Annotated in this window: 74 protein-coding genes and 1 tRNA gene (1 of these 75 cut by a window edge); 46 read left to right on the top strand and 29 right to left on the bottom strand. The window is 52.0% G+C overall.

The window, feature by feature from the left end; genetic code table 11:
- Positions 1-1,508: the 5' portion of an ATP-dependent chaperone ClpB gene (gene clpB / locus B036_RS0102905; protein WP_020567189.1), read on the bottom strand. It extends 1,117 nt beyond the left edge of the window; 1,508 of the gene's 2,625 nt are visible here — the first part of the coding sequence; the start codon lies at positions 1,506-1,508; its stop codon lies beyond the left edge, outside the window.
- A gap of 438 nt (positions 1,509-1,946) precedes the next feature.
- On the opposite strand from clpB, the gene B036_RS0102900 reads away from it, so the two are divergent.
- Together B036_RS0102900 and B036_RS0102895 are read left to right on the top strand one after the other, a co-directional pair.
- Positions 1,947-2,354, top strand: a complete 408-nt coding sequence (locus B036_RS0102900) for an ArsR/SmtB family transcription factor (RefSeq protein ID WP_083926113.1) — start codon at positions 1,947-1,949, stop codon at positions 2,352-2,354.
- On the top strand, positions 2,338-2,790 hold the full coding sequence (locus B036_RS0102895) for an SRPBCC domain-containing protein (RefSeq protein WP_020567187.1): 453 nt from the start codon (positions 2,338-2,340) through the stop codon (positions 2,788-2,790). Before B036_RS0102900 ends, B036_RS0102895 begins: the two co-directional genes overlap by 17 nt.
- Positions 2,791-2,843: 53 nt before the next feature.
- Here B036_RS0102895 and B036_RS0102890 read toward each other — a convergent pair whose 3' ends face one another.
- Entirely contained in the window at positions 2,844-6,197 is a 3,354-nt protein-coding gene (locus B036_RS0102890; RefSeq protein WP_020567186.1) for a VCBS repeat-containing protein, read from the bottom strand.
- 154 nt (positions 6,198-6,351) lie between these two features.
- Here B036_RS0102890 and B036_RS0102885 point away from each other — a divergent pair, with 154 nt between their 5' ends.
- Positions 6,352-9,459, top strand: a complete 3,108-nt coding sequence (locus B036_RS0102885) for a SusC/RagA family TonB-linked outer membrane protein (protein WP_044101605.1) — start codon at positions 6,352-6,354, stop codon at positions 9,457-9,459.
- Between the two features lie 122 nt (positions 9,460-9,581).
- A complete protein-coding gene (locus B036_RS31565) occupies positions 9,582-11,075 on the top strand; it encodes a SusD/RagB family nutrient-binding outer membrane lipoprotein (protein ID WP_020567184.1) in 1,494 nt (497 codons plus the stop codon).
- 345 nt (positions 11,076-11,420) lie between these two features.
- Here the strand turns inward: B036_RS31565 and B036_RS0102875 are convergent, their stop codons facing one another.
- From B036_RS0102875 to B036_RS0102865, 3 genes are all read right to left on the bottom strand, one after another.
- A complete protein-coding gene (locus B036_RS0102875) occupies positions 11,421-12,008 on the bottom strand; it encodes a hypothetical protein (protein ID WP_020567183.1) in 588 nt (195 codons plus the stop codon).
- 218 nt (positions 12,009-12,226) lie between these two features.
- Positions 12,227-13,390, bottom strand: coding sequence for an N-acetyl-alpha-D-glucosaminyl L-malate synthase BshA (bshA, locus tag B036_RS0102870; RefSeq protein WP_020567182.1), 1,164 nt, complete (start codon positions 13,388-13,390; stop codon positions 12,227-12,229).
- A gap of 150 nt (positions 13,391-13,540) precedes the next feature.
- Positions 13,541-16,360: a T9SS type A sorting domain-containing protein gene (locus tag B036_RS0102865; RefSeq protein WP_026231623.1), complete on the bottom strand. Its 2,820-nt coding sequence runs from the start codon at positions 16,358-16,360 to the stop codon at positions 13,541-13,543.
- A gap of 304 nt (positions 16,361-16,664) precedes the next feature.
- Between B036_RS0102865 and B036_RS0102860 the strand changes: the two genes are divergently transcribed.
- Complete coding sequence (locus B036_RS0102860; RefSeq protein ID WP_020567180.1) at positions 16,665-17,549, top strand: MerR family transcriptional regulator; 885 nt, start codon at positions 16,665-16,667, stop codon at positions 17,547-17,549.
- A 33-nt stretch (positions 17,550-17,582) separates the two neighbouring features.
- On the opposite strand, the gene B036_RS0102855 is transcribed toward B036_RS0102860, so the two are convergent.
- Both B036_RS0102855 and B036_RS0102850 read right to left on the bottom strand, forming a co-directional pair.
- Positions 17,583-18,110, bottom strand: a complete 528-nt coding sequence (locus B036_RS0102855; protein WP_026231622.1) for a tetratricopeptide repeat protein — start codon at positions 18,108-18,110, stop codon at positions 17,583-17,585.
- A gap of 90 nt (positions 18,111-18,200) precedes the next feature.
- Complete coding sequence (locus B036_RS0102850) at positions 18,201-19,061, bottom strand: tetratricopeptide repeat protein (protein WP_020567177.1); 861 nt, start codon at positions 19,059-19,061, stop codon at positions 18,201-18,203.
- Between the two features lie 248 nt (positions 19,062-19,309).
- Between B036_RS0102850 and rlmN the strand changes: the two genes are divergently transcribed.
- The 3 genes from rlmN to B036_RS0102835 all read left to right on the top strand — a co-directional run bounded on the left by rlmN (position 19,310) and on the right by B036_RS0102835 (position 22,682).
- Positions 19,310-20,362, top strand: coding sequence for a 23S rRNA (adenine(2503)-C(2))-methyltransferase RlmN (gene rlmN, locus B036_RS0102845; protein WP_020567176.1), 1,053 nt, complete (start codon positions 19,310-19,312; stop codon positions 20,360-20,362).
- A 381-nt stretch (positions 20,363-20,743) separates the two neighbouring features.
- A complete protein-coding gene (locus B036_RS31560) occupies positions 20,744-22,501 on the top strand; it encodes a T9SS type B sorting domain-containing protein (RefSeq protein WP_020567175.1) in 1,758 nt (585 codons plus the stop codon).
- Between the two features lie 110 nt (positions 22,502-22,611).
- Positions 22,612-22,682, top strand: a tRNA-Cys gene (locus tag B036_RS0102835).
- Between the two features lie 86 nt (positions 22,683-22,768).
- Here the strand turns inward: B036_RS0102835 and B036_RS0102830 are convergent.
- A complete protein-coding gene (locus B036_RS0102830) occupies positions 22,769-23,104 on the bottom strand; it encodes a hypothetical protein (RefSeq protein WP_026231621.1) in 336 nt (111 codons plus the stop codon).
- Positions 23,105-23,218: 114 nt separating this feature from the next.
- A complete protein-coding gene (gene dusB, locus B036_RS0102825; protein ID WP_026231620.1) occupies positions 23,219-24,214 on the bottom strand; it encodes a tRNA dihydrouridine synthase DusB in 996 nt (331 codons plus the stop codon).
- 365 nt (positions 24,215-24,579) lie between these two features.
- On the opposite strand from dusB, the gene B036_RS0102820 reads away from it, so the two are divergent.
- From B036_RS0102820 to ypfJ, 6 genes are all read left to right on the top strand, one after another.
- Complete coding sequence (locus B036_RS0102820; RefSeq protein WP_020567172.1) at positions 24,580-25,713, top strand: amidohydrolase; 1,134 nt, start codon at positions 24,580-24,582, stop codon at positions 25,711-25,713.
- 352 nt (positions 25,714-26,065) lie between these two features.
- Positions 26,066-26,674: an RNA polymerase sigma factor gene (locus tag B036_RS0102815; RefSeq protein WP_083926112.1), complete on the top strand. Its 609-nt coding sequence runs from the start codon at positions 26,066-26,068 to the stop codon at positions 26,672-26,674.
- A gap of 19 nt (positions 26,675-26,693) precedes the next feature.
- Entirely contained in the window at positions 26,694-27,488 is a 795-nt protein-coding gene (locus tag B036_RS0102810; protein ID WP_020567170.1) for a tetratricopeptide repeat protein, read from the top strand.
- A 235-nt stretch (positions 27,489-27,723) separates the two neighbouring features.
- A complete protein-coding gene (gene folB, locus B036_RS31555) occupies positions 27,724-28,515 on the top strand; it encodes a dihydroneopterin aldolase (protein ID WP_020567169.1) in 792 nt (263 codons plus the stop codon).
- A gap of 80 nt (positions 28,516-28,595) precedes the next feature.
- Positions 28,596-29,318 carry a DUF4197 domain-containing protein gene (locus B036_RS0102800; protein WP_026231618.1) on the top strand — a complete coding sequence of 241 codons (723 nt, stop codon included), beginning with the start codon at positions 28,596-28,598 and terminating at the stop codon, positions 29,316-29,318.
- A 128-nt stretch (positions 29,319-29,446) separates the two neighbouring features.
- Positions 29,447-30,331 carry a KPN_02809 family neutral zinc metallopeptidase gene (gene ypfJ, locus B036_RS27810; RefSeq protein ID WP_044101674.1) on the top strand — a complete coding sequence of 295 codons (885 nt, stop codon included), beginning with the start codon at positions 29,447-29,449 and terminating at the stop codon, positions 30,329-30,331.
- A gap of 73 nt (positions 30,332-30,404) precedes the next feature.
- On the opposite strand, the gene B036_RS0102790 is transcribed toward ypfJ, so the two are convergent.
- Entirely contained in the window at positions 30,405-31,166 is a 762-nt protein-coding gene (locus B036_RS0102790; protein ID WP_071596752.1) for an acyl-[acyl-carrier-protein] thioesterase, read from the bottom strand.
- Between the two features lie 39 nt (positions 31,167-31,205).
- On the opposite strand from B036_RS0102790, the gene B036_RS0102785 reads away from it, so the two are divergent.
- From B036_RS0102785 to B036_RS0102740, 10 genes are all read left to right on the top strand, one after another.
- Complete coding sequence (locus tag B036_RS0102785) at positions 31,206-31,712, top strand: hypothetical protein (RefSeq protein WP_020567165.1); 507 nt, start codon at positions 31,206-31,208, stop codon at positions 31,710-31,712.
- 210 nt (positions 31,713-31,922) lie between these two features.
- Positions 31,923-33,548, top strand: a complete 1,626-nt coding sequence (locus tag B036_RS31550; protein ID WP_083926111.1) for a DUF6089 family protein — start codon at positions 31,923-31,925, stop codon at positions 33,546-33,548.
- Positions 33,549-34,075: 527 nt separating this feature from the next.
- Positions 34,076-35,107 (top strand): tetratricopeptide repeat protein, encoded by a 1,032-nt coding sequence (locus B036_RS0102775; RefSeq protein WP_020567162.1) that lies wholly within the window; start codon positions 34,076-34,078, stop codon positions 35,105-35,107.
- Between the two features lie 39 nt (positions 35,108-35,146).
- Complete coding sequence (locus tag B036_RS27795; RefSeq protein WP_020567161.1) at positions 35,147-37,117, top strand: OmpA family protein; 1,971 nt, start codon at positions 35,147-35,149, stop codon at positions 37,115-37,117.
- A 165-nt stretch (positions 37,118-37,282) separates the two neighbouring features.
- Positions 37,283-37,975, top strand: coding sequence for a hypothetical protein (locus B036_RS27790; RefSeq protein ID WP_020567160.1), 693 nt, complete (start codon positions 37,283-37,285; stop codon positions 37,973-37,975).
- Positions 37,976-37,978: 3 nt separating this feature from the next.
- The gene (locus B036_RS27785) at positions 37,979-38,938 is read left to right on the top strand and encodes a M14 family metallopeptidase (protein ID WP_020567159.1); all 960 of its coding nucleotides are present in this window, start codon (positions 37,979-37,981) and stop codon (positions 38,936-38,938) included.
- Between the two features lie 234 nt (positions 38,939-39,172).
- Complete coding sequence (gene nadD / locus B036_RS0102755; RefSeq protein WP_020567158.1) at positions 39,173-39,754, top strand: nicotinate (nicotinamide) nucleotide adenylyltransferase; 582 nt, start codon at positions 39,173-39,175, stop codon at positions 39,752-39,754.
- A 30-nt stretch (positions 39,755-39,784) separates the two neighbouring features.
- On the top strand, positions 39,785-41,254 hold the full coding sequence (locus B036_RS0102750) for an ArnT family glycosyltransferase (protein WP_083926110.1): 1,470 nt from the start codon (positions 39,785-39,787) through the stop codon (positions 41,252-41,254).
- Positions 41,255-41,350: 96 nt separating this feature from the next.
- The gene (locus B036_RS0102745; RefSeq protein WP_026231614.1) at positions 41,351-41,833 is read left to right on the top strand and encodes a DUF1440 domain-containing protein; all 483 of its coding nucleotides are present in this window, start codon (positions 41,351-41,353) and stop codon (positions 41,831-41,833) included.
- Between the two features lie 150 nt (positions 41,834-41,983).
- Positions 41,984-43,858, top strand: a complete 1,875-nt coding sequence (locus B036_RS0102740) for an ABC-F family ATP-binding cassette domain-containing protein (protein ID WP_020567155.1) — start codon at positions 41,984-41,986, stop codon at positions 43,856-43,858.
- Positions 43,859-43,904: 46 nt separating this feature from the next.
- On the opposite strand, the gene B036_RS0102735 is transcribed toward B036_RS0102740, so the two are convergent.
- Positions 43,905-44,936, bottom strand: coding sequence for a hypothetical protein (locus B036_RS0102735; protein ID WP_020567154.1), 1,032 nt, complete (start codon positions 44,934-44,936; stop codon positions 43,905-43,907).
- A 314-nt stretch (positions 44,937-45,250) separates the two neighbouring features.
- Between B036_RS0102735 and B036_RS0102730 the strand changes: the two genes are divergently transcribed.
- Positions 45,251-47,671: a T9SS type B sorting domain-containing protein gene (locus B036_RS0102730; RefSeq protein WP_020567153.1), complete on the top strand. Its 2,421-nt coding sequence runs from the start codon at positions 45,251-45,253 to the stop codon at positions 47,669-47,671.
- Positions 47,672-47,711: 40 nt separating this feature from the next.
- On the opposite strand, the gene B036_RS0102725 is transcribed toward B036_RS0102730, so the two are convergent.
- The 4 genes from B036_RS0102725 to tgt all read right to left on the bottom strand — a co-directional run bounded on the left by B036_RS0102725 (position 47,712) and on the right by tgt (position 51,777).
- Entirely contained in the window at positions 47,712-48,614 is a 903-nt protein-coding gene (locus B036_RS0102725) for an NAD-dependent epimerase/dehydratase family protein (RefSeq protein ID WP_020567152.1), read from the bottom strand.
- 19 nt (positions 48,615-48,633) lie between these two features.
- Positions 48,634-49,173, bottom strand: a complete 540-nt coding sequence (locus B036_RS0102720; protein ID WP_020567151.1) for a hypothetical protein — start codon at positions 49,171-49,173, stop codon at positions 48,634-48,636.
- A complete protein-coding gene (locus B036_RS0102715) occupies positions 49,160-49,639 on the bottom strand; it encodes a GNAT family N-acetyltransferase (protein WP_020567150.1) in 480 nt (159 codons plus the stop codon). Before B036_RS0102715 ends, B036_RS0102720 begins: the two co-directional genes overlap by 14 nt.
- Positions 49,640-50,643: 1,004 nt before the next feature.
- Complete coding sequence (tgt, locus tag B036_RS0102700) at positions 50,644-51,777, bottom strand: tRNA guanosine(34) transglycosylase Tgt (protein WP_026231613.1); 1,134 nt, start codon at positions 51,775-51,777, stop codon at positions 50,644-50,646.
- Between the two features lie 278 nt (positions 51,778-52,055).
- Between tgt and B036_RS0102695 the strand changes: the two genes are divergently transcribed.
- Positions 52,056-52,820, top strand: a complete 765-nt coding sequence (locus B036_RS0102695; RefSeq protein WP_020567146.1) for a segregation and condensation protein A — start codon at positions 52,056-52,058, stop codon at positions 52,818-52,820.
- A gap of 146 nt (positions 52,821-52,966) precedes the next feature.
- Here B036_RS0102695 and B036_RS0102690 read toward each other — a convergent pair whose 3' ends face one another.
- The 3 genes from B036_RS0102690 to era form a co-directional block, all read right to left on the bottom strand.
- Positions 52,967-54,583, bottom strand: coding sequence for a CotH kinase family protein (locus B036_RS0102690; RefSeq protein WP_026231612.1), 1,617 nt, complete (start codon positions 54,581-54,583; stop codon positions 52,967-52,969).
- Positions 54,584-54,807: 224 nt separating this feature from the next.
- Entirely contained in the window at positions 54,808-55,203 is a 396-nt protein-coding gene (gene apaG / locus B036_RS0102685; protein ID WP_020567144.1) for a Co2+/Mg2+ efflux protein ApaG, read from the bottom strand.
- A gap of 155 nt (positions 55,204-55,358) precedes the next feature.
- The gene (gene era / locus B036_RS0102680) at positions 55,359-56,255 is read right to left on the bottom strand and encodes a GTPase Era (protein WP_026231611.1); all 897 of its coding nucleotides are present in this window, start codon (positions 56,253-56,255) and stop codon (positions 55,359-55,361) included.
- Positions 56,256-56,666: 411 nt separating this feature from the next.
- Here era and B036_RS0102675 point away from each other — a divergent pair, with 411 nt between their 5' ends.
- From B036_RS0102675 to B036_RS0102665, 3 genes are all read left to right on the top strand, one after another.
- Positions 56,667-57,917: a CinA family nicotinamide mononucleotide deamidase-related protein gene (locus tag B036_RS0102675; protein WP_020567142.1), complete on the top strand. Its 1,251-nt coding sequence runs from the start codon at positions 56,667-56,669 to the stop codon at positions 57,915-57,917.
- A gap of 68 nt (positions 57,918-57,985) precedes the next feature.
- Complete coding sequence (locus tag B036_RS0102670; protein WP_020567141.1) at positions 57,986-58,441, top strand: hypothetical protein; 456 nt, start codon at positions 57,986-57,988, stop codon at positions 58,439-58,441.
- 54 nt (positions 58,442-58,495) lie between these two features.
- Positions 58,496-59,176, top strand: coding sequence for a rhomboid family intramembrane serine protease (locus B036_RS0102665; RefSeq protein ID WP_020567140.1), 681 nt, complete (start codon positions 58,496-58,498; stop codon positions 59,174-59,176).
- A 103-nt stretch (positions 59,177-59,279) separates the two neighbouring features.
- Here the strand turns inward: B036_RS0102665 and B036_RS0102660 are convergent, their stop codons facing one another.
- Positions 59,280-61,352 (bottom strand): T9SS type A sorting domain-containing protein, encoded by a 2,073-nt coding sequence (locus B036_RS0102660; RefSeq protein WP_020567139.1) that lies wholly within the window; start codon positions 61,350-61,352, stop codon positions 59,280-59,282.
- Between the two features lie 355 nt (positions 61,353-61,707).
- Between B036_RS0102660 and B036_RS0102655 the strand changes: the two genes are divergently transcribed.
- The 6 genes from B036_RS0102655 (at position 61,708) to thiL (ending at position 70,004) form a co-directional block, all read left to right on the top strand.
- A complete protein-coding gene (locus tag B036_RS0102655; protein WP_026231610.1) occupies positions 61,708-62,823 on the top strand; it encodes a DUF4249 family protein in 1,116 nt (371 codons plus the stop codon).
- A 95-nt stretch (positions 62,824-62,918) separates the two neighbouring features.
- On the top strand, positions 62,919-65,333 hold the full coding sequence (locus B036_RS0102650) for a TonB-dependent receptor (RefSeq protein WP_020567137.1): 2,415 nt from the start codon (positions 62,919-62,921) through the stop codon (positions 65,331-65,333).
- A gap of 81 nt (positions 65,334-65,414) precedes the next feature.
- Positions 65,415-66,860 (top strand): ATP-grasp domain-containing protein, encoded by a 1,446-nt coding sequence (locus tag B036_RS0102645; protein ID WP_020567136.1) that lies wholly within the window; start codon positions 65,415-65,417, stop codon positions 66,858-66,860.
- A 23-nt stretch (positions 66,861-66,883) separates the two neighbouring features.
- A complete protein-coding gene (locus tag B036_RS0102640) occupies positions 66,884-67,885 on the top strand; it encodes an ATP-grasp domain-containing protein (RefSeq protein WP_020567135.1) in 1,002 nt (333 codons plus the stop codon).
- Positions 67,851-68,837, top strand: a complete 987-nt coding sequence (locus B036_RS0102635) for a succinylglutamate desuccinylase/aspartoacylase family protein (RefSeq protein ID WP_020567134.1) — start codon at positions 67,851-67,853, stop codon at positions 68,835-68,837. The genes B036_RS0102640 and B036_RS0102635 overlap by 35 nt, the downstream gene beginning before the upstream one ends.
- 129 nt (positions 68,838-68,966) lie before the next feature.
- A complete protein-coding gene (thiL, locus tag B036_RS0102630) occupies positions 68,967-70,004 on the top strand; it encodes a thiamine-phosphate kinase (protein ID WP_020567133.1) in 1,038 nt (345 codons plus the stop codon).
- On the opposite strand, the gene porZ is transcribed toward thiL, so the two are convergent.
- Positions 69,994-72,372: a type IX secretion system anionic LPS delivery protein PorZ gene (gene porZ / locus B036_RS0102625; RefSeq protein ID WP_020567132.1), complete on the bottom strand. Its 2,379-nt coding sequence runs from the start codon at positions 72,370-72,372 to the stop codon at positions 69,994-69,996. The two genes, thiL and porZ, sit on opposite strands and share 11 nt — an antisense overlap.
- Positions 72,373-72,989: 617 nt before the next feature.
- A complete protein-coding gene (locus B036_RS0102620) occupies positions 72,990-74,414 on the bottom strand; it encodes a CCA tRNA nucleotidyltransferase (RefSeq protein WP_020567131.1) in 1,425 nt (474 codons plus the stop codon).
- 220 nt (positions 74,415-74,634) lie between these two features.
- On the opposite strand from B036_RS0102620, the gene B036_RS31545 reads away from it, so the two are divergent.
- From B036_RS31545 to B036_RS0102590, 6 genes are all read left to right on the top strand, one after another.
- Complete coding sequence (locus B036_RS31545) at positions 74,635-76,935, top strand: lamin tail domain-containing protein (protein WP_020567130.1); 2,301 nt, start codon at positions 74,635-74,637, stop codon at positions 76,933-76,935.
- A gap of 142 nt (positions 76,936-77,077) precedes the next feature.
- Positions 77,078-77,665, top strand: a complete 588-nt coding sequence (locus B036_RS0102610; protein WP_020567129.1) for a uracil-DNA glycosylase family protein — start codon at positions 77,078-77,080, stop codon at positions 77,663-77,665.
- Positions 77,666-77,849: 184 nt separating this feature from the next.
- Positions 77,850-82,256, top strand: a complete 4,407-nt coding sequence (locus B036_RS0102605; RefSeq protein WP_020567128.1) for a T9SS type A sorting domain-containing protein — start codon at positions 77,850-77,852, stop codon at positions 82,254-82,256.
- Between the two features lie 401 nt (positions 82,257-82,657).
- A complete protein-coding gene (locus B036_RS0102600) occupies positions 82,658-83,449 on the top strand; it encodes a T9SS type A sorting domain-containing protein (RefSeq protein WP_083926109.1) in 792 nt (263 codons plus the stop codon).
- 66 nt (positions 83,450-83,515) lie between these two features.
- Positions 83,516-91,951, top strand: coding sequence for a cohesin domain-containing protein (locus tag B036_RS0102595; RefSeq protein WP_026231607.1), 8,436 nt, complete (start codon positions 83,516-83,518; stop codon positions 91,949-91,951).
- 86 nt (positions 91,952-92,037) lie between these two features.
- On the top strand, positions 92,038-93,000 hold the full coding sequence (locus B036_RS0102590) for a PorP/SprF family type IX secretion system membrane protein (RefSeq protein ID WP_020567126.1): 963 nt from the start codon (positions 92,038-92,040) through the stop codon (positions 92,998-93,000).
- Between the two features lie 550 nt (positions 93,001-93,550).
- Here B036_RS0102590 and B036_RS0102585 read toward each other — a convergent pair.
- The 3 genes from B036_RS0102585 to B036_RS0102575 form a co-directional block, all read right to left on the bottom strand.
- Complete coding sequence (locus B036_RS0102585) at positions 93,551-94,240, bottom strand: SDR family NAD(P)-dependent oxidoreductase (RefSeq protein ID WP_020567125.1); 690 nt, start codon at positions 94,238-94,240, stop codon at positions 93,551-93,553.
- Positions 94,241-94,528: 288 nt separating this feature from the next.
- A complete protein-coding gene (trhO, locus tag B036_RS0102580; RefSeq protein ID WP_044101663.1) occupies positions 94,529-95,581 on the bottom strand; it encodes an oxygen-dependent tRNA uridine(34) hydroxylase TrhO in 1,053 nt (350 codons plus the stop codon).
- Between the two features lie 146 nt (positions 95,582-95,727).
- Positions 95,728-97,131 (bottom strand): c-type cytochrome, encoded by a 1,404-nt coding sequence (locus B036_RS0102575; protein WP_020567123.1) that lies wholly within the window; start codon positions 97,129-97,131, stop codon positions 95,728-95,730.
- Between the two features lie 246 nt (positions 97,132-97,377).
- On the opposite strand from B036_RS0102575, the gene B036_RS27775 reads away from it, so the two are divergent.
- The 3 genes from B036_RS27775 (at position 97,378) to B036_RS27770 (ending at position 102,032) form a co-directional block, all read left to right on the top strand.
- A complete protein-coding gene (locus tag B036_RS27775) occupies positions 97,378-98,766 on the top strand; it encodes an efflux RND transporter periplasmic adaptor subunit (RefSeq protein WP_020567122.1) in 1,389 nt (462 codons plus the stop codon).
- Positions 98,767-98,939: 173 nt separating this feature from the next.
- The gene (locus B036_RS0102565) at positions 98,940-100,271 is read left to right on the top strand and encodes an ABC transporter permease (protein ID WP_020567121.1); all 1,332 of its coding nucleotides are present in this window, start codon (positions 98,940-98,942) and stop codon (positions 100,269-100,271) included.
- A 78-nt stretch (positions 100,272-100,349) separates the two neighbouring features.
- Entirely contained in the window at positions 100,350-102,032 is a 1,683-nt protein-coding gene (locus tag B036_RS27770) for a TolC family protein (protein ID WP_169435025.1), read from the top strand.
- 8 nt (positions 102,033-102,040) lie between these two features.
- Here the strand turns inward: B036_RS27770 and B036_RS0102555 are convergent, their stop codons facing one another.
- The 4 genes from B036_RS0102555 to B036_RS0102540 all read right to left on the bottom strand — a co-directional run bounded on the left by B036_RS0102555 (position 102,041) and on the right by B036_RS0102540 (position 107,748).
- Positions 102,041-102,673 carry an NUDIX hydrolase gene (locus tag B036_RS0102555; RefSeq protein ID WP_020567119.1) on the bottom strand — a complete coding sequence of 211 codons (633 nt, stop codon included), beginning with the start codon at positions 102,671-102,673 and terminating at the stop codon, positions 102,041-102,043.
- A gap of 121 nt (positions 102,674-102,794) precedes the next feature.
- The gene (locus B036_RS0102550; RefSeq protein ID WP_020567118.1) at positions 102,795-103,577 is read right to left on the bottom strand and encodes a uroporphyrinogen-III synthase; all 783 of its coding nucleotides are present in this window, start codon (positions 103,575-103,577) and stop codon (positions 102,795-102,797) included.
- A gap of 41 nt (positions 103,578-103,618) precedes the next feature.
- Positions 103,619-104,560 carry a DUF4271 domain-containing protein gene (locus B036_RS0102545; RefSeq protein ID WP_157472007.1) on the bottom strand — a complete coding sequence of 314 codons (942 nt, stop codon included), beginning with the start codon at positions 104,558-104,560 and terminating at the stop codon, positions 103,619-103,621.
- 194 nt (positions 104,561-104,754) lie between these two features.
- A complete protein-coding gene (locus B036_RS0102540) occupies positions 104,755-107,748 on the bottom strand; it encodes a T9SS type A sorting domain-containing protein (RefSeq protein WP_169435024.1) in 2,994 nt (997 codons plus the stop codon).
- Between the two features lie 200 nt (positions 107,749-107,948).
- Between B036_RS0102540 and B036_RS0102535 the strand changes: the two genes are divergently transcribed.
- The gene (locus B036_RS0102535) at positions 107,949-109,376 is read left to right on the top strand and encodes a hypothetical protein (protein WP_020567115.1); all 1,428 of its coding nucleotides are present in this window, start codon (positions 107,949-107,951) and stop codon (positions 109,374-109,376) included.
- Positions 109,377-109,694: 318 nt separating this feature from the next.
- Here the strand turns inward: B036_RS0102535 and B036_RS31540 are convergent, their stop codons facing one another.
- Complete coding sequence (locus B036_RS31540; protein ID WP_020567114.1) at positions 109,695-113,303, bottom strand: M36 family metallopeptidase; 3,609 nt, start codon at positions 113,301-113,303, stop codon at positions 109,695-109,697.
- A gap of 362 nt (positions 113,304-113,665) precedes the next feature.
- Between B036_RS31540 and B036_RS0102525 the strand changes: the two genes are divergently transcribed.
- A complete protein-coding gene (locus tag B036_RS0102525; RefSeq protein ID WP_169435023.1) occupies positions 113,666-115,111 on the top strand; it encodes a glycoside hydrolase family 10 protein in 1,446 nt (481 codons plus the stop codon).
- Positions 115,112-115,343: the final 232 nt, after the last annotated feature.

Here is a 115,343-nt window from a genome sequence, read left to right as displayed (position 1 = left end):
TCGGGAATCAGGCCGTACCTGATTTCGGCTACACGGCTGAAATCTCCGCTGCGTTCTGATTGCTTGGCGTCGGTCTTCAGCTGTTCGATGCGCTCCTTGGCTTGTTGGATTCCGAGGACCACTTCGCGCTCGCTTTCCCACTGGGCGCGGAAAGCATTCCTGCGCTCTTCGAGATTGGCGATGTCCGCACCGATTCGCTCCAGTTTTGTCGTATCGCTTTCCCGCTTTACGGCTTCCCGCTCGATCTCCAGCTGGCGGATTTTACGCTCGACTTCGTCGAGCTCCGCAGGCATGGAGTTCATTTCCAGGCGGAGCCTGGCGGCGGCCTCGTCGATCAGGTCGATGGCTTTATCCGGCAAAAAACGATCGGTGATGTAGCGCTCAGACAGTTGGACGGCGGCGACCACGGCCTCGTCGAGGATGTTGATCTTGTGGTGCGTCTCGTAGCGTTCCTTCAGTCCGCGGAGGATGGAGATGGCGTCTTCTTCGTTCGGTTCATTGACCGTTACCTGCTGGAAACGACGTTCCAGGGCCTTGTCCGTTTCGAAGTACTTTTGGTATTCCGCAAGGGTGGTGGCACCGATGGCCCGCAGCTCTCCCCGCGCCAGTGCTGGTTTGAGGATATTGGCAGCGTCCATCGCGCCTTGCCCTTTTCCAGCACCCACCAGGGTGTGAATTTCGTCAATGAAGAGGAAAATCTGCCCTTCTGCCTGGGTCACCTCGTTGATGACAGCCTTAAGGCGCTCTTCAAATTCACCCTGGTATTTTGCCCCGGCGATCAGGGCACCCATATCCAGCGAGTAAATATCTTTTTCCCGAAGATCTTCCGGTACGTCTCCGTTGACGATCCGGTGGGCGAGGCCCTCCACAATGGCGGTTTTACCCACCCCGGGCTCACCGATGAGGATCGGATTGTTCTTACTTCGGCGTGCCAGAATATGAAGTACCCGCCGGATTTCTTCATCGCGGCCGATCACCGGATCGAGCTTTCCTTTGCGGGCTTGTTCGTTGAGGTTGATCGCGTACTTCTCCAATGAGTTGTACTGGTTCTCAGCGGAGTTAGAAGTGACTTTTTTGCCCTGGCGCAGCTCTTCGATGGCTTTTTTAAGCACCTTGTCGTTCACACCGGAATCACGTAGAACCTGGGTCGTTACGTCGTTGATCTTAAATGCGCCGAGCAGGAGGTGCTCCAGGGAGACGTATTCGTCGTCCATGTCTTTGGCAATCACGCTGGCGTGTTGCACCATTTCGCCGGCTGGCCGGCTTAGGTTTTGTTGCCCGCCCGATACCTTTGGGTAACCGGAGACAATGCTGTCGATGGCCTGTTTTACGGCGTTGAGATTAGCCCCCATCTTCTTGAAAAGGAAAGGGGTGACGTTTTCATCAATCTCAAAAACCGCCTTCAACAGGTGGCCGGGCTCAATGCTTTGCTGGCCGTTACCCAGGGCAATTTCCCCGGCACGCTGCATCGCCTCCTGGCTCTTGATGGTGAAGTTGTTGAAATTCATTTTATATGCTTTGTTCCGCCAGGCGGATGATTGTCAGATGCTTAACGACAAAATAAAAACGGTGTTCTTGCAGAATTTGGTTCATTGTTGTCGCACCATTAAGGAGCAAAGCAAGTGCCTGAATAATAAATCGGAAAAATCGTCAGGTGTTTTGGGTTGCGCCTGACTTTTTTTCAGGCGGGGCCGCAGGTGCAGGGGGACGGTTTTCAAGGAGGACTATCTGCCAAAAAATAGGAACGTTTAACTCGTACTTCAAAGGCTACTGCTACGCGTGAACTTACGGAACTCACGAAATTAGGAGTCCTTAATCGGATAAGTGCAGGCCGGGGGACGCGGTATGAGTTACGTCTCTCGACTTGAAAAGCGATGCTAATCAACCCTGCCTTATAACTCCCCGAGCACCTGCGTCCGCGCCAAATCCTTCGCAGAATCGATAAAATGAAAGCAAAATATTTGCGAAACCAATCGGTTACGCTTATATTTGTAACCAATCAGTTACAAATAAGCGTGAGACGAGATGTATTCCAAGCAATTTCAGACCCAATAAGACGGGACATTATCGATATGCTTACCAAAGAAGTGCTGACGGTAAACGAAGTAGCCGATAAATTCGAGATCAGCCGGCCCGCGGTTTCAAAGCACCTCAAAATCCTGGATGAGTGTGGCTTATTGACGATTAATAAGCAGGGGAGGGAACGCTACTGCAGGGTAGACCCGGAAAGCCTTATCCCAGCCTTCCTTTGGCTGGAACAATACCATCAACAATGGAAAGCAAGAATTGATGCTTTTGCAGACTTCGTAAATGAATCAAAAACAAAAAGCGAAAACAATGACCAATCAAAATAATGCCGCTGGCAGGACCCTTACCATCAGGAAAACCTTTGCTGTAGCTCGGTTAAAGGTATGGGAGGCGTGGACAAAACCTGAGAATATCGCCAAATGGTGGGGCCCAAAAGGAATGGACGTTGAGGTGTTGGAGCACGATTTCAAAGTGGGAGGTAAATGGAAGTATTCCATGCAGATGCCCGACGGAAATGCATTTATTTCAGCGGGTACATTCCTGGAGATCATCGAAGGGGAAAAAATCGTTACTTCGGCTGATTTTAAACCGATGACCGAGGGGGTTGAACTACACGTTAGCTTTGAGGGGGATGACCACCAGACGCAATTCACCTTTAGCGTAGTTCATCCCACTGAAGATTACTGTAAGCAACAGGAAGAAATGGGCTTTTATAATGGCTGGGGGGCTGCGTTTAAGCGACTGGAGGAAGTTTTGGACTGATACCGGGAGGATGACCTCCAAATGGATTTACGATCTGCGAAGGGAAACCGAACCTACCGGATTTTGTAAATGCCCACCTCTCCATCATTGACCACCATCAGCACCAGCAACCCTTCGGCCGTACGCACGGTCCGGATTTCCCGGAGGTCGGTTCTTTTGGCCAGCCCGCTTGCACTGGAGGGCATCGCCTGGAATTTACCTTGTCCCAGCCCCTGGAGTACCAGCCCAATACCTGCATCTGCCCGGGGGGTCTCCACTTCACTTTGATACAGGTTGCCACCCGAAAGAATATCAATTGTACCGTCGCCGTCGAAATCCCGGCAAACGGCGGACCGGATGGCGCTAAACTGCGCCTCCTTGGGCAACGGCATCAATTTCAGCCGGCCACCATCGTTGATGCCGACCATGCTGCTAAAGGTGGTGGCAGACAATTGCAATGACTTATCCAGGGCCAACGGATCGAAAACCTCCGTCAGCGTAGCCCCGGCGAAAGCGTCGTAAGAAGGGAAGGATTCTTTGAGTTCGGGAATTTGTTGTGCGGAGCAGGAGCGGCCACGTAGTGGGAATTGCTTGCCGTCGTTGTAGTAGCTTAGGACAATGTCTCGCTGGCCGTTACCGTCAAAATCGTCGTAGAAGACTTCGAAGGGTTCTTCCGGGGTGGCCTGGTATTTATAGTTCTCGCCCAGGTTGCCGAAGACGAAGTCTTCGTCGCCGTCACCGTCCAGGTCTGCTTTCGACAGGCTGAACCACCAGCCAGAGGTGGGGTTTTGGGAATCGGTGAAATCTGTCTCAGCTCTGAACCGATCTCCGGTATTGTAGAGTACCGCCAGGGGCATCCATTCTCCTACCACCATCAGGTCCGGCTTGCCGTCGGAATTCAGGTCTGTCCATTCTGCGGCAGTGACGAGGCCGAAGCCTTTCAGGAAGGGCGCCATTTCGGCAGTAACGTCGGTGAAGTTCCCCCCGTCGTTGCGCAGCAGGTAGCTGTCGGCCGGAGCCGGGTAATCACGTGGCGTTAACCGGCCACCGACGAACAGGTCCAGGTCGCCGTCACCGTCGAAATCGGCCGGAGCGACGCAGCCACCGCTGGCAGTGAGGGGTGGCAGGCTACCCGTGGGCGCAGCGGTGAGGTTGCCAGCGCCGTCGTTGAGGTAGAGCCGGTCCTGGTAGAACGGACTTCCTGCGTCAAACTCATTGCCGCCGCTGACCACGTAAAGATCCTGGTCGCCATCGCCATCGGCATCAAAGAAAGTTGCCGCTACATCTTCCAGCAAGGATGATCCCCGGAAGGTTTCGGTGGAAGAGGGAACGAATTTCCCCGCTGCCGTTTGCAGCAGTAACTCCCCCGGCTGGCCGGAGGCGCCGCCGAGGTAGAGGTCGTCAAGCTGATCGCCGTTGAGGTCGCCCACGGCTACCCCCGGCCCGTTTTGCGACTGCTTGTGAGGAATCAATACCTGATAGCGATAATCGTCGAAGACGTTTTCCCGGTGGCGGTAGGGCAGGGCTACAGCCTTTGTTATTTCTGAAAGAAGTGGCTTTGGGGAGATACGCTGGTCCACCACTCCACTACCTTGTTTCTCCATCGTCAGGGTGAAGTTTGATGAGATATCATCGGCATAGTCCTTGGTCCCATCGGGCCAGGTAACCTCAACCCGCCATGCTCCATAACCATTCTTTGGGCCTGCGTCCTCGCCCAATCCAAAATGCACGGTAGATTCACTGGTGGAGTACATCCCCCTAACATTTGTCGTCTCGAAATGCTGTACTTTCTTTCCGCCAGAGGATATCTTTACCTTTGTCCCGAAAGTCGATTTATGCTCAGGATCAACCAACTTAAGGCGGAGATAACTGCCACCGGTGCCCTGGTTATGATAAATAGAAGCAGGTGCGTTGATGTTGCTTACCACTAGGTCCAACCGGCCATCATTATCCAGGTCGGCATACGCTGCGCCGTTGGAGAATCCTGGCTTGTCCAGCCCCCAATCTGTCGCCCGGGGCGTGAATTGGTAGTCCCCTTCGTTCTCAAATGCATAATTGCTCAGTGGCTGGGAAGGGATAAGATCGAGTGCCTCCTTCAGGTCGATCACGTCGTAGATCGTGACGTCGGCGTCGTCCGGGTTAGCCAGGATGTAGGCGTTGATTTTTTTGGTGACGTAGGTGGCAAATTCTTTGGCGGCATCCGTATTCCGAATGTCTCGGAGCAAACCATTGGTGACGTAAAGGTCTTGCCGGCCGTCGTTATTAAAGTCTGCGAACAGATTTGCCCAGCTCCAGTCCGTAGCCGCTACCCCGGCCAGCTGGGCGATCTCGCTGAACTGACCTTTCCCTCGATTGAGCTGCAACGAATTGAACATATACTGGTAGTGCCCACCGGCGTCGAGGACCTGCTGGAAGGCTTCCGGGTTCATGCCGCTCATATTGGCCTTGAGCCGATAATTGTCCTCGGCTACCATATCCAGGACCATCAGGTCGAGCAGGCCATCCTGATTGATGTCGGCGGCATCGACACCCATGCTGTAATAGGAAGTGTGGCCGGTAGTGCCTTTGATGAGGTCGGTGAAAGTGCCGTCGCCGTTGTTTTGGTACAGTCGGTCGGGGGCATCGTAGTCGTGGCTGACGTAGAGGTCGGTGTTGCCGTCCCCATTAAAATCCCCGGCGACTACGGAGTTGGGGAAGCCCACTTCGGCGAGGCCCGAGGTAGTGCCGGTGTCAGTGAATTGGGGCTGGCCGTTGGCGTTATTACCGTCGTTTCGGTAGAGCCGGCTGCGGTACTCCGGGGCTTTCAGGTCGGTGCCGAATAAGGGGGAGTAATTGCCAGTGTTGGGTGGCTGGTTGAGGACGTAAAGATCCAGGTCACCGTCACCATCGAAGTCGAAAAATAGGGCATGGCGGCTGCGGCCTTCGTCGGCTACGCCGCAGAGTTTGGCTGCCTCGGTGAAGGTGCCGTCGCCGTCGTTGAGGTAGAGGAGGTTGGCGCGTCGGTCGGGAGCATCGTCGTACAGTTCGCGGGTGACGTAGATGTCGGGCCACCCGTCGTGGTTGACATCTGCAACAATGACGCCTGATGACCACCCATCGTCTTTAAGGATACCTGCTTTTTTTTGCAGGGCGAAGGTCATTTGACCTTCGTTGAAGTAAAGTTGGTCGTTAACGAGGTTGCCGGCAAAAAAGATGTCCTGTAGCCCGTCCCGATTAAAATCTCCGATGCCTACTCCGGCTCCACCATAGTAGTTGGAATAGATTAGGATATTATGTGCTGGCGTGTCTTTGAGGTCATTACGAAAGGTAATTCCCGTCTGTTTGAAGCTCAGTTCTGTGAAGTTGGGCTGGGCCAGGAGGGGCAGCCAGGGGAGACACGTCAATAAAACGTAAGGCAAGATTCTTCTGTAGGTCAAACAGTACATCATGGGGCAAATGTCGGTTATGGTTACATTATAATTGGTTAATAATTGAAATTATATGATTTATAATGCTAGATTTGATCTCAATGTCATTTGCTTTTGTCATTTGCATTGCTTGGGAGCTTAATCAATCAGATCATACATTCACAATTAAATCCATATGTTAAAACGTTTAATACTCACAGTGAGTACTGTCCTTCTATTGACAGTATTTGCCGCTGCACAGACCGTCAGGGTCACTGGCAGCGTTAAAGATGCCAGCGATGGCAGTGGCCTTCCGGGCGTAACCATCCTGGAACAGGGAACCACCAACGGTGCAATTTCGGACATTGATGGTAATTATTACCTCACGGTCAACCAGGGTGCCACCCTGCAGTTCAGCTACATCGGCTATACCCGCCAATTGGTGGAGGTTAATGGTCGTACTTCTATCGATGTTATGCTGGAAGGAGAAAGCAGCGTCCTTAATGAGGTGGTGGTTACCGCCTTTGGAATGAAGAAGGATCAAAAAGCACTGGGTTATGCAGTGACCAAAATCGATGGTAGCGATCTTGTAACGGCTAAGGAGGTCAGCGTGGCTTCCCAGCTGGCGGGCAAGGTACCGGGCCTCGATATCACCCGGCCCACCACGGGCCCGGCAGGTTCTACTAACATTGTCATTCGTGGCCTCGGTTCCCTCAGTGGAGATAACCGGGCATTGATCGTTGTCGACGGTGTACCAATCAACAATACAAATATCAACTCTGCAGGTATGTGGGGGGGCATCGATAGTGGTGACGGGCTTTCTAGCATCAACCCTGATGACATTGAGAGCGTGAACGTGCTCAAGGGCGCGGCCGCAGGTGCATTGTATGGTGAGCGTGGCGCGCAGGGTGTCATTCTGATTACGACCAAGAAGGGGGCAGCCAGTGACGGTATCTCTCTGGAGTATACCACCAATTTCACCATCGATAACGCCGCCATCTTCCCTGAGTACTACCAGTCTGAATACGGCCAGGGAATGAACGGTATGAAGCCTTCTACTCGGGAAGAAGCCGCGCAGAACCCCGCCAACTGGGGAGCTCGCCTCGATGGTAGCCCGATGGTTTACTTCGATGGTGTTACCCGCCCCTACTCCGCCAAGGCCTCCGACGACCTGCTCAATTACTACGAGACCGGTCAGACCTGGATGAACACCATCGCCATGAGCGGTGGTACCGAAAAGGTCAACGCCCGTCTTTCGCTCTCCAACCTCACCAATACGGGCATCGTTCCTAACTCAGGCTACGATCGCTATACGGTAAACTTACTGACCTCTCTCAAGCTAAGTGAAAAGTTAACCCTGGAGATGAAGGCCAATTACATTCAGGAGGAAGCCACCAACCGCATCAACCTGTCTGACAACCCGAGTAACCCCGGTAAAGCTTTCAGCCAGTTGCCCAACAATATTTCTGTTGACATGCTCCAACAGCGTCGTTTCGAAGACGGTCGCGCCATAGCATGGAGTGCCAACAACCCCTTCACGGTTAACCCATACTGGGGCCCATTTGAGCACCAGCAACGGGACGATAAGAAGCGCTTCATCGGTTACGCCCTTGGTCGTTACGAGTTCAATGACTGGATCAGCCTGCAGGCTCGTTATGCCATCGACTATACCAACCTCGACTACTTCTACGCTCAAGCTCCGGGTACTGAGCACATCGTTCAAGGTTCGATAGACCAAACGAACTACGAAACAAACGATAATACCCGCGATATCATTCTGAACCTCAGCCCTCAACTTACCGAAGACATTAGCCTGAACGTAAACCTGGGAGGTGTGCAGAACCCACGTAGTCGCTACGACTACAACGTAAGTGGTAATACTTTCATCGTCTCCGACCTGTTTAATATCAACAACATGGCGGTCCGTAACCCCGGAAACTACCGCATCAGCGAATTACAGACCAACGGTTTGTTTGGTACTGCGCTGATTGATTACCGGGGCGTTTTCTTCCTGGACCTGTCGGTACGGAACGACTGGTACTCAACGCTGACCAATCCTACTGATCCGGACGCTTCCCAGAACTCCGCCCTGTACGGTGGTGCCTCGGCTAGTATCCTGTTCTCCGAAGCCTTTAAGATGGAAAACGAGACGTTCACCTTCGGTAAGTTTCGTGTAAGCTACGGTGTGGCTGGCAACGGTGCCCCCGACCCCTACTTGTTGCTACCCACCTTCTCCATTGAGAGTGTACCGTTCAACGGGGCTTCTCTGGGTCGTGTAACCAGCGGTACTTTCCCAGGCAGCGGTCTTCAACCGACGATTACGAAGTCCTTCGAAGTAGGTGTAGATCTGCGCTTCCTCCGGAACCGGATTGGTCTCGACCTGACTTACTACCAGCAAAACACCGTTGATCAGCTCTTCCAGGCCAGCCTTCCACGGCCTACCAGCTTTGATCGCTACTTCCTTAACGCTGGTGACGTCAAAAACTCCGGTGTCGAAATGGCCCTTAACCTGACCCCAATCAAGAAAAATGACTTGCGTTGGGACGTTACCTTCAACTTCGCCAGCAACGTAAATACAGTAGTCGCACTGGCCGACGGTATTGATAACCTGAGCGGTGAGTCTGCCCGTTTCAACGCCAACCTCCTTTCCGAAGTAGGCGGCCAGGTCAATAGCATCTACGGTACAGTTCTGATGCGCAATGACGCTGGTCAGATTATCCACGACGAGTCCGGCTTGCCGATGATTGCCCCTGAGCGGGAGATTCTTGGCAATTACCAGCCCGATTGGTACGGTGGTCTCAACAACAACATCCGTTATAAGAACTGGAACCTCGGCTTGCTCTTCGACACGAAGCAGGGCGGAGAAATCTTCTCGATTACCAACCAGTTTTCGATCGGAAACGGTAGCCACCCAATGACCCTTGTTGGCCGGGATAACCCCAACTTTGAGATCGTTGGTGCTGGTGTGACGGCTGGTGGTGGTGCCAATTCTACGGCCGCACCACTTGACGACTACTACGGCCGCATCAGCAACGCTGCTAGTGAGAACATCTTTGATGCTTCTTACATCAAGCTGCGCCAGGCAACTTTGGGCTACACCTTCCCGAAGGTACAGGTAGGGGGCACCCAACTTCGTGAATTGAGCATCTCCCTGACCGGACGTAACCTCTTCTTCGTACAGAACGGCCTTGATTTTCTTGGCCTGGACCCTGAAGCAGTTTACAACATCGGCGGCGGCGGATTTGAGTACAGCTCGATCCCAAGCACACGCTCTTTTGGCATTAACCTTAACGTGAAACTCTAAATACCCTCGTTTATCTACCAGTAATTTGGCGGACGAGGCGCATTGGCCAGGCCAAGATCCTTCCATTGCACCTGCGTCCCCGCCCAAATTGGCTAAAGTAAAACGAACGTAAAATCACAACAATGAATAAAATACATAAACTTATGCGTGGCCCGGCCGTCTTGCTACTATGCCTGCTGCTGCCACTCACTTCTTGCGATAATGACTTCGGTGAACTTAATACCGATCCTCAGGCCGCTACTACGCTTGATGCGAAATTTTTGCTCAATTACTCCATTAACCGTGCTGGCTCCAGCCGCTACGAGTCATGGCGGGGTAACCTCATCTACACCTCGCAGTGGGCGCAGCAAATCTCGGGCAGTTGGGCACCAGACAACTACAATACCACCAACGAAGATTGGCTTTCGGCTTATTGGAACGAGGCCTATGGTACCTACATGCGCAACATTCAGAACATCATCGATACTGAAGAGGGCACGAATGTAGAGGCTATGGCTATGATCTTCAAGGTCCTCATCATGCAGCGTGTCACGGACATGTATGGAGACATTCCTTACTCTGAGGCTTTTCAGGGAGGCAATTTCCCGCAACCGTCTTACGACACCCAGGAGGCCATTTATGGTTCCTTTGTTTCCGAACTTCGCCAGGCGATCAGTCAGCTTTCTGCCGGTAACGGACCGGATGTGGGCAATTTTGATCCGTTTTATTCTGGTGACATCGACAGCTGGAAGCGTTTTGGTAACTCCATGTTGCTCCGTGTCGGTTTACGTATGTCTGAAGTTAATCCTTCGCTGGCACAGCAGGTTGTAGGCGAAGCCATTAGCGGAGGCCTGTTAACGGAGACTGCCGTATTGCAATTTGACGGTAGCATGCCCGGCGGTGTCGTGAGTAGTGGTATCGGTTCGGTCTTCAATGACTTTGGTGTTGGCGGCGGCGGATTCGCTTTTAGCGACGAGATGATCACTCGTCTTCAGGCAGCGAATGACCCACGTGAGGCCGTTATGGCCCTGCAGTACAATAGCGATGGTTCGGTGAACACTTCGGTAGGCCCGGGCGAATACATCGGTAAAGTCAACGGGGCGGACATCACTTCTATCTACGACTTCGCCATGCCAAACCATAGTGTAATGGTGGCTTACGATTCGCCCATCATCTTCTATTCTGTGGCCGAGGCGGAATTCAGCCGGGCTGAAGCGATTATGCGGGGTTGGGCTTCTGGCAGTGCTCAGGACGCTTATGAAGCGGGTGTTCGCGCCGCCTGTAAGCAGCTCGCGCTTTACCCGCGCGCTACGGAGATCACGGACGCAGACATCGACGCCTTGTTAGCAGAAGATGCCGTGGCTTGGAACGACACCGACGGTATGGAACTTATCAATACTCAGAAGTGGATCGCTTTACTCTTCGATGGTTTCGAGGCTTACTCGAACTATCGGCGTACGGGCTTCCCGGATATTTCTCCAGGGCTTACGTCTGGCGAGAGCCCCAATGCAGTGCCCCGGCGCATGCGTTATCCGATCAGCGAAGACCTTACTAACAAGGCCAACTACGATGCGGCTGTTTCGCGCCTGAGCGGAGGTGATGTTATCACTGCCGCCGTTTGGTGGGATGCGAATTAAGATTTCGGTGAGATTTTCCGAAAAGGGCCAATTTTGGACCATGAGCGAAAGTCAAAATAAGCTCTAAAATAAGCGCCGAATTAGTTCAGTGCCGCCCCGAAACCCAGTGCGGGTTTCGGGGCGGCCTGCTTTATTGAAGTGTCAGGTGGCGCGGCCGCAGGTGCAGAGAAGGTGAAAAAAGCAAGGCAAAAAAGGGAATCTTGCTGCAGCTAACAAACGAGCGCTGAATGAGAACAGGAATTAAAACAAAAAAACCTCCGTAAAGCTGTTGAAACGGTTTTGCTTCAACTAGCCTGACGGAGGTAGGGTGATCGGTCATATTCGAGAAGGAACAGACCTGATAGCTTACTTCTTCATGTAAATGGAACGACCGTTAGTCATCATGTCCTTCAGGTCATTACGGCTGCTGATATACTTGAAGCGATTGTTACGAATACCATCGGGGCGGTCACCAATAATGTAATAGCGAACGTCGAGATCGGGTGCATTCACGACAACTTGGTCGCTTATGGACATAACTTCGCCATCTTCAAGCATTTCACCTGCTTTTTCAAGCTCTGCTAAGACGATGATGCGATTGCCGGTAGTGTATACTTCCTGAATTTCAAGATTGGCTTCCTGATTCACGTCAGCTTCTACCATAAGTGTTTGTTCCTCTTTGTCGCCAAGTTCACTGGGCCAATCTACGTCTACTACGGGGACTTCGACAGTTTCTTCTACCATTACCACTCTTACCTTAGGAACTTCGATGGTACGTGTGGTGGTGGTTACGTCAACGTCTGCCCACTCTACATCGTAAGTGGGTAAGGAACCACGGTCGGCTTGAACGTCAACATCTACGGAAGGCATTTCACCTTCACTGGTCTGATCTACATCACAAGCGAAAAAAGAAAAAGCGGCGAGCGCGCAAATGGAAAGAATACGAAATTTCATAATTTCAGGGGGCTTTATTATTAATTATCTACACTAAACATTGTGTAATACTGTAGATAATACCTCGTCTGCACCTCCAATTGTTCGTTCGCTTTGTCTTTTTGGCACTTGTTTCTCGGTGTATGCTCTTTCGTCGCCCCCCAATTTTAAACATTCACAATGGAATGTTTTGCTTCAGTTCATACCGAAATTAGTAATCCGATCCAGCTTATAAACCATTAACAATCAAATACTGGTTCCTCCGGCTTCACGATGGTTCGGTCGATCACTTTTTGATAGTAAGCCTCATACTTGGGAATAATTTCTTCGATGTCGAAACGCGCCGCCTGCGTTAGGGCAGCAGCGCGAAAGCGTGCAAGTACGGTATCGTCCTTTAGAATGGTCAGTGCATCCTCTGCCATTTTATCAACCATGCCAACACCGGATAGAAAACCGGTTTGCCCATCGATGTTAACTTCGGGAATACCACCAACATTACTACTGATGACCGGTACCTGGCAGGCCATGGCCTCCAGGGCTGCTAAACCAAAACTCTCGCTGGCGGAAGGGAGGAGGAACAGGTCAGATACCGCCAGCAGTTCTTCTACCGCATCCTGCTTACCAAGGAAACGTATGTCGGCGCTCAGGCCGAGTTTACGACTGAGTTCTTCGCAACGACTACGTTCTGGTCCGTCTCCGATAAGCAGGAGCTTGCTCGGGATCTCGTCATTGACGATCTTAAAAATGTAAATAACGTCGTCGACGCGTTTGACCGGCCTGAAATTAGAAACATGAATCAGAATCCGTTCTCCGTTGGGGGCAATGGCGGCCTTGAAATGATCTTTATTGTCACGTTTGAAGCGTTTGAAATCGATGAAGTTGTAAATAACCTCGATCGGATTACAAATGTCAAAATTTTCAAGCGTGTCCTTTCGCAGAGATTGGGAAACTGCCGTTACCCCATCAGATTTGTTGATGGCAAAAGTGATGGTCGGAGCGTAGGCCGGGTGGGTACCCACCAGCGTAATGTCTGTGCCGTGTAGTGTGGTCACAAAGGGGACATACCTTCCGCGGCTGATCAGGATTTTACGTGCCATGTAAGCAACCGATGCATGGGGTACGGCATAATGAACGTGCAGTAAATCAATGCCGTGGTGTTCAATTACGTCAACCAGCTTCGAAGCCAATGCCGTTTCGTAAGGCGCAAATTCAAACAGGGGGTAATCGGACCCGCTGTCCACTTCGTGGTAAAATACATTAGCCTGAAAACCGCCGAGGCGCGCGGGCCTGCGATAAGTAATAAAATGGACCTCATGTCCTTTCCGGGCCAATCCCAGACCTAGTTCTGTGGCCAGAACGCCACTACCTCCATAGGTTGGGTAACAAACAACACCAATCTTCATAGCTTCAATAAGGTTTGAAGAGGGAGGAATGTTCCCGATGGAGCCGGGAAATAGTCTTGTGGTCCGGTAGTCTTGTGGTCTTGTAGGCTACCACACGAGCGCGAGCGAGCATCCCCGTGCGGTAGCCTACAAGATTACCCGACCTCCAGACTAACGAAGCACCACTCGTATCGTCCGTGCAGCATCAGCCGTACGTAACCGCAGCAGGTAGATGCCAGCCGGGTAGGCGCTGAAGTCGAGCTGTTCATTCAGGCGGAGCTGACGACCGAAATCATATGCCTGCAACTGGCGACCCGTGAGGTCATAAACAGCAGCGCGGAGTGTGCTGGCTTCGGGCAACTCCAGCTTAACTTCAAGCAGGCCGGAAGTAGGATTGGGGAATACCTGTAGGTCGGTGAGCAGGTTGGCCGGGTCGGTGGTCGCAACCGGGAAGGATACCCGGAAGGTAACCTCATCGGTACAGCCCACGGCGTCGGTAACCATTACCGTGTAGGTGCCGGCAACCAAGTTGTCAACGGCATTGGCGGTTTGCCCGCCGGGCCAACTGTAATTGAACGGAGCTACACCACCGCCAGGGATGACGGTAGCGGCGCCGTCGTTCACGTTGCCACTGGTTACGTCGATGACGTCTACCATCAGGCCGAGGTTGTCGGCGCAACGCTTAATATTGAAATCATCGAAGGTGACGTCGAAGTCACCAGAATCCCGTTGCATGAAGACTTCGAACTGGAGAGAACTTCCGGCGTAGCTCTCCAGGTCAATGGCGACAATACTGTCTCCGGCCAGGGTGAGTTCGGCGATCGTTTCGCTGGTTTCAGCACAATCTATGTAGGCGCGAACGGTCATTCGGGTAGAATCCGTATAAGGCGTGTCGGTGTCGAACTCGCGGAAGACTACGGAGAAGCGTAGGCTGTCGCCAGAGGCAACGTTACCGTAGTTTGTCGTCCGGAACAGCAAGGTGGTATCCGTACTGTTCAGGTTGTCGTAGATGGAAAAATTGCCCATGCCGCTGAGGTCAGTCAGCATCAGGTCTTCGTCCAGCACCCATCCGGCGGGGACCAGCGGGCGGGCAAATCCTTCAAAGAAGGGGATGTCTTCACGGGTACGCAGGAAGAAAACGGTGGTGTCATTGGAGTTATCCACATCGTCCGTCAGAGAGGTCCATACCTCGATGCGGCTTTCGGCCGCGAGCGTTCCGTCAAACGGAGTGGCAAAAATGAAGGTGGTACTTTGCCCGGGACGAACGCTGCCGGGGAATGCTTCGGTGATCACGGTACCGCCATTGACGCGGTAATTGAGGTCGAAGTCTTCTGCAAACGTTAGCCCGAGATTAGAAAACCGGACCCTGACGGAGTCCGTCGGTGAGCTACAAACGGAAGGGTTGATGGTAAATGCCTGGGCTGCGGCCAGGTTACGGTCGGCCCGTTCGGTAAGCGAGACGGCGTCGACGAGGATACCTTCAGCTGTTTCAAAAGCATTACTGCGGAAAGCGAACCGTAGCTGAATGGTGTCGCCAGCCACGCCTTCGAGGAACTGAGCTACGGTGGCAACCTGGGTATCGTTGCGGGTCCAACGTTGGTCCATCAGGTCGTTGTACCAGTTGATGCCAGCCGGGCTGGTCTCAACGGTACGCCAGGTCTCTCCTCCATCGGAGGTGATTTCCAGCGAGACGCCGTCGAAGCCTGCTTCCGTATCCACGAAAAGCTGGCAGGTGAACAGCGGATCGTTCTCCATGTCTGAAAGATCAAAACATGGGGATACTAGGTAGCTCTCTTCGAGGTTGTTGTAATCGCCGGTAAGGTTGGTAACCCAGGCGTTGCGCCCCTGTGGAGCACGGTTGATCAGCTCATTATTGGGTTTGCCCCAGGCCCAGCTGGAGACGCCGCGCCCCTGCCGGTCGACGTACCAGAAGCCATTATCAGCCTCAAAGCCTTCGGTGTAAGGGAAGTCAGTGATCTGCGGAATATTCGTCACTGAAATGGTCAGTGTATCATTACTGTTATCTTCGTCACCCTCCAGTTCGGTCCAAATGGTGAATTCATAGGTGCCAGGGATGTCGAGAAAAGCCTGAATGTCGAAAGTAAAAAACTCAGTGCTGTCTACCCCAACTACGCCGGTGAAAATACCATCTTGTGGTCTTTCTACACCGGCAGGAAAGCCATCGATGGCAAAATCAACGTTGAAAAAAGCCTGCGGCTCACCACCAAAATTGGTGATGCCGATGGTCACGTTTTCATTCGTCAGGTCACAACCGGTGGCGGGGGCCATTAATTGGGTGATGCCCACATCAACGCGTTTTTGAGTTTTGATCACGTACGGGCCGCGTACTTTGGAGGTATCGTCGAGGGCACGGCAAACGGCATCTATCCAGAAAGTGTACAGGCTGTCAGATTCAAGGTTTTCGATGCGGTACTGGGTGTTGGTACCAGTGATGGTCGTACCGTCATCATCGATTGAAGGGTCATAGTTTCCGCCACGGTATTGGATGCGATACAGCGGATTTTCTGCAGCGGGCAGCCCGCGAAATTTCAGGTCGGCGGTAGTCGCCCGTACGCGAAAAAATTCAATGCTGTTGGCGGCCGGGGGAGCACACGCTATGCAATTGGCCGTAATAGCGAAAACATTGTTTCCCGCAACGGGGGCGGCAGCATTAGTGTACAACAAGCTATCGGCATTGTTGAGCAGACTGAAGACGGACTCTTCGGGGAAGGCGCCCTGAGCAAAACCGATTTGGATGTTGTCTTCGTCATTAACGGAGAAGTAGTAACTCCGGCGACTACCGTTGCTGTTGTCTGGCGTCAGGGTATAAGGAGAGGCCGCGATGCCGTTGATGCGCAAGGTGAGGATACCACCGTTCCACCCATTGCCCCCACGGTCTTCGAGCACCAGTTGGTAATCACAGGTTTGGGCGGTGAGAACGGGCAGGCCGAAGGCGAGCAGCAGAAAAAGTAGACGGTAACGTAATAGCATAAGTTTGGGTATTAGCCGGGTTTTGAAGGCGCGGACGCAGGTGCAAGATACGGCGGTTAAGCAGCAAAGTTTTGCCTCAGCCGCCCGGGGCGGCAAAAAGCCCACCTTTGCACTATAAAATACTAACATTGCACCAGCGTTCGCGCCAAAACACTATAAGGGCCGCGAAAAATAGCCAAAAGGTCACAAACCGATTGTGTCAAATGGCCTGAACTATTCACTTAGGTTCGCGTTAGTCCCCCGGCTGGCATAAATTCTTACTTTTTTTGACCCAATCCGGCATTTTCACCGTTAAAATCTATCCTTGGCAGTCTATTCAATCAGTGATCTGGAAAAACTTACCGGTATCAAGGCCGCAACGCTGCGTGCCTGGGAGCAACGGTACAACATCGTGACGCCAAAGCGTACCGCGACGAATATCAGGTACTACCTTGACGAAGACTTGCGGGAATTATTGAATGTCGCCCTGCTGAATAAAAACGGTATGCGAATTTCGCAGATCGCTAAAATGCGCACCGAAGAACGTTCTAAAAAGGTGGTGGCGATCAGCTCGATCAACGTCAGCCCCGATACCCAACTGGACGCCCTGACGCTCTCCGCTGTGGAAATGGACGAATTTAAGTTCAGTCACATCATTGACACCAACATCCGGCAACGCGGCTTTGAAGAAACAATGCTGGAGGTCATTTATCCCTTTCTCGACAAACTCGGCGTACTGTACTTCACCGGTTCGGTCGCTCCGGTTCAGGAGGCCTTCATCGGGAACCTCCTTCGCCGAAAGCTTATCGCCGCCACGGATGCGCTACCGGTAACCCGCCAACGGGAATCTCAGGTATTTGGCCTCTACCTGCCAGACGGAGAACGGCAGGAGCTCAGTTTATTGTTTGTCGATTACCTGCTGCGAAAGCGCGGCTTCAGTACCCTTTACCTTGGGGGAGATGTCAGCGTCTCCGACCTTGTAGACGTTGTAAACTGCACCCGTGTCGATTACCTGTTTACTATTTTTTCTAACGCTTTCGTTCACGAGCCGGTAGACCGGCACGTAGCTGGTGTATTGAATGGTTGCCCGAAGTTGACCCTGCTGCTGTCTGGTTACCAAGCTAGCATGCATGATTTCTCCGGCGAAGCGCGCGTGCGGGTCGTGAACGGATTGGATGACATGCTGACGTTGGTCGCCACGTTGAAATAGGAGAAGTCTTCGGCTGTTTGGCACGCTCGTTGCCTAAAAGTTTTCCAGAATCGCTTTTACCGGGTACAAGCGGTCCATACCCGATTGTTCTAGCAGGCGAAACTCAGCTGCTGCCACTTCCAGATGCTCTTTCCTCAGCTCCAGCAATGCGGTATGCCAGGAGGCTGCTGCCCCGTATTGGGGATCGTCTTTGGCTATCTGCTCCAGGTATTCTTCGCCTTCGGCATAATTACCCGAAGCCATAGCTGCGGTAGCTGCTAATAGAAATACCTGGCCGTTGTCTGGTTCCGGATTACCTTCCAAATAGGCCCGGAAGGAGACCAGCGCAAGATCGAAGTCCTCTTGTTGGTGATAAGCAATGCCCTGCCGGAGAATGGAAGCGTCGGTGTCACGTTGCCCGGAGGCCAGGCTCCGTTGGGTGCCGTAGCCTTCCATCGGTGCTGCTTCGAAGTATTTTCCGAACAATAACGCACCCTTATTTGCCTGGCGATAAGACGTCATGGCAAATATGGAGAAAAGGGTTATCACGGCAACTAAGCCGATGGAGAGGACTTTGGACAAAGTGCAGGAGTTTATTTTGCAAAGATAGGACGGAGATCGGTGGGCTTTGGTTAGGGAACGGTTAAAGGGCGGTCGCTTCACTCCTCGTTCCTAGTAACCCCTCAAATCCGAGTATCCCGCCAAACTAATGATCTGCCAGTCGTTAAGCGTTCGTTCCACCTCAGCGGGGTGGATGGCAGCGATGGCCACGAGTGCAGTACCGTGGTCGGGTCTTGGTACCAGGTCGTTATAGTATTCAGGAAAGGCATCCTTCTCCGAATCACTGGCCTTACTTTTCTGGAGCCGGGTGGCGTGGCTGGCATTACTCCAGATTTCGAAGCCGAGCCCAGCCTCGAAGCACAGACTTTCCAATTGTGCGATGGATTTGGCGGAACTGGTGTGTAACAGGCAGCTGAAGGTTTGGTAAGGGGAGCGTTTCAGACGGTCGAGGGACGGGAAAACGGCGATGCGGCGGGCGCCGATGACGTTGGTGCCCGCTTGTAGGCGGCGATTGTACAGCATCAGGTCACGGTAACGGAGGTTGCTGCCGGGGTGGGGGATGCTGAGAATGCGGCCACGGGCCGCGTCCAACGGCTGCATCCAGAGGATCTCGTAACCTTCCGCTCCCTTGACTTCTAAGGAAAGGGGTTGGGAAAGGTCGGTTTTCTCAAAGCCGAATTTATTCCAGACCGTGGCGGCGACCCGCATGCGGCCAAGGCCGGTGGCGGCGAGGCCGAGGTGCCACCAGGCCTCCCGGTCGTCGGCATCCAGCGCAACGGATTTTTTCCAGTAGTGAAAGGCTGGCTTCCATTCCCGACGTTGGTGGTAAATGTGACCAAGGGCCACGTAGCCTTCCGGCCAGTCAGGGCTGAGGCGGGTGACTTTCTTGAGGAGCTTCACGGCCGTGTACACGTCTCCGACTTTGTCGTAACGCAGGGCCTCTTCGTAGAGTGCCCAGGAGTTGGGGTCCATGTTGCCATTATGCGCCAAGAGATTAACGTTTTTCGTGAGGCCCGTAAGATACGGGTGGATGGAGGAAACGGTTTTAGATATTGGTTAGTTGTAAAAAAATATACAACGTCTAAAGGCCGTACCTTTGCGCCCCGAAACCGACGCCTGTCCTAAAGCGTTCATTCTCAGAGCTGATTAAGAGGCTGGTTCCTTAACAAGTTCTCTTCTATTTTCTCTTGATTCATTTTATCTCCCACTCTAACCTGACTATGGCTACTACAAATGCCCTGATCGACATTCGCGCGCTGACCCCTGAGGAGCTGACCTCTCAGCTTATCCTGCTGGGGGAGAAGCCGTTCCGTGCTAAGCAGGTATACGAATGGTTGTGGCAAAAGGGTGCCCGCGACTTCGATCAGATGACCAACCTCTCGCTTCCGTTGCGGGATACGCTTAAGGAGCACTACACCATCCTTGCGGTTACTGAAGACAAAGTGCAGCGAAGTTCCGACGGAACCATCAAGAGCCGATTTCGGCTGCACGATGGACACATGATCGAATCCGTACTAATTCCGGTTGTTGCTGATGATCGCTTCACCGTTTGTGTGTCGAGTCAGGTAGGCTGCAGCCTCAGCTGTACCTTCTGCGCCACTGGTCGGATGAAGCGGCTGCGGAACCTTACCGCCGCAGAGATATATGACCAGGTTTTCCTCGTCAATGAGCAGTGTATGGAAACCTACGGGAAGCCCCTGACCAACATCGTGTACATGGGGATGGGAGAACCATTACTGGCGTTCAACGAGGTAGTTGGGAGTATCGACCGGATCACTTCCCACACCGGCTTGCACATGGCACCCCGCCGACTGACGGTTTCCACCGCCGGTATTGCCAAAATGATCAGAAAATTGGCCGACGAAGACACCAAGGTCAACCTGGCCATCAGTCTCCACGCCGCCGACGATACGAAGCGCAACGAGATCATGCCCATCAACGAAAGTAATAACCTTGAGGTGCTGGTAGATGCTCTGGAGTACTTCTACGCTAAGACCAAAAAACGTATCGGCTACGAATACATCACCTTTCAGGATTTTAATGATACCCTGGAAGACGCCGAGAATCTCTACCAAATTTGTAAGCGCGTCCCTTCTATGGTCAACATCATCGAGTACAACCCGATTGATGATGCGCCATTCCGTAAATCCACCGCACACCGTATCGACGATTTCGCCACCTACCTCCGTGATCGGGGAATTATGGTGACGGTGCGTCGTAGTCGCGGGAAGGATATTGATGCGGCTTGCGGGCAATTGGCGAATAAGGAATAGACCGCCTGCGGCCAAATAGGCGAAAACTCGCTGCGCTCGTTGTCTCGGTAGACGCAGCTTCGCTGCTGGTAGTGGGTAGAAGGTAGGGTAGTTCACTTCGTTCGTGTGCACTCCTGGCTATTTGGACTTAGTCCGTACGAGCGCAGCGAGCAGAAACTTGCGGGAGTACTACCTATTACCAAGGGCGAAGCCCGCCTACGGAGAAGAAGGGAGCGTAGCGACTTTTCGACTGCGGTGCACTAACTACTACCCCTTACCAAGCGCAGCGTCTACCCCCTAACTCGCGTAGCGAGTAAAATTCCCCATTTCGCACAACGTCTTTGCCCCGCTGGCGTTTAAACTACCGTATTCCCTCTTATCCCCATCCCAGAACAAATCGACTTGCGTTTACTTTATTGCTTTTTCATCCTGCTGTTTGCACCTGCGGTCCGCGCCCAAATTGCGGCACCAGACTTTTCCTGCACCCGGAATGAGGCTGGCGCGGTTGTTCTGAATTGGAACAACCCTCCGGTCAATGGCTGCGGGGCCTACCTGGCTACGGAGGTCTATCGGGCCAGTAACCTGGCCGGGCCGTATACGCTACTGACAAGTATTACCGACCCTGCAGCCGTCACTTTTCGTGACCCAAACCCTGCCGGAGACTTACGGTACTACTTTCTGCGCTACAACTACGATTGTTTGGGGCAAACGGTCATGAACAGCGATACACTCGATAGTTTTATTCCCGTTACCCCCGTCGTCCTGTTCAGCGGGGTGGAGGGTAATGAAATTGTGATAGACTGGTTGGATTCCAGCTCTCCCGAAGTGACGGGGTATATCGTTTTGGAAGTAACCCCCACCGCATTCGTTCCACTGGATACGATCTACGGTGCAACCGAATATCGCTTTACTTTTGGTCCTGGTGACCCCGATCCTGCGGGCCGCTCGTTCCGTCTCGTCGGCATAGATCCGTGCGGTAACGACAGTCCACAGGGAACCGTCGTATCTCCTATTGGCCTGACCGGATCCGGAGGGTCTGGCTGTACCAGCGAGATCACTTTGGTACCTGATGTGGCGGACCTGGTGTCTTTCCTGCCAACGACCTTACTTGAATTATTTGTTTCCGTAAACGGTGCCGCTTTCAGCACGGCCGGTACTTTTCCACCCAATGCGGCCACTATCCCCTTCAGGGACGCCAACGATGGTGAAGACCTTTGTTTTTACGTGGAAGCCGTTCTGGCAAATAACTTAGGTCGTGCCCGCTCCGTCACCTTCTGCCAATCGGTGATGATTACCCAACCCCTGCGTGATTTCCCGCTCTATGGTGTGGAAATTGACGAGACAGGGAACGTACTTTTTCAGTACGCTGATGATATAGTGCAGCCCACCCCTACGGACGCACAGTTACTCGTTAGCCGGATCGGCGGCGTGCTGGAAGGCGCTCCCTTACCAACGCCCGTTTTTGGCACCGGTGGCCAACTGACTTTTCCGCCACTCGCCGATGCTCTGGCTACGGGGGAAACCTTTCGCTTTCGGCTCACGGATGCTTGTGACCGGGAGGTTAATACGAATGAAGTAGTACCAGTAATACTACAGGCCCGGGAATTTGCACCAGGAAACAACCAGTTGTCCTGGACGCCGCTGGTCAACGGTCTTGACGGGACCATTACCTACGATGTTTTCCGGTCGGAGGCGGGCGGGGTTCTAACTCTGGTCGTCAGTGACTTGTCGGACCTGAGTTACGTTGATAATTTTTTCGCTTCAAATGGCGTCGAGGCTTGTTATAAAATTCGTGCCCGCTTCCGCCCTGCCGGAGCAGACCCAACGGATAATTTCGTTTTTAGCTCCAACGAAGCTTGCGTGACGCCCATGCCGGAACTCTATGTGCCTACCGCCTTCAGCCCCAATGGCGACGGCATAAATGACGAATTCGGGCCTCTCTTTTCTTCTCCACCGCCACTGGAAGGGTTTCACTTTAAGGTTTGGGATCGTTGGGGCAGCCTCATCCACGAAACGCAGGACCCACTTGATTTTTGGGACGGGACCAACCAGGTGCAACCATTACCGACCGGACCCTACATGTACCAACTGCTCTATACCGTAGGGGAAGGTCAATATCGGAACCGATCGGGCACGGTCAATCTGCTCAGGCAAGATTAAACTTTGTGCAACTTCCCTGACAATCACGGCGTTACTCTTTTACCACGTAAAAAAGCGCCATAAAGTTTGGCGCAACGGTCTTAACTGACCTACTTTTGCGTTCCCGAATTGGTCGGTTGGCCGAGTGGCTAGGCTCAGGTCTGCAAAACCTGCTACAGCGGTTCAAATCCGCTACCGACCTCAGTAAAGAAGCCCGGACTGCACTTGCAGCTCCGGGCTTCTTTCGTTTTAAGCGGTATTTCCTTTGGTGGAATCGCAGGAATTGTTTTAAACCTTCCCCGGCTTCTTATACTCCACCCGGAATTTCTCGATCATCTCCGGGCTGAGGGAGTCGGCATACACGCCGTATGCATCCACTAACATACCCTTAGTGCCGTCCTTCGCCTCAATTGCGTACAGTACGGAGTTATCTCCGGCGCTGCTCATGCCTTCAAATCGATAGGTATGGGTGATGGTGAAGTTTTCCGGTTGGAAGTTTTTCTCCAGCTTTTTACACTCGAGGTGGTTTTCGTGCTGGTTGAAATCGTGTACGTAACCTTCTTTTCGTAACTTTTCTATCGCGGCGGTTAGCGTTTCGTATGGGTTATCCTGAAGAATGGGCATGGTTAATGGTTTGGTCATTAACTAAAACGCAAAAGCTCAATCAGAATGTTCGATCTGTATTCAGATTAACCGAGAACCGGACAACCTGATAACCCGATAACTTTGACAACTTGGTCACATCATCACTTCAGCTCCTTCGTACACCGTCCGCATCTCTTCTAGTGTAGCATACAAAGTGTCCGGCTCGAACTCGGAGACCAGCGTCTTGCGGTACTCCTTCACGCCGGGCAGGCCGCGGAAATAGTTGGTGTAATGGCGGCGCATTTCCAGGATGCCAAGTTTGGCGCCTTTCCAGTCGATGCTGCGGCGCAGGTGGTCGCGGGCAGCGTCTACGCGCTCGTCGATATTAGGTGGCGGGAGTAATTCGCCGGTGGCGAAGTAGTGCTTGATTTCACGGAAGATCCACGGGTTACCGATGGCGGCCCGGCCGATCATGATACCGTCTACGCCGTAGCGGTTGCGGTAGGCCTCGGCTTTTTGTGGAGAGTCGATGTCGCCGTTGCCGAAGATTGGAATGCTGATGCGTGGATTGTCTTTGATGGCACCGATGAGTGTCCAGTCGGCTTCTCCTTTATACATCTGCTTGCGGGTGCGGCCGTGGATAGACAGGGCCTTGATGCCTACGTCCTGGAGGCGTTCGGCTACTTCCTCGATATACTTGGTGTTATCATCCCAACCCAGTCGGGTTTTGACGGTGACCGGCAGGTTGGTGCGGTCGACAATGGCCTTGGTCAGTTCAACCATCTTTGGTATGTCCTGAAGGATTCCTGCACCAGCGCCTTTACAGGTTACTTTTTTGACGGGACAACCGAAATTGATGTCGAGGACCTCTGGCTTTGCCGCCTCCACAATGTCGGCGGCTTTCACCATACTCTCCATGTTGGCACCAAAGATCTGGATGCCGATTGGCCGCTCGTAGTCGTAGATATCCAATTTCTCGACGCTCTTCGTAGCGTCACGAATCAGGCCTTCCACGCTGATGAATTCGGTGTACATCATATCGCAACCCTGTTCCTTGCACAGGGCGCGGAAGGGTGGGTCGCTGACGTCTTCCATCGGCGCAAGCAGGAGTGGAAATTCTCCTAGTTCTATGTCTGCAATTTTCACCATAACATTAAAGGACTGCAAAGGTACTAACGTTCGGACTTTCTGGTAGGTTGCAAATGAAATTGGTTTAGGGCGCGGCCGCAGGTACAGTGGAAAGGTGAAAAGGAGCAAGGGAGGAAAGCCCATTGAAACCTCTTTACTTTTACCACCTTTTTCTACTAAACTATGAACGTAAGTTATGTAGTTAAAAAGCATAGCACTTTTTTACATTCAGGGCGGGTGGGCTGTGCCCCGAGATTTCTTGGGTAAAGCCCACCCGCCCTAAGGGATAAACCATCCTTGAAAGCTGCCAGTAGCTATGTTCATGTATTTACGTTACAATGTACTAGAAGGCCTGAGTGCCTAAAACCTCATCCAAAAAACCTTACATGTACCCCGAACTCCAACATCTCCGTAAAGATCTCCACCAGTATCCGGAACTGTCGGGGGAAGAAAGAGAGACCGCCCAACGAATTGTTGCCTTTATTTCCGACCATCACCCGCCTACTGAATTGATCACCGGAATTGGCGGCCACGGCCTGGCCTTCGTCTATGATTATCCGGCAACCGGGCCTACGGTAATGATCCGTTGCGAGTTAGACGCACTGCCGATCCAGGAGCCCAATACTTTTGAGCACCGCTCCCGCACCGAAGGGGTGTCGCACAAGTGTGGACACGACGGACACATGGGCATCGTGGCCGGCCTGACCCTCTGGCTAAGGAAACAATCCTTTAGCGCCGGTCGGGTGGTCCTGTTTTTCCAGTCGGCTGAAGAAACGGGCAAAGGGGCCGAGGCCGCCCTGTGCGACGACCGGTTTCTCGCCCTGGCGCCAGACTACGTCTTCGCCCTTCACAACATTCCCGGGGCGCCGTTGCACGAAATTATCCTCACCCCGAGGCTTTTTTCCCCGACGGTCCAAAGCTTCACTATTTTTTTGAAAGGGAAAGAAAGTCATGCTTCCGAACCCGAAAACGGGATCAATCCTGCCCTGGCAACGGCGGCGCTGATTGACCAATTTGCCAGGTGCAACATTGCTGACCCCCAAAGGGAAGATTTTGCAATATTGACACCCGTGCACCTTGCCATGGGCCAGAAAGCCTACGGTATCTCCCCAGGTACCGGCGAAATGCACTACACCATCCGAACCTGGACGGAAGCCGAAATGGGCCGCTTGAAGACGAACCTGGAAGGTATCGTTGAAAACATTGCCTCTAATCATCGGTTAAGTTGGTCGATCAACTGGCTTGAATATTTTCCCGCTACCGTCAACGATGATTACTGCCGGGAACTGGTACTGTCGGCTGCGAGAGCAAATGGTTTTTCCGTTACGGAGCAAGCAACGCCTTTCCGGTTCGGGGAGGACTTTGGTTGGTTGTCCCGTAATCACCGGGTAGCTATGTTTGGGTTAGGTGCCGGGAAAGATTGCCCGGCTTTGCACCATGCCGAGTACGATTTTCCGGAGGTACTCATGGCGACGGGGGTGAAGCAGTTTGGGGCGATTATTGCTTCGATATTATCATAGCAGGTATTGGCGCCTTAGCAATCAGACAAACTTTTGTCGGAAGGTCGAACCGCCCGTCCAACGGATTCTTTTCCCTTGAGCGTCGAAGGAACGAAAGGGAAAAGTCCGTCTTACGGGTAGTGAACCTTTGATTTTATCCAGAGTATCCGGTAAATAACGGTGTTATACCATGCGCTTAAACAACCTGTCTTTGCATCCTGCGGCCGCGCCCACCTCCGAAGGAAGCAGCGGAGCTGAAAAACAATAGAGAAAAAATTTAATCTTTCTGTAACAGTGGGGGAACTAAAGTTATAAAGAAACATAAGCCACAACGGTGGTATAACAAATTGGTCGACGAAATCGCTACATTTGAGTGAAGACACTCAACTCAGACACTCAAGTGCAGGACAAATCAACCAACGACGCAGCATTGTTCGAAGCGATTAAAGGAGGCCGCCATGAGCTCCTGGACCAACTGTACCAGGACCATAGGGCTGCCTTTTTGACCTACGCACAGCGACAACTCTACGCCACCGAAGCTGATGCAGCCGACTGTTTCCAGGATGCTGTGATCGCCTTTTATAAAAACATAGTCAGCGGCCGACTTACGGATCTCACTTGCGGGATCCGCACCTATCTTTTTGCCATTGGCAAACGGTTGGTGTACCGCAAGAACCAGCAGCGTCATCGCGAGGTGCCCTCTGATCCTGATGCCGGGATTGGTTTGGGCAACGACCCCGCCGATGAGCTGGACCTGAGCCTCCTCAACCGGTTTGAAGACGACCATCGTAAGGCCATGCTGGCATCTGCACTCGGTAAAATGGGTGATGTCTGCAAGGAGTTACTTACCCTCTTTTATTACCATCATTACCCAATAGAAAGTATCCAAAACGCCCTTAATCTAAGCTCTCCAGGGGCTACACGTATCAAGAAGATGCGGTGCCTCGATAAACTAAAACAGATTTTGACCCCCCAGTCGTAAAGAAAAAAATTCGGGAAGCATGAATAAGGATAACCGCCAGAATCGTATTGACGACTACTTGCTTGGCCGAGCCGGCCGTGAGGAACGTCTTGAGTTTGAAGAAGAAGTAACCCGCAACACCGAGCTGAGTAATGAGCTGGCTGAGACCGAACTGGCCTTAGCTGCCATTGAACTTGCTGAAGACCGGGCGCTGAAGACACGCCTGCAAAAGCTGGAGAGTAACCTTTCGGCCGCAGCACCAGACACAACTACGGCCTCTTCAAACCCGGAGAAGCAAGCTAAGGTGGTAACGATAAAATCCCGCCGCAGTAATGGCAGTATGAAATTATTCGCCTACGCCGCAGCCTTATTGCTGGTCCTGGCCGTAGGTTGGTGGGCCATGAACAATACCGGCGGCTTCGATGCGGAACTCCTCGCCATGGAAAGCTTCGAGCCATATCAAAACATTACCACCGGCACTGTACGGGGAGATGGAGGCCTCTCCGCGGAGGCTGCGGCTTTTGCCGACTATGATGCCGGCAGCTTTGCCGCTGCGGAGGTGAAACTTGCCGCCCTGGCCACAACCAACGTCAACAAATTCTACCTGGGTCAGGCGCTGCTGGCCCAAGAAAAATTTGCGGAGGCTTCCTCCGTATTTATTCCGCTAACGCAAATTTCTGACTTTCCTTTAGCTAAGGAAGCGGACTATTACAAGGGCCTCGCCTTTTTGGGACAGCATAAAGTTTCTGAGGCCAGGAATACGCTTTCAAAAATTGCCAGCGATACTACCCACCCGATGCAGCAACAGGCGGAGAAGTTGTTGGCGAAGATGTAAGCAATGGCTGTTTCCCTACCTCCGAACTACGGTGCCTCTTCTGTGAGAACTAATTGTTGCTTAGGCTAGGGGACAACGTTCTGCGAGCTGAAACGATGCTCGCTGGCGCTAGTTTTGGCATCCGCCTTTAAGCGGTGAAATTCGAATTGCGCCTATTCACTTAGTTCCTTTGGGCTACCTGACTATTTGACTATAAGACTACCTGACTACCTGACTACCTGACTATCTTGCACCCATGACGGCCAAAATCGGACTGGAAGACGTACGGATATTCGCGCCCCATGGCTTCTTTGAGGAGGAGCACCTCATGGGGAATGAGTTCAGCATCGACGTGGAAGTTGAGGCCACCATTACCGGTGCGGCCCAGAACGACGATTTGGGCGGTACCGTCAATTATGCCACGATCTATTATCTATTGCAGGCGGAAATGAAAAAGCCTACGCAATTACTGGAAGCCCTGGCCTACCGAATGGGAAACCGGATCATGAACCAGTTTGATAGTGTAAGCTCGGTAAAACTCCGCTTACGAAAACTAAATCCGCCACTCGGTGGAAAGGTTGGCGCCGCCGTGGTGGAAGTCAACCTGGGAAGTGCAGGCGGTGGAGGTTATCGTGGGGCATCCTCCTCGCGGCAAGACACCTTTGAGGACCCGGCTCCGCGCTTCGACGATGGAGGCGCATTTGGTGGCGGAGGTGGTGACTTTGGCGGCGGGGGCTTTAGTGGTGGCGGTTTTAGCGGTGGAGGGCTTTCTGGATTACCCAAGAAAACACCACCACCGACTTTTGATGAGCCGGCTTTCGCTGACGAATACGATGATGACGAAGACGACTACTACGAAGACGATGGCTTTGATGAAGAGGGTGGGGACTACGATATTCCCGACGCTGACGAAGAATACGACGAAGATTTTGACGATGAAGAATACGACGAAGATTTTGATGGCCTGGATTTTGACGACTTGAACTTAGGCGACCTGGGTGACATCGACATGGGGGATTTTAACTTCGATGACCTGAGGGATAACTAGTCTTTAACACCTGCGGTGTTACTAAAATGAGCAATCGTACGTCTTATACGTTAGTACTTCAAACCAACCGTTGTAACGATATGCGCAAGCTTCTTCTTTTTACCCTCCCTTTTCTGTTCTTTGGCTGTACCAGCCAGCAGATCAACCAAACGCTTAATACCGTCCTCAACGGTGGCCTTACTTCCGACGACATCGGCAACGGCCTGAAAGAAGCGCTGCGCCTGGGTGCCCAGCGTGGTGCCAACGAGCTCTCCGCCGATGGCGGATACTTCAACGACGTGGCTTACCGCATTCTCTTGCCTGAAGAAGTACTAAAGGTTACCGATAAACTCAAGGGAATCCCTGGTTTCAGCGACCTGGAGCAGGTCATTATCAAGAAAATCAACCAAGGAGCGGAAGACGCAGCTAAAACGGCGGGCCCAATTTTCGTACAGGCCATCAAGCAGATGACCATTCAGGATGCTATGGGTATACTTAAAGGTGATAACAACGCTGCAACTACCTACCTGCAACGTACAACCTACTCCGACCTGTACAACGAGTTCAACCCGGTAATCTCTACATCGCTTGATAAGTTCGATGCACAGAAAATATGGGCCGACGCCGCCAAAGTGTATAACGATTTCCCCCTGACCCGCCAGCCAGTGAATACAAACCTGGCCGACCACGTTACCGAAAGGGCGCTCGAAGGACTCTTCTCGAAGGTCGCCCTGGAGGAAGAGAATATCCGGCAAAATGTTAGTGCCCGGACCTCAGAATTACTCCGTAGGGTATTCGCGCAGCAAGACAAGCAGGGCAAATAGATCACATCACATTAGGAGAGGCAATTGTTATGGATACGGAGCAATTTTCCCGCTATACCAGTAACTTTGCTTTTCTTGCAACCTGCAACCTGCAACCTGAATCTTGCAACAACAATAAAACTACTCCAATGAAACTCGAAGGAAAAGAAGGCAGTAAGAATATTGACGACCGGCGCGGTAATCGCGGTGGTATGAGCGGCCGTACCAAAACTGCGGGCGGCTTCGGCCTGGGCACCCTCATTATCGTAATCATCGTAATGCTGATGGGCGGCGACCCCTCAGAATATCTTGGTGCGTCAAGTGGAACGGCTGCACCTTCTCCACAAACATCAGCACCTGCCCAGGACCTGGAACAGGATACGGAAGAATTTCAGATTGTTTCAAAGACGCTGCGCGACAACGAAAAAATATGGGGGCAACTTTTCCCGCAGCTCTATAACCGTCAGTACAAAGAGCCAGTGTTGGTTGTCTTTGAAGGACAGGACCGGTCAGCTTGTGGCTTCGCCAGTGCAGCAACCGGACCTTTTTATTGTCCGGCCGACCAAAAGGTGTACATCGACCTGCAGTTTGCCGATCTGCTGCGTCAACGCTTTCGGGCTCCAGGTGACTTTGCCCTCGCTTACGTCGTAGCACACGAAGTAGCGCACCATATTCAGAACCAATTGGGTTACAGCCAACAAGTAAGTCAGGTACGGCAACGTGGCAGCGAATCACAGGCCAATGCGGCCTCCGTTCGCCTCGAGTTACAGGCAGATTACCTGGCTGGTGTTTGGGCACACTACGCCGACCAGTATTCTGATCTTTTGGAAGATGGAGATATCCGTGAAGCACTCGTCGCGGCTTCGGCCATTGGAGACGATGCCATTCAGAAGCAAAGCCAGGGTTATGTAGTACCTGATAGCTTTACGCACGGGACTTCTGAGCAACGCGTGAAATACTTTACTGCCGGCTATAAAAGCGGTGATGCTAAGAAGGAAACGCTGGATTACTTCTTCAGTGCCAGAGACCTTTAGACCAGAATTTACCAGGCAAACAGGCGTCACCCGAACTTTGCTTCGCTGATTATTCGGCAGCGTTCGGGATGAATCATATCTGCCGCCACGACGTTTGCATGGTGGCCAGTTGATCATCTCCCCGAAGGAGTGCATGCCCGAAGTGAAGCGCTTTAGCTTCGGGGCCAGCCACGGCTTCTACCTGGTCGCCGTAGAGAGCCTCCCGCTGGAACATAATATCTGCTTTTACCGGAAGGTGGTTCCTTAGAAAATCATGCCCCAGTGGCTCCAGCATTAATTCGGGGAATACGGGATTGGTGAGGTGATCGTTGAAGTCCAGTTGATAGAAGGCAATTTTTGCGGCACGCGCTAATGTCGGTTTGCTGGGGGGTGGTACTTTTCCATCAGGTCGATCAAGGTGCGCGGCCGCAGGTGCAAGGTGATGCCTTAAATCAGCAATGGCGGGTGGTATCGGTCGTAGGCGCCGGGTGGAGACATCCATGAATAGCCACTGAGTGGTGGCAGTAATGATGGTAATTCCCGCTTGATCACGAAGGTGGAAATCCCGAAAGGTCTGGAGTTGGCGTTCAAATCCGGAAGGGGCGGTCAGGACGGTGAGTTCTTCCCCCAGCTTCGGCCACCGGTCACAGTTTATCCGCTGCCGTCGTAAGACCCAGGAACAGCCATACTGTTCCATCATTTGGGGACTGGAAATATTAAGGCGAACAGTGTTTTGCATAGCTGCTTCCTGCAACATTCTGATCAGATGGGGTAGGGTAAGCAATCCATGTGGCCCGATGGTGGAAGCGGCTACTTGAAAAGAAACTACTTCATGAAGAGGTGATTGATTCAGCACTTACGTAAAATTGTTGTATTTTTGATTTAAAATAACAAAATGAATATTCAGTCTTTGCCGAAACTTGGCAGACGTCCCGTATTCATTGCCAACTTTGGTGGGAGTGGACGGGCTTCACCCGAATCAGAAGTTGCCATGATATCGAAGGGGGCGGAAATAGCCTCTACCAGTAATAAGAAGGGTATAAGGTACAACTTCCCCACTGCGGGAGAAGTTGTGGAAGGGGGGAGCTCGGCGGATGGCTATTGCTACCGGGTCATCTTTGCTGCTGGTCGTCTCGAACGCAGCTTTGAAATGGTTAAAGCTTTTCTTGAAGAACAGGGGTACGGAGAGTTACCTTTACCCCGGGATGCGGAAGAATTGCGGCAGTTTCGATTGCCACCAAAATTACGGCACCAATTATCTCTCTTTGGAGATAACGGATACGTCCATAATCCCGTGAAAATTCTCTTTCCAGTTCCAGCTGGCCGCCAGGGAGCACTTATCCTCGAACTATATGATGAGGGCCACCAAAACCACTTGTTGAGGTTTCATCGTATGAAATAATGGCGTAAAAGGTCATATTTGAAAAAAAAAGGCCTAAAAACGCAATGTTCCTCTTCGATATTATCACTTTTCCGATGTAAACCACTAAAATTGTAGACTGTTACAGATTCGTTCGAACAAAAGGAACGAAAACACGATTCATTTAAAGAAACACCGGATCAATAAAACCGGAACCTCATAATACTTTCAACTTACGTCAAACTCAGCAAAATGCTAAAGCACTTACTCCTTGTTGTGGCGATGTTTACCTGCATCTCACTCTACAGCCAAAAGACCCAATTTCCCTGGGAATTTGGCTTTCAACTTGGCACCTCTTCACTTGGAGGTGACATGATCGAAAACGATATTATTCTTCTGAACGAGCCAAGTTTCAGTGCTGGCATAATGGTTCGCCGTCGCTTGGGCGGAATGTTTGCACTCCGCGCGCATATTATGTACGGTGGTTTGAACAGTGATGACGCCGACGGAGACAACGCCGCTCGTGGCTTCTCTTCCGAAGCATCAGTCATTGAGCCAGGCCTTGTACTGGAATTCGAACCTTTTGCAGCAAAGCGCTTTCAGGACGGTGTCTTTAAGAAAACGCTTTCTCCGTATATCGGTGTAGGCGCCGCTTATGGCATCTGGGGCGATGTTACTACGGACTACAACGGCAGAAACAATGCTGGTGTTACCGCAGATATTGCTGCCCAGGGTGACGACAACGGTGGTGTTGTATTTCCCATCGGTGGTGGTCTTAAGTACTACCTCTCTCCTAAGTCTTCCCTTGGCCTCGACGTAAGCTACCGCATGACTGGTGCTGACCTCATCGATGGTGTAAGCCAATCTGGTAACCCAGACAAAGATGATGCCTACACGATGTTGGGCCTGACTTTCGCTACCGGATTCGGCAAGCCTGATACGGATAAGGATGGTATTTACGACGAAGAAGATGCCTGTCCTACCGAAGCTGGTCCTATCTCCACTATGGGTTGTCCTGATACTGACGGTGACGGTGTTGCCGACAAAGATGACGATTGCCCGGAAGTTGCTGGCCTTGCCAACCTTAAAGGTTGCCCTGATGGTGACGGTGATGGTGTTCCGGATAAGGACGATGCCTGCCCAACCGAAGCTGGTGAAGCTGCCCTGATGGGTTGCCCTGACCGCGATGGTGACGGTGTTGCCGACAAAGATGACAAGTGTCCCGACGAAGCCGGTGTTGCTGCCCTGATGGGTTGTCCCGATGGTGACGGTGACGGCATTGCCGATGGCGACGATGATTGCCCTGCTGAGCCAGGTACCGCTGCCAATGGTGGCTGTCCGGACCGCGATGGTGACGGTATCATCGACAAAGAAGACGAATGTCCCGATGTTGCAGGTGTTGCTTCCCGCAACGGTTGTCCTGAACCGAAGGATCGTGCCGAAACACTTCCTGAACGGGTTACCCGTTACAGTGAACTGATTGCTGGAGAAGAATTTGAGTACATCAGTGTAGACAGCCTCCGTGGTACTATCTCGATTGATCGTATTTACTTCCCAACTGACGTTAGCAGCCTCAACCGCCCGGATCGGATGATCATTGAAGAAATCGATCGCTTCCTCGCACTGCCTGGAGCATCTGAATTCAGCATCCGCTACGAAGGCCACGCTGACCGTCGTGCTTCTGATGAGTACAACCAGGGCCTCTCTGAGCGTCGTGCGGACTCTGCCCAGAAGTACTCTGTCGACAAAGGTGCTTCCCCAACCAAGCTGAGCATGATCGGCTTCGGCGAACAACGCCCCGTCGGTGAAACCCTCCGCGAAAACCGCGTTGTCATTCCGGTTGCTTCCGAGCCAACCCGGATGATCAAGGTCAACTAAAATAAATTAGTTACCGCTCCCTTCCGCAAGGAAAGGTATCGAGAAGGCTGTTCTCCTGAAAAGGGGAGCAGCCTTCTTTGTATTTACCCACCTTGTTTCCTGCGCCTCCGGAGAAGTCGGGCAGATTACTTTCTCCAACCGTTCAATAAGTTTTAGGGAAATATTTTGAATGTGGGTGCTTGAGTCCTCTTGTTCTGCGAAATCAAGCACCAAAAGGAGTATCGAGAAAGAGTTTTGCCGCGAATTGGACTAATTGAGCTCCTAGCGCAAATTATTCCTTCTATTACTTTGAGAATGGTGAGAAAAGCTGCACTTTTGTACTCCTGCTATTGTTCTAAGTAGTTGAATTAGCAGGCATTAGGGCGATACCACCACTTTATATGTTTCAAGGATCAACGTTCGGTTAACCGAGCAAAGGTCTTTTCGATCACACACCACACTTGATTTGTGGGCCTTGCTGGTCGGAAGTATACGTATGTGGTTGGCCCAAATATTTTTACAGGCAGGGAACAAAGCACATCAGGGTTATGTCAGAGTACAGAATTATTATTGCGGGACAATTGGAATTCGGATCGGAGCGAGTCTTCAACCAGGTGTTGGAGCAGTACAACCACCGAATGGAGCATTATTACAAAAATGACATCCTACTTAAACCCGAGGGCTTCTTTAAAGAAGAAGAGTTGACCCTGGACGTTCCCCGTACCGTTGTTATTGGTTCTGAACGCCACTGGCTGAATACACTCAACCTGCTGGAACGGGTCGTTTCTTTCAGTATGGCGGGTAGCCTGAACTTATGGCGTTTATCTGCCGGGAACATTATGGACCATCACGTACTCGAACCCCATAGTGATCGGACAACCGTTCAGCTGTTTAACCGCGGCCGTCAATTAGTGAGCCAGGAGGACAAAGAGCAGGAAGCATTGGACATGATGACGAAGGTGGTGGGGCGTTTTGCCCGCCATGCCCAGGCTTATGAGCGTCGTGGCTTTGTTAACCTGCGGCTCGGTAATGTGGAGGATGCCATATATGACTACGATAAGAGCCTCAAAATTAACCCCTCCATGCCGGAGAGCCATTATGGTCGCGGCATCGCTTACCAGCGTAAGGAAGAATGGGAGAAGGCTGCTTCTGACTTTGACGCAGTAACGAAAAACAGTATTCCCCATCAGGCAATTTACTGGATGGCACAGGTTGCCCTGGGAGATGCCTACCTGAAACTAGGCCGGCCAGCCGATGCGCTAAGGGTCTTCAACATGTTCAGTAAGCGTAAGCAGCGGATTGCCAGCCTGGATCGCTATGATCGCCGGGTAAACAATACTTTCGGCAAGTTATTGGTCAAAGTTGGTCGCAACAGTGATGCGATCATTGCCTTTGAAAAAGCACTCAAGGCCGCTGCAGACGAAAAAGCACCTTCCGAAGCTCAAATCCACTATGAAATGGGTCTGGCTTACCAGAATGGACGAAGTATGGACAAGGCCATCGCCAAATTCAAATTGGCCGCCAAAGAAATTCCGGAGGCCAAAGAAGCGCTGAAGACAGCCCAGGTGGGCGTCTCATAACATACTATAGACTACCTGCGTTATTTTGACTACAACAAAATGATGCCGGTGTCCTTTCTTCGAACAACTCTATACCTGATTTTACTTGTCGCCTATGCTGGTTGCGCTATTGCTCAACCTGGTAATTCTGGTACGGCTTCGCTAAAGAAAAAAGAGCAGAAGGTACTCGCCGAAGCCCGCTCGGAGCTCAATCTGGGGAAGTTTGAACAGGCCACTCAAATGCTCAACGGTTTAATTGACCGGAACCCGGCAATGACCGATTTGTACTATCTCCGGGCCATGAGTAACGACGGTGCTGGGAAACTAACCGCTGCCATTAGTGATCTACGGAAAGGAATGAGTTTTAGCCCTGAAGATCAGGGGCGGGCGCAGAAGGAACTGGGAGATATATTAATGAAGGATGGGCAATTTGACGAAGCCATTATGGCTTATCAGGCCTATCAGACTTCCTTATCCGGTAGTACCCGGCCGGAGCGGCTGGAAAAGGCAGGTGAGCTGGTGGAAAAAGCGCGTGTCGCCAAAGCATTGGCGGAAAGACCTGTCCCCTTTGCGCCGGTTCCGGTGCCAGGAGGAATTAATACGAAGGAACACCTGGAATACTTCCCTAACCTCAGTGTTGACGGTAAACGAATGATCCTAACCCGTAGGGTAGATGGAAATCAGGAAGACTTTTACCTGAGTGAACGCCAGGAGGACGGCAGCTGGTCCGTCGCCCAACCACTGGATGGGGTAAATACGGAGTTCAACGAAGGGGCTCAAACGATTACCGCAGATGGCACTTATCTGGTGTTCACGGTTTGCAACCGCCCCGACGGGGCGGGCAGCTGCGACCTCTACTTTGCCGAAAAAGAGGAAGTCGGCTGGACGCGAGCCCAAAATCTCGGGCCAACCATCAACACCCGGGATTACGAGGCGCAGCCCAGCATATCGGCCGACGGGCAGCTGTTGTTTTTCAGCAGCAACCGCCCCGGTGGGCGGGGGAACACCGATCTCTACGTCAGCGGAAGATTGCCCAATGGTAGTTGGTCGGCACCAGTAAACCTCGGTGCGACCATCAACACGCTGGGTAGGGACCAGTACCCTTTTTGGGCGGCTGATGGAAAGACCCTGTTTTTTACCAGTAGTGGNCACCCAGGCTTAGGAGGAGATGATTTGTTCCGCGCAGAATTACAACCAGACAATGCCTGGGGGAAGCCGCTCAATCTTGGCTACCCCATCAATACTGCCGGAGATGAAACGAACCTCTTCGTTGCACTGGGCGGAAGCACCGCGTACTTCAGCAAAGGTCTTCGAGACCCGGAAACGGGCAAAATTGACGTTGACATTTATCAATTCGATTTGCCAGAAGAACTCCGGCCAGCATCGGCCACTTACGCAGAGGCCCGGATAACGGACGCAAAAACTGGTAAGCGCCTGGCTGCGACCGTCCGCTTGCGCCCGACGGATCAATCTGCTCCCGCAACGATCCGTCGTACGGGAGGGGATGGCTATTTTCTCACCGTACTTCCCGCCGGCAAAGACTATGCTTTGACGGTGGATGAGCCCGGTTACCTGTTCTACTCCAAACGCTTTTCCCTTGCGGAAGGCTTCACCCAAACGGATCCTTATCAACTCGAGATCGCTCTGGAACCGATTGCCGAAGCCGTAGCTACGGGCGGAACCGAAGCTGATGGCTCGACGGCCTTCAAGAACGTCCTTTTTGAAAGCGGCAGTACTACTCTGTTACCGGTCTCCTTTGATGAACTCGACCGGCTGGCCGAATTGTTGACCAAGGTTGATGCACTTCGAGTAGAGATCGGGGGACACACCGATGATGTCGGCGGCGATGCCACCAACTTACAACTGAGCGAAGGGCGGGCAGCCTCCGTGAAATCTTACCTCATCGAACAGGGGATCGACGAAAACAGAATCACCACCACCGGCTACGGGGAGAGCAAACCAGTAGCTCCCAACGATACCGAAGAAGGGCGGGCAAAAAACCGACGGACTACGTTTAAACTGGAAGAATAGGAATTCAACGATCCCCTTCGCTGCTTTTTAATTTTTTGTTTGCACCTGCGATCGCGCCGGAAAAAAGTCAAAAAGTCAGGGAGTCAAACAATCAGGTGACAACAGGTTGACTATCTGTCTCCCTGACTATGGGACTGTTTGATTCCCTGACTCTATCTTTGCGGCATGGATAATCCAATGACCGAGCTGACTGTCCCGGCACCACCTAAGAAATGGTGGGCTTTAGCCCTGAGCGGACTTTTTCACCCCTTGCTGATCCCCACCTACATGTATGTGTTACTGATGGTGGTGAACCCTTTTCTGTTCGGTTCTAATGATTTTGGTAACGAACGTGCCGTCCTGACCCTGGTGATGATGGTTTTGTATACCGCAGTAATTCCGATGATATCAATCTTACTGATGGTAGCCCTCAACATGGTCGGTAGCGTTATGATGGCCGAGAAAACGGAAAGGATAGGGCCATTGCTGCTGGTGATGGTCCTCTATTTTTGGGTCTATTATAACTTGAGTCAGAGTAATGACGTGCCGACAATTTTTTCCGCCTTCTTATTGGGGGTGGTCATTGCTTTGGCGGGAGCATTTGTCATTAACGTAATGGACAAGATCAGTTTGCATACGGTTGGAATGGGAGGCCTGGTGGGAATGCTGATGATAACAATGGGGCTTTTTGGTGCCAACGGTATTACTATTGGAGGAATGACCGTAGGACTTGGGTTGATGTTACTTACGGGCGTCTTATTGGCAGGCATGGTGGGAACTGCTCGTTTGGCGCTTGGCGCACATGACACCGTTCAGGTATATTCAGGTTACATTGTTGGGTTCGTGGCCCAGTTGGTCGCGTTGAAATTCTATTTTTAACCCATGAAAAAAATTGCGGAATCAGAACGAATAATTGGTCATTACCGGGGCGCCGAAGCAGGGCCATTAGTGGTGGCCATTGGTGGCATTCACGGTAATGAGCCGGCGGGCGTACTTGCGCTGGAGCGATTGTTTGATATGCTGGAGGATGAACCGAGGATCAATCCTGGCTTCAACTTTAAAGGCGATCTCCTGGCCCTGCGTGGTAACCTGGAAGCGCTGGCCGTAGGAAAACGATTTATTGACACTGACCTCAATCGTATTTGGCGACCACTGGATGGCGGTCCTGAAATGATCATTACCTCCGAAGACCGCGAACTTCATGAACTACTGGCCGCGATTGAAACAGCCGTGGAAGAAGCGCCCTTGAGTGAGCTTGTTTTACTGGATTTACATACCACTACTGCCTCCGGTGGGATTTTCGCCATCACCGGAGACGACGCGCCCAGCCTTTCTCTGGCTGCGGAAATGGCCGTTCCGGTCATCAAGGGTATGCTCAGTGGTTTGCAGGGGACAACTCTCCATTATTTTCGGGGGGACCACTTTCCCACCAACCTGCCCGTCCGGGCCGTGTCCTTTGAGGCCGGGAGCCATGATGATCCGGTCTCGGTTGACCTCAGCCTGGCTGCAACCGTTAATTTACTCCGTGCGCTCGGCTGCGTCAGGGAAGAGGATGTCAATACCTATCATGATGATCGGCTGCGCCAAAGCGCCAACAACCTGCCGCGTCTGACGGAGCTCGTCTATGTCCACCATGTTTCACATGACGGAAGTGACGGTTTCCGGATGAACACCGGCTACCGGAATTTCCATCCCGTTACAAAAGGAGACATTATTGCTAAGGATAATAACGGAGATATTGCCGTGCCGGCGGATGGTTACCTCCTAATGCCACTGTACCAGCAGCAGGGAGACGAAGGGTTCTTCATTGTCCGGGATTATGTGTTTACCTCGGCGTTTTGACGGAGCATTCACTGAAACCTTAGCAGATTCGCAATTAGACCCTAGGCTAGCGCGCATCATCCGCCAATACGTCTGTCTCGATGCCTGCCTGAAAAACCGCTAAGGTGTTAGTAAAACGATTTCTCATCGGAGACGTTGAGTAGCGTGCGAAGAATCGCGTTACGAACTCCTTCGAGGTGTATATATTGAAGTGGGGTAAGTAAATTGGGTGCCCTACCAACCAGACTCCCTATCATGTCAAAGCGCAAAACAGGCCTCTTTTTCGGCTCTTTCAACCCGGTCCATATCGGGCACATGATCATTGCCAATTATATGGTGACCAGGACGGAACTTGACGAAGTATGGCTGGTCGTTAGTCCACAAAACCCCTTTAAAAAGGCGGGGAGCCTGGCTCGCGATCACGACCGTCTGGCCCTGGTGAAACTGGCCATTGGCGATACACCGGGGCTGCGGGCCAGTAATGTTGAGTTCGACATGCCCAAACCCTCTTATACCATTGATACGCTGGCAGTTTTGCGGGACAAGTATCCGGACCGCGAGTTCAGCCTCATCATGGGTGGGGATAACCTGCCGACTTTGCCGAAGTGGAAAAACTCGGATATATTGCTCCGGGATTACGATATCCACGTCTATAACCGGCCGGGCCACCCGGCTGGAGAACTGGCCGATCACCCCCGGATCACCCTCCATGACGCCCCGCTGATGCACCTGTCAGCTACCTACATCCGGCAGTCCATTAAAGCGGGATACGGTGTGAAGTACCTGGTGCCGGATGCCGTGGCGGAGGAACTGGAGTTGAGTGGGATGTATAAGTAGGTCACATTGCCTGAACCATCATACACTTCAATGTTATATAACCCCGTAGCGAGCATTACGATACTTTTGCTTTTAGCCTGGTGCCTTTGGAGCATTCGTCAGGGGTATGTTAAAGACCAGCAAGATCGAAGCTTCTGGCCAATTTTGCTACTTGCGGCTGTTATCCTTGTCTATATGTCTGCTGACAGCGGCTTGCACGACTGGGATGAGCGCTACCACGCTTTGGTGAGTAAAAATATCGGGCAAAACTGGTGGAAGCCAATTCTTTTTAGCGATCCCGTTTTAGTAGCGGACCCGCACAACTGGTCATTAGGGCATGTATGGCTGCACAAGCAACCATTTGCGCTTTGGTGCATGGCATTGAGCCTGAAACTATTTGGTGCTTCAGCCTATGCCGTCAGGCTACCGTCATTGATATTTACCCTTTTAGCCGTTTTTTGTACCTACCGGATCGGCTGCCTGTTGTTCAGTAAACGAGTGGCATTAGTAGCCGCTTTTTTCCATGGCTCTAATGGCTTAGTAATGGAAATTGCCAGTGGGCGAATTTCAACGGATCATGTAGATGCGATTTTTATTGCTCTGGTCGAATGTTCCATACTGTTTGGTCTGATCTATCAAAAAAGTAAGCAAGGACATTTTTTGCTTTTCACAGGCATTTTTTGTGGGTTGGCGATCTTAACAAAGTGGTTGACTGGCTTACTGGTTTTGCCCGTTATTGGGTATTTTTTGCTGCACAATAACGAGCCTTTGGTCGGAGTAGTGAAGAAAGTGAGCTTTGCTTTTATAGTGGCACTTTTAGTCTTTATGCCTTGGCAGCTATTTATTTCTACTCATTATCCGGAAGTTTCCAGCATTGAATATGCCTACAATCGGCTGCACCTGACTAAGGCAATTGAAGGCCACGAAGGGCCTGTATGGTATTATATGGATAGCCTGCGGATGGTGCTGGGAGAAACTTTATTGTTGGTTTTTATTTTGATTGGGGTCCGCTATTATGAACAACGCTCCGCTAAACTTGGGATACTTTTTGTCTGGATACTAATCCCACTGCTATTTTTCTCTTTTGCCGCCACGAAAATGAAGGGCTATATGCTCATTGCCTACCCCGCCCTTTTTATACTGATGGGACTTGCACTTGAAGAGCTGTTTCAGTTTTGGTGTCGGGCCAATGGAGTGAAAAGATTTTTTGTATCGGTAGCGATGGGCGCGATTTTGCTGCTTCCTGTTCGTTACGGTATCGAACGGATAAAGTTGTTTGAAGACCGGATGAGTGTACAAGAATGGCAGGTCGAAAGGCAGCAATTCTGTGAACTATCAACAAGTTTCACCAAGCGTCCATTGATTTTTTCTGATGATAAATATGTCCAGTCGATGTTTATGTGTGAGCAGGTGGTGGCCTATCCTTTTGCCTTTCTTCCCGAACATTTGGAACAAATTGACACGGTTCGCTACCGGGTGTTCATAGTAGACAATGGACGTATTGTGCCGATTGATTTTTAAGAGATTCGTGCCCAGTACTGGAAGAAGCATCAGTAGGGCGCGGCCGCAGGTGCAAAGGATTCGTAGCGGGGCAAGGTGAACAACTGACCCTCGTCTATGCTTTTATCTGAAAAAGTCATGATTCCCTCTAACCTGCCCAAAACCCTTTTTGCTGGCCTGCTGGCCGGCGTAGCCGCCACTGCCGCCAAGACCATGTGGGAAGAGCACTTCCCCGTTCGCGACAAAGAGACCCCCACACCGCCGGCAATCCTCGCCAACCGGATCAGCCAACAAGCCGGCCGGGGTGCGCTGACGGACGAGGAAATTACTGCGGCCGAAACCGCCATCCACGTCGCCTTCGGTGTTGGAACAGGAGTGCTTTACGGTGCGCTGGCGGAGGAAGTGCCGGAAATGACCGCCGGCTTCGGGCTGATGTTCGGTACTGCTTTTTGGGCAGGGACCCACGGCTCCGTCGTGCCCGGTCTGAAATTGGAACCTTATCCGACGGAGGTGGAACCTCGCAGCTACGCCGTCAACGAGTACCTCGGCCACCTGGTGTACGGGATGACACTGGAGGCGGTACGAAGGGTGATGAGGTGAGAGGCGAGGACTCGGACTACAAGTCCTCGACCTTACGTCTGTGCCAAAAACCCTCGTTGTATCTTCGCCGCCGATAAAAAACGAGCGAAGCGGGCATCCTCCTTGCGGTAGCCCAATGCACCAAATTATCAACGAACCAAATTACCAACTGTGGTCTACCTAGAACTCACCGACGTTTCCAAAATCTACGGCGAAAAAGTCCTTTTTGACAAGGTAAGCCTGCAGGTGGCGAAGAACACCAAGGTGGCCCTGGTGGCTAAGAACGGCACCGGGAAATCAACCCTGCTGCGCGTTGCCGCAGGCATCGACCTGCCGGAAGGGTTGGGTTCGAAGCTCTACGTCCACAAAGAGGCGCGGATGGCTTATTTGTCGCAGGACCCCGACTTCGGCGAAAACGCCTCGGTGATGGACGCCGTCTTCGATTCTGACAACGATATGGTTCGCGCCGTGCGCGACTACGAGGAAGCCCTCAGCCGAACCGATAACCCCAACCGTCTCGCAGCTGCCCTCAGCAAGATGGACGAGCTGCAGGCATGGGACATCGAAGCCCGCATCAAAGAAGTCCTCTTTAAGCTCAATATCGAAAACTTCGACCAGAAGGTGAGCACGCTATCCGGCGGACAGCGCAAACGCGTTGCCCTGGCCAAGCTCATCATTGATGAGCCAGACCTCATCATCATGGATGAGCCGACCAACCACCTCGACCTCGACATGATCGAATGGCTGGAAGAATGGCTTCAGAGTACCAACCTGACCCTGCTGATGGTAACGCACGATCGTTACTTCCTTGAACGGGTCTGTAACCGAATCATCGAACTGGACGGCGGAGACATCTACCACTATACTGGCAACTACTCTGAATTTCTGGAGAAGAAAGCGATGCGGGAAGAAACCGAATCGGCAGAACTCGCAAAGGACAAAAAACGGCTGAAGAAGGAACTTGAATGGGTCCGTCGGATGCCCAGCGGGCGGGGTACGAAGGCCAAGAGTCGTATGAGTGCTTATGACGACCTTAAGGGGAAAGTTGGCGGTTTCCGCCAGGAAGAAGAACTCACGATCGAGATTAAGGGCCAGCGGCTGGGAGGGAAGATCCTGGAAGCACACAACATCGGTAAATCCTACGGAGAGAAGGAGTTGGTCCGGGGCTTCAGCTATAAATTTCAGAAAGGGGAACGAGCCGGTATTGTTGGTAAAAACGGCGCTGGTAAGTCTACCTTACTTCATATGCTGACTAAGGAGTTGGAACCGGATACGGGGAAGGTCGTCCACGGTACTAACACACACTTCGGCTACTACACCCAGGACGGCATCAAACTGGACAACGACAAGCGGGTGATCGAGGTCATTCGTGAAATTGCCGAATTTATTCCGCTGGCAAAGGGTTTAAAGCTAACGGCCCGGGGGCTGCTTGAACGGTTTATGTTCAATTCCAAGCAGCAGCAGGTGTACGTCAGCCAGCTAAGCGGCGGCGAAAAACGCCGCCTGTACCTGCTGACCATTTTGATGAAGAACCCCAACTTCCTCATCCTTGATGAGCCGACGAACGATCTCGACATCATGACGCTCAACGTATTGGAGGAATTTCTGATGGACTTCCCCGGCTGTGTGCTTATCGTGTCTCACGACCGGTTCTTCCTGGACAAGATCTGCCAACACCTCTTCATTTTTGAAGAGAACGGTAACCTCCGGGACTGGAATGGTTTGTACACGGAGTACCGCGAACAACGAAAAATTGAACTGGCGGAGGAGAAGGCGGTCCTTGCTGAACAAACGTCCAGGGCACCTGCGGCCGCGCCAAAAAAAGAAGAGCCTCAGGAACAAATTTCTCAGGAACAACGCAAGGCCATCCGCCGGATAGAAGGCCAACTTAAAAAGCTGGAAGAGGCTAAGGCCAAAATCAACAAACAGTTTTTGGACCCAACGGGTATGAACCCGGAGAAGATCGCTGACCTCGGCCGTGAACTGAACGAGCTGAACGAACAGATTGAGGAGAAGGAAATGGAGTGGATGGAGTTGGTTGGGTAGCTATTTGTCTATTGGTACCAACAGACCAATATGACCAATAGTCCAATCATCCCAAACTCTGATGGAATTCCTTCTCCAAAGCCAGTCGCAAATGCGCCTGTAATATCTCTCCCATTCGCTCGCATTTGCTAAACCTGGTGGTCCCGTGGTGTTCGTTGAGTTCCTCCCGTAACTGCCTGGTTTTCTCCGGGGAGGAGACAACGTCTTCAGAAATGATTTTGAGGAGGTCACGGACCCGGCGGTTACCCACCTTGATTCTATTACCAATGAGGGTGCGTTCTTCAAGCTGATACTGGCGCACGGCTTTCGCATCCATATGCTCAATGCCGAGGAATACGATGGGGTTATTCTCCTTGAAGTACTGCGGCAGGTAGAATGATTTTTTGCCTTCGTAGCATTGCTGATCGAAGTCAATGGCGCGGAACCGGAATTGGCTGCCTTCGATATCGGGCGTAATATTGATCACGTAATTGTAGGCACGCATGTCGCCCAGCAGGCGGACGAAACAACGCTCGTTGAATTTGACGAATTCTTTTGCCATCCTGATCTGGTTGAAGGTTGTATCCTCTAGTTTAGAAGTGAAAAAATCGTCTCCCGGAATTCCGGCGATGTGTTCCTCGATCAGGGTGGGGCCATCAATGAGATAACGAACTTTTTCGGGACTGAGGAGCTCCTCCAGTTCCAGGCCATAAACGCGGTTGGCGTCTGATTTTTTAACGTAGAAGTGATCGTAATTATCGTTTAGCCGGTTGATGATCCGGATGCGGAAGGGCCGGGTATTGCCAAAGAGGCAATAGTCTATCCTGGCTACTTCGAGGTGTTCCAGGGCACTGAAATCTCCCCCCATATTCAGCATGGCATAGATCTGGCACAGGCCTTTCATAATGAAATCACGCTCATGTTCGTCGTAATAGATTGTTTGCCATAGCGTGTCCTGACCTGCGTGGTTAAGCAGGTCGACGCTTTGAGAGAAGCGGTCCAGGTCTTCGTATTGCAGTGGCAATTTTAGCTCCCGGCGATGCTTGCGCAGGTAGTCGCGCAACGGGGGGCGGACGGGGATGATCACTTTTTTCTTCATCGTGGGTCTAAGGTAAGAACTGCAACTTAACCGAGGGGGTGAGTCGTTGAGTTGGTGAGTGGCTGAGTTAGCTGCCACAAGTACCGTTCGCGGCGCTACGCTTGCTCACCCAAGGCGAATGAGCGTAGCGAAATGAGTGGTAGCAACTCAGTAACTCAGCAACTCGCTAACTCAGCTACTAAGATTTACGTTATGTTGTTTTAGGCCTCAATTTCCTTCGCGGGGGATTGGGGCCTTTTTGATATGGGTAAACCTAAAGACAATATTTTGAGTTACACCCACGATATTTTGTTAAATACCTATTAACCAGCGTAATGAAAGTACTGACCATTTTTTGGTGCTTCCTCATTTGGGGGGCAGTGAACGCACAAACGGTTTTCGTAAAGGACTATGATCTGGGGCAATCGGAAGATTACCGTGAAGCAATATTGCTGCCGACCGGTGAAACCATAATGGCCGGAGTAATCGTGGATGAAGACCTGGGGCTGATGTCCCGCGAAAGAGCGGTTATTATGAGACTCGATGCTGCCGGAGAGCCAATTCTGGAAGCCGATTTTCTAGACGTACCCGAAACAGACGTTAGGGCCCTGGCCCCCCGGCCAGGTGGTGGTTTCTATTGTTTGGTAGGACAAAGGGACGCTACCGGAGATAAAGCGTGGACGGTTTACGAGGCAGACACGAACGGAGCACTTTCTGCCATTAATAGCGGGGGACGCCCACCGGAGAATTGGTCAATGGACGATATGGTCGTCGCGGAAAACGAAGACATCATTATTGCCGGAACTTCCACTACTTCTTTTGGCGGACCGGGAGTCATTATTAGGTTTGACCGGTTGGGGAACATCGTCTACCAAAGTGGATTCGATATCCCCGGTGCCCGGAACTTTCAAGTGACCGATATCGTGAACGACGGCGAAGGAGGCCAAGTCATCTCCGGTGAATGTATCGTAGGGACTGACCAATTTGAACTGTTTACGCTTAAAATTGACGCGACCGGAGAGGTTATCTGGAGTAAGCGCTATCAGATCATGGACGCCCGGCTATTTTCGCGTGCTAAAACTCGTCTGCTCGTTAATGCTGAAGGAGCCATCTTTATCACCCGTGATGTCTTTACGACCTCTGGGGAATCGGGTGCGGTCATCCTCAAGCTAACTACCACCGGAGAGCTGCTTGGCACTCGGATCTCCTATCATGAGAGCATATTTTCGAGTTTTGGAGATGTCCTCCTGGAACCCGACGGGACACTGCTGATGGTCGTAGATAATGGAATTGGAGAGACAAAATTCATACGACTCGGGTCGGACTTGGAAGTCCTCGATAGTCGTATTTTCGGAACGGGGCAATTCTCTGGCATACAACGGATTTTGAGGAGGGAGAACGGAGCAGGATATTTGCTTGCAGGAAGGATGAGTAGTTGTTCTTTCGAGCGAAGAACGGATATGCGGCTGATCAGCCTGGACAGCGACCTGAGTTTTGGCCCGGATGCCTGCCAGTCAACAGAGGTGGCCAGTGAGGTCCTCCCCATCAGTGTTGGGGCTGAAGATGATGGCATTACCACTTTCGTCAGTTCCCGAAGCCTCGTAGTCGGCTCCTTTGACCGTTTGCCCGTCGACCGGTTGGCGTGGGGTTGTGATTTTGTGCGTCCCGAAACCATCAACACTATAGTTCCCTGTAACGAAGACGTGCTGAGCGTGAACTTCCTGGCCGATGGCCAGGTATTTCCGCCAGATGGTAACCTGCCAGGTCTGATCGTTGAACTGACCGACCCCAACGATCCCGGTCGGCTTTCCCTGCCGGATAGCTTCGGTATAGTGCCTCCCATCTTCCAGAATGACCGCCGTGTGCAGTACTCCCGACTTAACAGTACTGATCCCTTCAGTATCGCAGAAGCGCTATCCGCCGTTACTTATTCCGCTCCGGACGTAACGGCCCTAAATGGGCCGCACCAGGTACGCGTCACGGTACCAGCCTGCGGGGTTACGGAGATCAGGTTTTATACTTTCAACGTAGAGACAGCGCCTCCAGTACCAAGGCTGTCTCCGGGTTTCGATACCACGATCTGTCTGCCCGGTAGCCTCCAACTAACCGCAACGCCCTATCCCCGTACGGCTTATGCCTGGAATACCGGGGTAACGGATAATCAAATAACGGTTGATACTCCAGGTGCCTATAGCGTATCGACCAGTAACCGCTGCGGGGCGGATACGGCCACTTTTAACGTGATGACGGCTTCTCCGGATTCACTGGTGGAGCAGGTCGAAAACCTGGCGTTCTGCCTGGGAGATAGTGTACGTTTTGTCCCTGATGTCGACAACGAAACCAGCCTCGTATGGGAGGATGGTTTCGCCGGGACAACGCGGATTTTTTCCGCTCCCGGGCAATTTACGTTGCTGACGTCCAATGGCTGCTTTGAGGCCACTACGACCGTAAATGTTGTGGGGGAAAGCTGCTGCAAAGTATACGTACCCAACGCTTTTTCCCCGAATGAGGACGGGGTCAACGATCGCTTTGGCGCTTTTCCCGGCATGGATAATTGTAGCCTCGTGGAGAACCTGGAGCTGAGGGTCTTTAATCGCTGGGGCGGATTGGTTTACGAAGGGGACGGCAGAACCGGCTGGGACGGCTACGGACCAGACAGACAGCCGGCAAATGCCGGCCCGTACGTTTTCCAGTTGTGGTACTTCGACGGCCAGAACCTGGTAGAGCGCTCCGGTAATGTTCAGCTGCTGCGTTAATGCCTTTATAAACGTTGTTATAGGCCCGCGAAACAAACCATCATTCCCCCGTCACGTACTTCCGCCAGTTGTGTTGTTCCTTAAACCCCAGCACCTCCAGGATCTTCCGGTTGGAGTACAGCGCTTCGTGCTCGCCCAGCTCACGCGTAATCGGTACCCCGGGAAAGAACCGTTCCGCCAATTCTTTGCTGGGGATGATCGCCCCGTTGTGGTCGTTGCCGGCATTGAAGACCTGATAGCCGAGGCCATCTTTTTGCAGGCACAGGTCGACGATTTGCCCCAAATCCCGCGCATCGATGTAGCAAAAGGCATTTCTGCGGCGCACTTCAGGGTGCTTGAAGTAATGCGGAAATAACTCTGCGTACTCATGCGGCTCAATCACGTTGCCGATCCGCAAGGCATAAATGTCTGCCCCCGACCGCCGCTGAAAACTGCGGGCCGTCTTCTCGTTCACCACTTTCGACAGGCCATAGCTGTCCATGGGGTCAACGTCGTAATCTTCTTCCAGCGTCAAAGAGTTGGGATTGGTTTTGCCATCCGAAAAACAGATGCCGTAGGTAGTTTCTGACGAAGCAATTATGATCTTCCTGATGCCCAGTTTAACGGCTGCCTCAATCACGTTGTAGGTGCCGATGGTATTGACCCGAAAGGTTTCGTTGTCTGGTTGGAGCAAAATCCTGGGAACGGCAGCAAAATGCACTACGGCATCGAATTTGGGGACGCCGGTTCCCGGTTCCAACTCGTCGAACCCGGCGTACGCACTCATGGCGTTGAACATCTGCCCGGAGTCGGTGATGTCAGCGATCAGGTTGTCTACACCGGGATGGTCCAGCGGCACCAGATCTACGTTCAGCACACGATGACCTTGCTCCAGGAGGTAGGGGATGACGTGTTTTCCGGCTTTGCCGGAGCCGCCGGTGAAGAGGATTCTTTTTGTTGGCATTGGAGGATACGGGTTTTCGCTAAGCGCTTAATTTTAGCGGATTTTCAACCTTGTTCGCTTCATGTAGCATCTTCTCATGATCAGTTTTGATTTTGAATTCCAACTCTTTTGAGAATATTCTCCACCAATAAAAAGCAGGGATTTCTTTACTGCTATGAGTCTCTAGTCTGTACATCAAGTCAATGTTGGGGCTTTCCCTTTGATTGATCAATCGACTTAACTTTGTTTTATGAATGCCTAGATTACGTGCAACATCTGCGTTACTCCTTCTGGTTATCTTGAGGTATTTCTTTAACTGACTTGAAAAGGAGAAGGCATTATCATACTTGTCGGTTTCAAAATATTTTTTGAGACGCAATTTGAAGGCAAACAAATCTAGAGAAATCAGCTCTTCATCAGACATTGACTTAAGTCTTTCAAATCTTAGCTTAAGAAATTCTTCTCTTATTTCCTGCTGTTCTTCTTTGGATGATTCCACACTGAAGATGTAAGAATCTGCCAATTCTTCATCAGTGTACTTTTTCTTCAGCTCTTTGTATACTTCTTCACGCTTCTTCATCGAACAAGTAATTTTGAATTAGAAATTTTGCTGACGCTCCTTCAACAGCTAACAAACGTCCAAACTGGCGGAACCCATACTTTCCTTCGTATAAATCGATCAGTTCCGTTTTAGGTTGTAAAGATAAAAAGCCATAGTACCCTCTGTTAAAGGCAACTTGGCAACCAAAGGCAAGTAAACAACCAGCTATGTTCTCAATCGTCTTTGCTTTACCTCTTTGGTCTCCAGAGGTCTCGATCAAATTAAGATGGATTCGATACTCTTCTGGATGATCAATCAAAGACATAAGACCTATTATCTCATCTTCTGAATCAAGTAGGAATATCTTGTAGACTTCATTCTCAGATTCTACTTTCCAGTCAAACTTAAAATTTGGAGATTTCTTTATCCACTTATAATCTGACTTGACGACTTTATCAATCGAGGATTTTAGCGTTTCACCTGACTTCCTGTTCTTTAGCGGCATGTTCTATTCTTGCTGACCAAAGATAAGCATTTGTTTATGAATTAAATAAACAAATTGCAAATTTGATAACTTTTTCCCGCGCGCGATCTTGTTTATTAAAGAGGTTTAGTCCACTTGAACTATATCAGAATTATTCGGATTGAACCGCCAAAGACTACCGGCTGTCTGAGGACTAGACGTTCTTGACAAGCTGTCAATTTGCTTTTCGCTAAAGTATCTCATGTTGAAAATCGGACAATGGTTGTTAGGGTTCAGACTATCATAGGTAATTATGAATTTGTCTCCTACTTCGGCCTGGCGATTTATCCCTCTTATGCTTCCTTCGTAAGTTGTATTGTCAATGCGATACAAGTATTTTACATAGCTTTTTGTGTGAGACTTATTGCTTTTGGTAATAATGCAACTAGAAAACGAGTTTTGATTGTTCTTCCTGAACAGAATAAAAGTAACATATGCGATAATTACTATAACGACTAGCACCTTTTCTACTTTCTTCATGATTGATTTGTGATGAGTTTCTACTGAAACGCGAAGGTGTCCTAATATTTTTAATCTATCTCAAAACTTAGTAATTTCTCAAACAGTGTTACCTCTTTATGTAGATATTCTAGCCCGCACTCAATAGTCTCAACCGATTCGGCGGAGGGATCAATAAATTTAATAAGGACAGTCTTGGAGGGGGTGGTTTCGAACCGAATTCTCGGCTGATCAGTTCTTAATCCGTATTTGGACGATCTCGAAATAATTAACTTGTACATTGAAGTACCGTACCTGAATTCGTTGACATATCCTAATACCCCAAGGATGGATAGAATTCTGATACATGTAGCTAAATGACCTATAAGGCTACCCTCTTTTTGGGCATAAGCGTGGGTCATTTGATAAGAATAATGGCCCAGTACTTCAAAATAAGTTTTGGCAAATAATCCTTCACTCATCGTTGTGTTAATTTGAAGCTTTGATCTTTAGAAATGAGTGTTAAGGCATGGCCTGCTTGTTATCCCCTACAACTTCCGCACCACCCCCGCCAAAACTCCTGCCTTCCAAACCCCAAAATCCCCCAGCATAATACGCTCCCGAGCCTCCCTAACCAGCGCCAGGTAAAACGCCAAATTATGCAGCGTAGCAATTTGCGGCCCCAGTAACTCATTCACCCGAAACAAGTGGTGCAAATAAGCCTTGGTGTGGGCCTGCGAAGTGGGCGCGCCATCCGGCCGCGCATCGATGAGGGAGAAGTCGTTGCGCCAACGCGCGTTTTTGATGTTGATGATGCCATCACGGGTGTACAGCACACCGTGTCGGCCATTGCGGCTGGGGAGAACGCAGTCGAACATATCCACCCCCCGGCTGATGCACTCGATGATGTTGGCGGGGGTACCGACGCCCATCAGGTAGCGGGGTTTTTCCTTTGGGAGGATGTCGCAGCAGAGCTGACTGATGCGGTACATGTCTTCAATGGGTTCGCCGACGGAGAGGCCGCCGATGGCGTTGCCCGGCTGGTCCTGGCTGGCGATGAACTCGCAGGACTTGGTCCGCAGGTCATCGTAGCTGCTGCCCTGGACGATGGGGAACAGCGCCTGGGAGTGGCCGTATTTGGAAGCGGAGTCCTTCATGAATTGCACGCAACGCTCGAGCCAGCGGTGGGTCAGGTGCATGCTGTTCTCGGCGTATTTCCGATCAGAAGGGTAGGGTGGGCATTCGTCGAAGGCCATCACGATGTCGGCACCGATGCTCCGCTGGATGCCGAGGCTGCTTTCGGGGCTGAACAGGTGCCGCGAGCCATCGATGTGGCTGGCAAAAGTGGCGCCCTCTTCGGTGATCTTGCGCCGGTGGGCGAGGCTGAACACCTGGTAACCACCGCTGTCGGTCAGAATCGGGCCGTCCCAGTTCATGAATTTATGCAGGCCACCGGCAGCTTCCATCGTTTCCATCCCCGGCCGGAGGTAGAGGTGGTAGGTGTTGCCGAGGATGATTTTAGCTTTTACCTGCTCTTTCAGCTCTTGCTGGTGGACACCTTTAACCGTCCCAATCGTACCCACGGGCATGAAGATCGGTGTTGGAATTTCGCCGTGATCGGTGGTAACGGTACCGGCGCGAGCGGAGGTTTTGGTGTCGGTGTGGTGGAGTTGAAATTTCATGCGCCGCAAAGGTAAGTTGGTATTTTGGGTGGTGGTATTTTCGGCGGGGCTTTTTCGGGCGACGGCGCGCGGGTGCAGAGTGAGTTGGTGAAGGGCTGAGTCACTGAGTTGCTCCGCCGTTACCACTCATTTCGCTACGCTCATTCGCCTCGGGTGAGCAAGCGCAGCGCAGCGAACGGTATTTGCGGTAGCAACTCAGTGACTCACGAACTCGGTAACTCACCCTGCATCCTGCGTCCGCGCCTAAAAATTATCCCCCCTAACCTATCTTCGCGCTCATGTCCAGCTATACCATCAAGCTCCCCCAATTCGAGGGCCCGTTCGACTTGCTCCTCTTCTTCATTGAAAGGGATGAACTGGACATTTACGATATCCCGATTTCCGAGGTTACCAATGACTTTTTGGCCTACATGCGGCAGGCCGAGCAGATGGACATTGACCTGGCCAGCGAATTCGTCCTCGTAGCCGCCACCCTTTGCCGCATCAAGGCCAAAATGCTGATCCCCCGCAAACCGGTGGATGAAGAAGGCAACGAAATTGATCCCCGGGAAGAACTTGTCGCCAGATTGCTGGAATACAAGCGGTATAAGTCTGTTTTGGCCGAACTGCGCGAACTGGAGACCACCCGGAATATGCGGAATTACCGGGGCAACATCACCGCTGAACTCGCCCAGATTGCTACCCGTGCGTTGGTCGACGTAGAGCTGGAAAGTGTCACCTTATTTAAACTCCTCAAGGCGTACGAACGGATGCTCACCCGCATGGAGGAGGACAATAACCGACCGGCCATTCATGAGATCGCTCAGTTTAGTTATACGGTGGAAGAGCAGCAGGTACGGATCATGGATATGATCGGCGCCGTCCAGTTCGGAAAGCCACGTCCCAGCTTTACCGACATATTCGGCGTCTGTAAAACCCGAATTCACGCCATTGTTACTTTTCTGGGCCTTTTAGAGTTGCTTAATGCGCGCTCCATTCGGTTGATCGCCGGTGAGGGCGTTAATAATTTTTGGCTGGAGCCGGGACGAACGGAGGAGGAATAGAAGCGCGGAGCGCTTTTTAGTAAGTAGTGGATAGGTAGGTAGTGCTACCGCAGGGGGATGCTGATTTCGTTCGTATGGCTACTATTTTTTCAACGTACTTTGTTCGTACGAGCGAAGCGAGCAGAAACGTGCGACAGCACTACCCACTATCTACGAACCACCTTCCCCGTAACGATCTGTCCACCTTCCTTCCTGGCCTGCAGGAGGTAGATCCCTGCTGGGAAGGGGCTTAAATCAATACTTATACCCTCCGGCAGGCGGTCGTTGCTGAACATCAATCGGCCGAAAGTGTCGTAGACACGGACGTCGAACAACTCCCCGCTAATTTCGGAGAGGATGCGGATTCGGCCGTCGGTAGGGTTGGGTTGGATGGACAGTCCTGGGGTTGGGGTGTCCGGTGTACGCGTAGGGGTAAGCGACCAGATGGTTTGGTCCATCCAGCTGACCCGGCCCTGGATCCAGTTTTTCAGGTAATCTATTTCTGCCTCGTAGGATTCACCCACGAATTCGTTTGGCCACACCCGTTCGCCAATCACGGGCCAGCGCTCGAAATTTCTTGCGGGGGCATCGTCCATGGCCACTACGAAGGAGTCGATGGTGGCGTTCAGGCGTTCGTCGGAGAACTCCGCAGCGCGGAGTTCATTCCACCGGTCTCCGAGTAACTCGATGAAATCGGGGTCTTCCCGCAGGCGGTCCCACCAGAAGGGGAGTTGCCAGAAATCGCTGGGGCAGTTGATGCCGAAGTTGTAGCCCCAACCCCGGTTGGCACCGCCGCCACAATAATTGGCGTTGCCGAAGGCGAGGTTGAAGTCCCAAACCGGCCCCATGTGTAGCCGCCCGCCTTCGTCTTCCCGATCTTTGTACATAAAAGAACTCAGGCGGTAGCCGTCGACGTTCCGGCTGATCTCGTTGATGATCAGGAAGTCTACGAAAGAGCGTAGGTCGACAAAGCGGCGGTAGCCGCGATCAGGATCCCGGAAATCATCACCGGCAAGTACGTTTTCAAAATTCCGCATCCAGCTCTTGATGTAACTGCGCTGGGCAAACGTAATGTCTTCAGGCTTCGGGTAGTGGTACAGGAAGCGGATGCTTTGTTCTTCCTCCGTGTCGGCATTATACTCGGACTCGAAGAGTACTTCAAAGTCCCCGTTCTCTCCCGTGAATTTATCGAGCTTAAGGATGTAGCCCCCGGTCAGTGCGTCACCGGCGGTATCCTCCGGTGTCAGCTTTTTAATGTCTACGCGGTTCTTATCCCGTTTGATCTTCTCCGTAAATAAGTAGACACCACGGTAATCGTTGTTAATGACCAACTCTACCATCCTGACCCTGGGAGCATAGTCCATGATCTGTCCGGCCCAGTGATAGGCGAGAGCAGACCGTATGAGGCTCTTGTCGGAATAAGGGCCGTGCAATACCCAGTCTTCTTCTTCCGGAAAGCCGAGCAGGGCTACCTGGCGGTCTTCTCCGGCCGCCGTCCGGGTTTCCAGGCCATAACCTATTTTGGGGAATATGGACTGCGAGGTCGAGCCCCGGCCTTCAATACCCACGTAGCCGTCGTATTCATTCCAGGCATCAGCCAGCGCATTGCGCTGCCCCGAACCATTATCGATGATGCCCATACGCGCCAAAATCTTTGGCTCGTCCCGAATAGTATCCTCGCCCGTATCAATGATGATGATGGGTAAGGAGGAAGAAAAATTATCCTGGGCAAAGGAGGAGGCTGCGGCGCATAGCAACAGGCAAAGAAGTACACTTTTTGACATTTCCGAGTAGACTTTGAGAAACCTCTAAGGTACGGCGGCTTGGGAGAAATAACGGCTGTGGGATGTTTTGGCTGCTACGCAGCATGGCTTCTCACAGGGGGTAGCTCAGAGGGAGGCACGGAGGTAACACAACTGTAGTTGGAAGAATAAGAAACGTTAAGTCTCTACGAAGGATGAGAGCATTCCCTTGCGAAAGCACTACCCACTACTAAAGCCGGAGGCGCTTAATTCAATATCTCTGGTGCCAGGTGTAAAAACTTAGGCACCTCTACCTGAAACAATTCAGCATGGCCCCGTCGGTCGGTTCTTTTCATGACATAACTGCCACGCATGGCCCCAATGGGCGTTTGAAATTGAACCCAGCTGGTATACTCGTGATGTTGTCCTGGCTGAATGACGGGCTGCTGGCCCACAACTCCCTCTCCTTCCACCAGCCGACGATCGCCAGTGGCATCAATCACCTCCCAGGCCCGGCTTAATAGTTGAATCGCACGGGGTCCGTTGTTCTCGATCCGAATCCGGTAAGCATACACGTACTGGCGTTTGGTCGGTTCACTGTACTGACGCTGGAAAACGCTTTCCGCACTTACGGTAACTTCCTGTGTGGTAAGGCTAATCATGCTATCGGCTGGTTTAAGAAATTGAGTGTGAACATAAGACGAAAAGACCCAACATAGTGTTTATCAGCGTAAAGTAAAGAAAGTCCGAAATGAGGCATAATGCGTTTTTATACTCAAAAGACGCCTGTTTATCCAACGCGGACAACGGGGTATCATTATCTATCGTAGCCAAATCGTTTCAACTGATCTTCATCGTCCCGCCAATCTTCCCGGATTTTGACGTGTAATTCGAGGAAAACCTTTCGCTGCAGGAATTTCTCCATCCTTTTGCGGGCCTCTGAGCCGAGTTTTTTGATGGCACGCCCTCCCTTCCCGATGAGAATCGGTTTCTGACTTTTACGGGAAACGTAGATGATTGCACTGATGCGCGCCAGTTCTTTACCGTCCTTCGTCGTTGTGTCTTGAAACGATTCAATGTCGATTTCAACGGAATAAGGAATTTCCTGGTGATACTGTTCCAGTACCTGCTCCCGGATGATCTCGGAAACGAAAAACCGTTCGTTGCGGTTCGTCAATTGCTCGTCGGGAAAGTACTTCGGGCCTTCAGGTAATTGCTCCTTAATGGCTGCTAACAACTCGGTGACGCCGTCACCTTTCAGGGCGGAAATCATAAATACCTTCTCAGGTTTGAGCCACTTCTTGAACTGCTTTTGTAACTCTTTCAGCTTGGTTGAGCTCATCAGGTCAACCTTGTTGAACACCAGGTAAAGGGGAACTTTATTGTGACGGAACTTACCCACCAGCAAATCGTCTTCTGAGTACTCCTCCTGTGGATCTACGAGGTAAATCATCAGGTCAGCATCCTCGAAGGTGGTGTTGACGTAGCGGTTCATCATCTCCTGCATCTTGTAATGCGGGTCTTCAATTACGCCGGGCGTGTCGGAGAAGACGATCTGAAAATCTTCGCCCGTAACGATACCGAATATTCGGTGCCGGGTGGTCTGCGGCTTGGCCGTGATGATGCTCATGCGCTCGCCGATCAGGCCATTCATGAGGGTGGATTTGCCGGCGTTAGGCCGGCCGACGATGTTAACGAATCCGCTTTTGTGCATAAGCACAAAGATAGGCTTGTTGTTCCGCAAGTCTTCGAAGCTTCGCTTCTTCAACCTCGCGGAACAACAAGCTCATCTTTTCGGTGGTAAGTGAAGATCAACATTATCGCTTTCTTTTTGGCGCGAACGCAGGTGCAAGGGAAGGTTTTAAGGGCGAGGTACTTTGTCCCGAGAAAAAGGCGCAGCTCATTTAAAGCCAGGCCGGTTAATTCTGAAGGCCTCTCGGGGCGTAGCCCACTCGCCCTGAGTAATACTTAGACAATAACGGTGCTCCCCCTTGCTCCTTTATTCCCATATTTGCACCCGCGACCCCGCCCCCTGAAAATGAATGGGTGAATGATTGAATAAGAGAATAAACGCCTGATTCAGTCATTATTCCATTCTCTTATTCACCCCTTCTCTTATTCACTAATGAACGCATACATCCTAACCATCGGCGACGAAATTCTCATCGGCCAGGTAACCGACACTAACGCCACTTACATGGCCAACGCCCTGAACGACGAAGGCTACGAAGTCATCGAGCACCTGAGTGTGGCGGATACCCGCAAAGGAATTCGCAACGGGTTAGACCGTGCCCTTGCCGTGGCCGACGTAGTACTGATGACCGGTGGATTAGGGCCTACCAAAGACGACATCACCAAGAAAGTCCTGGCGGAATACGTGGGTACTGAAATGGCCTTTCATGAGGAAAGCTGGGAGCGGCTGCAAAAGATTTACAGCAGCTTTGGCAAGGAGGCCACCAAGCACCATAAAGTGCAGTGCGAGTTGCCGGCAACCGCGACGGTGCTGACAAATATGCGCGGTACGGCTCCGGGTATGTGGCTGGAGTATAAAGGTAAGATCATTGTTTCGATGCCCGGAGTACCCTACGAAATGCGCTACCTCGTCAGTCATGAAGTTATTCCCCGGCTGGTGGCCGGAAACGGTGACAGCCAGCGCCAACGGTCGCTCACCATCCTCACCGCCGGAGAAGGAGAGAGCACCATCGCCGAAAAAATTGAACCGGTAGAGGACGCTTTGCCCGGCCACATGGGCCTGGCGTATTTGCCCAACCTGGGTACGGTTCGCCTCCGGCTCACTATCCGGGGAACCGATGAGGCCGTCATGCAGGCGGAGATTAAGGAGCACCAAGGTAAAATCGAGGCCATCATTGGCCACCTCGTCTATGGGTACGGGAAGGAAGACCTCGCGCTCGCTATCCAACGCCGGATGCAGGAGCAGGAACTGACCCTGGTGACGGCAGAAAGCTGCACTGGTGGTTCCATTGCGAGTATGATTACTGCGCATCCTGGTTCCAGCGGCCACTTTAAAGGGAGCGTGGTTGCCTACGCCAATAGCGTGAAAAATAATCAGCTGGGTGTACCTGCCGGTATGATTCACAAGTACGGTGCCGTCAGTAAATTCGTTGTAGAAGCAATGGCTACCGGTGCTCGCGAGCGGTTGAATGCGGACTATGCAATTGCCACCTCCGGCGTTGCCGGACCAGGAGGCGGAACGGAGGATAAACCCGTCGGGACAATCTGGGTGGCGGTAGCCGGACCAAACGGGGTGAAATCAAAGCTGCTGCGGGCCGGTAAAGACCGGAAACGGAACATAACTTACACGGTTCACCAGGCATTGAATATGTTGCGTACTGAGTTGGATAAGGCCGGTTCGTAAATGTTGCGTAGCGACGAATGCAGTCCCGTACGTTTTCCCTTACCTTACCCCCCAACTCAACTACAACCATGCGCTACCTTCTCCTTCTTGCCTGTTTTACGCTAATTCTGGGCAGTGCCTGTAATAAAAAAGTTGCCACAACCGCCGCAAACGACACCCCCGCTACCAGCCCGGTTAAAACAATTGCTTTCGGCGCTACCGGGATGATGAAGATCGGAGAGACGTTTAAGTTGGGGGGGGCGAATATGGAGATCACTTTTGTGGAGGTGCTTTCTGATAACCGCTGCCCCCGCGGGGTCAATTGCATCCAGGCCGGGGAGGCCGTAGTTTCAATTAGGATCAACGAAAACACCCCACAGCGGATAACCATTGGTAACGATCCCAAAGCGATAGCCCGCCTGCCCATTGAGGGGGGAGCCCTCGAAATGCTGGACTTGAGCCCCTACCCCGAGGACGGTGTCCGGATTGACCCGGCACAACGTATCCTCCGTATTCGGATGGTTGCCGGAAAAACACAGCGGTAAAAGCCACTCACCTAAGCTCACCATGAAGTAGCAGCGAAGTTAATCTACCCAACTATGTTCTTTCCCATCGGTGACGACCAGGTCCACCAGGGCCACACGCCCTACTTTTCTTATGGCTTCATTGTCCTGAATGTCCTGATATTTCTCTATCAGGCTTACCTCGGCCAGGGGGCCGAAGCGCGCGATTTTATCATGGAATTCGGTTGCATTCCGGCGGAGATCGAAGCGGGACAGGATTATCACACTTTACTCACCAGCGCGTTTCTGCACGGTGGTTGGATGCACCTGATTGGAAACATGCTCTATATGTGGATCTTTGCCGACAACATCGAGGCAAGTATTGGTAATACACAATTTGCCATTTTTTACGTGTTAGGTACACTTGCGGCCAGCTTCTGCCACATCTACCTCAATACCGGGAGCCCGGTTCCTGCGGTGGGCGCCAGCGGCGCCCTCTCGGCGGTCATGGGAGCTTACATCGTGATGTTCCCCAAATCAAACATCAGGGGCTATCTGGTTTTCTTCCGGATCAACGTTCCCGCCTTCATTTTTCTTGGTTTCTGGTTCTACCAACAATCAAGTGCCGGCTACGCCAGCATGGGAGATACCAGCGGCGGTATCGCCTGGTGGGCGCATATCGGAGGTTTCGTTTTTGGCGTCCTTTGCGGCTTCTTATTCCGTACCTGGTACGGCGTACCGGTGCTGCGCGGAGAGAATGGGAGAATAAAAGGATGAGAGAATGGCTGCCGCTTCTACCACTAACAACGATTCGCTTGTTCGTCGGGTGAGTAAGCGAAGCGCTGTGAACGGCCCTCGCTGTAGCCATTCTCTCATTCCATTATTCACCCTTTACCACCCGAACCCGACCCAGCTGACCGCCCGCCGTCCAACGGACGAGGTAAACACCAGTGGGTACATCTCCAAGGCTCAGCAGTACTCGTTCCCGGCCCGGCGGTACCGTTTGCTGTTGTAGCAACCGGCCGCTGCCGTCAAATATGTCGAGGGTGGCAGCCTCGTTAACTACGGGAAGCTCCAGGGTGAAAGCACCGGTACTCGGGTTGGGGAAGGCCCTTAAGTGTAAAGCGCTAGCTGCTTCTATGCGGGGATTGCTGACCAGCAATGCCTCCAGATCATGACGAACCATGAATCCGTCGCCGGTACTGAACCAGTATCTGCCGTCGGGCGTAATGCCGCCACCGCGATAGGAAAAGCAGTTGAAGGCGATCACGTCCCAGGTAGCACCGTTGTCGCGGCTGCGGGCGACCTCACCGTTATTGCCGGAGGCAAAACGACTGACCAGTATGGAACCGTCCTGACTGCGGACGGTATAATCGTAGCCTCCATTTCGGTCAGTATCGCGGGTCCAGGTCGTTCCCCGGTCGGAGGTAACGTAGCGGGTGGACGCATCGGATACCCAGCCGTTGTCGGCGTCGATAAAGAATACGTCAACAGAATTATTGGCGGGCCCCGCGCCAACCGTCCAGGTTTGGCCACCGTCTGAAGTGGTAGCGTACTGAGACTGACGGCCGACGGCATAGCCATTGTTATTGTCGACAAAGAAAGCTGCCGTTGGCTGGAAATTATTAGCATGGGTTATAACCGACCAGGTCTGGCCCTCGTCCGTCGATTCATAAGCATGCTCTGTCCCCAGCAGGTAAATGTTGTCGTTCGGCTTACGCACAAACATGTTCGGGGTACTGACAAAGACGTTTCCGGCCAGCCAATCGGTGAAGTTGGCCCCCTGGTCGTTGGAGCGCTGTGGGTTGGCATCCGTCATCACGATCAGATCGCCATTATTCAGTACGGCTAATTCCCGGCCAACCCGGGGCATGTTCCGGGTCACCCAGTTCACGCCAGCGTCGGTAGTAACTTTTAGTTCGATGCCGCTCAGGGCGTAACCGAGGGAATTAGAAGCAAAGACAATGTCGTCAATACGGTCTTCCCGGCCGTAGGGGTCGAGTTCTTCGAAGTTCTCGAAGTCAGCAGCGGAATATAGCAGCTGGCTCTGGTTGCCAACGGTGAAAAACTCGTTGCCCCGGCGGTGGTACTTTTCGTTGATGCGTTTATTGCCGTTGTTCAGGAAATTGCTACGGGTCCAGGTGACGCCGCCGTCCCGACTTTCTAACCGCTGGGTAGTCACCTGAGCGCCGACGATGTAGGTTTCGGAAAGCGCGACCATCCAGTTGACGGACGTTAACTGGATGGTTGCGTTGAGCAGGGTCCACGTCTGTCCACCGTCAGTGGTGCCGTAGAAAAGACGGTCTCCATCGAAGATCCATCCCCGGTTGGCGTCCAGCCAGGTCTGCTCACGCACCGCCACCGGGTGGGTATAATCAACTGGCTGAAAGGAAGCGCCGGCATCAGTACTTTTAAACAATTGATTGTTGATCCAGGCCATTAGTGTTGTCGCATCCAGGACGGCGATGTCGGTATTCGGATTGCTAACGAAATCGATGGTACTCCAGGTTTGCCCGCCGTCCGTTGACCGGTCAAAAGTAATGCTGCGGTAATCGTTAATGACAATGTTTTCTGAAAGCCAGTGTAGCTGTCCGTCGCTGGTGAAGTCCGGGTAGTTTACGGCTGACCAGGAGCCGTTTGCCAGACGATGGAAACCTTCTTCGGATACGACCAACGCAGTGGCGCAACCACTTGGTGGGCAGGCGACGGATTCGATGTTGTCCTCCAGGGGGGAGGTGAAACTCGTCCACATCGCACCGGCGTTGGTGGTCCGGCGGATGACGCCACAAGTGCCGACGGCAAGGCCAACGCCGGCTTCGTCTACGTGGACATCCTGGAATTGGGTGATGAAGTCAGTGGGGAAGCTTACCGGAATATCACTTTGGGCGCGGACGCAGGTGCAAAGGAAAGCAGTAAGGAGCAAGGGGAAGACGAAGTTGAATTTTGGGCACATAGATTGGTGGTTTTAAAAAGGGACGAAGCAAAAGGGAGTATTCCATAAATTTAAGGAAAAAAGTGAGGCGGCTGGTTTTTCCGCTAGAGCCTGGTCCAGGGAAGGTTAAGGCCAGCGCGTTGAGCAGATGATTACCTGAGGGGCTTGTGTTTGTGCCGCCCCGGACTTCGGCCACTGTGTGAGCCAGCATAAGGGCTTACTTAGGCTAAAGGCCGCGAGAGCATGGATTTGCTACCACAAAGCGTCCTTTCTGCTCTTTTTCTATCACATATTACCATAAGTCAGGGGTTGGTTAGGACATGAAGGATTATTACAGCAACTTTAAAAGATGTCTTACCTCCCCTGATAATTTTCCATGAAGAGAACTCTTACCCTCTGTTTACTTGGTGCATTGCTGTCGTGTGCAGATCCGGTTACTCCCGGGTTTCAGCTGGAAACCGGACTTTACCTGATCGAAGGAACCATAGCTGATCAGCCAGGCTTTAGTGAAGTGCGGGTTTCACGTAGCGAGCTTCGCTCGTCCCGATACCTGCTTTTCCCCGCTGCGGAAGTAATTGTCTCTTCCGTTGATGAGGATGGCCAGGAAGTATTCTGGGAGCCGATGGAAAACACGGCAAACTTTCAACCACCTGCGGACTTCGCGGCCGAGACGGGGAAAGCCTACTTCATTCGGGTGGTAACTACTGAAGGTAAGCTGATCGAATCCCGGCCCGACGTTGTGCCGGAGCCCGTACGCATCGAGGAGGTGCGTCTCAAGTATGAGCAAGAAGCTTACTTCAATCAGGGATTACAGCGCTTCGTGCCGGCCATTACACTGTTGGTTGATTTTCAAGATCCGGGAGGCGTGCAGAATTTTTACCAGTACCGCTTCCGAAAATGGCAACCAGCTGTCGTCTGTGTCTCCTGCCCGGAACGGTTTCGTTATCGGGATGGCGAATGCCAGGACTGGCGTCGTAATTTCGGACGCTGGGATTATCTGTGTGACGGGATGTGCTGGAACATCACCCAGAGTTCGGGCCTGGAGCTCTTCCGTGATGAATTCAGTAACGGTAACCCGATTACAAACATTGAGGTAGGTCGCCTGGACTATGTGCGGGGCCTCGCACCCGGCATCCTGTTTGAGGCTCAAATGTTGGGCATCTCCAAAGGGGCTTTCGCTTACAAACGCGTATTCAAAGAACAAACGGAAGGTGGCGGTGGCCTCAATGCCGCCAACCCAACGGCGCTGGTGGGTAACCTGAGTCAAGTGAATGAGGAAGGCGATGTAGTGCTGGGGTACGTCAATACCGCCGCCGTCACAACCCGTAGAATATATGTACATCCGGACGATGTACCGCTGGCGCCATTGGCAAATTCGTTTACGATCATGCAGGAACCTCCGCCCGTTGGTTGTGACCTCGACTGCCCGCCCCTGGCCCCCTGCACGGGACCGAACCGCACCGCCGAAGTGCCGGAGGGGTGGGGAAGATAGCCTGCTTCTTAATCCCCGCTGCTGCACCTGCGCGCCGTCGCCCAACTACGCCACGGTATCCGTACCTCCCTAATTTTACCCTTGATCGATCACTTATGAAGCTGCCATTTCTCACCTTCCTGTTCCTGCTTTGTACCGGCCTTTTGGCACAAGAAACCTATCTGGTCACCATTAACGTGGACGACGCCGAGACCCGGGAGCCACTGAGCTACGTCAGCCTGCAGGTCCTGGGAACGGGAGAAGGAGGCATCACCGACGAAACCGGTCGCTGGAACATCCGACTGCTAAAGGGAGGCTATACTTTTGTGGCGTCCTTCATCGGGTACGGTAATGACACTCTTTCTGTCACCATCGATGAGCCGCAGACGCTTAACATCCGGCTTATTTCCGCTTCTGCTACCCTAAGCACCGTCACGGTGACGACGAATGACGCCCGTGACCGACTGGAGCGTCCGCTTATGGGGGTGGAGCGGCTCAATATTAAGCAGATTGAAGCACTGCCTCTGGCACTCGGAGAAGTTGACGTTTTTAAGGGACTGCAATTGATCTCAGGCGTAAGCTCCGCTGGCGAAGCCAGTAATGGCCTTAGTGTACGTGGCGGAACCATTGACCAGAACCTGCTGCTGCTGGACGGCGCACCACTTTTTACGCCAACGCACCTCTTTGGCTTGTTTTCCATCTTTACCCCGGATGCAGTAGGCTCTGTGAACCTCTACCGGGCCAATATTCCCGCCCGTTACGGTGGCCGGCTGGCCTCGGTGGTCAATGTACAGACCCGGAGCCCCAATACCCGGAATTTTAAACTTCAGGGTGGGATAGGGCTGGTGTCCAGCAGGCTGGCCGTGGAAGCACCGCTGACCAGGGACGGTCGCCTGCAAGTGCTGGCTGCTGGCCGTTTCGGTTTCAACGATTTCCTCTTCGGCCTGGTCGAGCGCCTTCGGAACACCAAAAGCCGTTTTGCCGACGGCAGCCTGAAGCTGCGTTACCTGGCTAACGATAAAAACATCTTCACCTTCTCAGGCTTCTACAGCAAGGACTTTTACCAGATTGATCTGCTTAACAGCTTCGGAGGTATTGTGGCCACCAGTAATCAATACGACTATAAGACGCTCAATGGAACTATGGACTGGCTGCGGGTTATTAACGACCGAACCAGTTTCCTCACCAAGGTGATTAGTGCCAATCACAACCCCAGGATCCTTTTTCCACAGGAGGCCTCAGATGCGGTCATCGAATATGGCTCCGGGATCAGCTATAATGCTGTGGAGGCTTCGCTGGATTACCGCTCTGCGAGCGGACACCACCTCTCTGGGGGAGCTCAACTGGTACGGTATGACCTGCAACCCGGGCAGTTAGACCCCGGCGGGTCCCCCGCCATCTCTTTTACGGAGTTACCAGCAGAGCAAGCACTGGAATTAACCTTTTTTGCCGAAGACGAATGGACCGTAGGCGAAGCCCTGACCTTGTCCGCAGGCCTTCGGTATACCCGCTTTAGTCAAATTGGTCCGGGCACTTTACGCTCCTACGAGCCAGGAGAAGAACTCCTCGAAGAGACCCTGGTTGGGACAACGGAAGTCGGTGCGGGCACCCCCCTGACCACCTACGATGGTTTTGAACCTCGCCTGGGGCTCAGTCTGAAACTAACGGACCGGTTACGTTTTAAAGCAGCTTACGCCGTTACCCGCCAGTACCTTCAGAATATTTACAATTCAACCACGCCGCTGCCGACGAGTCGGTGGTTGCTCTCTAACCAACACGTGGTGCCGCAGCAGGCCAACCTTTTTACGGCCGGGTTCTACCAACTGCTTGGAGACAAGGGGCTGGAGTTTAGCCTGGAGGGCTACTACCGCAAAATCGATAACCTGCTGGAATATAAACCAGGGGCTGATTTCTTCCTGGACCCGACGGTGGAGACGGATGTTCTACAGGGTCAGGGCCAGGCTTATGGCTTTGAACTGGGGATGACGAAGACGGCGGGTGCAGTGACCAGCAGCGTCAACTATACGTATGCCCGGGTACGCAACCGCGTGAAGGGGGACAACTTCAATACCACCGTCAACCGTGGAGAATGGTATAATGGCTACTTCGATCAGCCGCACACCTTTAACGGCACTCTCGGGTGGGACGACGGAAAGACGCACCGGGTCGGTTTTAACCTGGTAGTGCAAAGCAACCGACCCTTCACGGAGCCTAACGGCGTGATTGAACTGGATGGAAACGTGGTGCCGCTGTTTCTGGAGCGTAACAATGCCCGCTTACCTTTGTACCATCGCCTTGATTTTAGCTGGACCATCCATAATCCGCACATGAAGAAAAGCCGTTGGGTGGGGGATTGGACCTTCACGGCGTACAATATTTATGGCCATCGAAACGCCTACAATATTTACTATCTGCCGCGCCTTGGAAGTGGTGATGAGGAAGTTTTTCTGGACAGCCCGCTGGCGAGTTATAAGTTGACGATCTTCGGGGCGCCCATTGTTAGTTTGAGTTACAGTTTCAAGTTTGAGTAAACCGGGGGGAGTGCATTGAAATAAATACTGGATATTTAAAGTAATGCGCCTACTTTTGCCCCGCCTAACCAAGTAACCACCTTGACTACAAATCAACCCGTCCTCGTTGTACGGCCTGGAAGTTTCAGTGCTGAAGCGCACTGGTACCCTAAGGCCCTCAATGCCACCATTCACCCGCTGGTCAGCTTTTTTCTGAACCTGTCTCCGGAGCGGATCGTTAACCGGTATTGCCACCTTAATCCGAAAACAGACAAACAAGAATTACTGAACTTGCTGAGGTATGAGTGTCGACATTTTCTATGGAGCGGTGCTGACCTGATCCACGCCACCACAGCGGAGGGTAATCGGCGGATGGTGGTTATTGAAAACAATAGTTGCCCCAGCGGGCAAAAATCGATGCCTTTGCTGGACGATCACCAGGAAGAAGGCGGCTACCGCCGCCTGGTGGAACGCACCTTTATGCCGTTCGTCAAAAAACGTAGCGGCGGAGCCAGAACCGATGGCCACCTGGCGGTCATCTACGACAAAAACCCGATGGAAACCACCGGCTACGCTGCCGTCATCGCCGATGTTTTCGATGAGGAGGTCTTGTTGATCACCGACTACGATGAAGCAACGGAACGTAACCTCAAACTGGAGGACCAGCAATTGTTCGCCCTGCACGAGGGCGAATGGGTGCCGTTGCGTGCGGCTTTTCGTTACCTGACCCAGAAGCCCTGGAACCGGTTGCCATTGACCTGTAAGACGAAAATTCTTAACCCCATTGTTGCCTGCCTCGCTGGCGGAAGGAACAAAATGGTGGCGGCTAAAGCTTACGATTTCTTCAACGGAGAACTACGCCAGGCTGGTCTGAAAATACATGCGCCGGAGACGATCCGTGATGTGTCCAAAAACGAGATACCCTTGTGGGTGGCGCGTTGGGGTGGGCAAGCAGTTATAAAGATCCCGTACAGTAACGCCGGGCAGGGGGTGTTTACCATTACCAACGAACGTGAGCTGAGCGAATTTATGGATACGGAGGCGCACTACGACCGCTACATCGTCCAGAGTTTGATTGGGAATTACCAGTGGAGTTCCAACAGTTCTACCGGCCGTTATTTTCACGTCGGTACCATCCCGAATAAAAAGGGCCAGACGCACGTTTGCGACATCCGTATGATGGTGAGCAGTACGGAGAAAGGTATCCGCCCGCTGGCTTGCTACAGCCGCCGCGCAGCGGAACCCCTGGCCGACGAACTTACCGGGGATGACAACTCCTGGGCCATGCTCGGCACCAACCTGTCTGAAAAACTGGGCAATAACCAATGGACCAGTGACGTGAATCGGCTGATGTTGATGGACAGGCGGGACTTTAACCGGATGGGAGTCGGCCTCGATGACCTCATCGAAGCATACATCCAAACGGTGCTTTCCACCATCGCCATCGATAAAATGGCACAGCAACTATTTACTAAAAAAGGGAAATTCAGCAAGCGTCTGTTCCAATCCCTAAACGATGATCCGGTACTACTGGGAGAGCTTTTATAGCCATCATTACCTCAAATCGAGCAATGCAATTCCTTATTCTTACCGACCACACTGGTCACTCCGACCAGAACTCTGTTTACGCACTGGTTCGGAAATTACGCGCTGACGCTCGCACGAGCGGAGTTATGGTCGCCAGTAAGGGCGATCCGCGCAACGACCCGTTTTTTGCCGGAGAACTGGAGCATCCGGTTTACGGGATGTTCCTGGGCCAGGAAACTGATTTTCAGTTTGATGCTTCGGGGCGGCAATTTACGGAAGCTCCAACTGCCACAGAATTTGGTGAACAAGACGTAGTTTGGTTGCGACTACCGCCGCCGGCGGACGCTGCCTTTTTTGCTCGCTTAACGTCTTTCGCACCTGCGACCGCGCAAAAAAAACCGATCCTTATCAATGACCCGGCAGGGATTATGGAGACGGGAAGCAAAGATTTTTTGCACCACTTTACGGATTTTACGGCGCCGGTGCGCAGGATGCAAAGTAGGGACGACCTTCGTGAATTTGCGTCGTTGTACCCGATAGTGCTCAAACCCCTGCAGGAGTATGGCGGTCGGGGCCTGGTGAAAGTGAGCAATGGAATGGCTGAGGTCGATGGTCGGGAGGTTCCGTTGGAAACCTGGCTGAGTACCGCCGATCCCACGGCTTATTTAGGGATGAAATTCCTGAAAAACGTCGGCCAGGGCGATAAACGAATCCTGGTCGTCAATGGAAAAATACTGGGTTCCAGCTTACGGATTCCTGCTCCGGGCGAGTGGCTGTGCAACGTTGCCCGTGGTGGTACTTCGGTGGTGGCGGAAGTCGCTCCGGAAGAAGAAACGATGATCGCCGCCGTAGCACCCATCTTATTGAAAAAAGGCATCGTAATTTTCGGCGCCGATACCCTGGTAGACGACGACGGTAAACGCGTCCTCTCCGAACTCAACACAAATAGCATCGGCGGTTTCCCCCAGGCGGAAGCCCAAACCGGTCGCCCCATCCTTCAACAAACCATCAATGGTATCTACGACTACCTCGAAGAGCGGCTTTAACGGCCTCCCCATCGTCCTGAATTTTAACCTCGACGATACGACTCCGGGCACCATCGCCCATTACTGGTTGCGCCTAGGAAGCGACGGAATGGGCAACCCCATGCTGGTACCGCTGATGGTAGCCAGAGGCATGGAGCCCGGCCCCATCCTTGGCCTGACGGCAGCAATTCATGGTGACGAACTGAACGGCATCTCCGTTATTCAACGCCTTTTTGCGGATCTGGATGTAGCTGAGCTGAAGGGGACCGTCGTCGCTATACCCGTCGTCAACATCCCCGGCTTCAACCGTCAGCAACGATTTTTCTCCGATGGCTCGGACATCAATCACCTCATGCCAGGGAAAATAGACGGCAACGCCAGCCAGGTATACGCCTACCGGCTGGTCAACCGCTTTCTGAAGTTTGTGGACCACCTGCTTGACCTGCATACCGCCAGCCGGGGCAGGATCAACAGCTACTATGTCCGGGCCGACATGAGCCAGGAATCCACCCGGAAACTAGCCTTGCTACAAAACCCACAGCTTATCGTCCATAACCCGGCGAACGATGGTACTTTCCGGGGTACTGCGGATGAAATGAACATTCCCGCCATTACCCTGGAAGTGGGTAACCCCGGTGTTTACCAGAAAAAGCTGATCCGTAGTGGCCTGGTGGGCGTACACAACGTTCTCAGTCATCTGGGAATGACGGACGATGAAATACTGCAAGTACCAATTCCTACTATCCTGTGTAAAAAGAGTTATTGGTTGTACACCGAAACCGGTGGTTTGCTCCATGTCCACGTCGATTTGTTGCAACGCGTAAAGAAAGGTGAACTGATCGCTTCTCTCCGAAACGTATTTGGTGACCTTACGCAGGAATATCATGCGCCGGAAGATGGGGTAGTGATTGGTAAGTCCACCAGTCCCGTGAACATGAGCGGTGGGCGGATTTTACATTTGGGTATTGAGTAGTTGAGCTATTTGCACGATTGGTCTATTGGTAAGTTAGTACGGTAGCCTGTTTGACTTTTAAGCGTTTGGTGCGTTCTCTCTAACAGACCAATAGAACCAACAGACCAACGAACCAACAGACCAATACCTATGTCTACCAGAACGGATGTAAATAGCCTCGGCGAATTCGGCCTAATTGAGCACCTTACCCGCACGTTTAAAAATCGTCAACCCTCCACGGTGCTTGGCGTTGGAGACGATGCGGCCATTATTGAAACCGGCGGCGACGAGCAGTTGGTGGTCAGCACCGATATGCTGGTAGAAGGCATTCACTTCGATTTTGCCTACACGCCGCTGAAACACCTGGGGTATAAAGCGGTAGCGGTTAATGTGTCCGACATTTGTGCAATGAACGCCCGGCCCCAGCAAATTACGATCAGTCTGGCGATCAGTAACCGGTTCAGTGTAGAGGCTTTGGACGAATTTTACGCCGGTGTCTACGCCGCCTGCGAAAATTATGGTGTTGACCTGGTGGGTGGAGACACAACAAGTTCGAATAAGGGGCTGTACATCTCCGTTACGGCCATTGGCCGTGCGCCGGCCGGGCGGATCACCCGCCGCTCCGGGGCAAAAGTCGGCGACCTGATCTGTATTACCGGCCACCTGGGCAGTGCCTACCTCGGCCTGCAACTCCTGGAACGGGAAAAGCAGGTATACCTGGCTAACCCGGACATGCAGCCGGAAATGAAACCCGAAAACAAGGATCTCTACGCCGCCATTCTTCGTCCCGAAGCCCGGACGGACATGGTCGACCTCTTCGCCAAAAACGGCATCGTTCCTACTTCCATGATCGATATTTCCGACGGTCTGGCCAGCGAGATCATGCACATCTGCAAGGCCAGCGGCGTTGGCGCCATCATCGAAGAAGGGAACGTGCCCATCAAGCAGGAAGCACAGTTACAGGCCCTCGAATTTAACCTCGATCCCATCACCTGTGCCCTCTCCGGTGGTGAAGACTACGAACTCCTCTTTACCATTGACCCGAAGGACGTGGACAAAGTCCGCTTCCTGCCGGATCTTTATATCTCAGGTGAGATTGTTGCCAAGGAAGATGGGGTGAAGCTGCACACTGTGGGAGGGAACATTCATGATGTAAAGGCGCAGGGGTGGAACCATTTTAACGGATAAATACAATCTTACCCACCGCGCTCTCCGCATCAATCACTCCAATTCCTGGCTTACTGGAAGCAAAGACCAGGTACACTCCGCTGGTCACCCGCCGGCCGTTGTAGTCGGTACCGGACCAGACAAACTGCCCGCCGATGGCGGTGCCCTCAGCCACAAGTTTGCCGGACAGGTCAGTAACTTTTATGCGCGCATCGCGCGCCAGGCCGTTAATGGCGATGGGGCCGTCGTAGCCCGGTTCCACGGGGTTTGGGAAAATCACCAGATCTTTTTTGAACGTCCTTCCTGCAGTAGTCGCCTCGGCCCGGTAACTGATGATGCCTAACTCAGTCCCAAAATAGACAGTGCCAAGCGTTGGGTGTATGGCAATGTCCCGGACGATGTTGTCGAGTAACGGGCTGTTCCCCTGGTCGAAGAAAAGCAACTGTTCTTCGCCGTCGGGGGAAAGCAAGTAAGCCCCGCCGTTAGTCCCGATCCATTTACGGTTGCCGCCGTCGACGGTTATGGACCGGATCTCTTCCGTTTCCAGCAGAAAGCCGCCAAAGTCGTTCGCCTCAACTACCGGTAGGCGGCCCGGGCATGATTCTGTATTAAAAACATCACTCCGGCATTCGAACAGCGCAATGCCCTGGCTGGTGCCTACCCAAACGTTACCGTCGAGGTCTACGGCGATACTGCGGACGTTGTTGGAGGGGAGGACGCTGTTGTTGGCGGTGATTACGCGGCAGCGGTCGTCACTTGGGTCCAGAGGTGTACCCATGGGGTCGATTACGGTCAGTCCGTTACCAGCATTGGTGGAGTGGGCCGTCCAGAGGTAGCCTTCCGGGTCGATCTCGATCAGTACAGCTGTATTTTGACCACAGTCGCCTCCGATGGCGGCCCATTCTCCGTCCGGGCTCTGGACGCTGATGAAGTTATTATCGGAGGCCAACCCGTTGGCCAAATAGGTAAAGCCGTTTTCATCCGAAACTGCTCCCATGACCCGGACCCGGCCGGGGCCGGCGTTGGGGCTGAGGCGGAGGCTACTGTTCGACTCGTCAAAGAGTTCTCCCGTGCCGGTTTCCGCATCAAAAGAAACTGCTCCTTCAAAGGCTGAGCTGAACCAATGACGCTTGGTGACCGGGTTGTAATGGACGTCCACAATTGCCGCAACATCGTCGTCACCTCCTATGGCACCGTCCCGGCCCAAAAACACTTCAGAGGTGGCAAGGTTAAAGAAATCCCATTCGCTGTCCCGGTATCGATAGGCACCACCAAAATTGAAACTGGCACCAAAATTTTCATTCAGTACACTTGGGGCGACCCAAAGCGAGGTTCCATCATGAAGCAACCGGTTATTGTCGTCGGTCAGCGGACCGCTGTATTCAATTTCGTTACATTCCCGATCCTGGTCGTCTTCGAAATAACGGATTCGGGGCGTCGATTGATCTTCCCCGAACCAGATGCGGCCACGGTCGTCTTCAATTGCATAGTTGGTTTGGATGATGCATTGGGAGAAAACCCTTCGTTGGTCTCCTTCCTCATTGAGGAACATCAGTTGGCGACTGCTGCAATCATCGTCAGTACAGCGATAGCCGGCCAGTAACCATTTGGGACCGACGCTCAGGTACTGCAAGCGCCAGGGGCGATCGTCATTAGTGTCGAAGAATAAGGCGGCGGTATCTGCCTGTAGGCGGTAAACATCTTTATCAACACCGAAGTACAGTTCGTCTTTATAAACGTTGATGGCCGTACTGGTGTAGTCTCCCGGGAGGCTAAAAGCTACTCCCAGCAGGTTCCAGTTGCCAAAATCGTTTAAGTTGACGCCTTCCCGACGGGCGCGGTAAAGCCCTTCTTCCGTTGCGGCGTACAAAAAGCCGTTGTGGATGGCAGTCCCTTCAACTTTTACCCCGGTGAAAGTGGTGAATAAAAAAGTCTCATCATCGAGACTCAGTGCCGAGACACCGTACCCGGCGGCCAGGTAAACAGTGTTGTTATCGCCAAAGAATAGGTCGTAAATCTGTTTGTCGCCGCTGAAGCTAAAATTATCGATCTGTCTTAAGGTCGAAAAACGACCGTCGCGCAGTAGATCAATCACACTATTTTCGTAAACGATGATTAATGTCTCAGTGGGCTTATGGTAGCGGATTAGCCGGACGCGAGCTTCGGCGAGTCCGTCTTCCCGCGCAAGTCGACTAATGCTAAGGTCATCTTTGTCGAGGTAAAAGATCGCCTTTCCGGTGGTATAGATGATCGAGTGCTCACTCTCAGTTACGTAAGTGCCGAAACGGTAGGATTGTAGGGTCCGCCATTCACCGAGGCTATCCGCTTGGGCAGATAATCCATTAAGGAGAAATAAAAAGAGAAGTAAAAGATAGTTTTTCAGGGGCATACGACAAAGGTAGGGTAGTGGCCGGAATGGGCCATGTCGGGTGGTATGCCTTTAGATACGTTTAGTCCGGGGTTCGTAGTCTGTGGAGGATGATTTTGGTGAAAATTGTCTTTTGGGCGCCCGGATAGTTCTGGGGGTGGGTGTAATGCTAAAGATGAAGGAGCTTTAAAAGAAATTTGCTCACACGAAGTGGTTTGGGTAATCCCGTGGCGCTGAGCGCTTGCAAACGATGCTGCTCTCAAGTCAACTGTGTCCCAAACCTTTACGGTTTGGGGGTAAGGGGAGAAGACAGTATTGCCTTCTCCTGAGGCCAAAAAAAAAGGTCCCAACGTTGCACCGTCGGAGACCTTATATTGTAGCTTTCTAACTACTTTGTAATAACTGGAATCTAGAGCGCTAGAGCGCCAAAATAAAAAAACTTTCAGCAGGGGGCGAAAAACCAACAATCCGCTACCCTGAAAATTAAACACGCTTTTTGGAAAAACGCTGACTGGAAATGTTGCACCACTTCCGTCAGTGATACAAAGATAACGCAGGGGGGGAGGGGGGGAACACCCCATTGTGATGGGGTGTGGGGTGGGAGGGGTGTTAAAATTTTCGAAATAACCCGAAATCAGTTATTCTTCTTCGCCACCAGGAACCAGGCCTAAAGATGCTGCTACTTCCATCATTTTTCTGGTGGCTGCTTCCAATTCATTAGGGATGTCACCATCCAGGATAGCTTCCCGTACGGCGTCCTTGATCAGGCCCACCTGTCGGCTGGGCTTGATGTTAAAGGTTTCCATTATTATCTCACCGGTGATGGGGGGTTGCCAGTTTTTGAGGTGGTCTTTCTCCTCAATTTCGGTCATGCGGTCCCGGAGTAAGACATAATTCTCTCGGTACCGCATCACTTTTTGAGGGTTTCTGCTGGTGATGTCGCTGGCGCAAAGGGTCATCAGGTCGTCGATGTCCTCACCGGCTTCGAAGAGGATACGGCGGATGGCAGAATCCGAGATTTCTTCCTGAGTTAGAGAAATCGGTCGTTGGTGGAGGGCTACGAGTTTCTGAACGTACTTCAGTTTATCGTTGGGAAGGCGAAGCCTGCGGAAGATGCGGGGGACCATATTGGCCCCTACGGCATCATGGGCGTGGAAGGTCCAGCCTGCGGTAGCTTCCCAGCGTTTGGTTTTGGCTTTGCCGATGTCGTGCAACAGGGCCGCCCAGCGGAGCCAGAGGTCCGGACTGCGTTCGGCTAAGTTGTCGACTACCTTAATGGTATGGAAGAAGTTGTCTTTATGCTTACGCCCATTGCGGGCCTCAACGCCGCGCAGCGCGGCGAGCTCGGGCAATACATAATCCAGCAAGCCCGTATCGTTCATCAGGCGGAAGCCTACACTCGGCACCGGAGAAAGCAAAATCTTGTGCATCTCGGTTGCAATACGTTCCCAGCTGATAATCTTGAGCCGTTCCCGATGTTCCCGGATGGCCGTAACCGTTGCGGGATCCAGCTGAAAACCTAATTGGGTGGCAAACCGTATGCCGCGCATCATGCGCAGCGGGTCGTCACTAAAGGTCTTGCCGGGTTCCAGTGGAGTAACGAGGCGCTTGGCCTCCAGGTCCTCCAATCCGTTGAACGGATCGATGATGGTACCATAGTCCTGCTCGTTGAGGCTAATGGCGAGGGCGTTGATGGTGAAGTCCCGCCGGTTCTGATCGTCAGCCAGGGTACCTGATTCGACGGTAGGCTTGCGGCTGTCGGAACGGTAACTTTCCTTGCGGGCGCCGACAAATTCGATCTCCATGCCCTGGTGCTTCAACGCGGCAGTCCCGAAACGCTTATACACGGTAACCCTGCTGCGGGGGTGCAGGCTGTTGCCGACCCGTTGCGCCAGTTCAATACCGCTACCGACGCATACGATGTCCAGATCTTTGCTTGGCCGGGCCAGTAGCCGGTCACGAACGTAACCACCCACCACATAGGTAGGGAAGTCGAGTTCAGCAGCAGCTTTACTGATGACTTCGAAAATTTTTCGTTCGTTATCGCGAATCTGGAAAATCATATCGGAGGGCGAAGATAGGTGAATTCCGTGGAGGATTCCGGCCACTTAACAGGTCGTAGAAGGCTAAAGAAGGTGCATTACGACGAAGAATTAGTCTTATCCGCTGATTTTCAGCTAAAAACGTTACCCTCGCTTAACATTGACGTCAATAACTTTGTACTAAATCTTAAACCAGCCCCGGCTGGCAATAACCTACTTCCGTTAATTCAAGTATACTACTATGTTGCACCGTTACTTTAATGTTTGCGTTTATGCTACTTTGCTCTTAACCTTATTTTGCACCAGCGTCCGCGCCCAAACCGTCATCGAAGTAATGGACTTCGACGGAACAACCACCGAAATGTTGATCTCCACCGATGTGCCCTTCTTTAGTAATGGCGCCCAGGGCTTTTGGGGTATTCATAACGCAAATGCCGACGATACCGATGGCATACCAGCCGATACTGATGCTGCTTTTCCCTCTCGGGTAGCACTCATCACCAGTGGAGCTATTCAGGGAGATTTTCTTTTCGTTAATGACCTGGACGATTCAGAGGGCGGCAACATGAACGGGACGCCCGGTCGTGGGAGCGTAACCTTCGGCCCCGTCACCATCCCCGGAGCGGCCACCAATCTACTTTTCTCCTTCGATTACGATGTGGCCAACTTTAATGGTGGAGACGAAGTATTTTATACCCTGGTCCTTAATGGGGTGCCACAGACAGAGGTACACCTCATTGGCGCCAGCGGCGGGCCACAAATTGGGTCTGGTACGGTCGATGTAATCATTCCTGATGGCACGACTACCGCCTCGCTCATCCTTGGAATAGAATTGAACGGTGATCAATCTGCGGGCTTCGATAACTTCGTTGTCACTTCAGATAACCCAAATCAGCCCTGCGGGGTCTCCTCCTTCGGGCCCACCGCCACCGAAACCTGTGCGGCCTTTACTAACGGAACTGATGACGAATATACCCTCACTATTGACTATGTCGGAGTTGACGCCGGCGGCACCCTCGCGCTTCTGGTGGATGGTGTGGCTGCCAGCAGCTTCACAAATAACGGAGACGACCCGACCATTACTTCTGGCGGTACCATCGACATCAGCAGCGTTGATTTGTTGGAAGGCACCAGCTATGAAGTTACTTTCAGCGACGGAGGCGATTGTGCTTACTCCGTAACCGGGGCCGTGGCTACCAATACCTGCGTTTCCGTTTGCGACCTTTCTTCAGACATCAGTATGCTGCGCCTGGGCTGTTTAACCTTTACTTCGGGCGGAACTGATCAGGTCTTTGGAACGCTGGATTATCTCGGCGTGGAGTCTGGCGCGACGGCGTCAATCACCGGCAGCCCGGGCTTCCCCATTGTTGTCTCCGGTGATCCCGGCACGATAGAAGATGGAGAGGTCGCGTTTGGTGGCTTAGTTGAAGGTGGCTCGTATACCATTACCATCGGCGGTGGTTCCTGCACCGGTATGGATGCCATCGTCATTCCGTTTTCCGTGCCGGCAGCATTGTGCGCGCCATCTGACCTGGTTATCAACGAAGTATTAGCTAATCCCACGGGCGGTCTTGATGTTAATCAGGACGGTTCTATCAACAGCGACGATGAGTTTGTAGAGTTGTACAACAACGGTACCAGCGATCTCGACATTTCTGGATATACGGTGGAAGAGTTCGCCAGGATTTTTCACACTTTCGAAGCCGGTACCGTTTTAGCGCCGGGGGAAGGAATTTTGATCATTGCGGATATTCCACCTGCCGGGTTGTCGACTCCATATGGATGCTATGTAGTAGATGCTAACGAATTCTTTATTGGCCTGAATAATTCTGGAACTGACGGTGTCGCCGTAAGGGATGCCGCTGGAAACATCGTTGCACAAATGACCTTTACTGATGCTCCGGTGGGGGAGTCTTTGGCCCTCAGCCCCGACGGAAATCTGGCGGGAGGATACCAGAGTCACACCACGGTGTCTGCTACTGGTGCGATGAGTTCTCCGTGTGGAGAGAACATCGCTAACGAGGTCGGCTTGCCGGTTGAGCTACTTTCTTTTAGCGCAGTTGCTGACGAAAAAGAGGTGCTCTTAACCTGGTCTACGGCGAATGAAATCGATAATGATCACTTTGTGGTAGAGCGCAGGTCATTTAACCGCGAATGGCAGTCGATCGGTACCGTTTTTGCGGGTAGAGGCACGGAAAACAACTATAAGTTTTCTGATGATAACCCGCTGAATGGTGATAACTTTTACCGCTTGCGCCAACTTGATTTTACGGGTAATTTCTCGTTGCACGGACCAGTGATGGCGGCATTTACCACGGATGAATTTCTGGTTTTCCCTAATCCGGCGGCTACGGAAATTCGGTTTGGCGGTACTTTTTCAACTGCGGACCGAATTAGCCTGCACGATGCCAACGGACGGTTGCTGAAACAAGTGACTCCAGGTGCTGACAGGGCTGGCCTGGCCGATTTGAAACGAGGTGTTTACCTGGTGAGGGTGGCTAATGACCGGGGGACGGAAATCATTCGCTTCGTTAAGCAATAAGATTTTTCGGATATTTTAATGCCGGTTATCAGCACACAGAAAGTGTTGGTAACCGGCATTTTTTGGCGCGGGCGCTGGTACAAAGAGCCGGTTTCAGGAGCAAAGCCTATGTCGGTCTGCTGCGGATTCACTAGTTTACCAAATGTCTTCTACCTACGAATTGTACGACCATCCTGCTTTACGGGAGGCCGCAGCCTGTGCGGTCTGCGCCGGCGACCTTCCGCTAGGCCCAAAACCGATCTTTCGCGTTCACCCGGAGTCTAGGGTAGTCCTCATTAGTCAGGCACCCGGTCGGTTGGCCCATCAATCCGGAATTCCCTGGGATGACCCCAGCGGTCGGCGTTTGCGTGAGTGGCTTGGTGTTGATGATGCAACGTTTTTTGACGTTAGGAAATTTGCCATTCTACCCATGGGCTTTTGTTACCCGGGGAAAGGAAAAGGTGGTGACTTACCACCGAGGCCCGAATGCGCGCCGTTGTGGCAGGAAAAACTGCTGGCGCTTATGCCGAATCTGAAGCTCAAGTTGCTTATCGGAAGCTACGCTCAGGCGGAATATCTGGGGAAGAATTGCAAGCGGACGCTAACGGAAACCGTGCGAAATTATGAGGCGTACTTACCCGAGTTTTTCCCGTTGCCGCACCCGAGCCCACGTAACCAGGTTTTCCTCCGGAAAAACCCCTGGATAGAGTCGGAAGTCATACCTGTTTTACGGGCCTTAATCAAAGAATAGAATGGCAAATACGTACTGCAACGTTAAATGTTCGACTATTTATGATCTACTTATTACCTTTGTTAGCATTGTTACCTGGTCAAAAACCGATAGATAAATTTTTCTGCTGACCTAAAACAGTTGAATTTAAACTAAGAACGGGTAACTGTTTTTTTGCTTTTGTAATCTCAAGAATCGTAATCTTATGAAATTAGTCCTACGCTATTTAGTGTTTGGGATAGCTGTTCTCCTATCGTTTGGTGCGCGTGCTCAGACGGACACGGTCAATCTGGCTATTATTGCCAGTATTAACATAACCCTGAACGATGGCTGCCAGGCCCTGGTAATCCCCGAAGAAATTTTAACCGGAGACTTTGATGTTGACGGAAACGGAGACTTTGTTCTCAATGCCTTCAACATTGTTGTTGAGGATGGTAATGAAGCCAACGGCCCCGTCATTGACGGCTGTGGCTCTTATAACTTCCGTGTAACTGCCAACCCTGATCTCGTAGTAGGTTTTACTACCGGATGGGGTGTCGTGAACGCCGAAGACAAAACAGCTCCGTTTTTCACAAGTACGCCCGTTGCACCGGTCGGCCCACTGTATTGTGATCAAGTCGGGAATTATAACCTGAACGTACTGCCCAATACGGTTAGCCGTTGTTATACGGTCAATACCCAAACGAATACCATTGTTGCCGCAACGCTCGATCCGGCCCTGCAACTTCGCCTGCTGGCTGGTGGTGGCCTACCCGGAGCATCGGACAATTGCTCCGAATTCATTGAGATCTGTGTAAATGATATCATTACCCGCGATGCCGAGAACCCGGATTGTGAGGATGTAATTCTGACGCGGACCTTTACCGCTACAGATGGCAGCTGTGTTAGTGCCGGAGGAGAAACAAACGAAGCCGCTGTAACCAGCTATGAGATCGTCTTTACCCGTCCGTCTCTCGACGACCTGAATAACGATAATATCCCCGAGGTAGTCCTGATTGAATGTGGAGAACTTGAAGCCCTCGGCCTTGTCTTCGGAGATGTTCCTGCTCCTCGTCCACAAGATCTACCTTTCCTTCCTGGCCCTGACGGAACCAGAATACCGCTTACTATCGGAGCCGGCGGGAGCTTCTGCGGCCTCGGTATAACCTTTACTGACCTGCCTAGAATTGTAACCTGTGACCGGGCTTACAAAATTGTTCGCAACTACACCGTAATCGATTGGTGTAACACGGATGATGTCCGCACCTTTCAACAAGTCGTTAAGATTGGTGACTTCACCGCACCAGTATTTACGGCTCCTACTGGCGTTTTGCAGTACACTACGAATGCAGGCAACCTGTGTGGTGCCTACATCCGCCTTGACCTGTCTTCTATTTCTCTCACGGACGCTTGTTCCGAAGTGCTTTCTCTTAGCGCTAATATTTACCTGAACGGTAACCTGAATTCTGCTCCACTTGGAAGCTATGACGTTGACCTGAACAATGCCTCCGCCGAGATTTCTGGCTTGTTACCCGTTGGTAACCACATTGTCCGGTATACTTATTCTGATGAATGTGGCAACTTCGATGATACGGATGTTGACATCAGCATTTCAGATGGAACGCCTCCAGTTGCTCTGTGCGAAGACGGATTAAACGTTAGCATCACCAGCAGCGTTTCTCCTGACCCATCAGCTGCTCCAGGAGTTGCAGTACTGACGCCCGGAATGATTGATGCTGGCAGTTATGACGACTGCTCTCCTACCGTTGGTCTGGAAATCGCACGCGTGCGTCTTCTGGCTAACGGAACGTATGAACTACTCCCCGGTGCCGCTTACGGCCCACAGGTTGTACTCACTTGTGAAGATGTTGGAAATGTACTGATTGGCCTGAAAGTTACTGATGACGCTGGGTTCGAGAACTACTGTTGGATGAGCGTTTTGGTAGAAGACAAGACACCTCCTACCTGCGTTGCCCCGGGCAACCTTAAAGTAAGTTGTGTCGACTACGATGCCTTTGGCCTACCCAATGACATCACTGACGCTTCCGATGCGCTGCTTGACGCCACCTTCGGTGTCGCTACGGGATCGGACAACTGTGATGTATCTATTACTCAGACCATCTCCGGCAGTGTAAACAGTTGTGGTGTGGGTAGCTTTACCCGCGTGTTTACCGCAATGGATGCCGCCGGGTTTACGAACAGCAGATCCTGCACTCAGTCCATCGAGGTGTCTGCTCTGCATAACTATGTCATCATTCTTCCGGGAGATGCCAGCGCTTTCTGTATGCAGTCGCCAAACATCTCAGATGTGGAAGTGACCGAGAACGGTTGTGACCTTATTACCACTCAAATGGAGCGGGATACATTTACCAGCGATGCTGACGAATGTTACAAGATCCGGATCGAGCACAACATCGTTAACTGGTGTGAATACAATACGATCGGTGAGCCTTACCAAATACGTCGTGACTACGACGGAGACAATAATCTGCGTGAGCGTACCTTCCTCTACGTTGAGCCCTTCAGCCCTTCTTCTATTGACGATGACCGCGCTTACCTTGATGGCGATGCCTTCTTTGGTAATAACAACTTCGCACTTGAACTTGATAATGGAGATGATACCGGTTCTACCAACGACCAGAATGGTGTTATAGATACGGAGCCTTACGGTACTGATAATAGCCGGGGTGCCTTCCGTTACTACCAGTTCGTGAAGATTCACGATGAGGTTGCACCACAGATAGTAGCAGACAATCCGACGGAATGCTTTGCTGCCCTGAACGCTAACTGTACGGGCACTGTTGAAATTGGGTTTGAACTGACCGATAACTGCACCATTCAGGAGCAGCTTGAAGCCAGAGTAGAGCTTGACGTTGACTTTGTTGAACTTCAGGGCTTCAGCCGAACGCGCTTTTTGCTTCCTGCGGAGGTGACCAGTGATGCGGAAGGTAATTACGTTATCTCCATGAGTAACATTCCCGTTGGCCAGCACGCTGTGCGGGTCCGGGGTGCAGACAACTGTGGTAACGTTGAAGTAAAAGTCATCGAATTCTGTGTGGAAGACGGACTGGCGCCATCGCCGATCTGTATTATGCAAACAACGGTGACCCTGTCTCCGAATGGTGACGGAACCGGGCAGGCAACCTACTGGGCTACTGATGGCCTTGCCAGTGACGTTCAGGATTGCTCCGGAGATGTAAGGTTCTCCATATACAAGGAGATCGATGCCGGTGCAGCTGGGTTTACGCCTAGCCCTTTCGATACAGGCATTATCTTCAATTGTGATGATGACGCAACTGTTCCTGTTCGCATCTACGCTTTCGATCCAACCGGACTGAACGAATATTGTACCGTATTGATTCTGGTGCAACGGGCCGATAACGCCTGTGTCAGTGAAAATACGGGTAACCTGTCCGGCGCTATTTCGACGGTAAGGGGTGATGCAGTACAAGGTGTAGCCATGGAGCTTACCGGCCCGGATGGTTCCGAAGGTACCACAACGGACGCTTCAGGCCGCTACGATTTTGTTGATTTGCCGGGTGGTGATGACTATACGGTCGACCCGACTCTGGAGACCTACGTTACCCACAGCCAGGGTGTTTCTACCTTTGATTTGGTATTAATCACCCGTTTCATCCTCGGGCTGGAAGATTTTCAATCTCCTTTCCAGCGCTTAGCTGCAGATGCTAACGGAGACGAAGATGTATCCGTGCAGGATATCATTGCTATCCGTCGATTACTACTTGGCTTCGACGATGCTTACCGGAATAATTCTGCCTGGCGATTTGTTGAATCAGATTTCGTCTTCCCGGTTAACGCTAACCCCTGGGCAACGAATTTCCCTGAGGTCATCAACATCAACAACCTCAACGGCAGCGTCCGTAATGCTGACTTTATCGCCATCATGATCGGTGACGTTAGTGGCAACGCCCCAAGCGGTTTCACCAATGATGGCGGCGGTCGCCCACGTAGCGGCAAGGTAATGCTGGAGACCAGTGACCTTAACATGGTTGCAGGAAATACTTACGAAGTAACTATCGATGCAGCAGCCGCTGCTGACCTGGAAGGATTGCAGGGAACGTTCTCGCTGAGCTCCGGTGTACGCTTGATAGACGTTGACTACGGTCAGCTTACTTCCGGTAACCTCAACACGGGTTTTGCCGCGCGCGGTCTTTTGCCTTTCAGTTTCAACGCAGCCAGTGGGCTCAATCAATCTGTGCCAGTAGTTACACTGCGGATAGAGGCCATTGCTGATGTTCGCCTGAGCGATGCCCTGGAGATTACTGACGATGTAATCATTGCCGAGGGCTATACTCAGAGCAACGGGCTGGCAGGTGTCGGTATTCGCTTTACCCATACGGAAGCAACTCCGGTAATGAACGTACTGGAGCAGAACACGCCTAACCCGGTTGCAGAAACCACCGTCATTCGCTTTACCCTCGAGCAGGCAGGTAATACAACACTTTCTGTTCGCGACATCAGCGGCCGGGTGATTCTGGAGCAAAACATTGTTGCCGTTGCCGGAGAGAATGCATTAACCTTGAATCGTAAGCAGCTTGGTGCCAGCGGAATACTGACGTACACGCTCACGGCGAAAGACTTTACGGCTACCCGAAAAATGATGGTACAGTAACGAAGGAGACTAATATACTCAAATCACAAGGGTTTAGGATACAGTTGACTTGAGAGCCACAACGTTTGCAGGCACTCAGCGCCACAGGGTTTCCGAAACCACTTCGTGAAGCGTATAATTTCCTGAAAAGCCCCGGTGAATTCATTTTGCCGGGGCTTTTTACGTCAATTGAAGCAAGGAGACAATAATTTTCAGCTAGGGGCGGAAGCCCCTTCGTACCGAAAAATAATTGCTTCCTACCATTCCCCTGCACCTGCGCTCCGCCGCCCGGAAAATGCTGGTGATAAAGCTTTAGGAATCTTGTTGACCCCGATATGACGCTAGGTGCTTGAAAATGGCTACCTTAGCGTTGCGAAAGGTGGCGGCTGGCGGGCCGTGCCAAGTTTTATAATCCCGAATCGATGAACATACCAAACTTACTTCCCCGTACAATGGGGATAGTGGCCCTGTTGTTGGCCCTCCTCCCGCTGCGTGCCCAGGAGACCACTTTTTTTGTTGAGGACCTCATGGTTACTGCCGGTGATGACATTTCCGTCAATGTACGGGCAGTCAACATTTCTGATGTCGTCGGCGTACAATTGTCAATATACTGGGACGAATCAATGCTGGCTTTCACTGGAGTAAGCAACGTAGTCTTTGATGGATCTCTGGCCGAGAACTTCAACCAGACTCAGCTTGACAGTGGCCGCATCGGCTTTTTGTTGGTTGATCCAAGCCTGGAAGGGTTTGATTTGCCAGATAGTACCATTCTGTTCACGCTGGAGTTTAGCCCACTTAGTATGAATCCGCTAACTACGGAGATCGGATTCGGTGACCTTCCACTTCGCTTCAGCGCGCAAAACAATGTCAACGTGCGGCTGGCTTGTCAGCAAATGCCTGGTATCGTTACCTGTGAATCTCCAAACAGCGTTCCTTCTTTCTCAGAAGATCCCCGCTTTCAGGTTGCCCCTAATCCTTTTCGCGAATTCGTTCGAATTACCACCCGGCTTGACTATGGGGGTAAAGCCTCCCTTGAATTACTTGACCTGAAAGGCCGGCTGATTAAACAGCGTGTGGTAAACCTTACTCCCGGAGAACAAACTAATCAGCTCTCAGCAGCTGACTTCCCCGCCACGGGGGCCTATATTATTAGACTGGTCACGGATCGAGAACGGCTCCATCGTAAGGTGGTACTAACCAGCAATATCCGTTAAGTGTGTTTTTTCTTCGCTCCATAAGGCGACTGTCCCTTTTATCTTAATCCCGAAACTGACATTTAAATGAGAAATTTCTACACCCTGCTGCTCGGTGGGCTGCTGTTTTGCCTGGCTAATAGTCTGAATGGGCAAAACATTTCTATTGGGCTAACCAATGTTGACGGCAACGTAGGTGAAACAGTATGCGTCGATATCGTTGGAGCTAACTTCGTTGGCATCACCGGTATGCAATTCAGTGTCACGTTCGATACGTTGAACATTCGCTACGTTTCAGGTAGTGCCAGCATCAATGGCACTAATGTATCTATCGGCTTTCGGGCTGATCGCCCCAATGAACTGCGGCTGAGTTACAGCCCTTTTAGTTCTACGGGGTATACAGATGCTGGCCCATTTGTTATTGGCCAACTCTGTTTTATGATTGTACAAGACGTCGAGACGACGCTTACAATTGGTGACGTCCCCATACCCTTGGAATTCACCAACGAAGATCAGGAAATCTTCGAACTAGCAGATGTAGATGTAACCAACGGTACCATTAATGGCGGAAGTGTCGGGATGGCAAACTGTATGGATGGCATTATGAATGGCAACGAAACGGGGATCGACTGTGGTGGCCCTGATTGTCCCGTTTGCCCAACCTGTGACGATGGTATTATGAACGGTGATGAAACTGGTGTCGACTGCGGTGGCAGTTGTACGGCTTGCGTTAATCCGCCTACCTGCTCAGATGGCATCATGAACGGTAATGAGACCGGTGTTGATTGCGGTGGCCCGGACTGTGCTGCCTGCCCAACCTGTGATGATGGTATTATGAACGGTAATGAAACCGGTGTTGATTGTGGTGGTAGCTGTACGCCTTGTGTTACTCCGCCTACCTGCTCCGACGGCATCCAGAACGGTGATGAAACAGGTGTGGATTGTGGTGGTACCAATTGTGCTCCATGCATGGCGGTGAACTGTGGTGAGGGATCTTCCTTCTTAAACCTATGTGTTAGCGACGTTTGTGACATCGCTATCGGTGCGCAGGCGTGTGTAGAATTGACGGTGGCTAATTTCACCGACGTTACGGGTTTGCAGATGGACCTAAAGTATCCTGCTGCAAATCTTAACTATGCCAACTTTACGCCTAATGCACTCCTCGGCGGCGGCTTGCAGGTGAATGAATTTGCGGACGGAGAGGTCCGCCTCGTTTTTTTCCGGTCGGCCGATAGCCCGGTAACCCTGGATGATAATGAAGTGTTTACCACTATCTGCTTTACGAACGAAACGCTTTCGGCAACTACCTTAGATGCTGACCGCCTTCGGGTGACTAATACTTCCGGAATGGTAGTAGGCCCCGTGGAAAATGATGGCTCAGTCAATGATTGTGCTGTGCCAAGCTGTAGTGATGGCATCCAAAACGGGAATGAAACTGGCGTAGATTGTGGTGGCCCTGATTGTGCTGCCTGTCCTACCCCAACTTGTAGCGATGGCATCCAAAACGGCACCGAAACCGGAATCGATTGCGGTGGTAGCTGCGCTCCATGTATTGCGGCTATTTGTGGAGAAGGCTCCTCTGCATTTAATTTATGCGTGAGCGACGTCTGTAATATTGCCGTTGGTGCCCAGGCCTGTGTAGACCTGACGGTGGCAAATTTCACCAATATTACGGCCGTTCAATTGAACATTCTTTACCCTTCGGCTAATTTGGAATTCGCAGGGTTCACACCTAATAGTGCGTTAGCCGACGCATTGCAGATTAATGAATTTGCCGACGGAGAAGTCCGTATCATCTTCTTCCGCGGCGCCGATAGTCCGGAGACCTTAGCAGATGGTGACGTATTTGCTACGCTGTGTTTTACTAATGAAACTGCCGGGTCGACACTCATAAACGCTGATGGCCTCAGGGTTACAAATACGGGCGGTATGGTGGTTGGGCCAATCGCTAATGACGGTACGGTTAATGACTGTACGACGCCAACGTGTGACGACGGTATCCGGAACGGCGACGAAACTGGTGTCGATTGTGGTGGCAGCTGTACGGCATGCGCCGAGCCCACCTGTGATGATGGTATGATGAATGGCGATGAAACCGGCGTTGATTGTGGTGGACCGGATTGCCCGGCCTGCCCTACTAACGATTCTTGTGGGGAGGGCTCCTCCGTCTTCAATTTATGTGTCGGTGAGGCTTGTGATATTGCCGCCGGTGCTCAGGTTTGTGTCGATTTGACGGTAACGAATTTCACGGGCATTACCGGCTTGCAGATGGACCTAAAGTATCCCGCTGCAAACCTTGATTTTTTAAACTTCACGGCAAACGCCGCGCTTGGAGATGCCCTGCAGATTAATGAATTCGCTGACGGCGAATTACGCTTCGTCCTGTTTCTGGGGGCTGATATGCCCACAACCCTGCCCAGCAACGCCGTTTTCGCAACGGTCTGTTTCACTAACGAAACCGCTGGCATAACAATGCTCGATGCGGATCGATTACGCGCAACCGGAGCAGATGGCAATCCTTTAATCGGGCCAATCGCCAACGATGGCATGGTTAACGGTTGTATGGTCAACCCTACCTGTAATGATGGTATCCAGAACGGCAATGAAACCGGTGTTGATTGTGGCGGTAGTTGTGCGGCTTGTCCGCCAACCTGTAGCGATGGTATCCAAAATGGTGATGAAGAAGGTGTAGATTGTGGCGGCTCTAACTGTATGCCTTGTAATACGGGTGATTGTGGCGACAATACTACGGACCCGGAAGTGTGTATTGGAAGTGTATGCGAGGACGCAGGTGCAGAGGTTTGTGTGCCCGTTTTCGTCGGTAACTTTGACAACTTGTTTGGCTTTCAATTCTCCCTCTCTTACCTGCCGGGGAACCTGGAATACACCCGCTTTACTGCGGCCGCTGCCTTGCAATCAGGTGCAACTGTTGGTAGCCCTTCAGACGGAACGGTTAACCTGATCTGGAACGACCCCGACCTTACGGGCATAAGCTTCCCTGGCGATGAAATGGCCTTTGAAATCTGTTTCACCGTACAAGCAGCAGTACCCACACCGCTTACCTTCCGAGATGAGGCCAATACCCTGCGCTTCTTTAATTCGACGGGCAGCCGGATCCCCGGCACCGGTAATCCGGGAGGCGTTAATCAGAACTGTGGAAATACACCTACCTGTTCGGACGGAATCATGAACGGCAACGAAACCAGTATTGATTGTGGTGGCCCAGACTGTGCGCCGTGTTCAACTTGCTCCGACGGTATTATGAACGGCAACGAAACCGGGATCGATTGTGGTGGTCCGGATTGTGCCGCTTGTGTCAGTACTTGTGGTGAGGGCTCGGATTTCCTCAATCTATGTGTCGGAGAAGCTTGCAACATTGCCGTAGGTGCTCAGGCCTGTGTAGACTTGACGGTAAGCATGTTTACCAACGTAACGGGGCTGCAAATGGACCTTAAGTACCCTGCTGCCAACCTAAACTACGCCAGCTTCACGGCGCACCCATCAGCTGGTGGTGGCCTACAAGTAAACGAATTTGCAGACGGTGAAGTCCGCCTGGTCTTTTTCCGTTCAGCCGACAGCCCCATCTCGCTCGACGACGGTGAAGTCTTCGCCACGATCTGCTTTACCAATGAAACCACCGCTACCACCATCCTTGATGCAGATCGCCTACGGGTTACGAATACTACCGGAATGGTTATCGGTCCCGTGGAAAATGATGGTATGGTCAACGGATGTACGGCTGGCCCTACTTGTAATGATGGCATCCAAAACGGTAATGAAACCGGCATCGATTGTGGTGGCCCGGATTGTGACGCTTGTGAATCCTGTACCGACGGCATCATGAACGGCGACGAAACCGGCATCGATTGTGGCGGCCCGGACTGTAGCCCTTGTGCTACATGTGATGACGGTATCATGAACGGTGACGAAACGGGTATCGATTGTGGTGGCAGTTGTCCGAATACGTGCCCAACGAATACGCTAGTACTGAACGTCAGCGATGGTACTGCCCAGATCGGGCAGCAAGTGTGTGTACCGGTGAGAGTAACCGACTTTACCAATATTGGAAACATCAGCCTTACGGTAAACTTTGATAACAGCGTTATTGCCCTTGCTTCGGTGACGGCTAACTCTGCTCTGGCAGGGTTTGGTGCTGGTAACTTCATGACGACTGCTTCTACCGTTACGGTTAACTATACGCCGGCGACTCCTCAGTCGCTCGCAAATGGAGAACAATTTTTTACCGTCTGCTTCAACGTGTTGACTGGCGATGAGACCGATGTGACGATCACCAACGTATCGGCAACCAATGGTGGCGGTACTAACCTGACCGTTAGCACCGATCCCGGCACCATCAATACGGGAGGTATTGAACCCTACGAGAACTTTACAATGGTGGTCAGTAATGAGACTGCAGCTTTAGATGCTGAAGTATGCCTCGATGTGACGGTCTTTAACCTGAGGAATTTCGCTGGCCTACAATTTACCATCGACTACGATGCAACCAAGCTGGCATTCGTAAGCGCAACCGGTACCGGTGAGCTGTCCAACTTACAAGTGTCGAACCCTGACCCCGGTATCTTACGGGTGGTTTGGTTTGATCCGAACCTGGGCTCGAACGATGTACCGGACGGAGCAAGTATTCTCTCCGCCTGCTTCACGGTGCTCGAGGCTTGCCGCACCCCGGTAACTATTTCTAACCCAAGAGCTGCAGATCCCACTAACACCGCCATCACACCCGTTGATCTCGTCGCTGGAAGTGTTAATAATGACGTCACTTGTGGCGGTGGAGGTTCACCGGATAACCTGGTGCTCGACTTGGGCAGCAGAGACGGTGCTTTAGGAACAGAGGTTTGCGTTGACCTGAAAGTAACGGACTTTACTTCACTGACTGACCTCAGTTTCTCCATTGCGTACGACGCTACTAAGGTTACTTTCACCAGAGCAACAAACTTTCGCCTGACCAGTATCACTGCGGCGAACTTTACGGCACCTGCTGCCGGACAGATTAGGTTCGAATGGAACTCCCCCGGCCCTGCCGGCCGAACCATCGCTGATGGCGCAACCATGGTTAGCCTTTGTTTTACCGTAGATCGTTTTGCGGTCACGCCACTGAATTTCTCTAATTCTCCGATTGCTATCCTGGCGCGAAACGCGAATAATCAACCCGTCGGAGTCGTACCCGATGGCGGTAGCATCAACCCTAATGCTCCTATGGCAGATGAGCTGACCTTCCAGGTCGGTTCAACGCAGGCTGTGGTGGATGACGAAATCTGCTTGCCCATCATTGCCTTCCAGGCTATGGACATGGTTTCCTTCCAGTACACCATCAATTATGATCCTACTAAGTTGGAGTATCTGCGGATGGAGCCGAATAGCAACATCAGTAGCTTCAGGAACATCTCGGTGAACAATGCTTTGCCCGGAATTCTTCGGGTACTTTGGTTCGATCCTGCACTTAACCCTAATACCGTAGAGGACGGAACGGCACTGTACTCTATCTGCTTCAGGGTGCTTTCTACCGACCCGACGCTGGTCACTTTCGGAGATTCACCTACGGCGATAGAATTTGAAAATACGGATGGTACCATTGAGGCGGAATTGATCAACGGCTGCGTGAACTGTACGCCGGCACCGGTCATTGTTTCTGCCAATATCGACGACCCTGATTGTAGCAACGGCACCGACGGTTCCATCGCGCTGACAGTGAGCGGCGGAAACAACCTTACTTACGAATGGTCTCCTAATGTATCTACTAATGCAACGGCAAGCAACCTTGCCCCGGGCACCTATTGCGTGACAATAACCAACCCGGCTACGAGCCAATCCACCTCCGATTGTTTTGACGTTGTAGATCCCGGTCCTTTCGATATCGTAGTGGACATGGTTAGCGGGGTTTCTTGCTTTGGAGAGTCAGACGGCCAGATCACCATCGCAACGGTGGGCGATACCGGACCGTACCTGTTTGACTGGAGTGGAAACCTGCCCGACGGCGCGCCTACGCAGACATTGCTTCCCGGCGGATCTTACGGCGTTACCGTAACCGATGATAATGGGTGTGTACGTTCGCTTGACAACATCACCGTAGGGGAACCCGCAGTGGTGAATATCAGGGGGCAACTGACGAACATAACTGACAGCCCCGGTCGTATTGACGCAACCGTTACCGGTGGCCGCATGCCTTATCAATATTCCTGGTCCGGACCTGAAAGCTTTACGTCCGATCAGGAAGATATAGATCCAAGCGTAGCAGGTACCTACTGCCTGACCGTCATCGATAACAGAAACTGTAGCGATATTCAATGTTTTGCCATCATCCGTGCCCTGGCCATTCTGGATACCGACGTAGATTCGGGATGTTCAGGAGAGGACAATGGCTCGATTGACCTGACCGTCATTGGCGGAACAGGTGGATACGACTATCTATGGAGCGACGGGAATATGACCATCAGCGAATTCCAGGATATTGATGGCCTTGCTCCTGGAGATTACACCGTTACCGTGACGAGTGGTGCCGATCAGGTTGTCCAGACAATTACGGTAGAAGAGCCAACGGAGATCGTAATAGCGGGTGACGTAACTAACGCTACCATGGGTAGTAACGGCGCAATTGTAACTGTACCGTCCGGCGGGAATTCACCTTACACTTTTGAATGGGCTGACGGACCAACAACCCAAAACAGATCAGAGCTTGATGCCGGACAATACTGCGTGACGGTAACCGATGCCAGCTTGTGTGAAAGGATGCGGTGCTTTACCGTAGGTGCGGCTGCGGCCACAATTACCGGTTTAGTCTCCCTCGATGCATCCTGTGCTGATTCGGAGGATGGTATCATTCGTTTGACCATGACCAATGGTGTAGCCCCAATTCTGGTAAGTATTCCGGAGCTGCCCTTTATGTACACCGACGATGATAACAGCATCGAAGTCAGCGTTCCTCCGGGGACCTACACCGTCAACCTTACTGACGACCAGGGCGCAATGCTAAGTACGATGGTTACAGTAGACGGTCCAGAGCCATTGTCCTTTACCTCATCGGTAACCTCCGATACGGAAGATATGGATTGCTCCGGTATGATCAGTCTCGACATCGAAGGAGGAACTTCCCCTTATACTGTTGCCTGGGGTAACAGTGTTACTGGTGCGACCATCAGCCAACTTTGTGCAGGTATGTACACCGGTACGATTACCGACGAAAACGGCTGTATGTTGATCACTGAACCGATCGAAGTGAGCCGGATTGATGAAGAAGTTGTCGGTATTACCGACGTGGCCTGCGCTGACGGTACCGAAGGTGCTATCAATGTTACTATTACCGGTGGTGTAATGCCGTATTCTTTCTCCTGGACCCGTACAGGGTCCCCGGACGAAATTTCTACACAAGAGGACTTGTCTCCAGACGACGTAGCAGGAGGAGTTACCACTGGCGGCTATACGCTGACCGTAGTAGATGCTTCCGGTGCTATGCTGATCCGTAATTACACTGTTGGCATTTCTGCCGGCTTTAGCGTTACGACAACTGTTACCTCAAACTTCAACGGATTTGGTGTCAGTTGTGGCGGAGCCGCGGATGGTCGTATCGAGATCGTAATCAGTGGTCAGGGGAACTTCATGTATGAATTTATCTTCGAAGGCCAAATGGTTGGGGTTGATAGTGTACTGGAGAATGCCGCAGCCGGCATTTACACCGTTACCGTCCTTGATGAAGGGAACTGTGAAATATCCGAAACGATTGAGGTTACCGCTCCTCCCGCAATCGTACTGGAATCATCAGTTACGCAAATTAGTTGTAGTAACGTCAATGATGGTAGTCTTGCGATAAACCCCACCGGGGGCGTTGCCGACTACAGGTTCCTCTGGTCAAACGGTGCCACGACTCCACGAATATCCGGGCTGAGTAGTGGAACCTACGGCGTTACGGTTACTGATGCCAATAACTGTACAACCGGCGAGTCTTTTACACTTACAGCTCCGGAAGATCTGGCCATCACTTTTGATGCCATTGACGCAACGGAAGGATGTAATGGCAGTGTCCAGATTCTACCGCTGGGTGGTAGTGGTAATTATCGCTTTACCTGGCCGCAATTGCCTAATCAAGGGGATAACCCGCTAGCTGAAGGCCTGTGTCCCGGTGAGTACACTATCCAGGTAACTGATGATAATGAGTGCCAGACGGTAACCATGATAGCCACGGTACTTGACCGTCGTTTCCCTTGCCTTAGTGCACGAGAAGTCATCACCCCTAATGGAGACGGACTCAATGAGAAGTTCATTCTGTTCTGTTCCAACAACGATGAAGCCATCAATAACACCATGCAGGTATTTAACCGCTACGGTCAGTTGGTCTACAGAGTAGCCGACTACGATTGTAGCAGTGATGATAGCGGTACGAACTGTTTTGAAGGTCGAACTAATGACGGGACCGTACTACCCGAAGGCCCGTACTACTACATTTTTGATTTCACCAATTTACAGGGTGAACCTAAGCAGCAACGTGGCGCTCTCACCATCGTTCGCGAATAAACCTTTCCCCGGAGCTTGCCGGCAACGAAAAGTTCCGGGGAACCTTTTTACCTCCCATCCCAAAAACGAATTAGAAACCGCTTCCAATGAAAAAAATGCTACCCACCCTGGTTTTCCTTTTGGTAGCCCTGAGCGCCTCCTTATCTGCTCAGGACGAAGCCATATTTAACCATTACGTACAAAATCCGATCATTCTGAACCCGGCGGCAGCCGGATTTACGGATGAGTATACCCTCCAGATGAACGCCCGGGCCGCCTGGTCCGGCTTTGATGGAGCACCCAAAACCATCGGCATCAGGCTAAACGGCCCAGTAGGAGAAGCCTTCGGCATTGGTGCAGCTATTTTTTCAGAAACGGCGGCACAGCAGAATCGCTTTAAGGGGCAGCTCGATGTAGCCTTCCGCTTTGGTCTCGGTAAGGAAGTTCGTGGAGAGCAGGCCTTTCAGGCAGCCTTCGGGTTCTTTACCCAGTTTCAACGACTTAGTTTAGATCCCGACGTAGTCAACAACATTCACTTTGAACCCGGCGACGAGGAAATAATGGCTTGGCTGGACGGAGAGAACCGCTTTGATGCCGGTATCGGTATTTACGGCAGTTACCTGGACAAAGTCTTCGGCGGGTTTACCGTCAATAACCTGGTGGCGAACCGGTTGGACGTCATCTCTGGAACAACTGCAGAAGAAAGCTTCAACTTCACCTTCCTGTTGGGGCAGCGCTTCAGAATCGAAGAACTCAATGTCAATCTAACGCCCAGTATCATGATGCGCAAAGTTCAGGATGCTCCCTTTATGATGGACTTTAATCTCCAGGCCGGCTTCCTTGACGACCAGTTCATCGCCGGGCTTTCTTACCGCTACCTTGGTGCCGTCGGTCTGCTCCTGGGAACCAAGATCAATGGCCTTCAGTTCTACTACTCCTATGACCTCTCCTTCGGAGAATTCCAAAATTATAATAATGGGAGCCACGAGGTAACCGTTGGCTATTCCCTCAATCGGAAATCAATTAAGGAGGCCCGAAAGAAGCGGGCGCTGCAAGAGAATCGCCGTTAATTTGGGGATTTCGTTCTTTAAAGATTATCTTTGGCGGGTACTTAGGCAACTATGCTGGGTACCCGCTGAGTTTTGAGCTATCCCGCGTCTGATCTTAAACGACGCATCGCTATCTACAATACAAGATTTATTTGCTCCTCCGATCTGTTTGATCGCTGGTGCATCTGCTTATTGCGAACACGAGGTTCGTACTAATCAGTAAGAACTTAAATCGGTTTTTGGGATAGCCTCTCTTCCGCGATTCGGGAGAGGGGTTTTTTTGTCAAATTGTGGGGGTTATCGGGTTGTCCAGTTGGGCTTCAGGTGACGAAGCCTGGTTTAGGAGCGCGGCCGCAGGTTCAGGGAAAGGTTTTGGCAGCAAAGGCCGTAAAGCGATGTCTTCCCGCCGTTTGCAGCACTATGCGCTTTGCCTCAAGAACGAATGGCTATGCCCAAGGAAAATGGGTTGGGAATAAGTATCTCGGGTATAGTCCTTGAAAAAGGGTATTGCCTTTTGTCCCAAAGCCTTACGTCCGACGACCGGTCTATACAAACTTGGATGTATGCTAAACTATATAGCACCCAGTCCACCATCCATCCCGATCACCTGTCCGGTAACGAAGGCGGCTTTATCACTCAACAGGAAGGCAGCCATCGCGGCAATTTCCCCGGCCGCCGCGACCCGTTTGAGCGGATGACGTTCGGCGCTGGCTGCACGCTTGTCTTCCGTGGCCAGTAGTTTTTCCGCTAGTGGCGTGTCCGTTAAAGAAGGCGCAATCGCATTGACTCGTATTGTTGGAGCATATTCTGCTGCGAGGCTGCGGGTAAGGCCTTCCACCGCACCCTTAGCTGCTGCTACTCCTGCGTGAAAGGGCATTCCGCGTTGCACAGCAACGGTGGAAAAGAAAACAACTGCAGCCTTATCGGATTTCTTAAGCGTCCGCTCAGCCGCCTGTAAACACCTTACGGCGCCAACGACGTTTAACTCAAATGCCTCCCGAAAAGCTGGTGCTTTCAGGCTGCGGAATGACTTGAGGTCAATGCTGCCGGGGCAGTAAACCAGGCCATCGAGCTGTTCTGGCAAGGCTGTTTTATCTGGGTCGGCTTCGCCAACCACATCGTAGGCGGTAAAGGCTACAGCTGCGGGTAAGTCTCGTGCTTCCCGCGCCCAAACCGAGACGTCGTGCCCTTCGTTTAACAGTTGATCTACTAATGCCCGGCCAATGCCAGAGCTACCGCCGATGATGAGGTAGGATGCCATATTACTTGTTTTGCAGGCCTAACGGTGGTAGGAGATTTTGGTTGTGATGCTATGGGGTGATTTATTACTTCCAAAGCAGTAGTTCCGTGAAATAGGGGTCAACTTTCATAATTATTGAGAATGAGTACTTGGAACCATATACCCAACATGGAAAGTTCCAGAGAAGCAATGTTCATCCTTGCGTACTAAACCTTTCATTGCACCCGCGGCCGCGCCTGAAAAAACAGCTAGTCCAACTTTTCAAAAAGATGGGAATAGTCCTGATACACCCCAACAACACTACGCCCCTTACTTCAGCTCAGCCTCCCCAGCCCGAACCATCGACGCCCGCAGCGCCTTACCGAACTTCTGACCATTAAACAGCGTAGTAATCTTCAACTTGCGCTGCTCCTCTTCTGGCAACTGAATAAAATCCTTACACTGCGTGGAACAGCAATCTTCGAATTTTTCGGCACAGGCTTCGCATTGGACGAAGAGGATGTGACAGGCTTCGTTTGCACAGTCCAGCTGCCGGTCCGATGGGTTGCCACATTGATGGCAATGAGAGACAACGTGTTCGCTGATGCGCTCCCCTAAGCGCTCGTCAAAAACAAAGTTTTTACCCAGGTACTTCGATTCCAGCCCCAGTGCTTCGCACTGGCGGGCATACTCAATGATGCCCCCATCAACCATGGCCACATTCTCAAACCCCCGGTGTAAGTAATAGGCGCTGGCCTTCTCGCACCGAATACCTCCGGTGCAGTACATCACGATGTTCTGTTCCTTTTTATCCTCCAGCATTTCCTCAACTACCGGCAGTAAATCCCGGAAATTAGTGATGTCAGGGCGGATGGCACCTTCAAAGTAACCAACCTCGCTTTCGTAATGGTTGCGCATGTCGACCACAATCGTGTCTTTCTGGTCAAGGAGTTTGTTGACTTCCAGGGCGGTAAGGTGACGACCCCGCTTGGTGACGTCGAAGGTGTCGTCATTCAAACCGTCAGCAACGATCTTTGGCCGGACCTTAATTTTTAGCTTCAGGAAGGATTCCGCCTCCGCTTCGATGGCGATGTTGAGCCGCATGCCCTTCATGAAATCAACACTGTACAATGCTGCTTTGAAGGAGTCGAACTTAGAAGCTGGTACTGATACCTGACCGTTGATGCCCTCAGTAGCTACGTAAACCCGGCCAAATACATCTAGTTCTGACCAGCGCAGGTAGCACTCATTACGAAATAGTTCCGGCTCTGCAATATTGGCATACCGGTAAAAACTGAAGGTGATGCGGGGTTCCGTCTCCGCTTCGAGGCGGGCGCGTAGTTCTTCAGGGCTGAGGAAGTTGCTTAGTTTACGGGAGGACATGGTCGAGGTTTCAAGTTTTCGAGTTGTCGGGTTGTCAAGTTTTCCGGTTTTCCGGAAAAACTGGAGGACAAAATTACGGTTTTTTTGCCAGCGGTTCACCGGGTTCGCAATTTTGTCTCCCGATACCTGACAACCTGATAACTCGACTACAACGTCTTCAAATACTCAATGACCGCCCAGCGCGCATCCTCGCTCAGTTTATCTCCGAAGTAGTGCCCTTCATTACCGTAGCCTGGAACGGAAGTATCAAAAGTCCACTTTTTATTTTTAGGTGTAGGGTCGTAATTCCAGCCGAGTCGCTTCCAGTTATAGTCCTTACTCTCACCGGTGCGGGTCCAACGGTCAGGGCGCGTTTTGGAGTTCAGTACCTGGTAAACGGTGGGTACGGAACCGTTGTGAAAGTAAGGGGCGGAAGCCCAAATGCCATCGAGCGGTGGTGCTACGTAGCCAGCGGTCGGCTCGAACCGGGACCGCGGAGCACTGGTCGCAAACCAGCTGGAGTTGTACCAGTCAACAATACCGCTTTGGTTGATGTAGTCGGCGTAGAGCCGATCGGTCTTGATGACGTTCAGGTTGACCACCTTATTGGGGTAGGTGTCACCCTCCGGCCCGTAGGTGCCATGGCAGCCGGAGCAGTGTTCATTGAACAGTGGTTCGCCAGCCTGGGCGAGTTGCCGGTCAATTGTTTTAGGGTAGGGTGGTGCCTCCAGGGAACGTAGCCAGGCGTAGACGTCCCTGAAGGCCTCCACAGATTTACGACTGTGGCTACTGTCTGGTGTGCCCAGCACGCTGGCCTGGAGCAATAGCTTCGGCATGCTTCCCCGGCCGATGCCATTATAATAAAGGGTATTCTTTTTCTTAACGTGCCACAACGGCGGCGTGTCGGTCGCAATGTTGTATCCCCACATGTCGTAGAGAGGATCGTCAACATAGGTGAGGTCGTCAGGGTCCCGGTGCATCATACAGGCTTCCGCCAGGCGGAATGCGGGGTTACTGCCGGGTTGAGTGGTTTTGATCTTCGGTGCCATGCGCCGGAAGTAATTACTGAAGTCCGTAAAAGCAGCAGGCTGTAAGTCTTTCTTTTTACTGTATTTCACGCCCATACCAAAGCGCATCATGGTACCCATGAAGACCATGCTGGATTCATAATCTGAAAAGCTGTCTCCCAGCCCAAGGATCAGTTCGTTATCAACACGGCCGGCGTGGCAGGTAAAGCAATTACCGTTAGCTACTTTAGCACCGTTCGGTGCGGTAAATGCCGTCATGAAATAGGGGATGCCTTCGTTCAGTTCATTACGTGGGAAAGGACGATCCTGCGGCATTTTTGGCGCAGCCTGCTGCATAATCTCCAGAGGGACGCCGCTGCCAATGTAGTCGCCGTGAACAAGAAAATCGAAACCAGCCACCACATCGCCGGTAGTGTCTTGCGGGCTGGCAGGCAATTGTCGGGTTTTCCAGGTATTGTCCGGTACGGCGACCTCCGTCAGGGGACGGTAGGCGTTGCAGGCAACAAAGAGGAGCAGGGATAAAAAGATAAAGCAATAGCGCACACGTTTCGGGGGTAGGTACAGGCATTAAATAACTGGGCGGAGAAAGGGTTCACTTTATTTTGCAAAGTTCTTTAATTTTTTTTGTAACCTTTGCCGGATACTCAAGTAACACCTGAGAAAAGGAATGTAAAAGGTTGTTAATCTTTCCATCAACTGACAATTGGCAACAACCAATCCGTTAGCTTAGGGCATCCTATTACCGGAGAGGTTTCTCTTCGATATACATTTACACTTACTCCCAGCCTAATGAAAAAGTATCTATTGCCAATAATTGGTGTCCTTATAGCCGGTGCAGCTGTCTGGTATTTCACCTCCGGCACCACCAATACCGAAGAGACTGCCCAGCTTACCGTCCCCGTCCGACAAGGTGAGTTTCTGATGAATGTAATTGCTACTGGGGAGTTACAGGCAAAGCGCTCGGAAAAAATCACTGGCCCCTCCGGGATGCGAACCAATCAGATTTACCAAACCAACATCACGGATTTGGTCCCTGAGGGCACCATGGTCAGCGCTGGAGACTACGTTGCCACACTGGATAAAACGGAGCTTGATACGAAGATCAAGGAATCTCTTAACGAAATGGACAAGATCAACACGAAGCTCGAAGCTACGCGGATCGATACGGCCATTGAAATGAGGGCTTTGCGGGATGAACTGATCAATCTCCGTTTTGGCATGCGGGAGAAAGGATTAGAAGTGGAACAGAGTAAGTACGAAGCACCCATGGTGATACAGCGGGCAAACATCGAACTGGAGCGGTCGGAAAGAGACTTTAAGCAGTTGGAGATGAAGTATGAGCTGAGTCAGGAAAAAGCACAGACGCAGATCAACGAAATCATGGCTGATTTACGTACCCAGCAGCTGCAACTTACCCGCTTGCAGGACCTGGCCAGGGAGTTCGTAATTATGGCGCCCAAGGACGGTATGGTGATCTATGCCAGAAGCTGGGAAGGTAAAGTGAAAGCGGGTTCCCAGATCAGGGCCTGGGACCCGGTCGTGGCGGAACTACCGGACCTCTCCGAGATGGTGTCGAAGACTTACGTAAACGAAGTTGACATCAGCCGGGTAAGAAAAGGCCAGGAAGTTACCATCCAGGTAGATGCGTTTCCGGACAATACGTATACGGGGCTGGTTGTCCAGGTCGCGAACATTGGCGAGCAGCTAAGGAACTACGACTCGAAAGTTTTCGAAGTCATTATTCAGGTCAACGAGAATGACTCCATTTTACGGCCGGCGATGACGACAAGTAATGAAGTAGTGACCGATGTCTTAGAGGATAAGTTGTTTATCCCCCTCGAAGCGCTTTATAAAGACACGCTGACTTTTGTCTATAAGGAAGTTGACGGTCGACCGGTTAAACAGGAAGTGATAAGCAGCTGGACCAACGAAAATGAAGTGGTCATAGCTCAGGGGCTGGCCCCCGGAGATCGTGTCTACCTCACGGCACCGGCCAACGCCGATCAGCTCCGGCTTACTCCACTGGCCGTTGATGCCAAAGAAAGCACCGAAAATAAGCTGCTTTCTGAACGAGACGCGCGTCGACGCATAGCCGATGAGAAGGAGGCTAAAGTGCCCAAAGACAGCCAGATTTCGACCGGAGACGGCAACAGCGGCAACTATATGATCATCTTTTAAACCCAGTGGTTTGTCAATGTTGAATATTCGGGTCAGGTGCTGGTGGATTTTGTCGCTGAACGAGGCGGAAAACCGCTTGCATAGCCGTAGCTACAGAAGTGGTTTTTCAACGAAGTTCAGCGACAACAGACACCGCAGATTACCCGCATATTCAATGTTGACAGACCACTAAAATGATGAAAAAACTGCTATTTAATTTTCAACTGGCCCTCGAAGGAGTAGCCGCCAATCGGTTACGGGCCTTTCTTACTGCCCTCGGCATCGTTTTCGGCGTTGCTGCGGTGATCGCTATGCTGGCCATCGGAACGGGTGCACGTGAAGCGATCCTGGCTCAGATGCGGCTCATCGGTGCAAACAATATTGTGGTGACCAGCCTGATGGAGGCTGCCGAGGGAGACGATGCCGCTGCGGCCCAATCTGCCGGTCAGGAAAAAAACACCAAGCCCTGGTCTCCGGGGTTAAACCTGGGAGATGTCCGGGCAATCCACGCCATTCTGCCGGGAGTGGAAGCCATTAGCCCCGAGGTCGTTCTACCAACAACGGTCATCCGGGACGGGAAAATAGGCAAGAGCAGAGCCGTAGGGGTAACCAACGCATTCTTTGAGTTGAACAACCTGAATGTTGAGCGAGGTAAGCTCTTCCATGATGTACATCAGGAGAAGGGGGATCCCGTTTGCATCATTGGGCAAGACATCGTCCGGCGCTACTTCAGTGAGGGAAACCCCATTGGGCAACGTATCAAATGTGGGCAGACCTGGTTGCGAATAATCGGGGTGCTTAAGGAGCGCATTGCCAAAAAAGACCAGCTTGAAAATCTGGGAATACGGGATTACAACCAGGACATCTATGTACCACTGCAGACGGCACTGATTCGCTTCAAGGACCGTAGTTATGCTCACTCCCGGAACATTGGCGACAACCGTGGGAACAGTGGTAATGGGGGCGAAGAAAATTATCATCAGCTGGACCGGATGGTCATCCGGGTGGCCGAATCCGATGAACTGCTGGCCACCAGTAATGTGGTGGCTCGTCTCCTCAAGCGCCGGCACCAAACGGTGATCGACTATGAGATGGCGGTCCCGGAAAAAATGCTGGAGGCCCAGCAGCAAACCCAGGATACCTTTAATAAGGTGTTGGCGTTCATCGCCGGGATATCGCTACTTGTTGGCGGCATCGGTATCATGAACATCATGCTCGCATCGGTCCTGGAGCGGACTAAGGAGATCGGCACGCGCCGCAGCCTGGGGGCTACCCAGCAGGACATTGTGCAGCAGTTCCTGCTCGAAGCCGTATTCATCAGCCTGTTGGGGGGCATCACCGGCATTTTGCTGGGGGTCGGGGCTGCGGGATTCATCGGCGCGAACTATGAAATACCCACCCAGGTCTCGGCCTGGAGCGTGATTTTGTCCTTTGGTGTCGCGTCTGTCATTGGGTTGGTCTTTGGCCTGTTTCCTGCCCGCCGGGCGGCGAAACTGGATCCAATTAAGGCGTTAAGATCAGACTAGAATAATGATTTTCCGGCGCGAACGCAGGTGCCGGGTAAAGGATAAATGAGCAAGCTCCACCCCTGGAAACAAATTAACATGAAAAACACTTTTAGCCCCCAATTTTCCCATAGCTCTCAAAGAGCTTTACCAAACGAGCGGAAGCGAGCACAGACCTCTCCCCTCTCCGGGGGAGAGGAGCCGGGGGAGGGGCACACGGGCGTTGCGAGCACTTCAGTAGCCCATCCCGGCTTCCGCCCGCTGCGCAGTCTGTACCTGGGGGGACTAAAGAGAGCTGATTTGGTCAGGGAACTTCGGCTTCCCCTGCTCCTTCTAACTCTCCTCTGCACCTGCGGCCCCGCCCAAACCTACGCGCAGAAGGTCTACGAACTGACCCTCAACGAGGTGGTAGATATCGCGCGCAGCGAGTCTCCCGACATGAAGCTGGCCGAAACCCGCCTCAATAACACCCTTTGGCGATACCGTTCGTTTCAGGCAGATTTTAAACCGCAAATTCAGCTCAACGCCACGTTGCCGGGCCTGAACCGGTCCATCGACAACATCATCTTGCCCGATGGTCGGGAGGACTTCATCAGCCGGGCCCTCATGCGGAACACCTTAAGCATCTCTCTGTCTCAGCCCATCGTTGCTACCGGCGGACAGGTTTTTCTCACCACCAGCCTCCGCCGGCTTGATGTTTTTAAAACAGACCTGAACCCTTATTCACTTTCCTACCTGTCCACCCCGATATCCCTGGGGTTCATCCAACCATTGCGGGGATATAATGACCTGCGTTGGCGCCAGAAAATAGAACCGCTGCGCTACCTGGAGAACAAGCGGTTTTTCAATGAATCGAAGGAGCAGGCCGCAGCCATCGCTTCCGATCTGTTCTTCGATTTGCTGATCGCCCAGCTCAACCTGGAGGCTGCCACCAAGAATAAGGCAAATTCGGATACCCTGTACCAGATCAGTCAGGGGCGTTACGGCGTCGGGCGGATCGCCGAAACCGACCTGCTGCAGATTGAGCTGAGCGTGATGAACGCCAACGCCGCACTGGCCAGTGCCAACCTGAACGCTCAAACCGCAAACGAAGAACTTCGCAGTTTCCTGGGAATTACCGAAAATGCCGACTTTCAGCTCCGGCCACCGTCTTCCATCCCCACCAATCAGGTTGACCCGGAGGAAGCTCTCGGGTACGCAATGGAAAATCGTAGCCTGATTCTTGGTTTTGAACGAAGAGCACTGGAGGCCGCTGCTGACCTCGATCAGGCAAAAAAGGATAATGGGTTCCAGGTGAATATTCAGGGGCAATTCGGTCTGTCGGGGACGGGCAACAGCTTCGGAAGTGCCTATGATGGACTCATCGATCAGGAGGTGGTCACACTGGGGATCCAGGTACCGATCGCCGATTTCGGGAAAGCCCGCAGCCGGATCGAAGTGGCCAGATCCAATCAGGAATTGGAATTACTCAACATTGCACAGGAAAGAATCAGCTTTGAGCGGCGCATCCGCCTCCAGGTCGGCCAATTTGACTTGCTCCGTAACCAGGTGGCCCTGGGCGATCGGGCCTACGAGGTTGCCCTTCGCCGGGAAGAGATCACACGTAAGCGCTATCTTATTGGAAAGCTTAGCATCATCGAGCTTAACCTCGCAGTACGGGAAATGGACGAGGCCCGACGCCAGTATATGTCCAGCCTCCGCGATTTCTGGATCGGGTATTACGAGCTGCGCAGGTTGACTTTATTCGACTTTGTTACTGGGGAGAAACTCTTCGTCGAGTAGGTGACTCACTAACTCACTAAGGCGATAAGCTCCGCAGTCATCATCGAAGTAGCTCCCCAGATTTCTTCGCCCTGAATGTGCCAGTAAGGAGTATCATGAAGGGTGATGCCACTGGTGAGTTTACGCGGACCGGTCTTACGGGCTTGATAATTAAGGAATTCAGAAAACGGAAGTTCCAGTACCCGGGCGACCTCCGTTTCCTGGAGTTCAAACGAAGGTCTTTCGGGCAAAAAGCCAACAAAGGGGTCAACCAAGAAATTGCTGACGGGGATATACAGGGGGGTAAGTGCCCCCAAAAGCGTTATGGAGGAACGTGGAATGCCCACCTCTTCCTCCGTTTCCCGTAGCGCCGTAGCGGCTGCGTTTTTATCGGACAATTCAGCGGAGCCACCGGGGAAAGATATTTGACCGGCATGGCGATCTCCCGGAGGACTGGTTCGTTGAATGTACAGTAATTGCAGTTGGCCGTCAATAGGGTAGAGCAGTGCTAAAACAGCGGCCTTGCGGGCATTGTCGGACGGGGCGGAGTAGTTTCCGCGGAGGGGCGGTGTCATGGTATTCTGGGCACTGACACCGGGCAGGTGGCCCAAGCTTAAGCGCTCGCGAAGCAGTTGTAATAACTGCTTATCATGATTATTCATGCCGGGACGATTCGTTATGATTAGCAAGAGAAAGAGCCTGAGCAGATATAATTGCCATACGCCCTTTACCTTACCATTACGGTGCTACTGAATAATACAGACTGATCAGGCAGCCGAAAAATTACAGGTTACTTTGCTTAAGGTAATTGTCTAAAGCCATCTCCATACTGGGGACTTTAGGCGGCTCAGGGGCGATGTTGACCTCCAACCCACGGTCAAGGCAGGCCTGAGTCGTCTTGCTTCCGGCAACGGCCAGACGCGTATCCTTTTGCTCAAAGGTTGGGAAGTTCTCGTAAAGGGAGTCGATTCCGAGGGGAGAGTAAAAAATGAGTACGTCGTAAAATACGTTTTCGAGGTCACTCAGGTCTGAAGAAACAGTCCGGTACATCAGTGCTGGTTGCCAGTCAAAGTTGTTGTCGTCCATGTACTTGGAGACAAAGGCTGCGCCCAGGTTTCCGGTAGGGAGGAGGAATTTTTCTTTAGAACGGTGCTTCTTCAGGGTCGGTGCAAGGTCCTGGATGGTACGCTGGCCAAAGAAAACTTTCCGCTTACGGTAAACGATGAACTTCTGCAGGTAGTTGGCAATTGCCTCGGTCATGCAATAGTACTTCGTCTCCTGGCTCATCTCGATGCGCATTGCCTTGCAGAGGCGAAAGAAATGCTCAATGGCTTGCTTAGAGGTGAAGATGATGGCGGAGAACTCATCCGGACGAATACGTTCCTTGCGAAATTCTTTTTCAGTCAGACCTTTGACTTCAATGAAGGGGCGCCAATCGATCTTCAGGTCGTACTTTTTTTCCAAACGTATGAATGGACTGCGCTCCGGTTGTGGCTGTGAAACCAAAATTGTACGAATTGGTTTGAGGTCTTGCTTCTTGCTCTCGCTATCTGCGGCTGTGCTCATAGTTTTCGTCCTTAAATTTGGTTTAAAATACCGGCCTCCATTTAAGCAATGGAGTCGCTCACAAAGCGGTAAAGCATAAATATGGGGGCCGTTTCAACGGCGCAAATATACAACAATAAATGTACAGGCCTGCTGGTGACCAGCTTGTTTGCAATGAGTAACCCTCTGAATAAGTGGAGGGTGTAGACCAATGCCAGCAGTCCGATACCGGCATAAATAAAGGTGCTCCGCCACTCCTCGGGAGCGTAGCTTACCAGTAGATTTAACGGAGAAATAAACAAACCGGCTAAGATGGAGAAGACCATCAGCGTAAACATATAACGGCTGATTTCTTTGCGGAGGGGGAAAAGACGAGCGAATAAAACAAGCACAAAATTCTTTAGCCCCAGTATTGCGGCAATGACTAAAGAATAGGTCAGCCAGCTCCCCCAGATACCGAAGCCAATGCTTCGTTCGAAATAGGAGGTTAGCAGATAAAGGAAAAAACCCATGGAAAGAAAGGAAAAGACGTAGCAAGCCCATAGTGCGCCCAGCTCCCCGCCGGATCGCCGGGTGTAAACTTGCGTCATAAGCGCATCATTGACGGTGCCTAGTAGCACCTGCCGTAACAGATCGCCGAAAAGCAGCCATAGTCCGGCCAAAGTGAGCAGCAGCAGCAGTTGAATCAAGAGAACCGTGCCTTTTCCCTGATTGGGATCAGCAGACTGGATAACGAGTGGACCTGTTGGGGTTCGAAGAGCTGACGAAGGGGTTCCGGGCTCGATGTTTTTAGATGGCGCGGTCGCAGGTGCAGAGGAGGCTTCAAGGGCAATGCCAGCACCCGGCTGCAAGTCAAATGGATTACCAGTAGTGGTTGCTGCGGGTCTCTCTTCATTTGCGGTTGCCGAAAGCCGGTCTTTCAACTCAAACGGATTCTGTTCCATTTGCGAATGCAGTGGACCAAAATAGGAGAGTAAGCAAAGCAAAAAAAGTAAGTAACGCAAGGTATATATAGATTCCAGATGCACAAGATAAGGAAGTACGACGGTACAAGACAAAAAAAAGCCCGACCGCGAAGCGGTCAGGCACAAACAATCATAATCTCATGAAAAAAAAGACGACCTAAAAAATCTTTGGTATTGGCGTAGCAGCCAACATATTTTGTAACATCCTAACGCTCAATACGGTTGGGTTGTTGTTATCGAAGTATTAAATGTCCTCCTCCGAGGAGAAAACCTCCGCCACTTATTTCGTAGAAATAAGCGCCGCCGGCCAGGTTTGGACGCAAGAACTCAAAATTGTCACCCCGGAAACTCGTTTCGTACACAGTACGCCCGGTGGCATCGAAGAGGTGGAAATTGAATTCCGTGTTTTGTGGCTCCCATCCCATGATCTGTACCGTTGTACGATCACTAACCGGGTTAGGACTCACTTTTATGTTTACACCCGTTGCTCTTGGCAAGTTGCGGTCCGTTGAGGTCAGCAGGCAACCATCTTCAGTAAAGAGGTCTGCGCAGCCAACCACGTGGCGAACTTGTCCGGAAAGTACCGGCGCTTCATAGTCAAAATAAACGGCAGCACGATTTCTGATCACAGTACCCGTTGTAAGATTCGGTTCTTGGGATAGTCGGTATGAGACATAGCCCTGTCGGATAACTGCTTCAGCTTCCCCCGTGCCGCCGCCTGAAAAAATTCGGATTGAATCAAACGTGATCTTCAAAATTCCGCCCTGGTATAGGACAAAATCATAGGGATGACTCGCGGCACCCATTTCTAAACTGTTGAAGTCCAACTGTTCAGGTAGTGTGTCGCGGATGACCACGCGTTCGTAGGAGTCGTTGCCCGGCAGCGCGAAGAATACCGAATATTCAATGTCTGTTTTTGGGATAATGATAGAATCTTGATAGCCTCGGGGATAGGCCGTCAGTTGTAAAGCAGCGCCTTGATCCAGCGCAACGATCTCCTGTGTAAGAATGTCAATATGCAGGTCCTCGTCGTTATCGGGGAACTGGGCTACGTAACCTGTGCTAAAGGTGACTTCGCCGGGGTTTGTTTGGCAACCTTCCGCTACGGCTGTAGGGAATAAGCTGCCTGGGTGACCTGCTGACTGCTCTGCAATCAGCCTGAAAGTTCCAATGTTTCCATCGCTTGAGATGTCAACCGGAATTTCTAAGGATTGTCCTGTGAGTAGGGGACCGAAGGTTCCCTGCTCGCGGAGCGCGATGTCTTCAACAATGACGTAGCTGCTAGTCTGCGTCATATCTGAAATACCAACGTTGGTAATCGCGAAGGACAGGCCTTCAATTCGATCACAGCGGCTGGTCACCACGATGCTGGAGCGATCCCAGTCATCACTCACAGGTACACATTCAATCAGGGGAAAGATGGTAGCCCGGGAGCTGATCGCCTGACCTTCAACAACAGTGTTGCAGGCTACGCGAACAATTAAGGTTATCGTCCCTTCCGTTGAAGGGTCGATGTCTCCGAGATCGAAGACTATCGTTGTTTCGTTCACTTCTACCGGCGTGATGCTGGTGGAAAGGAGCGTTAGGTTCTCGTCTAGAGCAACTTCAATGCTGGCGTCGGTTGCTGATGCAGTACCAGAGTTGCTGTAGTTAATGGTGATGCGTTGAGTATCGCACTGAATCGCCGGAGTTGCGCTCATTGCAACTTCCAGCAGCGGACAATCGTAAGCCGGTTGCACCGGAAAGTCATGAAAATTGCTGTCGTAGGGCTCCGTGAGATCAACCATTAGCGGGTCAGGATCACAAAGGTTCCAACGATCGTTGCGGCGCAGGAGGGTAACTTCGTAGATGCCCCGGTCTACCCGGAGATCGTAGTTGCCCAACGAGTCAGTGCTTCCGAAGAAGGTAGCATCGTCACCTTCTGCTTTAACCAGCCAGCCAGAGAGGCCAAGGTCGCCTTCCTCGTAAGGGCCACAATCGTTGCCCTCGGGGAAGTAGACTTTACCACGCAGGTAGTTGGTTTGAAGACCACCGAGATCATCCGTTTTAAAGAGGACGAGTTCGTTGCCAAGCACACCGTCGAAACGGGCACTGAAGCCAGCCAGAGCAAAGCCACCATCGAGTGTTTGTGCGAGGTCTTCGCCAACATCCAGGGTTTCTTCGTCACCGAGGCGACGCTGCCAGAGCACCAGGCCATCCGCAGCGCGGACTTTCACCATTAATACGTCAAGGTTGGCCGGGGTCGGAACGGTTTGACCGACGGCAACGAGGTTTTCACCACCGTCTTCTTCAATCACGCTGTTCAGAATGTCGTCCAGTGGTCCCGCGTCGATTTCGTGGTACCACAGCGTATCTCCGTTGAGATCCGCCTTGGCAATTAATGCCTTATTTGAGTTATCCGTAGACCCGACGAAGACCAGGTGGTCATCTTGGGTACGAATGATTTTCTTGAGTTGTTCGCTTTTGTTGTCCGTTCCGTAGTACTTGCTCCATTGGACTTCTCCTGCGGCGTCAAGACCATGTAAGGCAATGTCTCCGGAAGCGTTGTTATTGGATTTAGCGTTAGCACCGACGATTAAACTACCGTCTGGGTTAACGATCGTACCAAAACCTTCACTACTGAAACTACCGCCGATGACCGAGCTCCAAAGCTTCTCTCCGTCCTCATTCACTTTCGTGACCAGAACATCGCTGCGGCTTGAGCCAGCCTGTTTACGGTAACCGGTGATGAGGTAACCTTCACCCGGCAGGCGGGTGATTTGGCGTCCTCTCTCGTTAAGTCCCTCTTCGCCAAATGACTGGCTGAAAAGGATATCACCCTGTCGGCTGATCTTTACGAGGTAAGTTTGCTCGGCGGAATTTGCCGTGGTTTGCCGGAAACCAGCTACCAGGTAATTGCCGTCAGCCGTTTGGATAACGTCTTGGGCCTGCTCGATGAATCCTTCGTCGTAACGACGGGTCCAAACAACAGTACCATCAACATCGGTACGAACTACAAAAATGTCAATGTCGTTGTCGTCCCCTTGCACCCCGTTAGTACTGCCAACCTCGATGTATCCGTGGTCTTTAGTCTGTAGGATGGCCCGACCGAAGTCGTCTTTAGGGCCGCCGAACTTTTTTTCATACCCCTGACCCACTAAGGTTAAAGAAGCGCAAAGTACAGCCAGCATCAGGGCCATACGCTGGCACTGACGACCGAAGGCCAATACCGTAGATCGCTTTTTCATTGTTTGTGTTTGGAGGTCGCTATCCGTTGATTGCAATGCAAATATGGGGGCAGTTCGACCCCAGGCAAAAAACACAAAGCTGGCTTTGTTGAAAAAAAAGTGTAGTTTTACTTTAGACATAGAAAGCTACTTTTAGGGTTAAAGCTCTTATTTTACTAGGGTTTTACGATTTTTTGTGAGCGTAAATTTGTTGAAAAAGTATGCACAATACCGTTGAAAAAAATCCCCTTATTTCTTTATACCAGTCACTTGACAAGCCAGATGGCCGACGGTTGGGGAAATGGCTGGATAGCCCGATCCATAATCAACGTGACGATGTGCGGGCACTCCATGCCTATCTAACCGGTGGAGAAGACCGCTTATATAAAACGTCCTCATTGTCAAAAATGCGCATATGGAGCCGGATTTTTCCTCAGGAACCCTTCGATGACGCGCGTCTACGACAAACTTTTCACTGGGCGCTAAAGGCAACAGAGGCTTTTCTGGCTTATGAACACTGGTGCCGTGAACCGATTAACCAACAGCTGGCACTGACCTCGGAGTTGCGGAAAAGGAATATTGCGGACGTTGCAGCCCGAAGTTTGAAGAAAGCAGGGCAGTTGCTGGATAAAGTAAACATTAAAAATGAGCATCACCTGCGAAACCAGTACCTGCTTGAATTAGAAAGAGATGAACACCGGATCTACTACCAGTTAAGGGACAAGCCCCGATTTCAGGAAATTGCAGATACGCTGGATCATGCCTACCTGATCGAAAAACTGAAAGCAAGCTGGAATATGCTCTACCAGCAGCGCTTGTACAAAACGGAATTCGACGTGAAATTTCTGGAAGAAGTAGTAGGCTACGTTGAACGGCTGGACCTTGACCAATACCCCGTTTTAGCTATCCATTATTATGGTTACCGGGGGCTGGTAGCCGATGATGCTTCCGGGGCTACCATAAGCCTGCTACGCGATGCCGTGGAAAATGATGGGCATCTGTTGAGCCGAATCGATTTGCGGTACGTCATCCTGATGGCGATTAACCTTTGCATTTCCAACATGAACCAGGGCCGGGAACCCTACATTCGGGAATCCTTCGAATGGTACAAGCTTGGCTTCGCTGAAGAGGTCATTACGCAAAATGGTCTGCTTACCCGGGCTACCTACCTCAACGTGATCACCATCGTGTTGCGGCTACAGGAGTACGATTGGGCCCAACAATTTATTGAGCAGCAAACCCACTTACTGGAAGAAGACGTACGGGACAATACAGAACGCTTCGCCCGCGCCCGCCTGGCCTACGAGCAAAAAGACTATGATATGTCAATGCCCTTGCTTGTTCAGGTGGACTTCAAGCACCCCGTCTACAATATCATGGCAAAGACCCTGCTCCTTAAGATATACTACGAACTCGATGAGTTCGATGCTATGGACAGTCAGCTGGACAGCATGACGACCTACCTGCGTCGGAAACAACTCTCCGATCTGCACAAAGACAACTTCGGTAATATCGTGCGGTACGTCCGCCAACTCAGCCGCATCGCACCGGGCGACAAGAAAAAGCTCGCTGAATTGAAAGCAAGAGTAGAAGATACCAGTCCGTTGACGGAGAAGAAGTGGTTGCTGGAACGGTTGGGGGAACGGTAATTTGGTCTAGGGATTGTTGGACGAAAGGAGCTCCGCGCCCGAGCGGAAGCGCTTGCCTTCGGTAACGTAACGTCGTCTCACTACCGGAGGTGGCTTCCTGCATGACCCACCTTGCTCCAATACTTCCCCCTGCACCTGCGCCCCCGCCCAAAAGAAAAGCGGTACAACGAACCTTCGTCCATTGTACCGCTATTCTCAGACCTATATATACTGATCACGAAGTAGTTTGGGATATTCCATGGCGCTGAGCGCCTGTGAACACTACCAACCGCAAGTCAACTGAATCCTAAACCTTTACGGTTTGGGTGTATAAGGTCATTAATTGATCGTGATTTTAGTAGTGCTGATCCGGTCGGCACCAGTAACCCGCACTACGTAGATACCTGCAGGTAGTGTAGCGGTATTAATGGTCGTGCGGCCACCGCCCGCGATCAGGTTCAGTTTAGTGTTATGCAGCACACGGCCGTCGATACTCAGCAACTGTAGGTTGGCGTCGCCCGCCCGTTCAGTAGTGATGTTGACCGTAACGAACTGATCTGCGGGATTCGGGTAAACCCGGACGTCCGTCTGCCCTAGGACAGGATCATTCGTATTGTCGATGGTACCACCTACCGCTAGGACGCCATAGTTGTCCACATTGGCGGGCCAGTTATCTCCGGCGTCGGAGGTGAGGGTAGCGGTGCCGTCATAGTTGACCATGTCGAGGATTTCGATGTCGTCGACCCACCAGCCACGGCCTCTTGCGGACTGGTCAGAAATGAAGCGCCAGCGGATAAAGAGGTCTTGTCCGGCATAGTCTGCAAGGTCAACGATGATCTCCTGGAAGCCGTCGCTATCGCCCCAGAAGGAGTTCGTGCCCAAAAGTGCGGCGGAGCCGTTCCGGTTCACCTCTCCCCGGTAGCGGCCCCTTACGAGCTTATCGTCTACCCGGTCCCAGTTGTTGCCATCGGTACTGACCTCAACGAGGCCTGCGTCCCAGCGAATCTCGGTCTCGTACTTGGTAAAGAACCGGAGTCCCGGGTTATCACCAGTGATGGGTAAGGCTTCAGTAGTTTGTAGCACCTGGTCCTGAGCAGTTCCCGCGTTGACGACGTACCAGCTGAATTCGCCAGTATACGGGGTCGTATCCGTTACTTCCCAAAAGATATCAGTGATGGGGTTATCCGGATCGAAGACATTGAGGCTAAGGATGTCCCAGTCATTATCTCCGGCTTCAGCGCCATCGAAGTAGGTCTGGTCAGAGCCTAATGTGGGGTCGGTGGATACAGAATAGAGAATGGTTTCTTCGTCTTCGAAGTCCATGGTGCCGAGGTCAAACGTGAGCGTTTGTCCATCGATGGTCCAGTTTTCGATTCCTCGGATAGAGTTTTCCTCGAGCGTCATCCCGTCGGGGATGATGTCGGTAATCAGTATCTTATCCGTAGCCTCCTCGCGGTAGCTGGTGGCTTTGAGGGTGAAAGTGACCCCTTCGCCAGCATTGATGGTGCTGACGTCGGCAGTTTTAGTTAATTGAACACCACCGAAACAAGCGGGAGAGATGTCAAAAGCTTCTCGTCCGTCAGTCCGGTCATTGGAGCCACTGCCCTGGCTGGCAGAGAAGCCCAGTCCCCGGCGGGCGAAGACTTCCCAAATCAGGCAGGAATTGGCGCCATCATACAGATCAAAGTCGGCAGCGAGGATGCCGTCGCGGCCGTCCACTAAACCAGGGCGGCACTTGGTTCTTTTCATTCCTTCGATGACCAGCTGCACGGCAAGGTTGTTACCTCCGGTACCGTCGATGAGGTCTTCGTCTAATCCGTCCCGGTTGCTCAGGGCCCAGTAAAGGTCCCAGAGCATGGTGTTCCAGATTTCTCCCAAGGCGTGAACGCTGGGCCTGGGGCTGCCATCGTCGGGATCAGGAGCTAAGAAGGCGTTGATGATGTCGTCATAGGTCTGGGGGTTGATCGACATATCCGTTGAGTAAGGGAAGTTGCGGATGCCTCGACCGTCGAAGGAATTTTGGAGGACGTAGTTACCGGTGCCACGAGCTTCTGAACCATCAGGATTTGGTACATTCGTCAATGGGGTAGCGGCTACGGTGAAGAAATCAGACCAGCCCTCGCCCATTTGCTCGTCGTTATTAAGGCAGCTGTTGGTATTTGGTCCGCCGACGAGACGATTGGATACACCGTGTCCCATTTCGTGCTTTACGATACCGTTGTCGAAATCACCGTCAACGGGGGGTGGTGGCTCGTTCTGAAAGGTAACGGAGACGCTGTCGCCAGCCACTACACGGTTGCGCAGCTCCACGCAGGCTTCGAAAGTGATGAACACGCTGGGGATACGCTTGTCGAGCGCGGGGTCACCGTCACTCATTCCGATGAGACCACCCCTGCCGTCGGCAGCACCTGCCATGGCATCATTACAGATGATGGCGGCGATGGCGCCAGCTTCTTGTGCGTTGAACACCTTCAGGGAGAAGTTACATCCGCCACGGGTAACGAGGGCTATCTGGCCGGTCAGGTCATTAGTTACTTCAGTACAGCCGTCGGCCGGATCTGAGATCGCCACCTGTCCGGTAAGGGGCGTTTCGTCAATAGCAGGACCAAAGCCAGCTAGGCCGGTAGCGTAACGGCCCGAAATAGATTCCGGGGCAGTAACCTGCATAGCACTGCCATCGCCATTACTGGTCCAGAGGAACATTTGCATTCTTCCGCTACCTCCGTCTGCGGGGGTAGAGAAGGTCGCGTTGTTAACTCTGGAACCGTCCTGTGCTTCAACTAGGACTTCGTCTCTGTCCTCACCTTCATCCGTGTAGTTCTTCCGTTGAAAGTTGCCGGCAGCTTCGTCAAAACCAGCCACGTAGAGCCAGTCGTGCATTTTGTTGGTGGTGTAAAACGTTTGTGCCATGGCTGCTTGGAGCAGGGTGTCGGGATCGGCTCCCGGTGCGTAGAAGAAATCGAAGACCAGCGAATCACCGCCTTCTGCGACCACGTCAGTTTCTACATTATTGTCGCCATCCCGATCGGGGTAAGACCAGGTGTTGTTGCCACGGGTAGTCGTGTACTCTGCGCCTTCGATGCCGTTGGTGTCATGCCAGCCGAAGGGGGAAGCAATTGGGTGTGCGGGGCTGACCTCCATGGTACGCTCTCCGTGAATGGGCGATTCGACACCGAAGGGAAAAACGTGGTAGCGGCTTTCTTCGGCCATGGCGGCAGGAGCGGTAAAGGCTTTTTCCAGCAATTGCTCGCTTACGGGCATTTGCTCATTAACATCACTTTTGCAGCCGTTGGCAAAATCGTGCTGATGGCGGTTGGGGGTACCGAAGCTACACTTAAGTACCATATTGTCCTGGTCGATGATGCGACCATCTACGGCGTCAATAATTACGTCCCAGTAGTCGGAATGGGCAGCGTGCTGGTCGATGAGGACACGGTACACCAGGCGGAGCCCGGCTTCGGTGACGTACCAGCCACTGCTGACTTTAATGGCCTCGGGGCTCACTTCTTCCCAGGAGAAGAGCTGCTGGCCAAGCTCGTCGGTGCCGATGGCGACGGGGACGCCGAAGGCTGAAGTAACTTCGTTGACGGCTTTTCCGGCAGCAGTTTGGGCGCTGAACGCAGGTGCAGTGGGGAGAACGGAGGCCAGGTTAGTGGCCAGGTCGCTGGTGCGGTGCACCAGCCGGTCACCCCGGAAGTGCAAGGATGCGGCAGCATTGATAATCGGCAAGCCGTGCAGGCGCTGCGCCACATATATGTGGCGGGTGCCGTTGGGGCTGGGGTAGTTGTCGGTGATCTTTATGTCCGTCACGTCGCTAGCCTCGAGACCGAAAACGGCATACTCTTTTTGGAGGTAATCAATGGCTAGCTTGCCACTGTCTTGGGCACAGATGCCCGCGGTTGCTCCTAGTAGTAACAGGAGTAAGAAATTAGTAAAAAATATTTTCATGTAAAACTAGTCTTGAACGATGAATGTGATTAAAGTAGGTTGCGGCTTCAATATTTGCGAGTAGGCCAATCGCGTAATATGAGCCGATATTGGGTGCCAAAACTAACTAATCATTGTCAGCCCAACTGTCTTGGAGGAATCACTTTCTTCGAGATGTCAAAGATTTATCGGTACTTGGTGGGATGGAAGACATTTCAACCTCCAACGTTGCCCCTTTTTTGCTTCGTTTTAACTCACTTTGTACCTGCGGCAGCGCCTTCAGGGTAGTAGGAAGAGGAAAAGGGCGGAAAGAATCGGCTCTGCTTTCTCTTAAGCTCTTATTAGTGCTGCCCTTTTTCCTTTGCTCCTTTTCACCTCTGTTATTGGCCCAGTCCGCAGACCGTGAGCTCCGTGGCGTTTGGATGGCTACGGTGCTGAACATCGATTACCCTCAGAACCCGACGGTCAATGCTTCGACCCTCCAGGCCGACTTTAAAAGCCAGTTGTACCGTCTTCGTCAGGCTGGCCTCAACACCATATTTGTGCAGGTCCGACCGGCAGGCGATGCGATCTACCCGAGCCAATACGCACCCTGGTCTGAATGGCTGACGGGCGTGCAGGGCAAGGCTCCCGTCAGCGGTTTTGACCCACTGGCCTACATGATAAAAACGGCCCACGCTCAGGGAGTCGAGCTGCACGCATGGGTAAACCCCTACCGGGTGGCGATGACGCTGGACAGCCTGAACTTTGCCCCAGACCATTTGTACCACCAACACCCCGACTGGATCAGATCCTACGCCGGCCGCCGGTACCTTGATCCAGGCTTACCTGAAGTTCGTACACATCTTGGCGAAGTAATCGATGAGCTGGTCGCCAACTACGACCTGGACGGTGTTCACTTCGATGATTATTTCTACCCTTACCCCAAAGCAGGAGTGCCCTTCCCCGATGAGGAAACTTTTCGACGCTACGGTGGCAGTCAACGACTTAGTGACTGGCGGCGTGGCAACGTAAACACCTTCGTAGCCGAAACCCAGCGACGCATTAAAGCGGCGAAGCCGTGGGTGCAATTCGGTATCAGCCCCTTTGGCGTTTGGCGGAACCTGGCCCAGGATCCGGTCATGGGATCCGCCACCCGGGCTTCGGTAAGCAGCTACGATGACCTGTATGGCGACGCCCTGGCCTGGGCCCGCGCCGGTACGGTTGATTACCTGCTGCCGCAACTGTACTGGAGTATGGAGTATGCTCCTGCCGGTTACCGCACCCTTGCCAATTGGTGGGCCGCCAACACCCCAAAGAACATTGCCCTCTACGCCGGTCACGCTGCCTACAAAGTGGGTAATAATGACGACGAAGCCTGGAATACCCTGGAAGAATTGCCCCGGCAGGTTGAATACAACCATCAATTGCCCGCCCTGAAAGGAAGCGTATATTTCAGTACCAAATCTATCTTGCTGAATCCAGCTGGTCTTGCGGAGCGGATGGCGGATGTTTATCCTACGCCCGCATTGCTGCCCGTGCGTATTGCTCCGCAAGAGGTAAGAACAATGAAAGTAAAGGTTTACAAGCCTAAAAAAACGGCTAAGGGTATGTTGGTGGTATGGGATGTAGACAAGACCGTACCTAAATCCGAATTGCCACATTACTTTGCCATTTACCGGGCGAGTAAATCCACGCCAATGACCCTTTTACACCGAACGCCTTATGGCCAGGGCTGCCACCGCCTGCATTATTACGACGCGGCCGCGGACCCTGTGGTCAAGTACGATTATAAGGTAGTGGCACTTGATCGATGGCACCGGGTATTGAATATGCGCTTTGCTCGGTAGATATGAGATACTTGATATGGGATATCTGATGTTTGATTGGGCTGCCGCCAGTAGATGCTCGCTTCGCTCGTGGCATTTCCATGGGAAGTCCTCAGTGCCCTTAATGCCTTAGTGGTTTTGCCTGCTCTTCCTTAGTGTAGCTTCTCAGTGCCCTTAATACCTTAGTGGTTCCTCCTTTCCCCAGTAGCGACTCCGAGGAAAATTCTTAATGCCTGAGTGCCCTTAATGGTTT

Source organism: Neolewinella persica DSM 23188 (assembly GCF_000373105.1).
GTDB lineage: Bacteria > Bacteroidota > Bacteroidia > Chitinophagales > Saprospiraceae > Neolewinella > Neolewinella persica.
This window is presented reverse-complemented; position numbering and strand designations above follow the sequence as displayed.

Excerpts from the sequence above, each read along its gene's own strand:
- B036_RS0102900 (WP_083926113.1), top strand. The coding sequence starts at position 1,947 with ATGAAAGCAAAATATTTGCGAAACCAATCGGTTACGCTTATATTTGTA.
- B036_RS0102895 (WP_020567187.1), top strand. The coding sequence starts at position 2,338 with ATGACCAATCAAAATAATGCCGCTGGCAGGACCCTTACCATCAGGAAA.
- B036_RS0102890 (WP_020567186.1), bottom strand. The coding sequence starts at position 6,197 with ATGATGTACTGTTTGACCTACAGAAGAATCTTGCCTTACGTTTTATTG.
- B036_RS0102885 (WP_044101605.1), top strand. The coding sequence starts at position 6,352 with ATGTTAAAACGTTTAATACTCACAGTGAGTACTGTCCTTCTATTGACA.
- B036_RS31565 (WP_020567184.1), top strand. The coding sequence starts at position 9,582 with ATGAATAAAATACATAAACTTATGCGTGGCCCGGCCGTCTTGCTACTA.
- B036_RS0102875 (WP_020567183.1), bottom strand. The coding sequence starts at position 12,008 with ATGAAATTTCGTATTCTTTCCATTTGCGCGCTCGCCGCTTTTTCTTTT.
- bshA (WP_020567182.1), bottom strand. The coding sequence starts at position 13,390 with ATGAAGATTGGTGTTGTTTGTTACCCAACCTATGGAGGTAGTGGCGTT.
- B036_RS0102865 (WP_026231623.1), bottom strand. The coding sequence starts at position 16,360 with ATGCTATTACGTTACCGTCTACTTTTTCTGCTGCTCGCCTTCGGCCTG.
- B036_RS0102850 (WP_020567177.1), bottom strand. The coding sequence starts at position 19,061 with ATGGACCCCAACTCCTGGGCACTCTACGAAGAGGCCCTGCGTTACGAC.
- rlmN (WP_020567176.1), top strand. The coding sequence starts at position 19,310 with ATGGCTACTACAAATGCCCTGATCGACATTCGCGCGCTGACCCCTGAG.
- B036_RS0102830 (WP_026231621.1), bottom strand. The coding sequence starts at position 23,104 with ATGCCCATTCTTCAGGATAACCCATACGAAACGCTAACCGCCGCGATA.
- dusB (WP_026231620.1), bottom strand. The coding sequence starts at position 24,214 with ATGGTGAAAATTGCAGACATAGAACTAGGAGAATTTCCACTCCTGCTT.
- B036_RS0102820 (WP_020567172.1), top strand. The coding sequence starts at position 24,580 with ATGTACCCCGAACTCCAACATCTCCGTAAAGATCTCCACCAGTATCCG.
- B036_RS0102810 (WP_020567170.1), top strand. The coding sequence starts at position 26,694 with ATGAATAAGGATAACCGCCAGAATCGTATTGACGACTACTTGCTTGGC.
- folB (WP_020567169.1), top strand. The coding sequence starts at position 27,724 with ATGACGGCCAAAATCGGACTGGAAGACGTACGGATATTCGCGCCCCAT.
- B036_RS0102800 (WP_026231618.1), top strand. The coding sequence starts at position 28,596 with ATGCGCAAGCTTCTTCTTTTTACCCTCCCTTTTCTGTTCTTTGGCTGT.
- ypfJ (WP_044101674.1), top strand. The coding sequence starts at position 29,447 with ATGAAACTCGAAGGAAAAGAAGGCAGTAAGAATATTGACGACCGGCGC.
- B036_RS0102785 (WP_020567165.1), top strand. The coding sequence starts at position 31,206 with ATGAATATTCAGTCTTTGCCGAAACTTGGCAGACGTCCCGTATTCATT.
- B036_RS31550 (WP_083926111.1), top strand. The coding sequence starts at position 31,923 with ATGCTAAAGCACTTACTCCTTGTTGTGGCGATGTTTACCTGCATCTCA.
- B036_RS0102775 (WP_020567162.1), top strand. The coding sequence starts at position 34,076 with ATGTCAGAGTACAGAATTATTATTGCGGGACAATTGGAATTCGGATCG.
- B036_RS27790 (WP_020567160.1), top strand. The coding sequence starts at position 37,283 with ATGGATAATCCAATGACCGAGCTGACTGTCCCGGCACCACCTAAGAAA.
- B036_RS27785 (WP_020567159.1), top strand. The coding sequence starts at position 37,979 with ATGAAAAAAATTGCGGAATCAGAACGAATAATTGGTCATTACCGGGGC.
- nadD (WP_020567158.1), top strand. The coding sequence starts at position 39,173 with ATGTCAAAGCGCAAAACAGGCCTCTTTTTCGGCTCTTTCAACCCGGTC.
- B036_RS0102750 (WP_083926110.1), top strand. The coding sequence starts at position 39,785 with ATGTTATATAACCCCGTAGCGAGCATTACGATACTTTTGCTTTTAGCC.
- B036_RS0102745 (WP_026231614.1), top strand. The coding sequence starts at position 41,351 with ATGCTTTTATCTGAAAAAGTCATGATTCCCTCTAACCTGCCCAAAACC.
- B036_RS0102735 (WP_020567154.1), bottom strand. The coding sequence starts at position 44,936 with ATGAAGAAAAAAGTGATCATCCCCGTCCGCCCCCCGTTGCGCGACTAC.
- B036_RS0102730 (WP_020567153.1), top strand. The coding sequence starts at position 45,251 with ATGAAAGTACTGACCATTTTTTGGTGCTTCCTCATTTGGGGGGCAGTG.
- B036_RS0102725 (WP_020567152.1), bottom strand. The coding sequence starts at position 48,614 with ATGCCAACAAAAAGAATCCTCTTCACCGGCGGCTCCGGCAAAGCCGGA.
- B036_RS0102720 (WP_020567151.1), bottom strand. The coding sequence starts at position 49,173 with ATGAAGAAGCGTGAAGAAGTATACAAAGAGCTGAAGAAAAAGTACACT.
- B036_RS0102715 (WP_020567150.1), bottom strand. The coding sequence starts at position 49,639 with ATGCCGCTAAAGAACAGGAAGTCAGGTGAAACGCTAAAATCCTCGATT.
- tgt (WP_026231613.1), bottom strand. The coding sequence starts at position 51,777 with ATGAAATTTCAACTCCACCACACCGACACCAAAACCTCCGCTCGCGCC.
- B036_RS0102695 (WP_020567146.1), top strand. The coding sequence starts at position 52,056 with ATGTCCAGCTATACCATCAAGCTCCCCCAATTCGAGGGCCCGTTCGAC.
- B036_RS0102690 (WP_026231612.1), bottom strand. The coding sequence starts at position 54,583 with ATGTCAAAAAGTGTACTTCTTTGCCTGTTGCTATGCGCCGCAGCCTCC.
- apaG (WP_020567144.1), bottom strand. The coding sequence starts at position 55,203 with ATGATTAGCCTTACCACACAGGAAGTTACCGTAAGTGCGGAAAGCGTT.
- era (WP_026231611.1), bottom strand. The coding sequence starts at position 56,255 with ATGCACAAAAGCGGATTCGTTAACATCGTCGGCCGGCCTAACGCCGGC.
- B036_RS0102675 (WP_020567142.1), top strand. The coding sequence starts at position 56,667 with ATGAACGCATACATCCTAACCATCGGCGACGAAATTCTCATCGGCCAG.
- B036_RS0102670 (WP_020567141.1), top strand. The coding sequence starts at position 57,986 with ATGCGCTACCTTCTCCTTCTTGCCTGTTTTACGCTAATTCTGGGCAGT.
- B036_RS0102665 (WP_020567140.1), top strand. The coding sequence starts at position 58,496 with ATGTTCTTTCCCATCGGTGACGACCAGGTCCACCAGGGCCACACGCCC.
- B036_RS0102660 (WP_020567139.1), bottom strand. The coding sequence starts at position 61,352 with ATGTGCCCAAAATTCAACTTCGTCTTCCCCTTGCTCCTTACTGCTTTC.
- B036_RS0102655 (WP_026231610.1), top strand. The coding sequence starts at position 61,708 with ATGAAGAGAACTCTTACCCTCTGTTTACTTGGTGCATTGCTGTCGTGT.
- B036_RS0102650 (WP_020567137.1), top strand. The coding sequence starts at position 62,919 with ATGAAGCTGCCATTTCTCACCTTCCTGTTCCTGCTTTGTACCGGCCTT.
- B036_RS0102640 (WP_020567135.1), top strand. The coding sequence starts at position 66,884 with ATGCAATTCCTTATTCTTACCGACCACACTGGTCACTCCGACCAGAAC.
- B036_RS0102635 (WP_020567134.1), top strand. The coding sequence starts at position 67,851 with ATGGTATCTACGACTACCTCGAAGAGCGGCTTTAACGGCCTCCCCATC.
- thiL (WP_020567133.1), top strand. The coding sequence starts at position 68,967 with ATGTCTACCAGAACGGATGTAAATAGCCTCGGCGAATTCGGCCTAATT.
- porZ (WP_020567132.1), bottom strand. The coding sequence starts at position 72,372 with ATGCCCCTGAAAAACTATCTTTTACTTCTCTTTTTATTTCTCCTTAAT.
- B036_RS0102620 (WP_020567131.1), bottom strand. The coding sequence starts at position 74,414 with ATGATTTTCCAGATTCGCGATAACGAACGAAAAATTTTCGAAGTCATC.
- B036_RS31545 (WP_020567130.1), top strand. The coding sequence starts at position 74,635 with ATGTTGCACCGTTACTTTAATGTTTGCGTTTATGCTACTTTGCTCTTA.
- B036_RS0102610 (WP_020567129.1), top strand. The coding sequence starts at position 77,078 with ATGTCTTCTACCTACGAATTGTACGACCATCCTGCTTTACGGGAGGCC.
- B036_RS0102605 (WP_020567128.1), top strand. The coding sequence starts at position 77,850 with ATGAAATTAGTCCTACGCTATTTAGTGTTTGGGATAGCTGTTCTCCTA.
- B036_RS0102600 (WP_083926109.1), top strand. The coding sequence starts at position 82,658 with ATGAACATACCAAACTTACTTCCCCGTACAATGGGGATAGTGGCCCTG.
- B036_RS0102595 (WP_026231607.1), top strand. The coding sequence starts at position 83,516 with ATGAGAAATTTCTACACCCTGCTGCTCGGTGGGCTGCTGTTTTGCCTG.
- B036_RS0102590 (WP_020567126.1), top strand. The coding sequence starts at position 92,038 with ATGAAAAAAATGCTACCCACCCTGGTTTTCCTTTTGGTAGCCCTGAGC.
- B036_RS0102585 (WP_020567125.1), bottom strand. The coding sequence starts at position 94,240 with ATGGCATCCTACCTCATCATCGGCGGTAGCTCTGGCATTGGCCGGGCA.
- trhO (WP_044101663.1), bottom strand. The coding sequence starts at position 95,581 with ATGTCCTCCCGTAAACTAAGCAACTTCCTCAGCCCTGAAGAACTACGC.
- B036_RS27775 (WP_020567122.1), top strand. The coding sequence starts at position 97,378 with ATGAAAAAGTATCTATTGCCAATAATTGGTGTCCTTATAGCCGGTGCA.
- B036_RS0102565 (WP_020567121.1), top strand. The coding sequence starts at position 98,940 with ATGATGAAAAAACTGCTATTTAATTTTCAACTGGCCCTCGAAGGAGTA.
- B036_RS27770 (WP_169435025.1), top strand. The coding sequence starts at position 100,350 with ATGAAAAACACTTTTAGCCCCCAATTTTCCCATAGCTCTCAAAGAGCT.
- B036_RS0102555 (WP_020567119.1), bottom strand. The coding sequence starts at position 102,673 with ATGAATAATCATGATAAGCAGTTATTACAACTGCTTCGCGAGCGCTTA.
- B036_RS0102550 (WP_020567118.1), bottom strand. The coding sequence starts at position 103,577 with ATGAGCACAGCCGCAGATAGCGAGAGCAAGAAGCAAGACCTCAAACCA.
- B036_RS0102540 (WP_169435024.1), bottom strand. The coding sequence starts at position 107,748 with ATGAAAAAGCGATCTACGGTATTGGCCTTCGGTCGTCAGTGCCAGCGT.
- B036_RS0102535 (WP_020567115.1), top strand. The coding sequence starts at position 107,949 with ATGCACAATACCGTTGAAAAAAATCCCCTTATTTCTTTATACCAGTCA.
- B036_RS31540 (WP_020567114.1), bottom strand. The coding sequence starts at position 113,303 with ATGAAAATATTTTTTACTAATTTCTTACTCCTGTTACTACTAGGAGCA.